Raw genomic sequence first — 115343 nt, 5'->3', positions numbered from 1 at the left:
CACCATGGGGCCGCTGCAACAGGCCCTGTTCGGCCAGGTGTGGATCGATCCGGAGATCATCCGTCAGCTGTTCTACGGGCTGGCGTTGATTCTGGTGATGCTGTATCGCCCGGCAGGCCTGTGGCCCGCACGTCATCCACAGGGGGCCACTTTATGACGCCGCTTCTCACGCTCAGTCACGTCAGTAAACGCTTTGGCGGATTAACCGCGGTGGACAATGTCAGTATCAGCATCCGTCAGGGAGAGATTTACGGCCTGATTGGCCCCAACGGTGCCGGCAAAACCACCTGCTTCAACCTGATCACCGGTCTGTACCGCGCCGACAGCGGCGAATTCCGCCTGCATGATCAACGCTACAAGCCGCAGGCTATCGATAAGGTGGCACAGGCCGGTATCGCCCGCACCTTCCAAAACCTGCGCCTGTTCAATGAGATGAGCGTGCTGGAAAACGTGATGGTCGGCTGCCACTTGCGCACCCGCAACGGCCTGTGGGCAGCGATTTCACGCCATCGGCGCGCCCGACAGGAAGAACAGGCCACGCGCGAAAAATCCCACGCGCTGCTCGACTACGTCGGCATCAGTCAGTTCGCGCATTATCGCGCTGGCGATCTTTCCTATGGCCACCAGCGCCGGCTGGAAATCGCCCGGGCATTGGCGACCGAGCCCAAATTGTTGGCGTTGGATGAACCCGCCGCCGGGATGAACGCGGCCGAAAAAGTGGCACTGCGCGATCTGCTGCTACGCATTCGAGACAGTGGCAAAACGCTGTTGCTGATCGAGCATGACGTCAAGCTGGTGATGGGGCTGTGCGACCGCATGACGGTGCTCGACTACGGCAAAGTCATCGCCGAAGGCGAACCGGTACAGGTAAGGCGTGAGCCTGCGGTGATCCGCGCTTATCTGGGAGGCTCTGCCCATGTCTGAGCCCTTACTCAGCGTTAAAAATTTAAAAGTGTCTTACGGCGGGATTCATGCGGTGAAAGGCATCGATTTTACGGTGAACAGCGGCGAACAGGTGACGTTAATCGGCGCCAACGGCGCGGGCAAGACCTCCAGCCTGCGCGCTCTGACCGGCCTGCAGCCGTTTGAAGGAGAAATCCTGTTCGACGGCCTTTCTATTCGCGGCGTACCCCCGCATCGCTTGCTGCAGCAGGGGCTGGTGATGGTGCCTGAAGGCCGCGGGATTTTCGCTCGCATGACGGTATTGGAGAATCTGCAGCTTGGCGCTTATTCACGCTCTGACAAACCGGCGGTTCGACAGGATTTGGAGCAGGTTTGCGCGCTTTTCCCTCGCTTGCGCGAACGGCTGCGTCAACAGGCCGGATTACTTTCCGGTGGTGAGCAGCAGATGGTGGCGATCGGTCGTGCGCTGCTGAGCCGCCCGCGCCTGCTCATACTGGATGAGCCTTCTATGGGCTTGGCGCCTATCGTGGTTGAGGCCATTTTTGAGGTTATCAAACGCCTGTCGAGTGACGGTGTCACGCTACTGTTGGTTGAACAAAACGCCAGGCTGGCGCTGGCGTCGACCGATCGCGCTTATGTGCTGGACAGCGGCAATCTGAACCATAGCGGCCGCTCTGCCGACCTGCTGGACGATGAAAAAATCAAACAAGCCTATTTGGGCGAATAACCGTTTTTACTTTTAACCACACCGGGAGTTTTACATGCACAACATAACTCGCTTCAAGCCGTTGGCGCTGGTCGCCGCGATTCTGGTCAGCCTGGGTGCCGCCTCGTCGGCGCTGGCCGATGAAACCATTCTGATCGGCCTGGCCGGTCCTTTAACCGGCCCTTCCGCCCGTATCGGCAAAGATTTGGAAAACGGCGCTCAGTTGGCGATCGCCGATGCCAACGCCCAGAAACCCACGCTGAACGGTAAAGCGGTCACCTTTAAATTGTTGTCCGAAGACGATCAATCCGATCCGCGCACCGCCGTCGCGGTGGCACAACGTCTGGTCGACGAAGGCGTGGTCGGTGTGGTCGGCCATTGGAACACCGGCACCAGCATTCCTGCGGCGCGTATTTACCACGACGCCGGTATTGCCCAGGTTGCGCCGGTCGCCACCGGCCATGGCTATACTCAACAAGGGTTTGATACCAGCTTCCGCGTCATGGGCCATGACGACGATGGTGGCAATTACGCCGGGATCTATGCCGTCACACAGCTAAAAGCCAAGCGCATTGCGGTGATTGACGACCGCACCGCGTTCGGGCAAGGACTGGCGGATGAATTCATCAAGTCGTTGGCGGCTCAGGGTATCCAGCCGGTGGCGCGTGAATATGTCGACGACAAGACCGTCGACTTCAGCGCGGTGCTGACCACCGTGCGCAGCAAGAACGCCGATTTGATCTTCTTCGGCGGCGTCGACTCACAGGCAGCGCCGCTGGCGCGCCGTATCAAACAGTTGGGCATGAACACCCCGCTGATGGGGGCCGGTGGCTTCGTTAGCCAGACCTTCCTGACGCTGGCACAGAAAGAAGGCGAAGGCGTTGTGGCCCTTGAGCCTGGCTTACCGCTGGAGCAAATGCCCGGCGGCAAAGCCTTTGAGCAGGCCTATCGCGACCGCTATAAAACCCATATCGAACTGCATGCGCCGTTCGCCTACGACGCCACCCGGGTACTGATTGCCGCCATCGAGCAGGCGGGATCCGCCGATCCGGCCGATTATCTGCCGAAGCTGCGAGCCATTCATTATCAAGGCGTCACCGGCACCATCGCATTCGATTCGCAGGGCAACCTGCAACAGCCGAGCTTCACCCTGTACCGGGTGGTTGACGGCAAATGGCAGCCGCAGACCGTATTGGGCGGCGCAAAAAAACAATAAAAATCCGCAAGCAATGAGGAGCAAGGCGATGAGCGATGCAAAAAACGAGTTGGGTATTCTGGCACGGCGCCGCATAGAAGCGGAAATCATCAAACCGATCTACCAGATCCTGGTGCGCGAAATCGGCAAAGAGCGCGCACAGGCGGTGATTGGCGAAGCCATCGAAAATGCCGCCATTGAAGCCGGCAAAAACTTCGCCGCGCAGGAGCCGAATGGCGCGGATTTGCAAAGTTTCGCCGCCTTGCAGTACCTGTGGGAAAAAGACGATGCGCTGCAGGTGAAGGTGATCTACCAGGACGAGCAGCATTTTGACTATGACGTCACCCGCTGTCGCTATGCCGAGATGTACCATCAGATGGGGCTGGGTGAGATCGGCCATCTGCTGTCCTGCGCACGCGACAGCCAGTTTATCGTCGGCTACGCGCCCGAGGTCGAACTGCAGCGCACCCAGACCATCATGTCCGGCGCGCCCTGCTGCGATTTTCGCTATGCCGCCAAAGCACAGGGAGAAAAAAAGTGACGCATCGAGTAAACGGAGAACGTCTGTGGCAAAGCCTGCTCGACATGGCGCAATTCGGGGCTATCCCGAAAGACGGCGTGACCCGGTTGGCCCTGAGCGAAGAAGACCGCATGGCGCGCAACCAGTTGCGCGAGTGGGCCCTGGAGGCCGGTTGCAGCGTACGCATCGACCGCATGGGCAATATGTTCCTGCGCCGTGAAGGCACTCGCCCGGATCTGGCCCCGGTGGTCACCGGTTCCCACGTTGATTCTCAGCCCAACGGCGGCCGTTTCGACGGCATTTACGGCGTGCTGGCCGGGCTGGAGGTGATCCGCACCCTGAACGATCGACAAATCGCAACCGAACGTGCGGTGGAAGTCATTAACTGGACGAATGAAGAAGGCGCACGCTTTGCGCCGGCAATGATCTCTTCTGGGGTATTTGCCGGCGTGTTCGAGCTGGAATACGGCCTGTCGCGCCAGGATGTACAGGGCACCAGCATCGGCGAAGCCTTGCAGCAAATCGGCTACGCCGGCGAGCATCCGGTGGGCAACACGCCGATTCACGCCGCCTTTGAGCTGCACATTGAGCAAGGGCCGATCCTCGAAGCGGAAAACATTGAGATTGGCGTGGTGACCGCCGCACAGGGGCAGCGCTGGTATGAACTGGAGATCACCGGGTTCAGCGCCCATGCGGGTACGACGCCGATGGATAGACGGCGCGACGCCCTGCTCGGCTTCGCCGCCATGGTCAAGGCGGTCAATGATATCGGTAACGACTTTATGCCGGATGCCCGTGCCACGGTAGGTATGGCGCAAATCACACCCAACTCCCGCAACGTAGTGCCGGGCAAGGTGTTTTTCAGCGTCGAGTTCCGCCACCCGCAAGAGGCCGTATTGGCGCAGATGGAACAACGTTTGCTGGCTGCGGTGGCCGAAGTGGGCGTCGATGGGCTAAATGCCCATGCCGAGCGTATATTCCAATATCAGCCGATACGTTTTGATCCAGCTTGTATCGACAGCGTGCGGCAGGCCGCCAAGACCCTGGGTTATTCGCACCGGGATATGGTTTCCGGTGCCGGTCATGACGCCTGTTACCTGAACCGGGTAGCCCCTACGGCGATGATATTTATCCCCTGCGTGGACGGCATCAGCCACAACGAACTGGAAAACATCTCCCCGGCGTGGTCGACCGCCGGTGCCAACGTGTTGCTCAATGCCATATTGGCGCAAACTCACGCCTGATCCCCTGGCTCCGGCCTGTTTGTCGGAGCCAGAAAAAATATTCAACAAACTGGTTGAATATTAGCCCGCCTGTTCTATATTCAACCATATGGTTAAATTATCTTCCTCACAGCTGGACGCCATTTTCCATGCGCTCTCCGATCCGACACGCCGCGCAATATTGCGGTCGTTGGCCGGTGGCGAGCACAGCATTGGCGAACTGGCCGCGCCGTTGCAGATGTCGTTTGCCGGCGCTTCCAAGCATATCAAAGCACTGGAGCTTGCTGGGCTGGTGCAGCGTACCGTGCAGGGAAGAAACCATATCTGCCGGCTTGAACCCGAGCCTATGGCGCAGGCCATGCAATGGCTGCAAACCTACGAGCATTTCTGGACTGAGCGGCTGGACGCGCTGGAAATAGCGCTGCTGCAACCGGAACCGAATCCTCCCAAGGAGTGAACCATGAACGACTACGGCATGATTATTGAAACCGGCACGCTGCGTATTCAGCGGCTGCTGCCCGGCCCTATCGAACGGGTCTGGGCCTATCTGACGGAATCCGACAAACGCGCCACCTGGCTGGCCGCCGGCGAAATGAAGCTGGAAAACGGCGCCCAGGTAGAGCTGGTGTTTCGCAATTCCGATCTGACCGGCGAACACGAGCAAACGCCGGCCAAATATAAGCACCTAAGCTGCAGCGTCAGCAACGTCGGCCATATCACCTGCCTTTTCCCACCGCGGCTGCTGAGTTTTACCTGGGCTGAACAGGGGCAAAGCCGCCCTTCCGAGGTGACCTTCGAACTGACCGAACAGGGCAAAGCCGTGCTGCTGACGGTCACCCACCGTCGCCTGGCCAACCGTGATGAAATGCTCAGCGTGGCCGGGGGCTGGCATACCCACCTGGATATCCTGGTCGATCGTCTGCACAATCGTCAGCCGCAGCCGTTCTGGAGCACTCACACTCGCCTGGAAGAAGAGTACCGGGCCAGACTGTGATCAGCCTTCATCCCGGCGTCTGAAAGCCAGATAGCCGGTAACCAGCGTAAAGCCGCCGACCAGCAACACCAGCAAAACAAAGCCGTGGTGGTTGCTGGCCAGCGGGATCCCCCCCACGTTCATGCCAAAGAAGCCGGCGACGATATTGATTGGCAGTGCCAACACGGTGATCACCGTCAGGGTGTAGAGCGTGCGGTTGTTCTGTTCCATCTGCTTGGCGCCTATCTCTTCCTGTAACAAGCGAATGCGTTCGGTCAAGCTGGCGAGATCGTTTAGCACCACCGTGAACTCTTCGGTAAATTGCCGCAGATCCTGTACCACGTCCCGGCTCAGCCAGGTCGGTGGCCGGTTCAGCAAACGAAACAGCGCCGCGGGCTCCGGCGCCAGCAGACGCTGAAAACGCAGCAGCATACGGCGCATTCTGCCCAGTTCGGTACGGTTGCGTTTCACATGGTTGCTCAGCAGGCGATCTTCAATGGTATCGACGTACTGGTTGGCCTGCCGCACCACCTGCTCCAGCACCTCTTCCTGCTCTTCCAGCAAATGCGCCAGCAATTCGGTAGAAGACGCCAACTGCAGCGGCCCTAGCCGGCCCAGCAGCCGCTCAATCAAACGCAGCGGTTTGTGCCGCACCGTGACCACCAGGCCGCTACGGCAATACAGCCATAGCGTCGCAATCTCCGGGTTGTTCTCTTTCGGGTGGAAGATTACGTCGTTGAGCACCGCGAACAGATCTTCTCCCTGACGCTCTATGCGCGTGGTATGAGAACCGTGGCGGATCTCGTCAAAGAAAAACTCAGAAATCTCGAAGTGGTTTTTTAGCCATTTTTCCGCCGCGGCATGATTCAGGTTGAGATGCAGCCAGATAAATCCCTCCCCCGGCGACAGCGTCTGATAGGCCTGGCAGGCCTGCTGCGAAGAGACCCGCTGCGGTGGCTCTGACGTACGAAAAACGTGGCCGTAAATCAGCCCGGTGACCTCATCGTCAAAATCAAGTTTGTGTAATTTTTCCGCAACCGTTTGAGCCATAAACCTTTGTCCCGAATAACCGCACGCATGAATTAATCAATCTCAGTCTTTATATCAACCTTTAAATGCCAACGTTAATTATTTTCACTGTTCCCGATGATTAATATTAGCGTCATAAAAAAGTCACATTATTTCCCAATACTTTGATGGCAACACCGTACAGCACCGTCAGTAATCTAATGAAGCCTATCGGGAAGGTCCTTTATGAGCGATAACAGCGCCGTTCAAGCGGGTGCGCCATCTGCGTCAAGCCTGCCAAAAATCTACCAAAAGAACAGTCGACTCACTGTTCTTTTTTTTATTTTATTATTAGTGCTGGGGATAGCTTTTGCTGGCGTAAATCTATTTAACGACGTCAGCGATGCCGGCGCGGTTTATACCAGTTACGTTCCGTTTCTTTTATTGGGAATGGCGTTATTGATCGCGCTCGGCTTTGAATTCGTTAATGGTTTCCACGATACCGCCAATGCGGTAGCCACCGTGATTTATACCCATTCCTTGTCGCCGATGGTGGCCGTGGTTTGGTCGGGGTTCTTTAATTTTCTCGGCGTTTTGCTCTCCAGCGGCGTGGTGGCCTTCGGCATCATTTCGCTGCTGCCGGTTGAACTGATCTTGCAGGCCGGTACCGGCAACGGGTTCGCCATGGTCTACGCCCTGCTGTTCTCGGCGATTATCTGGAACCTCGGCACCTGGTGGCTGGGGCTGCCTGCGTCATCATCGCATACCTTGATAGGCTCGATCATCGGCGTAGGGGTGGCTAACGCCCTGATCCACGGCCGCACCGGCACCAGCGGCGTCGACTGGGGGCAAGCCATTAAAGTGGGGTATGCCCTGCTGCTTTCACCGGTGATCGGCTTCGTATTTGCCGCCTTGCTGCTGCTGGCGCTGAAGGTCTTTGTTAAAAACCGTCAGTTGTATACCGCCCCCAAAAATGACTCGCCGCCGCCGTTGTGGATCCGCAGCCTGCTGATCCTCACCTGTACCGGCGTTTCCTTTGCTCACGGCTCCAATGACGGGCAAAAAGGCATGGGCCTGATCATGCTGATCCTGGTCGGTACCATGCCGATTGCCTATGCGCTGAACCGTTCGATGCCGCCGGAGCAAATCCCCCGCGTAGCGGCATTGGCGGAAGTGACAAAAAACCAACTGCTGCAACAGTTCCCAGCGGTCAGTCAGGTTCCTGCGCGTGAAGTCCTCACCGGCTATGTTCGCACCAGCGAGTTGACGCCGGAGGTGGTGCCTGCCCTGGCCCAACTGACCGGCGCCATCGGCGATCAAATTCGCCAGTACGGGTCGGTCGACAAAATCCCTGCGCAGGCGGTATCCAACACCCGAAATGATATGTACCTGACGTCGGAGGTCATTAAGCACCTGAAGACGGAAAAACAACTTCAGATCCCCGCTGACTCGCAACGCAATCTGGACGCGCTGAAAGGCGAACTGGACAGCGCCACCCGCTTTATTCCGTTCTGGGTCAAGGTGGTGGTAGCGATAGCGCTTGGGCTGGGCACCATGGTCGGCTGGCGGCGCATCGTGGTCACCGTGGGCGAGAAAATCGGGAAAAGCCACCTCACCTATGCGCAGGGCGCCAGCGCCGAGCTGGTGGCGATGACCACTATCGGGGCGGCGGACGCCTTCGGCCTGCCGGTTTCCACCACCCACGTTCTTTCATCCGGCATTGCCGGGACCATGGCGGCCAACCGCTCCGGCCTGCAAATGTCCACCCTGCGCAATCTGCTGATGGCCTGGGTGTTGACGTTGCCGGCCTCGGTGCTGCTTTCCGCCGGGCTCTACTGGATCTTCACCCATTTTTAAAACCGGGCTAACACGGAGAATCAACTATGGCTATGCATGAATTTAATCACGACGACACCTTCAACCAGCGCCTGCTGCAGGAATTCTACGACAGCTATGACGAAGAGCTGGAAATGGAACTGGACGACCTGCGCTTTGACGACACCGAGGTGGACAGCGACCAGAAAAAAGCCTGGCGCAAACAGTATTTTCGCGAATTGCTGCGACTGCAGGGTGAATTGGTCAAACTGCAGGACTGGGTGATGCGTACCGGTCACCGTCTGGTGATCATCTTTGAAGGCCGCGATGCCGCCGGCAAAGGCGGTGTGATCAAACGCATCACCCAACGTCTGAACCCGCGTACCTGCCGTGTGGCCGCGCTGCCCGCCCCCAACGATCGCGAACGTACCCAGTGGTACTTCCAGCGCTATATCGCCCACCTGCCGGCCGCCGGCGAAATGGTGTTGTTCGATCGCAGCTGGTACAACCGTGCCGGAGTGGAAAAAGTGATGGGCTTTTGCAACGACGAAGAATACGAAGAGTTTTTCCGCAGCGTGCCGGAGTTCGAAAAGATGCTGACGCGCAGCGGCATTCAAATCGTCAAGTATTGGTTCTCGATCACCGACGATGAGCAGGAGCTGCGTTTCCTCAGTCGCATTCACGATCCGCTCAAGCAGTGGAAGCTCAGCCCAATGGATTTGGAGAGCCGCCGCCGCTGGGAGGATTACACCGAGGCCAAAGAAGTCATGTTAGCGCGCACTAACATTCCTGAGGCGCCATGGTGGGTGGTTCAGGGTGTCGACAAGAAAAAGGCCCGGCTGAACTGTATCAGCCATCTGCTTAAGCAAGTGCCCTACGAAGAAGCCGAAGGCAACGTGATCACCTTGCCACCACGCAAACGCAGCCCGGACTACAGTCGCAGCCCGGTGCCGGATAATATGGTCGTGCCAGAAGTGTATTGATGCCCTGCCAGGGAGGCGCATGGCCGCCTCCCTGCCTTCTCCTCACGCCAGAACGCCACCGCCGGGTTTTCAGATCCGGAAGGGTCACCTTATTTTCTCCACATTTGCTGTGCAGACTCTTGCTGATATTTTTTCATCAGTCAGGAACGTAGTCACGGTTGCCATGCATTTATTGAATTCCCTTTTTCGCTTTTCCACCTCAGGCTTCGGCGTCATTTTGATTCTCACGCTGCTGTTGTTTCAGCCCTCTGCGCAGGCTGCTGCGCCGCTGGCGCTTCACTCTGCTTCGGTATTGGTGGTCAATCAGCGTACCGGCAAAACGCTGTATCAGAAACAAGCCAACCGCGTGTTGCCGATAGCTTCGCTGAGCAAATTGATGACCGCCATGGTGGTATTGGACAGCAAACGCCCGCTGGGCAACCCGATAAAAGTCACTCCTGCCGACCGCGATCTGCTCAAGAAGACCCATTCGCGCCTGACCCTGGGCTCCATTCTCAGCCGGCGCGATATGCTGCACATCGCCCTGATGTCATCGGAAAATCGTGCGGCGGCCGCGTTGAGCCGCGGCTATCCCGGGGGACGAAAAGCCTTTGTGGCGAAAATGAATCAGAAAGCACGCAGCCTCGGCATGAAACACGCCCGTTTTTACGATCCGACCGGCTTGACGCCGCGCAACGTTGCCAGCGCCAGGGATCTGCTGAAAATGGTGAATCACGCCTACCGTTATCAGACCATTCGCCGTTTCAGCACCGACAAGCAACAAATCGTCCGTCCTGGTCGGGGCCAGCTGGTTTATCGCAGTTCCAATGGGCTGATCAACAATCCGGCCTGGAAAATTCAGCTGCAAAAGACCGGTTTCACCAACGAAGCCGGCCACTGTCTGGTGATGCGAACCCTGATCAAGGGGCAGCCGGTGGTGATCATCCTCCTCGGCTCAAAGCAGCGCTACGGCCACTACAGCGACGCTATTCGCCTGAAGGCCTGGCTGGAGTCCTGATGTGAATCGGGCGCGTCAACCACGCGCCCCTTTACCACTCCGCGCATATCTAAATCCGTTTTTTATCAATGGAATATCCTATCTCCAATCAATATTACGCCGCTGGTGTTCTGCATGGTATTTGTCATCAATCATCGATGATAAAGGAACAGGAAAATGGCTTATGCCCTGAGCGTGTTGGAAAAAAGTCCGATTGCCGAAGGAGAAAGCGCCGCCGAGGCGCTCAAACGCACGCTGCATCTGGTACAGCAGGCGGAAGTTTGGGGATACCGCCGTTTTTGGCTGGCGGAGCATCACAATACCCCGCAGCTGGCTTGCCCTTCCCCTGAAGTGCTGATTGCTTACTTGCTCGGACAAACCTCACGGATCCGTATCGGCTCCGGCGGCGTCATGCTGCAGCATTACAGCGCTTATAAGGTGGCGGAAAACTTCAATCTGCTGGCCACGCTGGCACCGGGCCGGGTTGATTTGGGCGTGGGAAAAGCGCCTGGCGGGCTACCGCTCTCGACTCAGGCGCTGCAGGCCGCGCACGATCAGCAGAATAAGCCTGACTTCCCTAAACAGCTCGCGCAGCTAAATGCCTATCTGAACGATGATGCACAGCCCGGCCTGAGCGCAACGCCACAGCCGGTTCAGCCGGCGCAACGCTTTCTGCTGGGCGCCAGCAATGAAAGCGCCCAACTGGCCGCCGAACACGGCTGGGCCTTTGTGTTTGCCGCTCATCTCAATGGCAACCCGGAGGATATCCGGCGGGCGCTGGCTCATTACAGTGAGCAAAGCGGTGGCCGAAAAGCCCTGTTGGCGGTGGCAGCGATCGTCGCCGACAGCGAAAGCCAGGCCAAGGATCTGGCTGCCGGGATCCAGCAGTATCGTGTCCACGTGACCGGCGGGCAAAGCGTGACCGTCGGCAGTCTGGAGCAGGCGGAAAGCTTTGTGCAACAGGCTGGCGCTACCGATTACCGTATCGAACCGCGCGAAAGCCACATACTGCTGGGGACCGCCAGGCAGGTGCGTCAACAGCTGGATCAGTTACACCAACAGTACGGCGTAGAGGAGTTTGTGATTGATACCCCGATCAGCCAGCCTGCCGCCCGCCTCGTCTCTCTGCAATTGCTGGCGCTAGCGGGTGATGCTGTTTGATTCAGTTAACCACGGTGCCGGCACCGATGGCGACGGCCAGATCCTGAGCCAGCGTTTCCAGCTGCGCCGGCTCAAGGTTAGCCAGGCTGATGCGGATCGCCGGGCCGCTTTTCAGACGGAAGGGCTCGCCGCTCTGCACCAGCCAGCCACGCTGCGCCATCATTTGGCTGGCGGCGGCTTCTGAACGCACCGGTAACCAGATATGCACTCCCTCTCCCGGCGATACCGGCACGCCGGTCAATGCGCGCAGCCGCTCGGACAAATCGTCACGCCGCTGCTGATAAGTTTGCTGCGCCCGTGCAAACAGCCCCTCTTGCTGGGCCTGCGTCCACAGTTTAACGGCAATCTGCTGCAGGATATGGCTGACCCAGCGCTCGCGAATGTATTGATCCGCCCGCATGGTCTGCAGCAGCTGCGGCTTGCCGCAGGCCAGCGCAATACGCAGATCCGGGCTGAGAAACTTGCTCAGCGATAACACATACAGGCCATTGTCTGCGGTAAAGGGCAAATGCAGCGGCCGCTGCGACAGCGGTCCCCAGAAGTCATCGACGACCGCCAGACAGCCCGGGTTTTGCGACAGGAATTCCCGCCAACTCGCGGCCCGGCCCGCGCTTAATGACATGCCGGTCGGGTTCTGTGCCCGAGGCGTCAGGATCACCGCGGCTCCCAGAGGTGCGGCCTCTTTTTCCGGTAAGCGGCACCCTTGTTCATCAACCGGTAACGGCAAAGGCTTCAGCCGCAGATGCCGCAACAGCGTCAGTAGCGGTGGCCAGCAGGGATCTTCCACCCACACCGAGGCTCCCGGCGCCGCATGGATACGCAACGCCTTTTCGATAGCGTCCAGCGCGCCGGAAAACACCGCCGGTTCCCCCAACTCTGCGCCCTGCTGACTCAGCCAGTCGCCGGCAAGCCGACATAACGCCGGTAAATCCCCGCTGACGTCATAACCGGTCTGCTGCGGGAAAACGTCTTCGGCGCCCAGCGACAGGGCCGGCAGCAGCGTGGCATCCAGATTACCACTCGCCAAATCCCTCATCCCCTCAGGCACTTGCCGAACATTGCGCACCGTCATTAAAGGTTGCTCAAGTACCTGAGTACCGGCACGCCCGCGGGTAGCCACCAAACCGGCATCACGCAGTTTGGCATAGGCGCTGGCGACGGTATTGGGGTTGACCCCCAACTCGCCGGCCAATTGACGTACCGGCGGCAGCAGGTCACCCGGCTGCAGATCACCCTGCTTTATCTGCGTGCTGATCTGTTCAGCAATCTGGACAGCGCTGCCGCCTTTTGCATACAATGAGCTCATACATAAAACCTTTTTGTATTAGTTCAAAATAGATTACCTGTTTCGAACGGAAAAGTTAAGGGGTAAAGATGGAAAAACATTACGTACTGGATATTAAACAGGGCGGGAAAGCCTTCGGTCGCTTGCAGATGTTCACGCCATGGGCTGCCGATCAGCTTCAGCAGGCTCAGGCGCTGTTCCCTGCCGATCAGGGTTACCAGTTGAGTATCAGCCAGGTCAAAGAGCGTCGGATAATTTATCAAAGCGGCATTGGCGGCATCACCATCCTGGGCGATACGCTGGAGCTGGAACCTTACCCTCATAGCCAAGAGGTACCACAACAATGAAAAAAGTTGTCGCGATCCGACATGTGAATTTTGAAAACCTCGGCATTCTGGGCTCACTGCTGTCATTGCGTGGCTATCAGATTGATTATTTCGACGCGGGCCGTGACGACATCCGCACCATCGTTAACGAAGATACCGACCTGCTGGTGGTGCTGGGCGGGCCAATCAGCGCCGCTCAGCACTTTGCCGGTCAGCAACACTATGCGTTTCTCAACGATGAGTTAGCACTGGTTACCCAGCGTCTCCAGCAAAAACGGCCTACGATCGGTGTCTGTCTCGGCGCGCAGGTGATTGCCCAGGCGCTGGGCGCCGAGGTCGTTTCACTTGGCGTGAAAGAGATCGGTTACGCTCCCTTAACCTTGACGGATAACGAAGACTCGGTGCTGGCGCCACTGGCGTCGACGCCGGTGCTTCACTGGCACGGCGATATGTTTATGATCCCCGAAGGCGCGACCCGTCTGGCGGGTACCGATATCTGCCCTAATCAGGCATTTGAGTATCAGGATTTCGCCCTTGGGCTACAGTTCCATCTGGAAGCCGATCACCGCGATCTGGAACGGTGGCTGGTGGGACATGCCTGTGAACTGGAGTTGGCCGGCATCGTGCCGCAGCTTTTGCGCCAACAGGCCGCGCGTTACGGCACAGAATTGGAGCAACGCGCCCGCCAGGTATTTGCGCGCTGGTTGGATAAAATCGAACCAAGGAAGTGATAGATGCAACAAATTTCTCAATTACAGCCGCCGCAGATTGATGTCATCAGTATTCAATCTCAGGTGGTGTATGGCAGCGTCGGCAACGGTATTGCCTACCGCACGCTGTTGAAAAAAGGGCTGGAAGTGCTGCAGGTGCCCAGCGTGCTGTTCGGTTGCCCCCCTTATTACGGTGCGCCCAGCGGCGGCGTGATCTCCGCCGAGTGGTTCGGCGGTTTTCTGGCGGATTTGCTGGCCCGCGGCGTGATGAATCGCACCCGGGCGGTGATTGTCGGTTATCTGGGCAATGTCGACCAATGCCATATTCTGGATACCTGGTTACAGCGCGCGCGCGCGATCAATCCGCAGATAAAGATTTATATCGATCCGGTGATGGGCGATTACGGCGAAGGGGTGTATGTCGATAAGCGCATTGTCGATTGCTACCGCTCCCCCTTCCTGCAATTGGCCAATGGCCTGACCCCTAACGGCTTCGAACTGGAGCAGCTTTGCGGTCACCCTCTGACCACTCAGGAACAGACGCGGCAGGCTGCACAGGCGTTGCTCAATGACACCACCGAGTGGGTGTTGGTGACCAGCGCACCGGGCGTGGCGGAAAACGACGATCAACTGGGGTTACTGCTGGTCAAGCACGACGAAGTGCAAAGCTATACCCACCCCAGAATTCAATCAAAGGTCAAAGGCACCGGGGATATGTTTGCCGCGTTGCTGGTCAGCCATCTGCTGCACGGCAAAAGTCTCGATGAGGCGATCGTGACCGCCGGGGGGGAAGTTTGTGATGTTCTGGCGGAAGCGGAGCATTTCGGCCTGGAGGAAATTGGCAGTCTGCGCGCCTTGAAATAGGCCGGGAGTGACGGGGCAGCCAGCTGCCCCTCGCGTCTTGGTTAGCGTTTTTTCTTTTTGTTGAAGTCCAATTCAAACGCAAACACTGCACTCTGAATTTTTCTTTCCATGGCCAAACCCAGTTTCATAAAGCGGCACGACAGGCGTGAAAAATGCACCATGTTGTCGTCGTCATCCAGCTCATGATCGTCGTTGATCACCACCAGCTCCATATTGACCTTGAAACTGCCGTAGCTGCCAAGATCCAACAACGCTTTTTTGAACTGGAAGCCGGGCTGTAGGTTTGGCGGTAACGGACCGTCAACGCGCAGCCCTACACCACCGGCGGACAGATCGTGGATCCTCAGCTGATATTCACTGCCATCGGCGTATTCACCACTGCACAAAAACTGGCGCCAGTGAGGGGTAGTCACACGGAACTGACGGCGGCGCTGGATGTAAACCAGCTGCTTCGGCAATTGGGTTGAACAGACATTGACGCCCTGCTGCTCGATGAATTCGGCCCGACCTACGGAGAACTCGATCTTCGCATCATGGCTTTCAATCACGATGGTGTATTCGCCATCAACCGTCGCATCCACCTCATCGCCGCTAAACACGATGTTGTCCGGCCCGACGCTCAATAACAAACTCTGAAACTGCTGCTTCTCATTTACGACCCGTAGCGGCGTGCGTTGTTTACAAATCTCACGCAGAATCGCCAGTACTTCAAAGCGCTCCTGCTTGATAAACAATCCGTTATCATTCTGCTCCACTTGACGCTCCTGGCACTTCCCAATGACGTTGACACTTTCCTTACAGTTATCATCACTGGGAATATTCCTAAAGTCAAATTTGCCAGCGATGCCAGGCTTGCGGTAACAGTCTGGCGAAGCGTTCTGCCCAGGCCTGTTGACCTTGTTGATCGGCAAGCAGATCCTGGCGTATCTCGATACCGACATAGGGCAATTGCCGGCGCTCAGCATGCACCGGCAGGGTGTAGTCCGTCGCGTCGGTCATGGCATAGGGCTCGTTGATGCCCACCTGCAAATCCCCTTCTTCACGCAGCAGCTCAGCCAGCAACAACGCGAACTCCGGCTGACGGTTGAACAACAGTCCGACCTGCCACGGGCGCGCGTTGCCTTTAAACACCGGCGTAAAGCTGTGCATGGCAACGATGGCCGTCGGCAAGCCGCTACGCTGGCGCGCATCCAGGCTGTCGGTTATCGCCTGATGGTAAGGCAGAAAAATCTCATGCTCGCGCGCCAGCGCCTGTTCGGCCGCAATGCCCACGTTGCCGGGGATCGGCGTCAACTCGGACAGTTCTGGTATGGAACTGGGGATGCCGGGTGTCCGATTACAGTCAATAACCAAACGCGAATAGCGCTGATGAATCAGCGGCGCGTCCAGCTGGCGACTAAGGTGACGTGAAACGTTCAGTGCGCCGATGTCCCAGCCAATATGACGGTCTATTTCGCCGGGCGGCAGCCCAAGATCGCCCAATTGCTGCGGTATCGCCTGCCCGGCGTGATCGCATAGCAATAAGAAGGGCGCGAGGCCTTTTGGCGTTTCAATCGCGACGGCGGCGGGATCTTCGGCGGACAACAAAAACGGGGCGAACGGCTGTGGCATGAAAAACTCCGGCGGAGGAACAAAGCCTTATCTTAGGCTATTTTCCCCCGCCGGTGCCAAGCTTCGGATTAGATCAAAAACGCATGAGCGCCACGCCAATTACTCTATGCACGCCTCCTGCGGCTGATGCACTGCGATGTAACGTTGGAAACGCGCAGGTTTAAGCCGAGTGAGATCGACCAGCACCAGCCCATCAATGCAGTTATTGAAGGCCGGATCGGTGCCAAAATCGATGAACTGCACCCCGCCCGGTTCACACAGCTCGGTATATTGTTTATACAGCGTGGGGATCGAACAGCCGATATTGCTCAACAGGCTTTTCAGTCGCACCAGATCTTCCTGATAGTTATCGCCGGCAAACTGCGCCAGCACCTGAGGTAACGAGGCGGGATACGGCTGCCGCGACTGCGCCAGCGCGCTGTCCGGCGAGAAATACAGCCGGTAGAAGGCGATCAGCAGATCGCGCGCCGTTACCGGCATGCCTCCGGATATAGACACCGGGCCAAAAAGATAGCGGTACTGCGGGTACTTCGCCAGGTAGGCGCCAATGCCCAGCCACAGGTAGTCCAGCCCGCGTTTGCCCCAGTAGGCCGGCTGAATGAAACTGCGGCCCAGCTCAATCCCCTGCGCCAGAATAGGTGCCATATCGCGGTCATAATGGAACAGGCTGTTGCTGTAAATGCCTTCCAGGCCCTTGCGTTCCAACTGCTCGGCGGTTGGGATAAAGCGATAGGCACCGACTATCTCCAACTCGTCCGCGTCCCACAGCACCAGGTGGTAATAGTCGTCGTCGTAGCTGTCCAGATCGCGGCGGCGACCGGAGCCTTCCCCCACCGCACGGAAAGCGATTTCGCGCAGGCGTCCTAGCTCACGCAGGATAGGCGTACGCGCTTCATCCTGACGGCGATACAGGAAGATGATTTTTCCGTCCGGGGTAACCCCCAGCCGCTCACAGTTTGCCAGCGCTTTCTTCAGTTCCAGTCGGTCTTCCGGCAAGGCTATCGGAGATTCGCTGGCAAACAATCCTTCTTTACCCTGCCCCAGGCGATAAACGTGACGGCGGAAACGCTCCGCCAGATCTTTCGCGCTGGTATGGCCGTCGTGCCAATTGGCAAAGGGAATACGGCCACCCACGCGGATTTTAATGCGCCCGCCCTGCTGCTGGAACATTTCGCGCACCAGTAATAGCGTGGACAGAGGTCGATAAACCAGGGAGGTGAAGTAGAATAAATTGCTGTTACGGGCGCTGATGTGGATCGGCACAATCGGTGCGCGCGCCTTGGCCGCCAGACGCAAGAAACCAGTATGCCAATGCCCGTCGCGAATGCCTTTCGGGCTCATGCGCGACACTTCGCCAGCGGGGAACAGGATCAGCGCACCCTGCTTGTCCAATTGCGCCTGCATGCCTTCAATTTGCTTGCGGCTGGTCTTATAGGCGACGTTGTCCACCGGTACGAACAGGCTGCGCAGCGGTTCGATGTAGGTCAGCAGTTGGCTGGCCACCACTTTGACATCCGGCCGCACCGCCGCGACCGCACGCAGCAGCACCAGTCCGTCAAGTGACCCTATCGGGTGATTAGCCACCAGCACCACCGGTCCCTGGCTCGGGATATTTTCCAGATCGCCATCCACCAGTTCACAACTGAGGTTGAAGTAGTCCACCACCTGCTCGATCAGATCCAGACCTTTCAGATGGGGATAATCGGCGGCAAACTGTTTGAATTCTTTTTCGAAGAGTAAAGTTCTCAGCAGGCTACGCTGCCAGGCAGGGGTATTGCGGTGTGGAAATGCATCATGCAACAGAGAGTCCAAGCTAAACATCGCGTTATCTCCTGGCTTAGTCGCTGCAAAATTAAGCCAGCGCTATGACCCTAACATGTCAGTAACATGACAAAAAAATGAAATCCCTCGACCTATCAGGTATAGCAAATTATTGAAAACTTGGTGGCGACACTCTGCTTGTCGCCCCCTCGCCGCATTTTATGCCAATTAAATCAACGCTTCGATCCGCTGATTCACCGCTTCACGCAGCCACAGCAGCGGTGCTGCCTGATGCGGATAACGTTTAAAAGTGATACGCATCCCCAGTTCCTGTTCAATCAATGCCTCTACCGTGTTGCGATCCGTCAGGCTTTCCAACAGCTGCAGCGCACGCATGTCCTGCAAGCCCTGATGCAGCACCCGTAACCGCAGCGACTCCACCGGCGTCAGGTTTTCGCCGGGGTAAACCACAAAGGCGTCGCCGGAAGGAAACGCATTTCGGCAATCGGTCACCGCGTAGGGGTTAAGTTTTTCTCGCGAATGGCCGCTGTTATAGAAGTTGAACCCCCAGTGCAGAAAACCGCTGATGTTGTACAGGTAAAGCTGGATGCCCAGAATACGATTACGCGCCGAAGGTTGAGCAAAGAAACGGTTGGCCACCTCGGTCTTTTGCACGCAGCAGTAATAGGCCCACAGGCCCGGAACCTGATGCTCAAGGAAAGCGTCTATATGGTCGGTAGCGGCCACTGGCGTTTCCACCAGTCCTTGCCGGTAAAACGCGTAGTCTGACAGCGCGTCAAAAGTGCGGAACCCGGCCAGCAGCGGGCGCAAGGCTGCAACGGCACGCTGATAAACGGCGATGTTCTCCAGCGTTGGCTCATCCGAGATATGGAACCAGACCTGCTGTTGCAACTGGCGATCGCGGAACCATGCGGTCAACGCCGGCAACAGCGCCTGCAAAAACTGTTGATACTCCTGCGCGTGGGCGTCAGTGTGCCAACCGAACAGCGGGCAAAGTGCGCCGTCGATCTCCGCCAGAATTTTTGGCGCATGCGCCGCCCCCCACTGGGTGAACAACGGGGCAATCTCAAAATGTTCAATCCCCTCTTCCTGCGCCATATCCACCCACTGGGCCAGCCGCTGGAAATCAAACCGATAACCCTGCGCGGAACGCTGTACGCCAATCAACTGTACCGTGGTGCGCTCGCCGCCGACGGCGGTATCCAGCGGTGGCGTGAAGATCGGCGTCAGCAGCATGTTGACTCCACTGTTGACCGCACAGCGAACAAAGTTGCGTACCGCCAGCCAGTATTCGGGACTGAACACCGGCACGCGGTAATAATCCGCCAGACAATCGGTATGCACCCATTCGGTGTGCAACAGGGTTTGCGGCGGCAGTTCGACCGGGACAATATGCAGCGTCAGGGCGGCGCTGGCCAGGGCTTCGCCGCTGATAACATCAAACAAGGTCAGGTTCAGCGGGCAATCCCCGCCTGGCACAGGCGTCGACGGCGGTGTATAGGTCAGCCAAAGGCAGCCGTAATAATTGTTGGCGACAAAGAAACGCTGCTCGGTCAGCGGCATCAGCGGATCGGGAAATAACCCCGGCTCGGTACGCAGATAGTTCTCATCGGTCTGGGCATAACAGGGAAAGTGGCTGGGTACCGATTGCACCTGCCGCACGCTGATATACTCTGCCAATGATCCCTCAAGACGGTAGCTTAATTCACGCCGAGTTTCGTTATCGGCCCGGTGAAGGCAATAAACCCCCTGCCAGGAAATCATTTCATTGCTCAGGCCACTCAACTTATTTATTTGATCAATCTGTGGTGCATTATGGCTGTGAAATATCTTTTCCAGACTGTGAGTAAAAGTCAATGAAAGGCGCATAGCAATAATCTCGCTCTAATGGGGAAATACCGATGAGTGATTTTCAGGCTAAACCCTTTTATCGATTCAAACAATAGTGGTCATTCAAAAAACGGCGTTTACGTCGAGGCAAAGCCTGCCGATACAATTTTTTTGTTTATTTGCATCACAAAAATGAAAGATACCCAGACATGCACAATAAAAATGTTTTTAATCCCCATTATGGTGCAAGGGTTATCACTTATTCCTATGACCCCAGCAGCCAGTCATTGCCCAACGGCAGGGCCAAAACCGCCGCAAAAGGTTAACGAATTGTGAACAACTTACGCTTTCGGTTTACGCCCCAACCCTTTCGATCTTAACAACATCGAAACATTCGCGCCCCATTTTTGGGCAGATCGGGGTGTATTGACACATTGAAAGTTAAGGGATAGAAAGAATTCACGTTACGAAAATATTTATTCGTCGTCCACCGAGGGGAAAGCAATGTCACCGATAAAAAATACCGGCCGTCTTCTGGCGCATTCTGCCATTGCGACGGCATTATTATTGCCGACCATGTTATATGCCGCCGATCAAATAACTTTGCGTTATGCCGTATGGGACAGAAATCAATTACCGGCCGAGCAGGAAATCGCCAAACGCTTTGAAAAAGAAAACCCAAACATTAAAATAGCCATAGAATTAACGCCGTCGGCACAATACTTCGTTAAATTGGATTCCGCCGCAGCTGGCGGCGTAGCGCCAGATATATTCTGGATAAATATGCCTTATTTTGTTCAATATGCCAAAAACGGCATTATGCAACCTTTAACACCTTATATTAGCGGCAGCAGCGTCAAGCTAAATGACGTGGTCGCCAGTTCGGTAAAAGCCTATCAGTATGACGGCCAACAGATGGCCATCCCGCGCGACGTGGACTCTATTGCGGTGTGGTACAACAAAAAGCTGTTCGATCAGGCCGGTGTCAGCTACCCCACCAGCGATTGGAACTGGGATGACCTGAAAACCAAAGCCGCAGCCTTGAAAACCGGCTTGAAAGGCAGTGCCTTCCCGTTGGTGATGGACCTTAGCATCGACGGCCAGGACAGCTACATGAACCTGCTGTTCCAGAACGGCAACCACATCGTCCCGAAAGACGGCCAGCCGACCGACATCGCCAACGACAAGTCCATCTGGGTATATCAGCAGCTGCAGTCAATGATGAAAGACGGGCTGATGCCCAGCGCCCAGCAAATGAGCGAAGTCAAAACCGAGAACATCTTCCAGTCCAACCGCGCAGCCATGGTGTATGCCGGCTCGTGGTTAGCGGCCCCGTTCGCCAACAACCCGCTGATTAACGACCATATCGGCGTGGTAATGATGCCGAAAATCGAACGTCAATCCGGTGTGGCGCACAGCCTGGCGTTCGCCATGTCCGCCAACAGCACCCACAAACAAGAAGCCTGGAAATACATCGAGTTTATGAGCACCGAAGCTTCGCAAACCGAGTTGGCGAAAGTGGTGATCCCGGCCAATAAAGTGGCGGCGAAAGCCTGGGCGGCGGAAATCAAGAAGGTCGATGTTACGCCTTATATCGACACTCTCAACGTGACCGAGGCCTACCCGACCGCCGGGACCAACACGCCAAAATGGCAGAACATGTGGATAGCCAGTCTGAAGAAAATCTTTATGGGCGCGGATGCCAAACAGGAGATGGATAAGTCGGTCAAGAAGATCGAACGCATCATGGAGCAGTAATCGCCCCGTGCCGGCTGCGCCTGCCCGAAGGCGCGGCCGGCAACGGAACACCGCAAAGCCGTTACTGGTGAGGAATGGCAACATGTCGCTGGCAGATACCTACGGTGCCCTAAAACAACAAAAAAGCATCCCACGTCCTGCGCTCAGCCGCCTGGAGCGCGCCGAGCGTTTTTGGGGTTGGGTGATGATTTTACCGCTGTTGATTGGGTTGACGGTGTTTTACTTCATCCCTTTTTTGCAGAACATCTTTTACAGCTTTACCGACCTCAATCAGTTTATGCGCTGGAGCACCCTCAGCGTCGATAACTACGTCAATCTGTTTGAAGACGACGATTTCTACACCGCCGCCGGCAACACCCTGTTCTATGTGGTGGTGTGTGTACCGGTCAGCCTGAGTCTGTCGCTACTGCTGGCCATTGGCCTCAACCAAAATATCCGAGGCAAGGCGCTGTTGCGCACCCTGCTGTTCCTGCCGGCGGTCACCATGCCCGCCGCGGTGGCGATGGTGTGGCAATGGCTGTTCAACAAGGACTTCGGCCTGATTAACCAGGCGATTGGCCAACTGGGTATTTCACCGGTGGCCTGGCTATCCGATCCGGACGTGGTGCGCATCAGCGTTTCCATCATCATTATCTGGTCGTCGCTGGCGCTGAAAATCATCATTTTACTGGCCGGTTTGCAGAGCATTCCACGCCAGCTGTATGAGGCCGCCGACATCGATGGCATCAGCACCCTGCGTCGCTTCTTCTGTATTACCCTGCCGATGATGGTCCCGACGCTGTTCTTCGTTTCGGTAATGAGTTTTATCGAGATCCTGCAAATCTTTGACGTGGTGTTTTTGATGTTTGACCGCGCGCTGGTGGAAAGCGACGTGATGACCGTCACCAACCTGTTCTACAAATACGCCTTTTACCTGCAGGAGAAAGGTTACGCCTCCGCCATCACCGTGGTGCTGTTCGCCGTCACCCTGCTGATCACCCTGATTCAAATGATGATTGGCAAACGCCTGAAAGTGAGCTGAGGAGCCGCGACGATGAGCATAAGTAAAAGAACGCTGGTGTATCTGTTTATGGTGTTGGCGGCGTTGGCTTCGGTCGTGCCGTTTATCTGGATGCTGGTCACCTCGCTGAAAACTCAGGCCGAGAGTATCCAGATCCCGCTGACGCTGCTGCCGGCCCACCCCAGCCTGCAGGCCTACGGTAAGATCATGCGCGAAATCCCCTTCGCCGATTTTTACCTGAACTCGCTGTTGGCCACTTTTTTCACCGTCACCCTGCAAATGGTGATCGCCACCATGGCCGCCTACGGTTTCTCGCGCCTGCATTTTCGCGGCCGTGATGCGGTGTTTCTGGTGTGTATTTCCATCCTGATGGTGCCCGGGCAAGCCTTTTTGATCCCGCAATTTCTGGTGGTGCAAAAGTTGGGGCTGGTGAACAGCATCACCGGGCTGGTGTTGCCGGGCATCTTCAGTATTTATGCCACTTTCCTGCTGCGCCAGTTCTTCCTCGCGGTACCGAAGGAGATGGAGGAAGCCGCACTGATTGACGGTTACAGCTACTTCGCCATCTTCTGGCGCATCATGCTGCCGCTGATCCGGCCTGGCATTATCGCCTGCATCATCATCAACGGCCTGTGGAGCTGGAACAACCTGATGTGGCCGCTGATCGTCAACACCACCACCGAGAAGCTGACGCTGCCGGTCGGGCTGGCGTCGCTGTCGAGCCGCGCCGGGGTGGAGTATCCGCTACTGATGGCCGGGGCGCTGATGGCAGTGATCCCCATGCTGATGCTGTTCATTCTTTTCCAACGTTACTTCATCCAGGGCATCGCCAGCGCTGGGGTAAAAGGCTAACCGCGAACACAAGGTAAATAACATGGCCGGTATTCAGTTAAACAATGTGAAGAAGGTATACCCCAACGGTTTCAATGCGCTGCACGGGGTCGATCTGGACATTAAAGACGGCGAGTTTATGGTCTTCGTCGGGCCGTCCGGCTGCGCCAAATCTACCCTGCTGCGCATGATCGCCGGGCTGGAGAGCGTCAGCGATGGCCAGATCCTGATCCACGATCGCTGCGTCAACGACACCATGCCAAAAGATCGCGGTATCGCCATGGTGTTCCAGAACTATGCGCTTTACCCGCACATGACGGTCTACAAGAACATGGCGTTCGGCCTGATCGGCAAGGAAAGCAAAGCCGAAATTGACCGTCGGGTGCGTGATGCCGCCGAAAAACTGGAGATCACCAACCTGCTGCAGCGCAAACCAGGTCAGCTGTCCGGCGGACAGTGCCAGCGCGTGGCGGTCGGCCGCGCCATCGTGCGCAAACCCAAGGTGTTTCTGTTCGACGAGCCGCTTTCCAATCTGGACGCCAAGCTGCGCGTCTCAATGCGCGTCCAACTGATCGAACTGCATAACCAACTGAAACAGGAAGGCGCCGCCGCCACCATGGTGTACGTCACCCACGATCAGGTGGAGGCGATGACCATGGGCGACCGCATCTGCGTGATGAACCGTGGCGCCATTATGCAGGTGGATAAACCCATTAACCTGTACCACCAGCCCGCTAACCGCTTCGTCGCCGAGTTTATCGGCAGCCCGTCGATGAACCTGCACGACATGGCGGTGACTCGTAGCGCACAGGGTATTGGGCTGCGCATCGGCAATGAATATCCGCTCGAACTGCCGCCGGCGCTGCAACAACAGCTGGAAAGTTATCCGCACCCGCGTGTGTGTCTGGGCATCCGTCCGGAGTCTCTGCGGCTGTGTGCGCCCGGCAGCAGCAACTGCTTCCCGGCGAAGATTGTCACCATCGAACGCATGGGCAACGAAGAGTTGCTGCACTGTGAACTGGCTGAACTGCGCTTTGTGCTGCGTATGGCGTCGCAACAAGACTGGGAACCACGTCTGGGAGAACAGATCCATCTGGCTTTCGATCTGACCCGTGCGCACCTGTTTGATGAAATCAGCGGCCAAAACCTCAAATAACAAGATCGGAGAACGAGCAATGTCGTCAGCTAAACAAAATGGTTTTGCCGGTCGCCCGGTTCAGGTTCTGGTGATTGGCGCCGGGGCACGCGGTGAAATTTACTCGCGCTACGCGTTGGCGCATCCGGATTTAATGCAGGTAGTCGCGGTAGCCGAACCGCGTGATATTTATCGGCAGCAGTTCGTCGAACAGCACGGTATTTCGGCGGATAAGGTGTTCACCGACTGGCAACAGGCCGCCGACGCCGGAAAACTGGCCGATGCGGTGCTGATCTGCACCCAGGACACCCTGCACCTGGAACCGGCGCTGGCCTTTGCCAAGCAGGGTTATGCCATGCTGTTGGAAAAACCGCTTTCGCCGGTAGCCAGCGAGTGTCGCACCATCGTTGAAGAGGTGGTGCGTCAGAAGCTGATTTTCTCGGTCGGCCACGTACTGCGCTACACGCGCTACACCCAAAAACTCAAGCAACTGCTGCGCGATAACGTGATTGGCGACATCGTCAGCCTGCAGCATCTGGAACCGGTAGGCTACTGGCATCAGGCACACTCCTTTGTTCGCGGCAACTGGCGCAACGACAATGAAGCCGCCTTTATGCTGCTGCAGAAGTCCTGTCACGACATTGACTGGATCCGTTACATCATGGAACTGCCCTGCGAACAGATCAGTTCGTTCGGGGGTTTACGCCATTTTCGCCAGGAGAACCAGCCTGCCGGTGCGGCTGACAACTGCCTTGACTGCGCCGTGGAAGCCAGCTGTCCTTACTCCGCCAAGCGTATTTACCTTGGCGACGATCACAAGGCCACGCCGGGCTTCCTGCGCGTATTAACGCCCGAGGTCAGCCAATCACACCTGCAGGCGGCGCTGCGCGACGGTCAGTATGGCCGCTGCGTCTACCGCTGCGACAATAACGTGGTCGATCACCAGGTGGTCAATATGCAGTTTGCCGGTGGCCGCACCGCCTCCTTCACCATGACCGCCTTTACCCGACTGGAAGATCGCAAAACCCGTATTTTCGGCAGCCACGGTTGCCTTGAGGGCGACGGTCGCTATATCCGGATCACTTCATTCGTTGACGACAGCGAAAAAGTGTACGACGTCGAAGAAGCCGACGATCTGCATGCCATGTCCGGCCACGGCGGCGGCGACTACTACCTGATGCAGCATTTCATTGACGCGATCCGCACTAACGATCCGTCGCAGGTGCTGTCCGGACCGGCGGAAACGCTGGAAAGCCATCTGATGGTCTTCGCTGCGGAACGCGCACGCCGAGAATCTGCGGTAATTACCCTGAGTGGAGCCTGAAACGTGGAAATATCACAGATGCGTTACGGTTTCGACATCGGCGGCACCAAGATTGAAATGGCGGCCTACGATCGCCAATTGCGGCAGGTGCTGTGCCAACGGGTGAGCACGCCTACCGGCGATTACCGCGCATTTTTGTCCTGTATCCAGCAATTGGTCGATCATGCCGATCGCGAGCTGCACACCCAGGGCAGCATCGGCATCGGCTTGCCGGGCGTGACCGATCCCCGCAGCCGTAAGCAGTTGGCGGTTAACGTCCCCTGCCTCACCGGGCACTGCCTGGCGGACGATTTGGCCCATGAACTGGCGCGGCCGGTTGAAATTGAAAACGACTGTCGCTGCTTCGCCCTTTCCGAGGCCAGCACGCCGCAAACCGAGCATCTGGCGCTGGTCTTCGGCGCCATTATCGGCACCGGTGCCGGCGGCGGGCTGGTGATGAACAAGCAATTGCACAAGGGCCGTAACGGGCTGGCCGGTGAATGGGGCCATACGCCGATCTCTGCTCAGTTGGCGCAGCGTTACGATTTACCGTTGTTTACCTGCAATTGCGGCCTGACCGGTTGTTTTGAACGCTACGTTTCCGGCAGCGGGCTGCTGGCGCTAAGCCGTCATTTCGGCCACCGCGCCGACAGCGTACCGGCGCTGATCGCCCATTACCGGCACGGAGATCCGCTGGCACAGCGGCTGATAGCGATGTACGTCGATATTCTGGCCAGCGCCCTGGCAGGGCTGCAATTGCTGCTGGACGTTGACGCCTTCGTGCTCGGCGGCGGACTGTCGAACGTCGGGGAGCTGTACGCCCTGCTACCGCCGGCCATGAGCGCCTGGCTGTTGCCGGGTACCGAACCGGCGGCAGTCTATCCGCCAGTGCACGGTGACAGCAGCGGCGTACGAGGGGCCGCATTATTACGCCAAAGCTGGCAATAAAAAACAGTGAAACGCCAGACGGGAATAAATGAATGTCGTGGCTTTCATCCTGCTTTCGACAAATTACCTCAGGCGGTGAGTTGCCGCCTGATAAATAACGAATTACCGCTTTTCACTTTATTTTTCGGCCGCTTTCGGTTGATCACCAATCGAAAGCAAAAACAAATATAACCAGTTGATACATATAGATTTTTATAAATTTATCGGTTGCATTTCATTGTTTCGTTTGCTGTAATTTGCCACGAACAACTGAAAGCACTCCTGTCAGATTAGCTGCGACGCATTGCGCCGCGGCAGGGTATGACTACAGCTAAATCGGGAGTCACGCGTTAATGATAAATACCGTAAAACGACGGGAATTAATTATCGACCAGCTTTGTCGCGAAGGCTCGGTGCGCGTCGAGCAACTCAGCGCCCAGTTTTCTGTTTCCAGCGTCACCATCCGCAGCGATTTGCGCCAGCTGGAAAAAAGCGGCTGTGCGGTGCGCGCTTACGGCGGCGCAATGCTCAATAAACAGTTTGCCTTCGACCGCCCGCTGCAAGACAAGGGCCGTATCAATCGCGACGTGAAATACGCCATTGCCTGCGCCGCGGCGGAATTGGTCAACGACGGTGATGCCATCATTCTCGACTCCGGCTCCACCACCAGCCAGATGGCGCAGCAACTGGTCGGCAAGAAAGACCTGGTAGTGATGACCAATGCGCTGAACATCGCGTTCGAACTGGCCAACAACGAACAGGTTGATCTGATGGTGGTGGGCGGCAGCGTACGGCGCAAATCCTGGTCGCTGTATGGCCCGGCGGCGGAGCAGCATATGCGGCAATTTCGTTTCGACAAGCTGTTTCTCGGCGTCGACGGTTTTGACCTGCTCAGCGGCATCACCACGCCAGATCCTGGCGAAGCGCAGCTCAACCGCGCGATGTGCGATGTAGCGCGCGAAGTGATCGCCGTTGCAGACGCCAGCAAATTCGGTCGCACCAGCTTTTGCATGATCCGTGAAATTGGCCAAATCCAGCGTTTGGTCACCGACAGCCGCATCCCGGAAAACTACCTGCATGCGCTGAACCATTTAGGTGTCGACGTGATTATCGCCGACCGTTAACCGAGGCTTTCAAGGAGTTTTCAACATGAACGGTTATTTTGCTTACGATGCGGGCTGGCTGGAACAACGGCATGCGCTGCATACCGCACGTGAGATCTGGCAACAGCCTGATTTATGGGACGCCCTGCACCGACAGCTGCAGGAGCAACAAGCCTTGTGGCAACCTTTTCTGGCACCGCTGTTGGCCAATCCTCGCCTGCAGATTGTGCTGTGCGGTGCGGGCAGCTCGGCCTTCGCCGGCCGCGCGTTAGCCCCCTGGCTGCGTGAAAAAACCGGTCGTGACGTGGTGGCCTATGGCACCACCGATATCGTCGCCAACCCACACCAATATCTGGATCTGACGCGCCCAACGCTGCTGGTTTCTTTTGCCCGTTCCGGCAACAGCCCGGAAAGTGTCGCGACAGTCGAACTGGCCGACCAACTGCTGCCGGAAAGTTATCACCTTATGCTGGTTTGTAACCCGGACAGCCAATTGGCGCACTATGCCCATCAGCGCGAGAACGTCTGTTCGTTAGTGATGCCGCAAGGCTCCAACGATCAAAGCTTCGCCATGACTTCCAGTTTCAGCTGCATGATGCTGTCCGCCGCGCTGTTGCTCGGGCCGCACTCCCTTTCCGAGGCCCAACGCCCACTCGCGACCATGGTGGCGCGCTGCCGCGAACTGCGTGAAACGCTGCAACCACAGGTAAAAGCGTTCGCGGCCAGCGGTTTTCGACGCTACATCACGCTGGGCGGCAGTTGTTTCACCGGGCTGGCGGAAGAGGCTTCGTTGAAAATGCTGGAACTGACCGCCGGGCAGATTGTCACCCGCTACGACTCACCGCTTGGCCTGCGCCATGGGCCCAAATTTATGGTCGATGACCAAACGCTGGTGCTGCTGATGTTCTCCAGCGGTGACTATGCCCGCCAATACGATCGCGATTTGTGGAACGAACTGCATCGCGATGGTCTGGCGATGCAGATGGTCGGCTTGACCGGCAGTGCGCAGCCGGTATCGGACATGATGCTGAACCTGCACCACGCCGAAGACGACGTCTGGCTGCTGTTCCCTTACCTGTTATTCACCCAAATGCTGGCCTTTGAAAGCTCGCTGGCGCTTGGCATGACGCCGGACAACCCATGCCCGACCGGTGAAGTTAACCGGGTGGTTAAAGGCGTCACCATTTACCGTTATCCGTCTTCTGTGGCGTAAGGAATCTCTATGTACCTGATATCCAACCGGGAAATGCTGCAAAAAGCACAACGCCAGGGTTATGCCGTACCGGCGTTCAACGTCCATAATCTGGAAACCGTGCAGGTGGTGGCGGAGACCGCCGCCGAATTGCGCTCGCCGGTGATCATGGCCGGCACGCCTGGCACATTCAGCTATGCCGGCACCGACTATTTGATCGGTATCTGCCAGGCGGCCGCACGCCGTTACGATCTGCCGTTAGCGCTGCATCTGGACCATCACGAAGAGATGGACGATATCGAATACAAGGTCAAAAGCGGCATTCGTTCGGTGATGATCGACGGCTCACATCTGCCGTTCGAACAGAACATCGCCAAAGTGGCTGAGGCCGTCGCATTGTGCCATCGCTACGGCGCCAGCGTTGAGGCAGAATTGGGCCGCCTCGGGGGCCAGGAGGATGACCTGATTGTCGACTCCACCGACAGCTTCTTCACCGATCCGGCCGCCGCGCGCGAGTTTGTCACCGCTACCGGCATCGATTCGCTGGCGGTAGCCATCGGATCGGCTCACGGGCTGTACCACGGCGAACCCAAGCTGGACTTCGACCGCCTGGCGCTAATCCGTGAGCAGGTCGACATTCCACTGGTACTGCACGGCGCATCCGGTATTCCAGAAGCCATGGTGAAACGCGCCATTTCTCTAGGGGTGTGCAAGGTCAACGTCGCCACTGAGCTAAAAATCGCTTTTGCCGACGCGGTAAAAAGCTATTTTTCACAACATCCCGATGCCAACGATCCGCGTAAATACATCGTGCCCGGCAAGCTGGCGATGAAAGAAGTGGTGGCAGAGAAAATCCGTATCTGCGGCAGCAGCGGCATGCTGTAACTCAGCATAAATCACCACGCTTGGCCGTAGTTTCAGTTTCAACTGCGGCCACTCCGCATTTTTTAACGTGATGCGCTTCACAGTAAAACCGCCATACTCCCTCGTCATTCATTAAGCCGACTTCACTATGATCTAAATCATGGTTTTGCCAGCCCCCCCTCCCTATTATCAAATCCATCAAGACTAAATATTAAGAATAGTATATAAACCATTCTACAAGGAGGGCGCGACTAATTCGATTTTTGGCGATCATCAACTTGCCTGATTGATTTTTGTTTAATTGGACTGTTTTATTTTCCTGTTTCATTTTTAAAAAGGAATTAATAATGAACCATTCACTCATGGCATTGATGCTATTGGCCCTGCTACCCGCAACCCTGCAGGCTGCTCAACGAACCAGTCACCACGTGGCTTCCGGTACTATACGCTTTATCGGCGAGATCACCTCACCGGCCTGTACTATCCAACATAGAAATGAAGAAACCATTTCTCGCTGTTCAGGTTTGATATCGGCTCAGGGTCAACGCCCTATCACTAGCTCATTGAACAATATGCCACCAGAATTAGTTTCCAACGTGACCACCGAGATAATTAATAATAACGACCGGTTGAAGAACATCACCATCAGCTATAAGTAATGGGGGCATTTTATTGTTAACCCTGCTTGGTGTGATAAACATTATTGATATATTATAAATTTATTTTATAAATAAGCCCCTTTGTACCCCACTCATTTTTCAGTCGTCAGTATGGGCAACCTGAGGTTGCCCATCTTCATGTCCGGAATCCGCCATCGTCCCGCCTGGTTTCGTGCAATAATCTGCCCATCAAACGAGAGGAGTGATCAAAATGCAGACTTTTTTTATTGATCGTATGGCGACGCCGGTGGGTGAGCTGGTGTTGATTGCCGATGAGCAGGACCGCTTGCGCGCTATCGACTGGACGGAACACGAAACCCGCCTGATGAAGCTGCTGAATACCCATTACCGAGCCGATCGTTTTCAACTGGTGGACAAGGCTAACCCCGGTGGTCTTACCGATGCCATGCAGCGCTATTTTTCCGGTGAACTGGATGTGATCAACGATCTGCCGGTCATGACGGCCGGCACTGAGTTCCAGCGCAGTGTCTGGCAGCAACTGCGCCAGATCCCGTGCGGCGAGATCATCACCTACGGTGAACTGGCTAAGCGTATTGGGCGCCCAACGGCGTCCCGTGCGGTGGGGATGGCCAACGGCTCCAACCCCATCAGCATCGTAGTGCCCTGCCATCGGGTGATTGGCTCACAGGGCGCATTGACCGGCTATGCCGGTGGCGTTCAGCGTAAACAGTGGCTGTTGAAACACGAAGGCTACCTGCAAAACGATCTGCTTTAATTCAACCCACCGGAATAGCGCAGCTCACTATGGGCTAATCCGGTGGCTTATTAATGAGGAACGTAGTCCGGCGGGACCCCGCTATCCGGCGCCGAGGGAACGTAGTCCGGCGGTATAGTTGATGCAGGCTGTACATCCTCAGAGGTGTAACCGTAACCCACTGGTACCTTATTGCCTTTGGCATACATACACTGGCTGTAAACCCTGTCGTAGCGATCCTGCAAATCGGCGCTACTGCCCGAGGCCGAACTTCCGGCCATTGAACTGCCCACCAGCAATCCGCCGCCGGCACCAATAAGCGCACCAGGTCCAGCATCTCCGGATACCGCGCCGATCAACGCCCCTGCTGCCGCGCCAACCACCGTGCCGGCGGCGGCGGTGCCAGCCGCGCTGTCATTCGCCGTCTGAGCACCGTTTCCTACGCTGTTCTGTGCATAGCCGCGGCACAACGCCTCATCACGGTTGAATTGTTCATAGCTCTTGCCGGTACCCGGCAAGCTCATCACTTCCGGTCCAGCAGGCGGCGTCACGCAACCGCACAGCCCTGATACCAAAGCCAGTAAAGTAAAAACAGGGAGTAATTTCATCACCGATCCGCCTCAGATTTACCGGGACGCCGAGCTGTCTGGCACCACTTTCATCCAGCCGTCAGGACAACGCGCCACCTGCGGGTAGTAACCTGCCGGACGTCGGCAGTAATATGCGTAGGCTGGGGCCCTTTCTATGTAATTCTGTGGCGGTGACGGTGCCACGTAGACCACCGGTGGCGGAGCATAATAGACCGGCGGTGGCCCCCAGGGGATACCTATTACTACCCGCGGGCCATAATAACCGTGCCCATAATAGCCATGGCCGTAATAGCCATGGCCATAGTAGCCGTGTGCAAACGAGGCCGTGCTTGCCGCCATCAATGCCCCTGTTGCCAGCATTAACAACATGACCTTTTTCATCATTGACTCCTCAACCAATGGTCACCTCACCCAATAACAAGATAACGCTCGTCTGGGAGTTCTCTGCGGCAAAGATTGGGATGAATGCGATCGGTTTTCGCCAACAAATGTGTACAAATATTGGTCTGGATACGCAAAAAGGCGCTCAAAAGGCAGGGTTAAATGCTGCTTACTGAAAAATACGCTGCGCTACCCCGCATTTCTTGCGGATACGGAGAACCAAGCGCGTCGACCGTCCCTTGGCGTAACTAGCAAATAAATCGAAATATTTCAGCCAGCTACAGAACAATCGGCTGCAAGCCTGCTTAATATTCGCACAGAATGCCCCCGTTCTTATTAATGCTACCCTTATCACCTGCCGGAAAAGATGTTAAAATTGACGCATATCAATTATTGAATGAGCGTAATCTATGATCCCGGAAAAACGCGTGATTCGTCGTATCCAGTCTGGTGGTTGTGCGATCCATTGTCAGGATTGCAGTATCAGCCAGCTGTGTATTCCTTTTACTCTTAATGCGCACGAGTTGGACCAGCTCGACAACATTATCGAAAGGAAAAAGCCTATCCAGAAGGGCCAGACCCTGTTCAAGGCCGGCGATGAACTGAAATCGCTGTACGCTATCCGCTCCGGGACCATCAAGAGTTACACCATTACCGAACAGGGTGACGAGCAAATCACCGGCTTCCATCTGGCGGGCGATCTGGTCGGTTTTGATGCTATCGGCGGTCTGAAGCACCCAAGCTTTGCTCAGGCGTTGGAAACCTCGATGGTATGCGAGATCCCATTCGAAACGTTGGATGACCTTTCCGGTAAAATGCCTAATCTGCGCCAACAGATCATGCGTCTGATGAGCGGCGAGATTAAAGGTGACCAGGACATGATCCTGCTGTTGTCGAAAAAGAATGCCGAAGAGCGTCTGGCTGCATTCGTCTACAACCTGTCGCGCCGCTTTGCGGAGCGGGGTTTCTCACCGCGCGAGTTCCGCCTGACCATGACCCGCGGCGATATCGGCAACTACCTCGGTCTGACGGTTGAAACCATCAGTCGCCTGCTGGGCCGCTTCCAGAAAAGCGAAATTCTCAGCGTTAAAGGCAAATACATCACCATCGAAAACGTCGATGCCCTGTCTGTGCTGGCCGGCACGCCACGCATTAACGTCACCGTAAACGCCTGATCCCTATGCTGGGTTAATCATTCGACAGAATTATTGACCCAGCACACCTCTGCCGCTGTTCTGTTTTTCAATGTTGGGTTACTCTGTAAATTGACAGACTGTTGATTTTCAGCTGTAAGGAGGCCCTATGGCGAAGTATCAGAATCTTCTGGTGGCTATTGACCCCAATCAGGACGACCAGCCGGCGCTGCGCCGGGCGGTATACCTGATAAAACGCAATGGCGGGCGCATTAAGGCCTTCCTGCCTATTTATGACTTCTCTTACGAGATGACGACCCTGCTCTCGCCGGACGAAAGAACGGCAATGCGGCAAGGCGTTATCAGTCAACGCGCCGCTTGGATCACCGAGCAATGTCGTTTTTATCTCGACGAAGGCGTGCCCATTGAAATCAAAGTGGTCTGGCATAACCGCCCTTATGAGGCGATTATTCAGGAAGTGATCGCCGGTAAGCACGATCTGCTGCTGAAAATGGCGCACCAACACGACCGTCTTGAATCCGTCATTTTCACCCCAACCGATTGGCATCTGTTACGCAAATGCCCGTGCCCGGTGTGGATGGTCAAAGATCAGCCCTGGCCTGAAGGCAGTAAAGCGGTGGTTGCGGTTAACCTGGCCAGTGAAGAACCCTATCACGATCCCTTGAACATCAAACTGGTGCAGGAGACCGTTGAGTTGGCGCATAACGTCAACCAAACGGAAGTGCATCTGGTCGGCGCTTACCCCGTCACCCCCATCAATATCGCCATCGAGCTGCCTGATTTTGACCCCAGCGTATACAACGATGCCATCCGCGGACAGCATCTGATTGCCATGAAGGCGTTAAGACAGAAATTCGGCATTAACGAAGAGTTTACCCACGTCGAAAAAGGCCTGCCGGAAGAGGTAATCCCCGACCTGGCTGAGCACCTGCAGGCGGGCGTCGTGGTATTGGGTACCTTAGGCCGTACCGGCATCTCGGCGGCGTTTATCGGCAATACCGCCGAACATGTGATCGACCATCTGAAATGTGACCTGCTGGTGATCAAGCCAGAAAACTTCAACTGTCCGATCGAAGTTGACGAAGATGATGAGCACGACGACGAAGACTGATGTTTGACGCATAAAAAAACGGGCCCAAGGGCCCGTTTTTATTTGCCTGCGCGTTACGCCTGTAGCGCACGCAGAATCGCTTCCACACTCTCTTTGGCGTCACCAAACAGCATCTGGGTGTTCTCCTTGAAGAACAGCGGGTTCTGGACGCCGGCGTAACCGGTGTTCATCGAACGCTTGAAGGCAATCACATTCTGCGCCTTCCACACTTCCAGTACCGGCATGCCGGCGATCGGGCTACGCGGATCTTCCAGCGCGGCCGGGTTCACCGTATCGTTAGCGCCAATCACCAACACGGTGTCGGTATCAGGGAAATCTTCGTTGATTTCATCCATTTCCAACACCACGTCGTAAGGCACCTTGGCTTCAGCCAGCAGTACGTTCATGTGGCCAGGCAAACGCCCGGCAACCGGGTGAATACCGAAACGTACTTTGATGCCACGCGCGCGCAGTTTCTCGGTGATTTCCGCCACCGGATACTGCGCCTGAGCGACCGCCATGCCATAGCCTGGGGTGATGATCACCGAAGTGGAGTTCTTCAACTGCTCGGCAACTTCTTCCGCGGTCGTTTCGCGATACTCACCCATTTCTTCCGCATTACCGGTCGAAGAACCGTCGGTACCGAAGCCGCCGGCGATTACGCTGATAAACGAACGGTTCATCGCCTTACACATAATGTAAGACAGGATGGCACCCGAAGAGCCTACCAGTGCCCCGGTCACGATCAGCAGATCGTTGCTCAGCATGAAGCCCGCCGCTGCCGCTGCCCAGCCCGAATAGGAGTTGAGCATCGACACCACCACCGGCATATCTGCCCCGCCGATGGAAGCCACCAGATGCCAGCCAAACGCCAACGCGATAGCGGTCATCAGCACCAATGCCACTGCCTGCCAGCCCACGCTGTCGGCACGAACAAACACCACCAGCAGCAGGAAGGAGACGACCAGGGCCGCCAAATTCATTTTGTGGCGATTTGGTAGCGCCAAAGGTTTGGACGAGATGATACCGCGCAGTTTACCAAAGGCGACAATCGAACCTGTGAATGTCACCGCACCGATAAAGATACCGAGGAACACTTCGGTCAGATGGATGTTTTCCATCACCGGCTCCATCGGCGCACCGTGATCCAGATAGCTGTTTAAGCCCACCAGTACCGCCGCCAGGCCGACAAAGCTGTGCAGTACCGCCACCAGCTCTGGCATTTCGGTCATTTCGACCTTCTTCGCCAGATAGACCCCAATAGAACCGCCGATAATCATCGCGATGATGATCCAGCCCACGTTGCCGGAATCCGGCCCGAGAATGGTGGCGATCAGCGCAATCGCCATCCCTGCGATACCAAACAGATTGCCCCGCTTGGACGTTTCATGGCGCGATAAACCCGCCAGGCTGCAGATAAACAAAATAGCGGCAACAATGTATGCAGCTGTAACTAATCCTCCAGACATGTGCTACCCCTTAGTTCTTGCGGAACATCTTCAGCATGCGCTGAGTGACGGTGAATCCACCAAAAATGTTGATGCTGGCGATCAGCACGGCGATGAAGGAGAGGAAACTCACCCAACCGCCGTGGCCAATCTGCAATAACGCACCGACCACGATAATCCCTGAGATCGCATTGGTGACCGACATCAACGGGGTATGCAATGCATGGCTGACGTTCCACACCACGTAGTAACCCACCACGCAGGCCAGCGCAAACACGGTAAAGTGAGACAGGAACTCTTTCGGCGCGGCGTCGGCCAACCAGCCAAACAGAATAATCGCCAACGCCATCAGGCCATATTTCAGCCAAGGTGATACCGGTTTTGCCTCCGGCTTGGCGACCGGGGCCGCCGCCTGCGCCTGTTTCGGCTGGGCAGAAACCTGGATTGGCGGTGCCGGCCAGGTGACTTCGCCACTGCGCACCACGGTCACGCCGCGGATCACGGTGTCTTCGAAGTCGACGTCAATTTCGCCATTTTTCTCTTTCGACAGCAGCTTCAGCAGGTTAACCAGGTTGGTACCGTAAAGCTGCGAGGATTGGGTCGGCAAACGGCTTGGCAGATCGGTATAGCCAATGATTTTCACGCCGTTATCGGTAACGGTCACGCGGTCGGCCACGGTTAGCTCGCAGTTACCCCCGTTTTGTGCAGCCAGATCGACGATCACGCTGCCCGGTTTCATCGAAGCCACCATTTCTTTGGTAATCAGCTTCGGTGCCGGTTTGCCCGGGATCAGCGCCGTGGTGACGATAATGTCAACCTCCGCCGCCTGAGCAGCGAACAGCGCCATCTCTGCTTTGATAAAGGCTTCGGACATCACTTTGGCGTAGCCGTCGCCGCTGCCCGCTTCTTCCTCGAAATCCAACTCGAGGAATTCCGCGCCCATGCTCTGCACCTGCTCTTTGACTTCAGGGCGAGTGTCGAAGGCGCGAACAATGGCTCCCAGGCTGCCGGCAGCACCGATGGCCGCCAACCCGGCGACGCCGGCACCGATGATCATCACCTTGGCCGGTGGAACCTTGCCCGCAGCGGTGATCTGACCGGTAAAGAAACGGCCAAACTCATGCGCGGCTTCAACAATTGCCCGGTAGCCGGCGATATTCGCCATAGAACTCAGTGCGTCCATAGACTGTGCGCGTGAGATGCGCGGCACCGAGTCCATTGCCATCGCGGTGACGTTGCGTTCGGCCAGCTTCGCAATCAGTTCAGGGTTTTGCGCCGGCCAGATAAAGCTGACCAGGGTGCTGCCCTCACGCATTAACGCGATCTCGTCCTCAAGCGGCGCGTTAACTTTCAAAATCAGATCCGACTGCCAGACATCGGCAGTGTCGGCGATCTCAGCCCCAGCGGCTTGATACGCGCCATCGTCAAAACTTGCCAGTTTACCCGCCCCGCTTTCAATCGCGACGGTAAAGCCCAGCTTCAGCAGTTGTTCCACCGTTTTCGGCGTTGCTGCGACCCGGGCTTCATTGGCCAACCGTTCTCTTGGTACACCAATACGCATAATGTTCCCTTCTCACCTGTCTTTGATGATGTTTATTATCGTCCTGCCCATAGCGATGGCGCCGGCTGACAGGCCTTTGCTTACGCTTGTCGGCATCGAATTAAGGCACCATCTATAACCTACTGAAAATATGATCGATGATCCATAATTGCTTACGCATTCAGGTCTGTTTTTACATAAAAACCCAGCTAACGACATGACAAATCGCAATTTAAAGTTAAAAAGCCCGTTGGAATGGCGCTTTAGCGGCCAGATTGCGATAGCACCCGGTGCGCGGATATCTGGCGCGACGCGGCTGGTACGCATAAAAGTTATAAAATTGTGAATAATTAACACTTATGACATCAAAGGCTTTATTATTGAAACTTATGGTGATGCTGCGCAGAATGACGGACATCATTCTTCCGGGAATTTGTCTCATGAGATGACATAAAATGCTGAGACACTGCTCGAGATTACATGTAATAATCGGCGGCTGAATTACACCTAAACAGTTCAGCACGTTATAAACGTTAATGCGCTAGGCGAAAGGATTTTTTATGAAGCTGAAGAACACGATCATCGCGTCAGCCTTGTTATCACTCACTGCGCTGTCCGCTCATGCGGCGCAAGAGTTAACTCCTGAAAAAGCAGCGGCGCTGAAGCCGTTTGATCGCATCACGATTACCGGCCGCTTTAATGCCATCAATGAAGCTGCTGATGCCATTTCCCGCCGTGCAGACAAACTGGGTGCAGACGCCTTCTACATCCAGGACAGCAACAACAGCAACAATGGCGGCAACTGGCGCGTCACCGCCGATCTTTACCACAAAGATGCGCCGGAAGTGAGCAAAGAACCGAAATACCGCGTGATTAACGGCGTTACCGAGCTGCCGAAAGAACAAGCCTTCCTGCTGGAGCCTTACGATACCGTAAGCGTCAGCGGTTTCTACCGCAGCCAGCCGGACATCAACGATGCCATCACCAAAGAAGCGAAAAAGAAAGGCGCAGCCTCCTTCTTTATCGTACGTCAGGTTGATGCCAACCAGGGCGGCAACCAGTTCATTACCGCCTACATCTATAAAGCCGATGCACCTAAACGTACCGTTCAGAACCCGGATGCCATCCCGGCCGACTCTGAAGCAGGTAAGGCCGCTCTGGCTGCCGGTGGCGCTGCTGCTGCCAATGTGGAAATCCCTGGCGTAGCCTCTTCAGGCTCACCAAGCCGTGACGTAGGCCGTTTCTTCGAAACCCAGTCTTCAACCGGTAAGCGTTATACTGTCACGTTGCCTAACGGCACCAAGATTCAAGAAGTAAACAACGTGACCGCCGCGCAGATGGTGCCGTTTGACTCAGTGACCTTTACCGGCCACTTCAACAGCATGACCGACGTTTCTACCGAAGTGGCGAAACGCGCGGCTGAGAAAGGCGCCAAGTACTATCACGTAACCCGTCAGTGGCAGAACAAGAGCGGCGGCAACCTGACCGTCAGCGCTGATCTGTTCAAATAAGTTTCACTTTGCGGTTTACCATCGGGCAGCCATTGAGCTGCCCGTTTTTTTTGCCCCGCCTGTCGCCCGCCAGTTGAATAATTTTTTGCAAAAATCGCATATTCAATCATTGCATCCGCAGAGATCCATCCGTAGAATTTGCGCGAATTTTTAGGGCTATTGTCTATTTGTTCAGTAATTACCATTACGTTGTTACTGCCGAGCAGTTCCCTCCCAGTTGTTTATTCTGTGTTCAGGATCCGTCATTGGAAAAGAAACTAGGTCTTACCGCGTTAACCGCATTGGTGCTCAGCTCAATGCTGGGCGCTGGGGTTTTCAGCCTGCCGCAAAACATGGCGCAAGTCGCCAGTCCGGCCGCCCTGCTATTGGGTTGGGCGATTACCGGTGTCGGCATCCTGTTTCTGGCTTTTGCCATGCTGTTGCTCACCCGCCTGAGGCCCGATCTGGACGGCGGTATTTTCACCTATGCGAAAGAAGGCTTCGGCGAACTGGTGGGTTTCTGCTCCGCCTGGGGGTATTGGCTGTGCGCCGTTATCGCCAATGTTTCTTACCTGGTGATCGTGTTTGCCGCGCTAAGTTTGTTCACCGATCGCGGTGGCGAGGTCATTTTAGGTGACGGCAATACCTGGCAGGCGCTGCTGGCTGAGTCGCTGCTCCTGTGGATTGTGCATGCGCTGGTACTGCGCGGCGTGCAAACCGCGGCCAGCATTAATTTGGTCGCCACCCTGGCCAAACTGTTGCCGCTAGGGATGTTTGCCGTCTTGGCGGCGGTTGCCTTCAAAATGGACGTATTCACGCTGGATTTCCACGGCGTCGCGCTTGGCAAACCGGTGTGGGAACAGGTTAAAAATACCATGCTGATCACCCTGTGGGTGTTTATCGGCGTGGAAGGCGCAGTGGTGGTTTCGGCCCGTGCACGCCATAAAAAAGATGTGGGCCGCGCCACTATGCTGGCCGTGGTTTCCGCACTGGCGGTTTATCTACTGGTAACGCTGCTCTCATTGGGCGTGGTACCGCGCAGCGAATTGGCTGAGATGCGCAATCCGTCAATGGCAGTGTTGATGGTCGATCTTATTGGGCCATGGGGTGATGTGATTATCGCCGCCGGACTGATCGTCTCGGTCTGCGGCGCTTACCTGAGCTGGACGATTATGGCTGCCGAAGTGCCGCTGCTGGCGGCGCAACACGGCGCGTTTCCGAAAATATTCAGCAAGCAGAACAAGAACCACGCGCCTTCGGCTTCGCTGTGGCTGACCAACCTCGCGGTACAGTTCGCTCTGGTGCTGATCTGGCTGACCGGCAGCAACTACAACTCGCTGCTGACTATCGCTTCGGAAATGATCCTGGTGCCCTATTTCCTGGTCGGCGCCTTCCTGTTTAAGGTGGCGATCCGTCGTCAGGACAAGCGGCTGATGTTTGCCGCGACGGGCGCTTGCCTGTATGGCATTTGGCTGCTCTATGCGTCAGGCTTGATGCATCTGCTGATGTCGGTGCTGCTGTATGCGCCAGGGCTGTTGGTGTTTATCTATGCAAGGCGCGGACATGGTGATGTCAAATTGCTGAATCAGCTGGAGAAAGGCAGTATTTTTCTGTTGCTGGTGGCCACGGTACCGGCCGGCTGGTTTATGTTGCAGTAGTGAAAAACGGCCGGGTGGAAACACCCGGTCAGTTAGATTGGGACAGGCCCAGGCTGATGCTCATGCGTTCACCCACCTGAGAGATAATCACTCCCTCAACGCACTCTTGTTGGATGGCTGCCAACTGCTGCTTATCGAGCGCATACGGTAGTTTAATGTCGAACACTGCCAGCCCCTGCTGCTGCGCCAGATCGATCAGACGCACAATGTTAGTTTCGTCGCTGACCTGGGTGGAAACCACCTGCAGCGCCAACGCCTTCAACTGCTCTTTCCGCGTTTGTGATGCGGAAGCCTGCGATTTCAATACCATGCCAAAAAACGGCATCACACCATAGATTGCATCTACAAAGCGCCAGTGCTTCTTGCACGATGCGGACAGAAAATCCATGTAATCAAAACAGATTTTCTCACTGCGGGCGACGGGTGCAAGGTGACTACTGTTCATCCCTTCCTCTCATTGCCAGTGTATTACATCCTGAAATGGATAATCGATGCGAAGCTTTAACGAATTTCCGCCGTATAATGGCATAATTCCCCTATTGTTTGCCAGTCTGTCCAGGAGCTTTAATCAATGGAACTTCACAACTCTGCGCCGGTCCTGATCACCGGCGGCGCACGTCGGATTGGGCTGGCCCTGGCCAGGTCATTCTTACAGCGCGATATCCCGGTGATCATTGCCTATCGCAGCACTTATCCGGCGCTGAGCGAGCTGAAAAGACTGGGCGCTACCTGTATTCAAGGGGATTTTTCCACCCATGAGGGCATTTACAGTTTTGCCGAACAGGTGCGCCAAACAGCCCCAAAACTGCGCGCGGTGATCCACAACGCCAGCGCCTGGCAGGCCGAATCCCCAGAGGTGCCGCCGGAGCAGGTGATGGCGGCGATGCTGCAAATTCACGTTTATACCCCCTACCTGCTGAATCAGCTGCTGGAACCCTGCCTGCTGGGCCAGGGTCAAGCCGGGGCTGATATCATTCACCTGACAGATTATGTGGTGGAAAAAGGCAGCGACAAACACATTGCCTATGCCGCCAGTAAAGCCGCCCTGGACAATATGACCCGCTCGTTTGCCCGCAAGCTGGCACCGGAAGTCAAGGTCAACGCCATCGCGCCTGCGCTGATTATCTTTAACCCGGGCGACGACGAGCATTATCGTCAGCAGGCGTTGGCAAAATCGCTGATGAAAATCGCCCCCGGCGAAAGTGAAGTGGTCAACCTGGTGAACTACTTGCTGGACAGTCGTTACGTCACCGGCCGAACCCATGGCGTGGATGGCGGAAGACCCCTGCGCTAGCGCATGATCTGCATGGCTTATCGCGGTGCCCCGCGCTATGCTGAATTTCGTTATTCTGATAAAACCGCTGAATATGCATAAAATTGTTTTTGTTGAAGACGATCCGGAAGTCGGCAAACTGATTGCCGCCTATCTGGGCAAGCACGATATTGAGGTTCTGATCGAGCCGCGTGGTGACAGCGCACAGGCTCGCATCGAGCTGGAGCAACCGGATCTGGTGCTGCTGGACATTATGTTGCCCGGTAAGGACGGTATGACTTTATGCCGCGACCTGCGTCCGACCTTCGCAGGCCCGATCGTGCTGCTGACCTCGCTGGACAGCGACATGAACCATATCCTTTCGCTGGAAATGGGTGCCAACGATTACATCCTGAAAACCACGCCCCCGGCGGTGTTGTTGGCGCGCCTACGCCTGCATCTGCGTCAGCATGGCCATCAGCCAAAGGAAGAATCGACCCAGCCGATCACCCAGCACAACGCCTTGCACTTTGGCTTGTTATGCATCGACCCGGTCAACCGCCAGGTGACGCTGGGCGAAGAGATCATCACCCTTTCCACCTCGGATTTCGATCTGCTGTGGGAGCTGGCCACCCATGCCGGTCAAATCATGGATCGCGAAGCCCTGCTGCAAAACCTGCGCGGCGTGAGCTATGACGGCCTGGACCGCAGTATCGACGTCGCGATTTCCCGCCTGCGTCGCAAATTGTACGACAACGCACTGGAGCCTTTTCGCGTCAAAACCGTGCGCAATAAAGGTTACCTGTTCGCCCCGAACGCCTGGGAGTTCGTGCAGCAATGAGAAAGCTCTTTGTGCAGTTTTTCCTGCTGCTTTTCGTTTGCTTCCTGGTGATGGCGATGCTGGTTGGCCTGGTGTACAAAGTCACCGCTGAACGCGCCGGCCGCCAGTCGATGGACGACCTGATGAAAAGTTCGCTGTACCTGATGCGCAGCGAACTGCGGGAAATCCCGCTGAAAGACTGGAACAAGACCATCGCCACGCTGGATTTGAACCTGTCGTTTAAGCTGCACATTGAACCGCTGGGTAAACAGGATCTGAGTGAAGACCTGAAGAAACGCCTGCGCCTTGGCGAAATTATCGCGCTCGACGATCAATACACCTTTATGCAGCGCATTCCCCGTAGCCACTATGTGTTGGTGGTGGGTCCGATCCCTTATCTGTTCTATCTGCATCAAATGCGGCTGCTGGATTTGGCGCTGCTGGTGTTTATCGGCATGTCGCTGGCGCTGCCGGTGTTTCTGTGGATGCGCCCGCACTGGCAGGATTTGCTGAAGTTGGAAAATGCGGCACAGCGCCTGGGGGCCGGGCACCTGGATGAACGTACCCATTTCGATCCTACCTCCAGTCTGAACCGGCTTGGGGTGGCCTTTAACCAGATGGCGGATAACGTCAATACGCTGATCGCCAGCAAGAAGCAGCTCATCGACGGCATCGCCCACGAGCTGCGTACGCCACTGGTACGGCTGCGTTATCGGCTGGCGATGAGCGATAATCTGTCCGATAGCGAGCAACAGGCATTGAATCGCGATATCGGCCAGTTAGAGTCACTTATCGATGAACTGCTTACCTACGCGCGGTTGGATCGTCCCCAGGTGGCGCTCAATATAGAGCCGCTCGACTTGCCCAAATGGTTGGAAGACAAGGCGGATGACCTGCGGCTTATCCATCCGGAACGAGAAATTCAACTGGATATCCCCCACGTCGGCGATTTTGGCGGCGTTGATTTGCGTCTGATGGAGCGGGTGCTGGATAACCTGGTAAACAACGCATTGCGTTACTCCGAACAGCGCCTGCGTATCGGCCTGTGGTTTGACGGCGACAATGCCTGCTTACAGGTAGAAGACGATGGACCCGGCATTCCGCCGGAAGAGCGTGAACGGGTATTCGAACCCTTTGTCCGCCTCGATCCGAGCCGCGATCGTGCCACCGGCGGTTGCGGCCTTGGCCTGGCCATTGTGCATTCGATTGCCGTGGCCTATCAGGGCCAGGTTTATGTTGACGCCAGTTCGCTCGGCGGTGCCAGCTTCCGTTTCTGTTGGCCAATAAAGCCCACTTTCGATTTAAAAGCAGACCCGGTGTAACCCTGTTCACGCACAGCATGACTACGCGAAAGAGTGATCCGGATTAAAATAATATGGAGCTAAACGATGACATCTGCACATACCCCATCCTCATACGACGAGCTGCGCGCCCTGTTCACCCGCCTGTCGCGCTTCGGCCACCTTTCCGCTATTGCCGGTTGGGACATGCAAACCATGATGCCACCGGGCGGCAGCAAAGCACGTTCGGAAGCGCTGGCTGAACTGAGCGTACTGCAACACCAAATTTTGACCGCAGAAAAAACCGGCCGCCTGTTTGAACGTGCACAGCAGGAAACCCTGGATGACATTGATCGCGCCAACCTGCTGGAAATGCGTCGCCAATATGACAATGCGGTGCTGGTGCCGGAGTCGCTGGTCGAAGCCAAGTCGCTGGCCGGCGCGCGTTGTGAACATGCCTGGCGCGCTCAGCGTCCAGCCAACGACTGGGAAGGTTTCGCGGAGAACCTGCGTGAAGTAGTCAAGCTTAGCCGACAGGAAGCGCAGATCCGGGCCGAAGCAGCAGGCACCAGCCGCTACGATGCGCTGCTGAATCTGTATGAACCGGGCATGCGCAGCAGCGATATCGACCGCATTTTTGGCGATCTGAAAACCTGGTTGCCTGACCTGCTGCAGAAAGTGGTGACCAAACAGGCTCAGGAACCTTGCCTGATCCCACAAGGGCCGTTCAATGTGGAGACCCAGCGTCAACTGAGTTTGAGCGTAATGAAACTGCTCGGTTTTAACTTTGATGGCGGCCGCGTGGACGTCAGTGCACACCCATTCTGCGGTGGCGTACCTGAAGACGTGCGCATCACCACTCGCTATAACGATAAAGAATTCCTGACGGCACTGCTCGGTATCGTGCATGAAACCGGTCATGCCCGTTACGAGCAAAACCTGCCGCGTGACTGGCTGGGCCAACCTGTAGCTCAGGCGCGCTCAACGGCCATCCACGAATCGCAAAGCCTGCTGTTTGAAATGCAGTTGGCGCGCGGCAGCGACTTCCTGAAGATCCTGCGCCCGTTGGTGACCCAGCAATTTGGCGAGCAGCCGGCGCTGGAAGAAGCTAACTTTATCCGTCTGAATCAGCGTGTAAAACCCGGCCTGATCCGCGTAGATGCTGACGAAGTGAGCTACCCGGCGCACGTAATCTTGCGTTATGAGATCGAGAAAGCCCTGGTTGAAGGCGAGATCGAGGTGGAGGACATTCCGGCACTGTGGAATGAGAAAATGAAGGGTTACCTCGGCCTGGATACCGTCGGCAACTACCGTAATGGCTGCATGCAGGACATTCACTGGACTGACGGTGCCTTCGGTTACTTCCCGACTTACACTCTGGGCGCCATGTATGCCGCGCAACTGTTCCACAGCGCACGTGAAGCAATGCCATCGTTGAGCAGCGACATTGCCGAAGGCAACCTGACTCCGCTGTTCCACTGGCTGAAACAGAATATCTGGCGCCACGGCAGCCGCTTCCCTACCGATACGTTGATCGCTAACGCGACCGGCGAAGCGCTTAACCCGGCCTATTTCCGCAAGCATTTGGAAAACCGCTACCTGTAATCCTGTCCCCAGGCACAATGTCCCGTGCCTGGGCATTTTCCCCTGCTTTGCCAGCATGATTCCATAGTGCACTTCCCCCTCCTACGACACCTTGGCCGCAGAGAGTGGGTCGGTAACTCTCTATATGTATGTTGTAACTAAAATGGAAAAATTAAGTGCCTGTTGGGCATCCGCTCTAACTGCGATTATCGCTCGCCGGCGCTTTCATCTCCCTTTTCTGTGGGTTCGTACATTAGGTTACACGCCGAAACCAATCACTCACGGAAAGCATTCTGGCGTTTGCCTACTATCTTTACACCGGCCCCGCAGTGGGCTCGATACATGATGAGTCATTTGAGGAATCTACAATGAAAAAAGTATTAGCTCTGGTTGTTGCCGCTGCAATGGGTCTGTCTTCTGTTGCCTTCGCTGCTGACGCTGCCACCACCACGGCAACCCCTGCTGCGACAGCGACTACCACCACCGCAGCTCCGGCTAAAACCACTCACGTGAAGAAACATCACGCGAAGAAAGCGCCAGTACAAAAAGCGCAGGCGGCTAAAAAGCACCACAAAGCTACTGCCAAAAAAGCGCCGGCTCAGAAAGCCCAGGCCGCCAAGAAACACCACAAAAAAGCCAGCCACAAAAAAGCCACCAGCACGCCAGCGGCATAATCGCAATCTGAAGTGAGGCTCCCCTCACCAGTCCAGGCTTGAGTTGTCCAACACCCGGTTCGCCGGGTGTTTTTTCATCGGGGGTTCTCATCATGCTGCGTCGCTACCTATTTGAAATCATTTTGGCCAGCCTGATCCTTTGCGGGCTCATTGCCGCCTTTTTTTATCTGTAGCCGCTCAGCCCCTCGGGATAAGAAATTATTGAAAAATCAATCACTGCCCATCCACACTGCGACTAAATCAGTCTATAGTTACCATTCAGTGTGTTTATGGATGACCCGTCATTTCCAGGCAAGAAACCTATGCGCATAACCGTTTTGCTGTTGCTGTGCTCATTCCCGCTCGCACTTTCCCTCTCAGCAAGGGCCGACAGCCCTTCCGATGCATCGATCGCTGAGCAAACACGCCTGTTTTTTGGCAAAGATGAACGCATCAAGGTCACCGAAACCGACGGCTGGCCGTGGCAGGCGATTGGCCAGGTAGAAACCGCCAGCGGTAATTTGTGCACCGCCACGCTGATCTCTCCTCATCTGGCACTCACCGCCGGGCACTGCGTGCTGGCACCGCCGGGCCAATTGGACAAGGCGATCGCACTGCGCTTTGTGGCCGGCAACAAGAGTTGGCAATACCAGACCGACAATATCGAGACGCTGGTTGACCGCAAGCTGGGCAAAAAGCTCAAGGCCGACGGCGACGGCTGGATCGTACCGCCAGCAGCCGCGGCGTATGACTTTGCCCTGATCCGCCTAAAGGATAAAAAGCCGCTGCCGATTAAGCCGTTGCCGCTGTGGCAAGGCGACAGCAAGGCTCTGACTCAGGCGCTGAAACAGGCCAAACGGCTGATTACCCAGGCCGGGTATCCGGGAGATCACCTCGACGATCTCTACAGTCACCAAAACTGTAAAGTGACGGGTTGGGCGCAACAAGGCGTACTGTCGCATCAATGCGATACCCTGCCCGGCGACAGCGGCTCGCCGTTATTGCTGAAAACCGCCGCTGGCTGGAAGCTCATCGCCATTCAAAGCTCCGCACCGGCAGCCAAAGATCGTTACCGTGCCGATAACCGCGCACTGGCGGTGACCGGTATCCGCGATGCGCTGGACGCACTGGCCGCGGGGAAATAAGCGTTATAAGCCGGCGTGGGCTTCTGCGCCGGTTTCCCTTGAGACGTTTCCCGCCATAAAGCCCTTGGGCGTGGTGCCGGTGAACTGCCGGAAGAACGCGATAAAAGCGCTGTCGCTGGAAAAGCCCAAATGCTGTGCCACGGTGCTGACCCTGGGCAAAACCTGCCCGCAACGCTGCTGGTGTGCAGCCTGTGCCTGGTCTGCACAGGCTGCCTGTTCGCGTTGCTCAGCCCGAAAGCTGTTCGATAGTCTGCAAGATACGCTTGTCAGAGATCGGGTAAGGCGTGCCGAGTTGCTGAGCGAACAGACTGACGCGCAGTTCTTCGATCATCCAACGCACCTCTTTCACCTCTTCATCCTGCTGTCGCTTCGGCGGCAGTTTGTTCAGCCACTGTTGCCAGACCTGTTGCACCTGTTCCACCCGCAGCATCTGCGCTCGATCGCGATGCGGATCGGTCGCCAGCTTCTCCAGACGGCGCTCAATTGCCTGCAGATAGCGCAACGTATCCGACAGGCGCTTCCAGCCGTTGTTGGTCACAAAACCGCGATAAACCAGGCCGCCGAGCTGGTTTTTGATATCCGACAGCGCCAGCGCCAGGGAGATGTCCACCCGGCCTTTCAGCCGTTTATTGATGTTGAATACCGCCGTCAGGATCTGCTCGACCTGTTTGGCTACACCTACCACCGTTTCATTCAGCTCGGCGCGCACTTTTTCCTGCAGGCGGGCAAAATCCTCTTCCTGCCAAACCGGCCCGCCGTGCTCGGCAATCAGCTTATCGATGCCGCACGAGATGCAGTCGTCAATCAAATCCAGCACCCTGCCATAAGGGTTAAAGTACAGCCCCAGCTTGGCTTTGTTAGGCAGTTTTTCATGCAGATACTTGATGGGCGATGGAATGTTCAGCAACAGCAGGCGGCGCGTTCCCTGCCACATCGCCTGTTGCTGTTCCTGCTCGCTGTCGAACAAACGGATCGCCACGCTGTCTTTTTCATCCACCAGCGCCGGATACGCCTTCATCGAATAGCCACCGCGTTTCTGCTCATAAAACTCCGGCAGTTTGCCGAAGCTCCAGATATGCAGATTGCTTTGCTCCAGCCCATCGTCTGCCACCGCAGACAGGGTTTCCTGCACCTTGTCTTTCAGTTGCAGCTTCAGCTCGGTCAGGTTTTTGCCTTCCAGCAGGGTTTTGTGTTTTTCCCCCACCACCCGGAAAGTCATTTTAAGGTGATCGGGCACCTGTTCCCACTGCCAGTCATCTCGTGACACCGTCACACCAGTCATACGACGCAGCTCGCGCTCCAGCGCATCCAACAGCGGCAATTCCAGCGCGGTGACCCGTCCCAGAAAAGCCTCGGCATAGTTCGGTGCCGGTACAAAGTTGCGACGAACCGGTTTGGGCAGCGACTTGATCAGAGCAATCACCAATTCACGGCGAATGCCTGGAATTTGCCACTCAAAACCCTGATCCTCAACCTGATTAAGGATCGGCAGAGGAATATGCACCGTCACGCCGTCGGCGTCGGTACCTGGCTCAAACTGATAGGTCAGGCGCAGCTTAAGGTTGCCCTGATGCCAGGTATTCGGATAGTCCAGCGCACTGACCTTATTGGCACCGTCCTTGATCAGCATCTCTTTTTCAAAGCTGAGCAGATCCGCGTTCTGTTTTGCGGCGTTTTTCCACCAGTTGTCAAAATGACGCCCGGAGATCACCTCGCCAGGGATGCGCTGATCGTAGAAACTGAACAGGGTTTCATCATCAACCAAAATGTCACGACGGCGCGACTTATGCTCCAGCTCCTCCACTTCCGCACGCAGCTTCAGGTTGGCACTGAAGAATGCATGGCGCGTCTGCCAGTCGCCTTCCACCAGCGCATGGCGGATAAACAGTTCCCGGCACAGCAGCGGATCTATGGTGCTGTAATTAACCTGTCGCGCAGCGACGATGGGCAACCCGAACAGCGTCACTTTTTCGGTGGCCATCACCGCACCCTGGGATTTCGACCAATGGGGTTCGCTGTAGCTGTGCTTCACCAGGTGCTGGGCTAACGGCTCAATCCACTCCGGTTCGATACGTGCGGCGATACGCCCCCACAGGCGGCTGGTCTCAACCAGTTCGGCCACCATGGTCCATTTCGGCGGCTTCTTGAACAGACCTGAACCTGGGAAGATAGAAAATCTTGCGTTGCGAGCGCCCGTGTACTCTTGCTTATCAGCATCTTTCTGGCCGATATGCGATAGCAAACCGGTCAATAACGCGGTGTGTACGCTGCGGTAATCGGAAGGTTCGCTGTTGACCGGCAGCCCCAGCTCTTTCACCACCTGTCGCAGTTGGGTATAAATATCCTGCCATTCACGCACCCGCAAATAGTTAAGGAAATCATTGCGGCACAGCCGACGGAACTGACTGGATGAGTGCTCTTTCTGCTGCTCTTTCAGCCAGTCCCACAGGTTGACGTAAGCCAGGAAATCCGAATCTTTGTCGGCAAAGCGTCGGTGTTTCTCGTCCGAGGCCTGCTGTTTGTCCATTGGCCGTTCGCGCGGATCCTGTATCGACAGCGCAGCGGTGATGATCATCACTTCACGCACGCTGCCGCTTTTCTGCGCCTCCAGCACCATGCGCGCTAAGCGCGGGTCGATCGGCAATTGCGCCAATTGACGCCCCTGAGGCGTGAGCTGGTAGTGGCCATTGTCCGCCGTTTTAATCGCGCCCAGCTCTTCGAGCAGGCGCACGCCATCGAGAATATTGCGCTTGTCCGGCGCCTCAACGAACGGGAAAGCGGCGATATCCCCTAACCCAAGCGACGTCATCTGCAAGATAACCGACGCCAGGTTGGTGCGCAGGATCTCCGGATCGGTAAACTCCGGACGCGACAGGAAGTCCTGTTCCGAGTACAGACGAATGCAAATACCGTCGGAGACGCGCCCGCAGCGGCCCTTGCGCTGATTGGCGGAAGCCTGCGAAACCGGCTCGATCGGCAGGCGCTGCACCTTGGTGCGGAAACTGTAACGACTGATACGCGCGGTACCGGGATCAATCACGTACTTGATGCCGGGCACGGTCAGTGAGGTTTCCGCCACGTTGGTCGCCAGCACGATGCGCCGCCCGTGATGCGACTGGAATACCCGGTTCTGTTCGCTGTTCGACAAACGGGCATACAGCGGCAGGACCTCGGTATGCGGCAAATTAAGACGGTTCAGGGCGTCGGCGGTGTCGCGAATTTCGCGCTCGCCGCTCATGAAGATCAGGATATCCCCCGGCCCTTCGCGGCCCAGCTCATCTACCGCATCGAAAATCGCCTGCAGTTGATCGCGGTCGGTATCGTCGGCATCGTCCACTACCGGACGATAACGCACCTCGACCGGATAAGTACGACCAGAGACTTCGATAATCGGCGCGTTATTGAAATGGCGCGAAAAACGCTGCGGATCGATAGTCGCCGAAGTGATGATGACTTTGAGATCCGGGCGCTTTGGCAGCAGTTCACGCAGGTAACCCAGGATGAAATCAATGTTCAGGCTGCGTTCGTGCGCTTCATCGATAATCAACGTGTCGTACTGCATCAGCAGCCGGTCCTGCTGGATTTCCGCCAACAGGATCCCGTCGGTCATCAGCTTGACCAGGGTGTTTTCGCCGACCTGATCGTTAAAGCGCACCTTATAACCGACGCTGCCGCCCAACGGCGTTTCCAGCTCGTCGGCAATGCGGTTGGCTACGGTACGCGCCGCCAGGCGTCGAGGTTGGGTATGGCCGATCAGCCCTTTTACCCCGCGCCCCAGCTCCAGACAGATCTTCGGCAACTGGGTGGTTTTCCCCGAACCGGTTTCACCGGCAACAATCACCACCTGATGGTCGCGGATGGCCTGCAGAATATCCTGTTTTTTCTGACTGACCGGCAGGTTTTCCGGGTAGGTGACTTTCGGACAGGATGCGGCGCGCGACTGCACTTTTTGCAACGCTGCCGTTATGTCACTTTCCAGCTCGGCGGCGACGGCCGACTGAGCATCGGGATTTTTGATTTTTCGTGCGCCCTGCAGCCGACGTTGCAGACGTTGTTGGTCACGGAGCATCAGCTCGCCCAGTTGGGCAGACAGTGCCGCGAGCGGAGATTTCACGTTCGGTATTCCTTGTTTCATCGCTGCTATATCAAGCTTTAGCAGCGGTTTGGTAATGGGTTAGCGAGTTTTCAGCTTTAAGTGCGCAGAATAACATAAGCCCCTTTTTCCCCATAATCCCGCCGCTTATGTCCCGGCAGCTTATTCAATAAAATCGAACAAAGGTCTCGAAATATTGCGCTATCACTGCTGAAAAAATGTGAATAGAGTGTACTGCATGCAAAGGACGCGTTGTCCTGATGTCACTGTCATAACGTAAGGAATTACCGATGAGCAAAGTATTGGTTCTTAAATCAAGCATCCTGGCGGGCTACTCGCAGTCTAACCAACTGGCAGATTTCTTCGTTGAGCAGTGGGCAAAGGCTCATGGCAACGACACCATCACCGTGCGTGACCTGGCTGCACAGCCAATCCCGGTACTGGACGGTGAACTGGTTGGCGCCCTGCGTCCTTCCGACACGCCGCTGACCCCGCGTCAAACCGAAGCCCTGGCGTTGTCCGACGAGCTGATCGCCGAACTGCAAGCCAATGACACCATCGTTATGGCGGCCCCGATGTATAACTTCAACATTCCGACCCAGTTGAAGAACTATTTCGACCTGATTGCTCGTGCCGGCGTCACCTTCCGCTACACCGAAAACGGTCCGGAAGGCCTGGTGAAAGGTAAGCGTGCCATCATTCTGACCAGCCGCGGTGGCATTCACAAAGGCACCCCGACTGACCTGGTCGAACCTTACCTGCGTCTGTTCCTGGGCTTTATCGGTATCACCGACGTCGAGTTTGTGTTCGCTGAAGGTATCGCCTACGGGCCGGATGTTGCCACCAAAGCACAGGCCGATGCCAAAGCCACGCTGGCACAGGTTGTTGCCGCCTGATGCCCGTTGCAGGGGTGTGATGCCCCTGCAAAGCTTCAACAGAACAAGCCAAATCCTGTCAAACCCGCTCTACCCTCATAAAAATCCAATGTTATATCGCTATTGCGCGCCTCAGGGCGCGCTTTTTTTTATTTCTTCAACCATTGGCCGTTTATGCCGCGTACGTATTCCCCCACGGGGGCACGTGCGACCAGTTTTTGCCCGGCCATGCGCGCCACATCGTCGATGGCGATATGATTGCTGTCCGCCACCTGTTGGTATTTCTCGGTGCGACCGGCATTGATATTTTTCACCAGCGACAGCGTTTCCGCGTCCTGCTTCACCGGCGCAATATAGCCGTTGAGCGTTTCACCGACGCGCCCCTGTTGCTTGGCCTCATCCAGCGTCAATGCCATTGCCATGCTGCTGAACAGCCAGGCGGCGCCAATCAAGCCTAAATAACGTTTTTTCATGTTGGCTCCTAGAACAGACCGCTTTTGTCTTTCAGCAGATTCTCGACGTCTTTATCCACTTTGATGTGAATTTCATGTTCAATCTTGACGTTCATATTGATGGTGATCGGATCTTTAGGCGTGGCGACCTCGATGCGTGGCACGCAGCCGCTCAGCATTGAGGTGCCGAGCACGGCGGCCAGTAATGGCCCGCTGATGATTTTCATGGTTGTTCCCCAGGTTTGGTGAGGGCCTGTTCCAGCCACTCCTGTAAATTGTCGCCAAAGCGCAGGCTGCGCCAAAGCTGAAACACGTTTTCCTGATGGCTATAGTTCAGGATAACCTCTCTTTTAGCGCTTTTTTGCGGGTTAACCCCGTCAATGCGCGCCTTCAGCGTCAGTTCACCGAGGTTGTCGAGATCGACTCTGGCCTTGGAGCGGTTAATCTCCATATAGCGCAGCCAATCTATCGCGGCGCCGGTCGCCATATTATTACTGCCGATGGCATCGGCCATGTCCTTGTCCAGGCGCAGCGTCAACATGCCAGCGTTGGCAATCCAACCGTTGCGCACCAGCCATTTAGGATGATTCAGGAACAGCGGCAATTCACCGTCTACCCGTCCTGACATGGCAAACTGTTTTGGCTTCAACGCGGTAAACAAGGCACTGAGATCCACCTTATCCAGCTTCAATACGGCGGCGTCATGCTGCGGCATGCGCAGCGCAGACAGGCTGATGTGGCCGTTCAACGCGTCCATACCGACGTTGCTCAGCGTCAGCGGTGCCTGCTCGCTGTAAGGATAAGCGCCCTGAAGATCGGCGGTAATATTCTGCATTTCGAACAGGTTGCGGAAAGACTTGATGCGCAGCATCATCGGTTGCTTGGCGCCGAGTTGCCAAATGTGATTTTTCAGGCGGTAGGACATGACGAAATCCAGCCCGCTCATCTCGCCGTCTTTCAGCCACATGCCGCCCTGCTTCACCACCCAATGGCCACCGGCCTCAAAACCCTGCACCCGTGCGGCAGAGAAGGCCGATTGCGCATAGAATTCACCGTCGCGCAGTTTGATATTGAGATCCGGCGAGATGAGCGGTTGGAACACCTTCAGCGACTGCTTCGGCCACCAGCCCTCTCCGCGTAAACGCTCACCGTCCCAGCGGCCACGTAGCGATATAGGGCCAATCTGTTCCGCCTGCAGTTTGCCCTGCAGCTGGAAATTATCCGGCGTTGTGCCCTTCATCTGAAGCGCCAACACCGGTGCCGGCAGGTAACCACCGTTAGTAAAGCTGACCTTGCCTGAAACCAGTTGCAGTTCGCCATTGAACGCCGGGTTTTTCTCGTCCCGCTGCCAACGCAGCGGCTGGCTGAGGCTAAGGCGTGGCGCATCCACCGTTACCATGCTGTACTTCAAACGATCAAAACCAGTGGAAAGCCGATCGAGGATCAGCGTGCTGTCCTGCCAACTGCCGCTGCCGGCAACGTCCCAGGCAGCCTGCAACGGCGGTAATTGTCCGTTGCCCCAGTAGCGCCATTGCCAGTTGCCATGGTCCGGCCAAAAATCTTGCGCCTTGCCGTCCAGATGCAGTTTAAAACGCCCCCAGTAGCTGTCGCTGGCATTAATAATGGCCTGCAACCGACCGGTGATGCCGGCTGCAGTCACTTTCACCCCGGCCAACGGCAAACGCGCCTCTTCCAATTTCATTTCCGGCGTGGCGTTGCCCCACAGTCGCAGCAGTGAACCGGACTGCAAGACCAGCGTCGGGTTGAGGATGGTGCCGCTGACAATACCGGGGATCGAGGCAGTCATTGAAAAGTCGGACAGATTCGCCTGGCCGGTCAGTTGGAAACGTAGATCGCTGTCGGTCAGGCCGACTTTACCCGGCCCCAGCGTTAATACCGCGTTGCCTTTGCCGTTATGGCCGTCGGTGATGACATTCAAACGGGCGCTGATCTGCGTCTCATCAAAACCTTTACTCCAGTCGTGCAGCGCAATGTTCACCCCGCCGTTTAGCGGTTGCTGGCTGTATGGCCAGCGCCATTCGCCCTGTTTAATGCTGACCTGTTGGGCGTTGATCTCCCAGGGTAGCGTCGCCAGGGGTTTGTTTTCACCCTTTTCCGTCAGCGTCAGCACGCCCTGCTGCTGTTGCCAGCGCATGTCCAACAGTAAGGGTTTGTCCAGATAGCCGGTCTGCATTTCGCCCTGCAGCGCCCCTTGTGCCGGAATACTGTCCAAATCGAGCGGAATGGCTATTTTGCCGGTCAGGTGCAGCGGTTGTGGGCTGTCTGGCGCAGTGATCGTCAGGCCGTTGAGCGTCAATTGCTGCTGCGGATCCAACAGCGCATCGAGCTGAATATTCGGCCCCTGATATTGCAGGCGCTGGCCCTCTGCAGAGGAATGTATCTGTAATTTACCGGCGTAGTACTGCCACGGCACCACCGCGAAATCCTTGATGGTAACGTCCAGCAGCGGCAGTTGTTTTTGCAATTGGTCCAGCGCCAGTGGTGCACTGCTGGCGTCAGCGGCGGGTAATTTTGATAAGCAGGCAGTATCGACATTCAGCTTATCGCTGATGAGCTCCCACCGCCCCTGCTGATAGGTCAATCGGGTCGGTCCGACGGCGGCAAGCAAACATTCTTGTGCCAGAAAACGCGCGCCATCCAGCTGCAATGCCCCCTGACGCCAATGCGGTTTGCCTTGCAAAACCAACTGGCTGCCCTGTGGCAGCCAGTGAGAGATCACACGCGGCAACCAGCGCGGCAGAGTTTGCCACAGCACCAGCAGCAAGATCGCCGTACTGACCACAATCCCTATGAATACTTTCAATCGCTTAGTCATTAAATGATTGCTTCATTCCTGAGTTAGGCCGCTTACCCTGGCCAGAGGGCGTTTTAAGTAAGTCTATGCCTGAATTGGCAATAATGATGGCATGAATTTGACATAGGGTGAAGCCAACGCCGACGAAGATGCCCCGTTTCGGCGCTTTTGCAGCCGTTGATAGGGATACTGTAAATTTTAGTTACATATTCATCACATGAATGCGAACTGTTTCGGACTTTTGTTATTGTCGTTACCTTTGATAATTAATAGTCTTGCAAGCATTCTAACAAAAGTCAGCTGCTAGCTAACTATACTAGAGAAGCCATTCCCCACACCCCCGTGGGGATTTTTTTGCCTGGAACCAACCTCTCTCTCATCTCTCGCGCTTCGCTTTTCAGCCACTCCGTGCCGAATATTCACCCTGTTGTGACGTTGCCAGCTACCCTTAATCAATACCCTTTGCGGCAACGATAACTGCTGCCATTCAACGCGCATCAAACAGGCTAACCAATTGTAGAATTTACTAAAATCTGTTAAATTGATCACAAAATCACGCGGGAGAAACCACGATGAAATTGGCGATATACAGCACCAAACAGTATGACCGTAAATATCTCGAACTGGTGAATCAGCAGTTTGGTTACGAGCTGGAGTTCTTCGACTTCCTGCTCAGTAAAAAAACCGCCAAAAACGCCGCCGGCTGCAAAGCCATCTGCATCTTCGTCAACGACGACGGCAGCCGTGAAGTGCTTGAAGAACTGGCGGCGTTGGGGGTCGAAATTTTGGCTCTGCGCTGCGCCGGCTTTAATAATGTCGATTTGGACGCCGCCAAAGAACTGGGTATCAAGGTGGTGCGCGTACCGGCCTACTCGCCGGAAGCGGTCGCTGAACATGCCGTGGGCATGATGATGTGCCTGAATCGTCGTATTCACCGTGCCTATCAACGCACCCGCGATGCCAATTTCTCGCTTGAAGGTTTGATCGGCTTCAATATGCATAACCGGACTGCCGGGGTGATTGGCACCGGTAAGATCGGCGTCGCCACCATGCGCATCCTGAAAGGCTTCGGCATGAAGCTTCTGGCCTATGACCCGTACCCAAGCGAACAGGCATTGGAGCTGGGCGCGGAATATGTCGATCTGCAAACGCTGTACGCGCAATCTGACGTCATTACCCTGCACTGCCCGCTGACGCCGGAAAACCACCACCTGTTGAATACCGACGCTTTTGCGGCGATGAAAGACGGCGTAATGATCATCAACACCAGCCGCGGCGGTTTGATTGACTCATCAGCCGCGATTGATGCCCTGAAACAACAGAAAATCGGCGCCCTGGGGATGGACGTGTATGAGAATGAACGCGACCTGTTCTTCGAAGATAAATCCAATGACGTGATCCAGGACGATATTTTCCGTCGTCTGTCTGCTTGCCACAACGTGTTGTTCACCGGTCATCAGGCTTTCCTGACCGAAGAGGCGCTGACCAGCATCTCGGAAACCACGTTGCAGAACGTGAGCCAATTGGATCGTGGTGAGCCTTGCCCTAACCAGCTCAATGCCTGATTTGTCCTAAGGAGAGCCGATGAAAAAGTCTATGTTGGTGGCGTTAATGCCGCTGCTGTTAGCCGGGTGTGGAATGAGTCAAAACGGAAAGACGGTAAAGGAAAGCGACCTGTTGCATCATAACTTTATTTTGCAAAGCGTCGACGGCGTAGCGGTGAAAGCGGGCCAGGGCAAGCAGCCCAACATCGAGTTCGGTGAAACCCTGCACGTTTCCGGTGCCATGTGTAACCGTTTCTTTGGCAATGGCCAATTGCAAAATGGCGTGCTGACGGTAAAAGGTCTGGCTTCAACACGCATGCTGTGCGCAGACCCGCAACTCAATCAGTGGGATCGGGTGATCGGCGACGTGCTGGGCAAAGGAGCAAAAGTCACCCTCAGCGCTCAGCAATTAACGCTGAGCGGCGGCGACCATACCCTGGTTTATACACTGCGCGATTGGGTGCAGTGATCCCTGTGCACCAGGCTGCTCTGCGGCCTGGTGTTATTAACCGTTAGCCGGCGCTCGCGCAGGCACCCCGCCCCAGCGTCGATTCTTCGCACTGTTTACCATTCGGCATCTGGCACATTCTGATCGCTTCGCCGTTTAAATTGTGGGTCACCGTAGTAACGCCGCCAACGATGGCACAGTTAGCACTGGTCTGTAAGTTATTGATTCTTGCACTGTTAGCCTGCTGGACTGGTTCTTCGTTGTTGCTGCTGCAGGCGGCCAAAAGCAGTACGGTGCCGGCCAGCAACCCTTTTAATATTGTCATTAATCCACTCCTGAACCCGAAACTGCGCTGTGTAAAATCGCCATTGCCGATAACTCGCATCACTTTATTGCGGACACGTTAGGTTATCTTTGATGCAAACCTGTTTAATCTAGCCTGATATATAAATAATGAAAATATATTCCTGCAATTATTTGCCGTTTATTTGAACAGCGACGAAATTATTATGGTTACTGGATTTTTCCGCTCTGTCCGCGGAGCAAACGTCGAACATCCCTGCCCGACCTGAACAAGGGTCAGTCACAGCAGGGTTAAACAGGCATTTTAGGAGAGGTTAACGCTTTGAGGCGTGGCGAACAGCACTAAAATGCGGTGTCAAAATGGCGCATTTTTTGCCGGTAAAGGGAAGATCCAAGTTTGGGGGTAATCTATTATTTTCCGTTATTTATTAATAAGGTTTTCTGCCAGCGCCACTGAATGTCGCGCTGGCGATTGTTTCGGTTTAAATAAGGATCAGTGCGCTGCGGTTTTCGACAGTAAATTAATCACCAACACGCCGGCAATAATTAATCCCATCCCCAGCACGGCTGGCCAATCCAGCTTTTGTTGATAAACAAATACCGCGGCAATTGACACCAGAACAATGCCCATGCCCGACCAGATGGCGTAAACAATGCCCAGCGGCATGGTTTTCACCACCATCGACAGCCCCCAGAAAGCTACACCATAGCCGACCACAACCACCAGCGACGGCCACAAGCGAGTGAATCCCTCAGAGGCTTTCAGCATGGTGGTGGCGATCACTTCTGCGACTATCGCCATGGTCAAATACATAAATCCGCTCATCGTTTTTTCTTCTGTAAGTTTACCTATTCACCAGTATGACGCGCCGGAAATAAATTGTCGTTAAACAACGATGACAATTTTTCTTCAGGGCCATTTAAAGTCGTGAAATATCTCCTTGTCGCATTTTTTGTCGATTTATCATCCGCCACACAAACGCGATAAAGGGCCAATATATCCCTCTGCTAGACTTTGTTAATTACTGCGAGAGGTGACTTTCGCAGCTTTTTGAGCAATGAAAGGTAAAGTTGATGATTACTACAGATGGTAATAATGCAGTCGCTTCCGTCGCCTACCGCGCCAGCGAAGTGATTGCCATCTACCCAATCACCCCCAGTTCGACCATGGCGGAACAGGCGGATGCCTGGTCCGGCGACGGCCGTCAAAATATCTGGGGCGACGTGCCACGAGTGGTGGAAATGCAGTCGGAAGGCGGTGCGATCGCCACGGTACATGGCGCATTGCAAACCGGCGCGCTGTCGACCTCGTTTACCTCATCGCAGGGCCTGCTGCTGATGATCCCGACGTTGTACAAACTGGCCGGTGAACTGACGCCGTTTGTGCTGCATGTTGCTGCGCGCACCATCGCCACCCATGCGCTGTCGATTTTTGGCGACCATTCCGACGTGATGGCGGTACGCCAAACCGGCTGCGCCATGCTGTGCGCCAGCAACGTCCAGGAAGCACAGGATTTTGCGCTGATTTCCCAAACGGCCAGTCTCAACAGCCGCCTGCCGTTTATTCACTTTTTTGATGGTTTCCGCACCTCGCATGAAATCAACAAAATCGTGCCGCTGAGCGACGATACCCTGCGCCAGATGCTGCCTCAGGACGCGATTGACGCGCACCGCAGCCGCGCACTGTCGCCTGATCATCCCGTGGTACGGGGCACCTCCGCCAACCCGGACACCTATTTCCAATCGCGCGAAGCCACCAACCCCTGGTATAACGCGACCTGCCAGCATGTGATTGACGCGATGGACAAATTCGCCGAGATCACTGGCCGGGCGTATCAGCCCTTCGAATATTACGGCCATCCGCAGGCCGAGCGCGTGGTGATCCTGATGGGATCCGCCATCGGCACCTGCGAAGAAGCGATCGACGCCCTGTTGACCCGTGGTGAAAAAGTCGGCGTGCTGAAAGTGCGGCTGTTTCGGCCGTTTTCCGCGCAGCACCTGCTCAGCGTGTTGCCGGAAAGCGCGAAGAAAATCGCCGTACTGGACCGTACCAAGGAGCCCGGCGCGCTGGCGGAGCCCCTGTATCTGGACGTGATGACCGCACTGGCTGAAGCGTTCAGCCGGGGTGAACGCGCCCATATGCCGATGGTGATCGGCGGCCGTTATGGGCTCTCCTCGAAAGAGTTTGGCCCTGACTGCGCGTTAGCCGTGTTTAACGAGCTGGCCCTGGAGCGCCCGCGTCCACGCTTTACCGTCGGTATTTTCGACGATGTGACCGGTCTTTCCCTGCCACTCAGTGAAGAAACCCTGCCGCAGCGCGCGTCGCTGGAGGCACTGTTCTACGGTCTTGGCAGTGACGGCTCCGTTTCCGCTACCAAGAACAACATCAAAATCATCGGCAACAGTACGTCCATGTATGCCCAGGGCTATTTCGTTTATGACTCGAAAAAGGCCGGAGGCCTGACGGTATCCCACCTGCGCGTCAGCGAACAGCCCATCAATTCGGCCTATCTGGTCAGTCGCGCCGACTTTGTCGGCTGCCACCAGCTGCAGTTTATCGATACTTACCAGATGGCGGAGCGCCTGAAACCCGGCGGCATTTTCCTGCTCAATACTCCCTATGGTGCCGAAGAGGCCTGGTCGCGGCTGCCGCAGGAAGTGCAAGCCGTCTTGCAGCAACGTCAGGCACGCTTCTATATCATCAACGCGGCGAAACTGGCACGTGAATGCCGGCTCGGTGCACGTATCAACACCGTAATGCAGATGGCGTTTTTCCATCTGACCCAAATTCTGCCGGGCGACGTGGCACTCCAGCAATTGCGGGATGCTATCGAACGCAGCTACAGCAACAAAGGCCAGGATATTGTTGAGCGCAACTGGCAGGCTCTGGCCGCCACGCTTGACGCGCTGATTGAAATCCCCCTGCAGCCGGTTAACGAAAACAGCCCAATGCGACCGCCGATTGTCTCGGATGCGGCGCCTGACTTTGTCAAAACCGTGACCGCCGCGATGCTGGCCGGACTGGGGGATGCGTTGCCGGTGTCAGCCTTCCCGCCGGACGGTACCTGGCCGGTGGGAACCACCCAGTGGGAAAAGCGCAATATCGCCGAGGATATCCCCATTTGGCAGCCGGATCTGTGCACCCAGTGCAACCACTGCGTTGCCGCCTGCCCGCACTCCGCCATCCGCGCCAAAGTGGTTCAGCCGGAGGCCATGGAACATGCCCCTGCCTCGCTGCAATCGCTGGATGTGAAAGCGCGCGACATGCGCGGCCAGAAATACGTACTGCAGGTCGCGCCGGAAGACTGTACCGGCTGCAATCTGTGCGTTGAAGTCTGCCCGGCAAAAGATCGCCAGAACCCGGACATCAAGGCCATCAACATGGCATCGCGCCTTGAGCACCTGACTGAAGAAAAAGCGCATTACGACTTCTTCCTGCAGTTGCCGGAAATTGATCCCTCGCAGATCGAGCGGATCGACATCCGTACCTCGCAGTTGATTTCGCCGCTGTTCGAATACTCCGGTGCCTGTTCCGGCTGTGGGGAAACACCGTACATCAAGCTGCTGACCCAGCTTTATGGCGACCGGTTGCTGATTGCCAACGCCACCGGCTGTTCGTCCATTTACGGCGGCAACCTGCCGACTACACCTTATACCACCAATGCCGAAGGCCGCGGTCCAGCCTGGGCCAACTCGTTGTTCGAGGATAATGCGGAGTTCGGTCTGGGCTTCCGCTTAACGGTCGATCAGCACCGCAGCCGCGTACTGCGTTTGCTGAACACCCTGGCGCCGCAGCTGCCGGCACAGTTGGTCAACGCTCTGCAGATGACGGATATCGCACCAGAACCGCGTCGCCAACAGATTAAGGAACTGCGCGGCTTGCTGGCGCAGATTGAGGGTCACGACGCGCGCCAACTGGCGACTGACGCCGATTATCTGGTGGATAAATCCATCTGGCTGATTGGTGGCGACGGCTGGGCTTACGATATCGGGTTCGGCGGGTTGGATCACGTCCTCAGCCTGACCGAAAACGTCAACGTGCTGGTGTTGGACACTCAGTGTTACTCCAACACTGGCGGCCAGCAATCGAAGGCCACCCCGCTCGGGGCGGTGACCAAATTCGGCGAACACGGCAAGCGCAAGGCACGTAAGGATCTGGGCGTCAGCATGATGATGTACGGCCATGTTTACGTGGCGCAAATCTCGCTGGGTGCGCAGCTTAATCAGACGGTGAAAGCCATTCAGGAAGCCGAAGCTTATCCGGGGCCATCCCTGATCATTGCCTACAGCCCCTGTGAAGAACACGGTTACGATCTGGCACTCAGTCACGACCAGATGAAACAGCTGACCGCGACCGGATTCTGGCCGCTGTATCGCTTCGATCCACGTCGCGCCGATGAGGGCAAACCGGCGCTGGCGCTGGATTCCCGGCCGCCAAACAGCAATTTGACCGATACGTTGCTGAAAGAACAGCGCTTCCGCCGCCTGAACTCACAGCAGCCGGAAGTCGCCAGCGCGCTGTATCAGGCCGCAGAAAAAGAGCTGAAGGAGAAGTACGACTTCCTCAGCCTGCTGGCTGGCAAGGGGGAAACCTCCTCCGCCGAGTAAACCCACGGGGCGCGACCGGTTCGCGCCCCGCTTTTGTTTTTTGCCACTGCGTAACTTTCTCCACGCCAGACGCCCTCGCGCAACACAGTATCGAATAACCTGAATCAGCCCTCAAAAACAGCTTGACCTTCCAAACGTGGTAAGTCCGATAAGTGCAATCAGAGCCGCTTCGGCTCAATAAATTCCACTGTCGACTTCAGTCGCGAAAGGTCAAATGATGAAAGCCAAACGTGTCACTCTAATCACTGCGGCGATAAGCGTCGCATTCGCTGTCGCCGGTTGCAAAGAGACGGTGTCCGCAGCTGCCCCCGCCAAGCCTCCGAGCGTACCAGTAGCCGAAGTGGTCGTTCGCCCGGTCACGCCTTTTGTCGAGTTCACCGGTTCGCTAACCGCTGTCAAACAGGTTGAACTGCGCCCAAGAGTCGCCGGATATCTGCAAGATGTCAGCGTGCCGGAAGGTCGCTGGGTTGAGAAAGGCCAACGGCTGTTTCTCATTGACTCTCGGGTGTACGAAGCCGCGCTGAGTGCCGCCAAAGCTCGCTTGCGCGAGGCTGAAGCAGCAGCGCGGCTCGCTCAAACGGAATATGCCCGTGCCACACAGCTGTTTGCTCAAAAGGTTTTTGCGCGTGCTCAGCTCGATACGGCAACCGCTTCGTTGAATGCAGGCAAAGCGCAGGTCGATGCCGCGAAAGCCGCCCTGGCTGCGGCAGAGTTGGATATGGCGTTCACGCGCGTCACGGCGCCCATCAGCGGGCGCGTCGGCCAGGTGCTGGTCACCGAGGGCAACTACGTTACCAATGGCGTAACGCCGCTCACGACGATTGTCTCGACCAACCCGCTGCAGGTTTATTTCGACGTCGACGAGCGCACCTATTTGCGTTCGCTCGCCACAGACCGCACTCGTGCCACCCCGCCGGCAACCAAGGTGATGGTCGCGCTGATCACCGACAAAACCTATACCCGAACTGGCCGTGTCGATTTTCTTGCCAACTCCGCCGACCGTGGGACGGGCACCGTGCGTATTCGCGCCGTTGTCGATAATGCCGATGGACAATTGACCCCTGGCCTGTTTGCCAAGGTCAAACTGGAAACCGGTGCACCGCGCGCCCGCGTACTGGTGTCCGATCAATCAATTGGCACCGATCAGGGCCGCCGCTATGTGTTGGTCGTCGGCAAAGGTGACAAAACCGAATATCGGCCAGTCGAGCTGGGCCCGATGGTCGAAGGCATGCGGGTGATCGAACAGGGTCTGCAGCCGGGTGAGCGTATCGTGGTCAAGGGCCTGGTACGCCCCGGTATGCAGATCACGCCGCAAACAACCGCCATTGATGGTGCCCCCATGACGGCGCCGACAACCACGGGGGCCGCGTAATGACTTTCCCTCGTTTCTTCATCGCACGCCCGATATTTGCCATCGTCCTGTCAATTTTGATGGTGCTCGCCGGCGGCGTGGCCTTCTTCCAACTGCCGCTTAGCGAGTATCCGGCAGTCACTCCGCCAACGGTGCAAGTGACCGCGTCTTACCCCGGAGCCAACCCCAAAGTGATCGCTGAAACGGTAGCGGCTCCGCTCGAACAGGCAATCACCGGGGTTGAGGGCATGTTGTACATGTCGTCGCAGTCGGCAACCGATGGCCGAATGATCCTGACCGTCACTTTCGCCCAGGGCACCAATGCCGATATGGCGCAGGTTCAGGTGCAGAACCGGGTTTCGCGCGCGCTGCCGCGGTTACCTGAAGAGGTTCAACGCCAGGGCGTCGTCACGCAGAAAACCTCGCCGGATATCCTGATGGTAGTTCACCTGCTGTCGCCCGATCAGCGTTACGATCCTCTCTACATTTCAAACTACGCTTACCTCCAGGTACGCGATGAGCTGTCCCGCATCCCCGGAGTCAGTGACGTTTTGGTATGGGGTGCCGGCGAGTACAGCATGCGGCTTTGGCTCGATCCTGATTTGATCGCTGCGCGAGGGTTGACGGCCGGTGACGTTATCGCCGCCGTACGCGAACAGAACGTTCAGGTAGCGGCCGGCTCGGTTGGCCAGACACCGAATTCCAACGCCGCATTCCAGGTGACGGTCAATACCCTCGGCCGCCTGACCGACGAGGAACAGTTTGGCGATATCATTATTCGCACCGGTAGCGACGGCCAAATCACTCGCCTGCGAGATGTCGCCCGTATCGAAATGGGAGCTGATGCCTACGCGTTGCGCAGCCTGCTCGACGGTGAGCCGGCCGTCGCGCTGCAAATTATTCAAAGCCCGGGAGCTAACGCGCTAGACGTTTCTAAGGCCGTGAGGGCCACCATGCAACGGCTCGAAACTCACTTTCCGGCAGGACTCACTTCGCGCATAGCTTATGACCCAACGGTCTTCGTCAGTGCTTCGCTGGAGTCGGTAGCCACCACCCTGCTGGAGGCGATCCTGTTGGTGGTGATCGTGGTAGTACTGTTCCTGCACAACTGGCGCGCGTCGTTGATCCCATTGATGGCGGTGCCGGTATCGCTGATCGGGACCTTTGCCGTCATGCATCTGATGGGCTTTTCGCTCAATACCTTGTCACTGTTTGGCCTGGTGTTGTCGATCGGGATAGTGGTCGACGACGCGATCGTCGTGGTCGAAAATGTCGAACGTCATATCGAAAATGGCGAGGAGCCTCCCCAGGCCGCAAGGCGCGCCATGGACGAAGTGACCGGCCCCATCATCGCCATTACCTCGGTGCTTGCCGCCGTATTCATCCCCACCGCCTTCCTGAGCGGCCTGCAGGGGGAGTTTTATCAACAATTTGCGCTCACCATCGCCATTTCAACCATTCTGTCGGCCATCAACTCCCTGACACTCAGCCCGGCGCTGGCTGGCCTTTTGTTGCGTCCGCGCAAGGCTGCGATCGCCCGAGATCCGCGCACCCTGCGCGGTCGAGCCGATCGGTTGTTCCGTGCGTTTGGCCGGCCTTTCCGACACGCGCCTAACGCTTATGGCAATACGGTCCGCAAAGTGGTCCGGGTTAGCGGTCTGGCGCTTTTGGTCTACGGTGGCTTACTGGCACTGACCTTCTTCGGCTTTAAGGCGGTTCCGCCCGGCTTCGTACCGATGCAGGACAAATACTACCTGGTTGGTATTGCCCAACTGCCCAATTCAGCCTCGCTGGAACGCACCGATGCGGTCGTCAAACAGATGTCAAAAATCGCGCTGGCGGAAGCCGGTGTCGAGAGCGTCGTAGCCTTCCCAGGGCTGTCGATCAACGGCTTCGTCAACGTACCGAATGCCGCCGTCATGTTCGTTATGCTTGACCCGTTTGAAGCTCGTACAACAGACGATCTCAGCGCGACCGCGATTGCCGGCCGCCTGCAAGCAAAATTCGCCGGCATTCCCGACGGCTTCCTCGGCGTATTCCCACCGCCACCGGTACCGGGACTGGGCGCCACCGGCGGTTTTAAAATGCAAATTGAGGATCGCAGCGGCGCCGGATTGGATGCTCTGGTTCAGCAAACCCAGATCCTGATGACCAAAGCCACCGAGTCGGGACAGGTGGCCGGACTGATGACCAGCTTTGACGTCAATGCCCCACAACTCGACGTTGCCATCGATCGTACCAAAGCCATGAGTCAGGGCGTCCGTCTGGCGGATATCTTCGAATCGCTGCAGGTCTATCTCGGTTCTCTCTATGTCAACGATTTCAACCGCTTTGGCCGCACCTACAAAGTAACCGCCCAGGCCGATGCAGACCATCGCATGCAGGCAGAAGCCATCGGTCGCCTGCAAGTACGCAATGCTGCCGGGAAAATGCTGCCTTTATCTTCATTTGTTACCGTCACACCGAGCTCAGGCCCAGACCGAGTGATCCACTACAACGGCTATCCTTCCGCCGACATCTCCGGCGGCGCGATGGCCGGCATCAGTTCGGGTCAGGCGGTAGCCGTGATGGAGCGTCTGGCGAAAGAAGTGCTGCCGGACGGCATGACTTTTGAATGGACCGACCTTACCTACCAGCAAAAGCTGGCCGGGGATTCGGCGTTGTTCATCTTCCCGCTGTGTGTGCTTCTGGCCTATCTCATCCTTGCCGCTCAGTACAACAGCTGGTTGTTGCCGCTGGCCGTCCTGTTGATTGTGCCGATGTGTCTGCTGAGCGCCATTATTGGCGTCTGGATGACCGGCGGTGACAACAACGTCTTTGTGCAAATCGGGCTGATCGTACTGGTCGGTTTGGCCGCCAAAAATGCCATTCTTATCGTCGAGTTCGCCCGCACTCTCGAGGCCGAGGGCGCAAGCGCGCTGGATGCGGTTATTGAGGCTTGTCGGCTGCGACTGCGGCCAATCCTGATGACCTCCCTGGCCTTTATCGCCGGTGTGGTTCCTCTGGTCTTTGCCGGCGGTGCCGGGGCGGAGATGCGCCATGCAATGGGTATCGCCGTCTTCGCCGGCATGCTAGGCGTGACGCTGTTCGGTCTGTTCCTGACGCCGGTGTTTTATGTGGTGATGCGTAACCTGTCCGTTCGTATCGAACGCCGCCGGGCAGAATCGAAGCTGCGCAAACAGCGCATTAAGGAGAGCACCTCATGAAAAGCCTCTATCAATCGCTGTGGTTCCCCCTGAGTGCGCTTACCCTGTTAACCGGGTGTTCATCTGTAGGGCCAGACTATTCGCCGCCTTCGCTGTCTTCGGCACGGCTTCCCGCCAGCTTTGGTGAAGCTTCGCCAGGCCTTAATTCCGGTACAGTGGAGGTTGAATGGTGGCGTGCCTTCGACGATCCGATATTGAGCGGACTGATCCGGCAGGCGCTTTCGGTTAATCATGATATCGGCATTGCCGCCATGCGGCTCGAAGAAGCAAAAGCCCTGCTGCGCGAGGATCGTCAGAGCTTTCTGCCAAGCGGCGGCCCTGCTTTCAGCTATGAAAACCGTCGCAAGAGCGAGATAGAGACATCGCCTGACCAGGCTCGTCAGCAGGAAACCTATCGCGGTGCCGTAGACAGCGCCTGGGAAATCGATCTGTTCGGTCGCGTGCGCCGTTCGGTTGAGGAAGCCCAGGCGCAGGCAGGCTCGCGTGAAGCCTTGTTGCGCGATGTGCAAGCCGGCGTTGCAGCAGCGGTGGCCGCCACCTGGTTTGAACTGCGCGGTATCGAGGCCGAGCTTGCTGTCGTTGAAGATATCACCCGAAGCCAGCGCGAGAGCCTGGCTCAGGTTGAACGTCTGGCGAATGCCGGTTCAGCCAGTGAGTTCGACCGACTGCGCGCCGAGGCGTTATTACGCAATGTTGAGGTTGTCGCCCCCGAGCTCGAGCGCCGTCGCGCGGTTTCCGTCAATGCGCTGGCGGTATTGCTTGGCGAAACGCCGCAAAGGTTTAGCCCTCCAGTCGCCATACCTGGGCGTGATGAACTGAAGGTTACCGCCATCGCCGTCGGCAACCCCGAGGCGCTCCTGGCACGACGTGCCGATATTGCGGCGGCCGAACGCACTCTGGCGGCAGCAACCGCGCGGATTGGGGTAGAAACGGCAGGTCTCTACCCCGAGATCCAGATACAAGGCTCGATCGGATTCGTTGCCGGAAACCTCGATGCAGTGAACGGTGCCGGAGCTTTGTCCGGTTTTATCCTTCCGGTCATTCGCTGGTCTCTGCTCGATAACGGTCGCGTCCGAGCGCGGATTGCCGCCAGTGAAGCTCGCGCCCAAGAAGCCCTGCTCCTCTACGATCAAACACTATTGCGCGCGCTGCAAGAAACCGATGACGCCTTCAAAACCTATAAAGCAACAGGCAGCACGCTCGAACTGCGCCTGCTTGAATCAGCAGCCAATCGTGAGGCCGCTCGTCTCGCCCGGTTGCAGTTTTCCCAGGGGCAAGGCCTCTATCTGGAAGTCCTTGACGCAGAGCGTTCCGACTTTAACAGCCGGCGAGCGCTGGCGGTCGCACGCACCGAACAACAACTCGCCGTGGTCAGCATCTATAAGGCATTGGGAGGTGGTTGGCAGGTGTGTACTGTGGAGACGACGCTCTGCGGCGGTGCCAAAACGAGGCCGAATCTGCCCCTGGCAAAACAAATCCCTGACAGGTCTTGACCTTCCCACAGTGGGAAGCTTTAAGCTTTTCGATATCCGAATCAGTAAAGGGGTAGTTCAATGACTTCCGTCTCTGTGCAACAAGGTTCTAATTCAGCCCTGCGCACCACTCGTCTGAGTCTGCCGGTCGAAGGTATGACCTGTGCTTCCTGCGTTGGCCGCGTCGAACGTGCGCTAAAAGCCGTTCCCGGCGTGCAAACGGCAACGGTCAACCTGGCCACCGAGCGCGCCGATATCACTTTCGGCGATCGCGCCGATCCGCAGGCAGCCGTTGGTGCCATCGAGAGCGCCGGTTACGCCGTTCGTGAAGAAACCACTGAACTCGGCATCGAAGATATGACCTGCGCGTCCTGTGTCGGTCGGGTTGAGAAAGCGCTCAGGCAAATTCCGGGCGTGATCGAAGCGAATGTCAACCTGGCGACCGAGCGTGCCCGGGTGCGCCATAGTGCCGGGATCGTCACCACGGCCATGCTTGAAGCCGCGGTCGAACAGGCCGGTTATAAGGCCCGCCGCTTGTCTGCCGCCACGGCAAGTTCGGACGATCAAGACAGTGAAAGGCGCGAGAACGAAGCACGTGGACTACGCCGATCTTTACTGATTGCCGCTCTCCTGACCTTGCCAGTATTCGTCCTCGAAATGGGCTCGCACCTGATTCCCGCGATGCATCATTGGGTGTTAGGGGTTCTGGGTGAACAGCGCAATGCGTATCTGCAGTTCGTGCTTACCACGCTGGTGCTGTTTGGGCCCGGCCTGCGCTTCTTCCGCAAGGGCGTGCCTGCATTGCTGCGCGGTGCCCCTGACATGAACTCGCTGGTGTCGGTGGGTACCGCGGCGGCTTATGGCTATTCGGTGGTGGCCACTTTCATTCCGCAAGTGCTGCCGCAAGGTACCGCCAACATCTATTTCGAAGCCGCCGCGGTGATCGTTACGCTGATTTTGCTTGGGCGCACGCTGGAGGCTCGCGCCAAGGGGCGAACCTCTCAGGCGATAAAACGGTTGGTTGGGCTGCAGGCCAAAACGGCGCGCGTCGAGCGTAACGGTGCAACCCTGGAAATCCCGCTCGACCAGGTGACCACCGGTGATGTCGTGTTCGTTCGCCCGGGGGAGAAGATCCCGGTCGACGGTCAGGTCGTCGAAGGTGCCTCTTATGTGGATGAAAGCATGATCACCGGCGAACCGGTGCCGGTGTCCAAGGGTGTCGGTGCCGAAGTGGTCGGCGGCACCATCAACAAAACCGGGGCATTCAGCTTCCGCGTCACCAAAGTCGGTGCCAATACGGTACTCGCGCAAATTATCCGCTTGGTTGAGGAAGCCCAGGGTTCCAAGCTGCCGATCCAGGCGTTGGTCGACAAGGTGACCCTGTGGTTCGTCCCGGCGGTGATGGCGGCGGCAGCGCTGACGTTCCTGATCTGGTTGATCTTCGGACCGACGCCGGCACTGACCTTCGCGCTGGTGAATGCGGTGGCCGTGCTGATTATCGCCTGCCCTTGCGCCATGGGGCTGGCCACCCCCACCTCGATAATGGTCGGCACTGGCCGCGCCGCCGAGCTCGGCGTGCTGTTCCGTAAAGGCGAAGCCTTGCAGGCACTACGAGATGTCAGCGTTATCGCGCTGGACAAAACTGGCACCCTGACCAAAGGTCGCCCTGAGTTGACCGACCTGGTACCGGCCGAGGGCTTCGATTACGACGAGGTTCTGGCGCTGGTTGCCGCCGTGGAGACGCGTTCGGAGCACCCTATCGCCGAAGCCATCGTCGCCGCCGCAAAACAGCGCGACATCAAGATCGCCGCTATTGAAGCCTTCGATGCCACACCGGGCTTCGGTGTATCAGCCAAGGTCAGCGGCCGAACCGTCTCCGTTGGAGCCGACCGCTTCATGACGCAGCTCGGCCTGGACGTGGCCAGTTTCCTGCCGGCTGCCCAGCGTCTCGGAGAGCAAGGCAAGAGCCCGCTTTATGCTGCGATAGACGGTCGTTTGGCGGCGGTGATCGCCGTTGCCGACCCGATTAAAGAGACCACGCCAGAGGCAATCAAGGCGCTGCACGCATTGGGGCTCAAGGTCGCGATGATCACCGGTGATAATGCAGCAACCGCCTCGGCAATCGCCCGACAGCTCGGTATCGATGAGGTCGCGGCTGAGGTTTTACCCGACGGTAAGGTCGCGGCGCTGAAGCAGTTCCGCAGCCATGGTGCACGCGTCGCTTTCGTGGGGGACGGCATCAACGACGCCCCGGCGCTGGCCGAAGCCGATGTTGGATTGGCCATCGGTACGGGAACCGATGTAGCTATCGAAGCGGCAGACGTGGTGTTGATGTCCGGTGACCTGCGTGGTGTGGCAAATGCCATTGCGCTCAGCCAGGCGACGATCCGCAACATCAAGCAGAACCTGTTCTGGGCCTTTGCCTACAACGCAGTGCTGATCCCGGTTGCGGCAGGCATGCTTTACCCGATAAACGGCACCTTGCTTTCGCCGATCTTCGCCGCTGCAGCGATGGCGCTCTCCAGCGTCTTCGTACTCGGCAACGCGCTCCGTCTAAAGCGTTTCCAGGCACCGATGGGTATCGAATCCCGCCCTGTCGGGCCGGAAAACGTAAAGGTTTAGGCGGCAACACTACAACACGTTTGAGGAGGCCAGCATGGCCGGTGAATTTCATCCTCAGGTCGTCATCTACACCATGCCGACGAGCTCAGACTGCCAAACGTTGAAATCCTGGCTCGAAAATGAAGGGATCGCTTTCGAAGAACGCGATCTCTCCAACCCCGAGATCAGCGAGGAGGCCAAGGCGCGTGGCGGTGTATGTATCGCGCCAACCACTCAGGTGAACGCGAAAGTGTTCTATCGCACCTATCACCTGGATTGGTTGTGGTACTCGATCTGTCCAATCGCGCCAGCGAGTGCCAGCGATAACGCTACCTGTCGACCCATAGCCGATCCCCCGCTTTAAGGGGATTTAATGAATCCCCCAGAAGGAGTGAATAATGAACATCGGTCAAGCAGCCAAGTCCTCTGGCGTTTCGGCAAAGATGATCCGCTATTACGAACAAATTGGCCTGATCCCGAAAGCCCTTCGTTCTGATGCCGGTTACCGGCATTACAGCCCACAGGACGTACACAGCCTGCGATTTATTCGTCGTGCACGCGATCTGGGGTTTTCTGTCGAGCAGATCTCAGCCCTGCTGGTCTTGTGGAACGACCGCGATCGTGCCAGCGCCGACGTTAAAGAGATGGCGCTTTCCCATGTTGCCAGGTTGAAAGCCAAGATCGCCGAACTGCAAGAGATGGCGCAAACGCTCGAATACCTTGCCGATCACTGCCATGGCAACGATCGCCCGGACTGCCCGATCCTGGCGGATTTGGCTGAGCCTGCTACAACCACGGAGCCCAGCCTGCAACCCCCTCGTGAGGCGCCACGCTTTGGCGCTTATACACCGGTATCGTCATTGAATTCAAAGCAAAAATTTTCACTGAAAAGCGTTTGACCTTGCCACGCTGTCAACCCGCATAGTGACCGGACACCCTAAAGAACCAGGAGATTGATATGCACAGTTTCTACATTCCCAATATGACCTGCGGCGGTTGCGCGAAATCCGTAACCAAGGCACTACACAGAGTCGATCCGCAGGCCCAGATTGAAACCGACCCGGCCGCTCGTCAGGTTCAGGTCGATAGTACTCAGGACGAAAGTGATTTTCTCGCGGTGCTGCGTGAAGCAGGCTATCCGGCGCGAGAAGACCAATAGCCAACCCACATTGGTCTGAAAAGCTCACACTGAGCGAATCAACGTCGTCGCCAGTCTTAATCGATACAGGCCACAGAAAAGGAAATCACAGCATGAAAAACGTCAATCTGGCCCTCACTGCCCTCGCGCTGGCCACCCTGTCGTTCACGACCGTCGCCGCTACCCTGGTTGACTCAGCACCCACCGATCGGCAAAAAGCCGGGATCATTAGCGCCTGCGCAGCAAGCAATAATCTTTCTAGCCTACAGCGGGAACTGGAAGCCAAGGCGGTCGAAGCCGGCGCCGAGGTTTATCGCATCATCGGCGCCTCCGGCAATAACCGTCTGTGTGGCACAGCCGAAATTTATAAGTAAGATTGAGTCGGTAAGACATGAGGCCCACATGCGGCCTCATGTGGGTTTGGCACCCATTATTTTCCGTTTTCCATCCCCACCACGTAAAACACGCTGGTATTCGTTCTCACAATCCGTACCATACACGCCACATTGATGCATGTTGGGTGCGTTTATCCCCAGACAACCAGGCATGACAGCACGCCAAGGTTCTTCACGGCCCCGAGAGCGAAATGAATAATGACCCAATCAGCCTGTTGAATGCTAAACTTGCTGCCTAAAACGTCATGCCCATAGTGCCCCCAATTGAGAACGAGCACGATTTAAATGTCAGAAAAACAAACCGTTAGTCAAAAAGAGCAATACAACCTCAACAAATTGCACAAGCGTCTGCGCCGCAACGTGGGCGAAGCGATTGCCGACTTCAACATGATTGAAGAAGGCGACCGCATCATGGTCTGCCTGTCCGGCGGTAAAGACAGCTACACCATGCTGGAAATTCTGCGCAACCTGCAGCAGAGTGCACCGGTCAATTTCTCACTGATTGCCGTTAACCTCGATCAGAAACAGCCTGGCTTCCCTGAGCATATCCTGCCAGCCTATCTGGAAAGTTTAGGGGTGGAATACAAGATCGTTGAGGAGAACACCTACAGCATCGTCAAGGACAAGATCCCCGAGGGCAAAACCACCTGCTCCCTGTGTTCGCGTCTGCGCCGCGGTATCCTTTACCGCACCGCCACCGAGCTGGGTGCCACCAAGATTGCCCTAGGCCACCACCGTGACGACATTCTGCAGACCCTGTTCCTCAATATGTTCTACGGCGGCAAACTGAAAGGCATGCCACCTAAACTGATGAGCGACGACGGTAAGCACGTGGTGATCCGTCCGCTGGCTTACTGCCGTGAAAAAGATATTGAGCGTTTCTCGGTGGCGAAAGCATTCCCGATTATTCCGTGCAACCTGTGCGGTTCGCAGCCTAACCTGCAGCGTCAGGTAATTGGCGACATGCTGCGCGACTGGGATAAACGCTATCCAGGCCGCCTGGAAACCATGTTCAGCGCAATGCAAAACGTGGTGCCTTCGCACCTGAGCGACTTTAACCTGTTTGATTTCAAAGGCATTCACCACGGCAGTGAAGTCGTTGACGGTGGCGATTTGGCCTTCGATCGCGAAGACATTCCGATGCAGCCGGTGGGTTGGCAGCCGGAAGAGACGGATGAACCTGCCCCGGCACGTTTAGACGTGCTCGAAATCAAGTAAGCCGTTGTTCCGCCCGCACACTGCGGGCGGCTCTTTACCCCCCTTCAGTTGGCGATCCCGCTCGCATTTTCAGCAGAATTCACCAGACAGTGCGGTTTTTATCCTATACTGTGTTTTTATACAGTCACCAGGAGATTACCGATGAACATCACGCCCTGCTTGTCTCACGTTTCTCTCGGCAGCAATAATTTTGACGCCGCAGCTGATTTTTACGATCGCACCCTCGCCGCCTTAGGTTGCCGCCGGGTTTTGGAACACCCAGGGGCCATAGGCTACGGTCGCGATTATCCGGAGTTTTGGTTGCAGCTGCCGATCGACGGCAAACCGGCCACCACCGGCAACGGCATTCATGTGGGTTTTTTCGCCACCAGCAAGCAGCAGGTTGATGATTTTTACCAGCAGGCGCTGCTGGCCGGGGCGAAGGATGAAGGTGCCCCCGGTTCACGGCCGCACTATGGTGAAGCCTATTACGGCTGTTTTGTGCGTGATCTGGACGGGCACAAGATTGAAGCCAGTTTCTGGGATGAGAGTGCGGCCTGAGGGCAAATTGCGGACAAAAAAATGCCGGTGATTAAACCGGCATCGTATGAATCAATGTGCTATGCAGTAATTCTAAATATAAGAAAGTAAGACAATTATGGAGCGCAACGCCCATCGCTTGACGTTGCATTCACCTGCGAGATAGATCATGCCTCATTTCCCCCCGACAAAAGTTGATATCGCTCAATGTTAACCGGGGTTTTACCTCTTTTTGGCTACAACCAACGCCGTCGCTTCAGCCACCAGCCCACGCCGAACACCAATCCGGCCAGCATCAGGCAAAATGCCGCAAAGCCGAATGGATTACCGCCCCCAGGGATCCCGCCCAGGTTGACGCCGAACAGCCCGGTCAAAAAGGTCGTAGGCAAAAACACCATCGCCAGGAGCGACATGGTGTAGGTGCGGCGGTTCATGGCATCGGCCATTACCGTGGTGATTTCGTCAGAAAGGATCGCGGTACGTGCAATGCTACCGTCCAGGTCATCCAGCCCGCGCCCCAGCCGATCGGCAATATCCTGCATGCGGCGACGATCGTCGTCATTCATCCAGGGCAAACGATCGCTGGCTAAACGCGAGAACACGTCGCGTTGCGGTGCCATATAACGACGCAGCACAATCAACTGTTTGCGGATCAGCGCCAATTGCCCCCGTTCGGGGACCTGCTGCTCCAGTAACGAATCTTCCAAATCGATGATTTTATCGTGCAGATCTTCGATAAACTCGCTGGCGTGGTCGGTCAATGCGTCCGATATCTCCACCAGCCAGTTACCGCTGTTGGTTGGCCCACTGCCGCTTTGCAGATCGTTCACCACCTGGTCAATGGAATAGACCTTGCGATGGCGGGTAGAAACGATGAGTTTATCGGTCATGTAAACGCGGATAGTGACCAGCTGATCCGGCCGCGAGTTGGCGTTAAAGTTGATGCTGCGCAGCGTGATCATGGTGCCTTCGCCCACCTTGCTGACGCGCGGCCGGGAACTTTCGCCGGATAAAGCCTCTCTTACCGCATCCGGCAAAAGCGGTGTGGTAGCCAGCCACTCGGCGCTGGCTGGGTGCGCATAATCGAGATGCAGCCAGCATGGCTCATCGCAGGTGACTTTATCATCGTAATCAATCGATGTTACACCGCCCTTACCATCGAGTTGGTAGGCATAGACTGCGTCAGGAACCTGTAACTCGCGCCCCTCAATGACTTCCATTCCTCATCCTCTTTGCTTTTCAGTTACCTCAGAGTCTAGCGTTAATGCCAGGCGGATCAAAGATGAAGCCGTGCGAATGCTACGCTCGAAATGGCCTTATAGGCTAACATGGAGGAATAATGCGCAAACCCTAAAGCTGGTGCTTAGTGACCCCCACTCGAACATTGGTATTGGCCTCAGTAGCGGCGGTTATCGCAACCCCGTTTCATCCACTGTTTGCCGCAGATAGCACACTCGACACCCTTGCCGATGCATACCGGGTGAAACTGGGACCAACAGCAGGAAATTTGCCCTACTTTGTCGCGCAACCCCAGGTAATCAAACCAGATAGCGTGTTAATCGTGCTGCACGGACATCCCAGAGATGCGGGGAAAACCCTGGCCGCCGCGATAAAAGCGGCTCAACTTGCAGGCAAAACCGGCCAGGCGCTGTTGGTCGCCCCGCTGTTCCCGGTCAGTAATGCTCAGTCCGCACGCTGCCATTCTCCCGGCGTTCCGCAAGCGCAGGCCGGGGACGCGCTGTGGAGTTGCAGTTCCTGGATCGAAGGCGGTTTGGACAACCAGGGAAGAACCAGCTCGTTTGCCGCGCTTGATCGCCTGGTTGCCGAATTGAAAGTAAAATGGCCGCAGATACGCTGGGTCACCGTTACAGGGTTTTCCGCCGGCGCACAGTTTGTACAGCACTATGTCGGTTTCGCCAATCCGCCGCCCGGCGTAAAACTGCGCTTTGTGATATCCGACCCCGGCAGTTGGCTCTATTTTGACAGTCACCGACCGCTGCCGGTAAACAACGAGCGCCCTGTCGATTGGCGCGATTGTGATTCAACAGGGGGCTGCACCTTCGATTGGGTTGAGGTTAACAGTGACGCCTGCCCGAGCGTCAATCGTTGGAAATACGGCATTGAGGCTATTCCGAGCTACCTCGACCAACAGACTGAATCAATACGCCAACGCTATGCCACGGCGAATATCACCTACATGGTTGGCGCAAAGGACAGCGGCGACGCGCCAGGCAGCTTCTACAAAATACTCGACAAATCTTGTGCGGCACAGGCGCAAGGCCCCGATCGTCTACAACGCGGCATCGCCTATGCGGCTTACGATCGACGTTTTATTGCCCCGCGCGCCAAACGTGATTTAGCGATCGTTCCCGACTGTGCACATGACGTGTCCTGCGTATTTCCCTCACCCATTGGGCGTCAGGTATTATTTAACAAAAATGCAGACTAATAATAACGGAGATGAAATAAAACCCGGCCGATAAATGCGGATATCGTGGAATAAAGCGCTGGCTATCGCGCCATTATTATGACTTAACATATTCACAGCAATCTTAATTCATAATGACAATAAAAAATTAACAAAAAGCTGTTCCAGCTCAAATTTGAGAGGCATATACTTCCCTCACTACGAGGAGGTAGTTATGTTACGCGACCATTTAAAATTAAACGACAGCGATACGCTGGAGAAAATCCGCAGCGTTAATTTTCAAAACCAGGGCCAGGAAGAGATCAGCGAGTTTATCGTTAAGAATGCCAGCGGTGCGCAGGTTGGCAAGGTGTCGGTACACGATCACCTCAGCACCCGACGCTCATACCCAACCAGCTATCGCATTACCCAAACGGACATGAGCGGACGCATCCTGGTTGATGCCATGCGGGACAGCTTATAAAGCATAAATAACGACCTGTTTTACCCACTATTCATTGCCGAATATAAAGGGCTCTCCGGTTATTTCAACGGACAGCATCGCCCTGGCTGAAATAAGCTATTGGGGTTTGTTTTATTATTCGACAAATATTGATAACCAGGCCCCGAATTAACGGAGCCTGGTTAAATGCAGTTATTAATGCTTGATAATATACATCGTCTGGCTGTAGGCCACGTCTTCCGGATTGGTGATCGGGTAACCTTTTACCCAAGGCTTGATCAGACGGCCATTGGTGTATTGGTAAATCGGCGCGATCGGCGCCTGTTCCGCGATGATCTGCTCCAGTTTGTTGTAATCCGCCGTCAGGGCCGTGGCGCTGGTTTCACGGCTGGCCTGCGCCAACAGCTTGTCGTAATCCGCACTCTTGAATTTGGCGATATTGCCGCTGTGGGTGGAGCTCAACAACGACAGGAAGGTCGAGGCTTCATTGTAATCGCCCACCCAGGAAGCGCGCACCACGTCGAAATTGCCGGTGTTGCGGCTGTCGATATAAGTTTTCCATTCCTGATTCTGCAACTTAACATCGATCCCAAGGGTTTTCTTCCACATTGAGGCCACGGCGATGGCTATTTTCTGATGGCTTTCTGAAGTGTTATACAACAGCGTCAGCTTCAAAGGGTTATTAGGGCCATAGCCGGCCGCCTGCATCAGCGCCTTGGCCTGGGCATCCAGTTCGGCCTGCGGCTGCTGTTGCAACAGACTCACTTCCGGTTTAAACCCTGCGGTCACATCCGGCGTAAAGTGATAAGCCGGTTTCTCACCGGTGCCTAACACTTTTTCGGCGATAATTTTGCGATCGATCGCGTAAGACAGCGCCTTGCGCACCCGCACATCGTTGGTCGGCGCCCGTTGGGTGTTGAAAGCATAATAATAGGTGCCGAGTTGGTCCGGGGTATACACCTGATCCGGAATGTCTTTCAGCAGTTTTTGGTACATGTTTTTAGGGAAGGATTCGGTGATATCGATATCGCCGGCCAGGTAGCGTTTAGTGGCGTTAGATTCCTGGTTGATTGGTACAAAGGTCACCTTGGTCAAAACGGTATGCGCATGATCCCAATAGTGTTCGTTGGGCGCCAGCACCAGTTTCTCGTTGACCACACGCTCCTGTAGCTTATACGCACCGTTGCCCACCAGATTGCCGACTTTGGTCCAGTCATTGCCAAATTTCTCCACCACCGCTTTATTCGCCGGGAACAGGCTGAAGTTGGCCGTCAGGCTGACAAAATAGGGTACCGGCTTATTCAACTGTACTTTTAAGGTGTAATCATCCAGCGCCGTTACGCCCAGCTTGTCCGCTGGCAATTTACCGGTAATGATCTCATCGGCATTCTGGATACCTGCCAGCTGGGCAAACCAGGCAAAGGGAGACAGACTTTTTGGTTCGACCAGGCGTTGCCAGCTATAGACAAAGTCTTTTGCCGTGACAGGGTCACCGTTAGACCAGCGTGCGTCCTTACGCAGTGTGAAAATATAGGTTTGGTTATCCGTGGTTTGCCAACGGGTGGCAACGCCAGGGATCACTTTGCCGTTGGCATCCTGATTCACCAAACCTTCAAACAGATCACGCGCCAATTGTGCTTCCGGCAGCCCGACCGCCTTGATGGGATCGAGCGAAGCAGGCTCATCTTTGATATGGCGAACAATTTCCTGCTTTTCCGCCAGAGTGGTACCCGGGGGAACCTGCGCCGCCATTGCGCTGCTCAATCCTGCGCCGATCGCTACCGCACACAGCGCCAAACGAAAACCCTGTTGAATTATTTTTCTCGTCATTCTGATTCATCCCCGTTAACCATCTGAATTTTTTATCTTATAGCACAAGATTAGTCTCACCTAGAGTTCCAGGCGGACAAGATGTAAAAACTGGGGGCCAGGCAATAAAAAATGCCCGTACGACGAAGTCGACACGGGCATTTTGATCTCGACGAGGATTATTCGTAAAGATGGATGCTGTTGATACGGTAGCTGAATTCTTCGCCCTCTTCTTCATCGAAGATAGTGAAGAAGCCTTTCTCCACCAGCGGCTTGGCATGGATATCGGTCTTTTGCATCTGACGTGACTCGGCATCGTCATAGCCATAGTCCAGATAGAAGCTGTTTTTTTGATAGTCGACGTGCAGGGTAAACGGATAGTTTGACTCATCGCCGCGCCCGTCGTCGTTTTTCACCACGCCGAACCATTCACCCTGGCGGATTTGGTTTTCCTCGTCCACGCCGCACAGCAGCGTGATGGTATCTTTTTCATTTTCGCTATAGCTGGCAATAATTCTGGCTACTGGCATGTTAAATCCCCTGTTTGGTTATTGGGTTAGCTTTGCCGATAGTATAACAACAGCGAATTGACCGGCGGGGTTTTATTGTTACCTGCGCTAACGCACAGTTCACATAACGCGCGATAGCTGAACAATAGCTCTGGGAAAGTGCAGCTAAAGCGTAATACACTGAATAAAATGATAATCACTCTCGACCTTTAAATCAGGGAACGCATCATGATCCAGCATCGACCGCGCAGTGAACGTGGCCAATTGGCCGTTGCAGGAGAGAATTACGGCAGTTCGCTGCTGGGCGCACCGCTGCTCTATTTCCCGGCGGCCATCAGTAGCCCGGATACCGGGCTGATCATCGCCGGTACGCACGGTGACGAAGGTGCCGCTATTGTCACGCTGTCCTGTGCGCTGCGCAGCATCGCCCCCAATCAGTTGCGTCACCATGTGGTGCTGGCCGTCAACCCGGACGGCTGCCAACTGGGGCTGCGCGCCAATGCCAACGGGGTCGACCTGAATCGCAATTTCCCGGCGGCCAACTGGCGCTCTGGCGACACGGTTTATCGCTGGAACAGCGCAGCGGAGGCTCGGGACGTTAAGCTTTCGACCGGTGGTCGTCCGGGTTCCGAGCCGGAGACCCAGGCGCTGTGCCACCTGATCCATCGGCTGAAACCTCGCTGGGTAGTCTCCTTCCATGAACCCTTGGCCTGTATTGAAGACCCTGCCAGCTCCCGGCTTGGCGTCTGGCTTTCGCACAAGTTTGCCCTGCCGCTGGTCACCAGCGTCGGTTACGAGACGCCGGGATCGTTCGGCAGTTGGTGCGCCGATCTGTCGCTGCCCTGCATCACCGCAGAGTTCCCACCAATCTCTGCCGATGCCGCCAGCGAAAGCTACCTCGACGCCATGGTGGAATTACTGACCTACCCGGACTGAGTCGGTTACGGGGCGAGGTTGATCGCCCCACATTCGAAATCCAGACCCGGTTCAACGTCCTTCGCCAGCCAGGTTGGCCCGTCCAAATCGACGAATCGCGCCCCCGGAGCCAAGGGTAACGCCGCGCCGATCGCTCGAGAAGTGCAGAGCATGCAACCCAGCATGATGGCGAACCCTTGCTCCCGCGCCAATGCCGCCAACGCCAACCCTTCCGTCAGACCGCCGGTCTTGTCCAGCTTGATATTGACCATCTGATAGCGACCGGCCAACCGCGGTAGATCGCTACGCGTGTGGCAGCTCTCATCGGCGCAAATCGGTAACGGGTGGATAAAGTTTTCCAGCGCGCTGTCGTCCTTCGCCGGCAGCGGTTGCTCCAGCATCGCCACGTCCAGATCCGCCAACAGCTGACAACGTGCCGCCAACCCCTCCGCCTGCCAGGACTCATTGGCGTCGACGATCAAGGTGGCCGTCGGCACTGCCGCACGGATCGCCACCAGTCGTTCACTGATCAGGTGGTTATCCAGCTTGATTTTCAACAGCCGGGCCCCTTGTTGCTCAAGCTCACGCGCGGCGAACGCCATCGCCTCCGGCGAGCCGATGCTGACGGTTTGCGCCATCACAATGCGTTCCGGCTCTACGACTGCGCTGCGTTGCCACAGGCTCTGGCCGTTCAGGCGACATTCCAGATCCCACAGTGCAGAATCCACCGCATTACGCGCTGCACCTGCCGGCATTAGCCGCTGCAGTTGCTCCCGCGTCGCGCCCTGTTCCACAGCCGTTGCCACTTCAGCCAGCTGCGCCATCACCGAGGCTTCACTTTCGCCGTAACGCGCATATGGCGTACATTCGCCGCTGGCACGCACGCCCTGCTGTTCAATTTCGACCACCACGACTTTGGCTTCGGTACGGCTACCGCGAGCTATCACAAAGGCAGTATGCAGCGGCCAGGCTTCTGGGTAAAAACGCATGCTTCTCATAACGGCTCCTGAGGCGAAAATTGCGCATAAACAAGGGCGACCAGAAGGATAAATTCTGGACACAACCTAATATATACAACTATTTAGCAAACTTTATATATCCAACCCGCAATTGTTGACATAAACTGATGCCAGGGTGTGAACCTAATGTTAAGCGCGGCGTAAAGTCCCTTTTCATTAGGCTCATGCCCTTTGTATAAACACCTGTAAAAGGAATCAAGCTAATGACTCAGACAGTACATTTTCAAGGCAACCCGGTTAGCGTTGCAGGCCATCTGCCACAGTCCGGCGAACAAGCCAAAGCCTTCTCTCTGGTTGCCAAAGACCTGTCAGATGTGGCGCTGAGCAGCTTCGCGGGTCAACGCAAAGTTCTGAACATTTTCCCAAGCATCGATACCGGCGTTTGTGCGACTTCGGTGCGTAAATTCAACCAGTTGGCCAGCGGCCTGGATAACACCGTCGTGCTGTGCATTTCATCCGACCTGCCGTTCGCACAGTCACGTTTCTGTGGCGCGGAAGGCCTGAGCAACGTGGTGACCCTGTCCACTCTGCGCGGTGCAGAATTCAAACAAGCCTACGGCGTTGAAATCGCCGAGGGCCCACTGGCCGGTCTGACTGCACGTGCGGTCGTGGTGCTGGATGGCCAGGATAACGTGTTGTACAGCGAGCTGGTGAATGAAATCACCAACGAACCAGACTATGACGCGGCGCTGGCTGCATTGAAGTAATGTCATAAGGCCCGCGAATGCCGGGCTCTGATAGCCAAGTATTAAAATGGGCGCCTTAGGCGCCCATTCTTTTTACTCTTCGCTTTCCCCAGCCGGCTTGCGGCTGCTAAGACCATACTCGCGCAGCTTGTTGGCGATCGCGGTATGTGAAACCCCCAGGCGTTTCGCCAGCTTTCGCGTGCTTGGATAAGTGCGGTACAACCGCGTCAACACCGAGCGTTCAAAACGCTTGCTGATGTCGTCAAGCGAGCCGTCCAACACTTCATCCCCCAATGACATTTCAACTTCAAATTCCGGTAGAACGATATCTTGTGGACGAAGTTCGAAACCTTCCGTTTGCGTCAGCGCGCGATAGATGGCGTTCTTCAACTGCCGCACGTTGCCCGGCCAGCCGTATTTGCTGAGGAAGCTGCCCAGATCGTTGGACAATTTCGGCCGCGCAACGCCCTGCTCATCGGCAAAGCGCGCCACGAACAGTTCGGTCAGCGGCATGATGTCCTGCGGACGCTCACGCAGCGGCGGAAGGGTAATGGTCAGTACGTTAAGGCGATAATACAAGTCCTCACGGAACTCACCGCGTTGCACCAGTTCGGTCAGGTTTTTCTGCGTCGCGCAGATCACACGTACATCGACATGCACTTCGTGTTCTTCGCCAACCCGGCGGAAAGTGCCGTCGTTAATAAAGCGCAGCAGTTTGGTCTGCATGCGCGGCGACATTTCACCGATTTCATCGAGCAATACCGAACCGCCGTGTGCCTGCTCGAAGAAGCCCTTCTTGCCTTCCAGCGCATTGGGGTAAGCGCCCGGCGCATGGCCGAACAGCTCGCTTTCCGCTACGTCGTCCGGCAAAGCGGCACAGTTTAGCGCCAGGAACGGCTGCTTGCCGCGCGGACTGCGCAGGTGACAGGCCCGGGCCAGGATATCTTTACCGGTACCGGTATCCCCGACAATCAACAGCGGCGCATCCAACATCGCCAGCTTGCGCGCCTGATCCAGCACCTGGCGCATTTTCGGGCTGGCGGCGACGATGTGATCAAATTCGGTATCGTCGTTCACCGACAAGTTCTGTAGCTGACGGCCCATGCGCGCCGTGGACTTCAGCATCACAACCGCGCCGACGGTGTCTTTCTGCTGATTTTCGTCTTCCAGATAGATGGGGGTGATATCCATCAGGAAATCCTGACTGCGGATCACCACCCGCTCAGATTGCGGAGTCGCCTGTTCGCTCTCCAGCCAGCGGCTGAAGTTATAACCGCCAATCAACGCAGTGGCGGTCTGGTTGCGGATTTTGTCTTCGCTGAAACCGAACAGCGCCTGAGCCGCCGGGTTAGCCAGCTCGACCTTGCCTCTCATATCTATCGAGAAGACCGGTTCCGGCATCGACTCCAGCAACGCCCGCAGGGCGCGGTGCTCACGCTCGGACGGCATGAAATTCACGGTGCGTACGTCGGTCACGCCGGCGATGCGGCGGATCTCTGCCATCAAGGCACGGAAGGTGTCAAAATCCAGCTGGGAAAAATTGAGGTAAATGCGGCCGATGGGATCGATTTCGATGCCACGTAAATCTATGCTGCGCAATACCAAAAGATCGAGTAACTCTCGAGTCAGACCGATTCGGTCTTCGCAAAAAACTTCCAAACGCATCAGTATTGGCCTTATCTCTGCAGGTGCGGGGATGACTGGCAATGATGATACTCTCTCACCCCGAACGGTAGAAGCAATCTGTCAGCAAAAGTTGACAGAACTCTGATTTATCGCTGTTGTTGATGTTTTTAAACGCAAGTGAATAACACCATCGGCGTCATTTTAGCTGATCGGCAGAGAGTTATCACAACCGCCAATAAATTTGCAGATAAATATAATGTATTTGCAGGGGGATCGTCTTTCGTCAAGTGAAGGTTACGTATTGGCTTTGCACGGCGTGACAGAGGCAGAAAGGAAGCACGGCGCCCAAATGGACGCCGTGAGGAGATTATTTGGCTTTGCTGTCGCCTTTCTTCATGGTTTCTTTCAGTTGGCCGACCAATTGGCTGCGGAAATCACCCAGTTTGGGTTTCTCACCTTCCAGCCAAGGCAGTGGACGGCACAGCTCCATCGCCTTGATGCCTAGCCGCGCGGTCAGCAAACCGGCACCGATCCCCTGTGCTGCACGGGCAGACAAACGAGCCGCCAGATCTTGCGACATCCAGTCCATCCCCACTTCGCGCACCAGTTCGGACGCACCGGCAAAGGCAATGTTCAACAGCACCAGGCGGAATAGCCGCAGACGACTAAAGTAGCCCAGTTCGATGCCATACAGCGCCGCGATGCGGTTGATAAGGCGAATATTGCGCCAGGCGATAAACGCCATATCCACCAGCGCCAGCGGACTGACGGCAATCATTAACGTGGATTCCGCGGCCGAACGGCTGATTTCACGCCGAGCCTGGTTGTCCAGCACCGGCTGCACCAGTTTGGCGTACAGCGCCACCACTTCACGGTCGTTTTGGGTTTCATGCAGCGAGGCCTGCCAGCGCTGCAACGCCGGATGCCCTTGATCCAGACCGGCCTGGCGCGCCAATTTCTCGCAGAACTCCCGCCCTTTGCCCAAACCGTGGCTGTGCAGTAGTTCTCGAGCCACATCTCGCTCTTCGGCACGCTGGCGCAGACGGTATAACCGGCGCCATTCGGTCACCACCGAACCCACCCCGGCAAAAACGATCAAGCCACCCGCTACGCCACCGCCCATGGCAATCCAATCCTGCTGCACCCAGGCGGTATGTACCCACTGTACGCCCTGCGCCACTACGCTGACGCCAAACAGCGCCAGCCCGGCAGTGACCATTTTGCGCCACAGGCTGCGTTTGGGTTTCAGGGCCGCATTGATGATGCCTTCGGCGCGCCCCTCTTCGTCTTCCTGCTGCAGCTCCGGCGCCGCCGGGAAAAAGCTTTCCGCCTGCTGTTCGTCGAAAGCGACGTTAGCACGCAGCACGGGCTCCTGCGGGGGTTGCAGCGGTTGTTCAAAATCGATACGCGGTTTTATCGGCTCGCTCATCGCAATTTATCTCCCAGTAGAAACTCCATCACCGCATCCAGGCGAATATGTGGCAACGGGCTGTCCACGCTCATGGCGCGTGGGCGAAACTCATCGAAATGGAAGCCCTGGTTTTGCCAAAAAGCCGGCCCAGGCAAGCGCGCCGGCACTTCGCCGGGGAAAACCGTCAGCGGCGCTCCGTCGTTCAGACGATTGCCTTTTAACGCCGGGATGCGCTGCCCCTGATGATCAACGATACCGCTCTCGGTAGCCTGTACCGAGGCCAGCCCAACACAGTCCATGCTGATGCCTTCAAACGCGGCGTTCTGCCACGCTTCCTGCACCAACTGCTGCAGCAGCGACACCAGATTGGCGTGCTGGTCGGCGGTAATATGGTCGGCTTTGGTGGCGGCGAACATCAGCTTGTCGATGGTCGGTGAAAACAACCGGCGAAACAGCGTGCGCTTGCCATAGTGGAAACTCTGCATCAACTGGGTCAGCGCCAGGCGCATGTCGTTAAACGCCTGCGGGCCACTGTTGAGCGGCTGCAAGCAGTCCACCAACACGATTTGGCGGTCGAAACGGACAAAATGCTCTTTATAAAAGTTTTTGACGATCGACTGGCAGTAATAATTGAAACGCGCACGCAGCATGCCGATGTTGCTGTGTTTATCCGCCTGCGCCAGCTTCGATTCCCCCTGAGCGTCCACATTCGGCCACGGGAAAAACTGCAACGCCGGCGCACCGGCCAGATCCCCCGGCAGGACAAAGCGCCCCGGCTGAATAAAGTGCAGCCCTTCACTTTTGCAACGCAGGAGATAGTCGGTGTAGGCCTGGGCGATAGCCGCCAGTTTGTTTTCATCCGCCGGAGCCAGCGGATCGCAGCTTTTACACAGCGCCAGCCAAGGCTTGGCCCACTCGGCACGATCGCCCTGTAGCAGGCCGGCCATTTGCCGCGACCAGGCCAGATAGTCCTGTTCCAGCATCGGCAGGTCCAGCAACCACTCGCCGGGATAATCGACGATTTCCAGGTACAGGGTCGACGTGTCTTTGAAATGACGCAGCAGTGAATCATTGGAGCGGTAACGCAGCGCCAGGCGAATTTCGCTGACGCCACGCGTCGGGGTCGGCCAGCTCGGCGGTGTGCCATACAGCTGCGCCAACCCTTCATCATAGGTAAAACGTTGAATGCCGAGATCGCGCTGCGGAATGCGCTTCACGCCCAGCAGGCGCTCTTCACGCACCGGCGAGAACAGCGGCATGCGCGCACCGCTGTGAACGTGCAGCAATTGGTTGACGAAAGCGGTGATAAAGGCGGTTTTGCCGCTACGGCTCAGACCGGTCACCGCCAGGCGCAGATGGCGATCCATTCCGCGGTTGACCAGCGACGTTAACTCATTTTGCAGTCGTTTCATTGTTCTCCTTGGCATAGGCCCTAAATAATTGGAGTTGCATCGCGGCGGCCAGTTTGTAAGTCCTGGAAGCATAGCGCACTATGTGACCAGGGCGGGCAAGCGCAGCCAACAAAGAGGCAGCTTCAAGTATGACGGGTATAACGCCCAAACACCTTGTTCAGGCCTTTGCGGAACAGAGGTTCCAGCACCAGCGCCAATACAAAGCGAATCGGTTTGCGACCCACAGTCCGCAGCAGCCAGCCGGCCGCCCCTGCCGGGCCGTAATTCAGTAACGCTATGATGATGACTTTAGACACTGTCTTCAACATTGCACCTGCTCCTCGTTTAAATCCACCGGTTTTAGCGGCGCTTGCGGCATAGGTTTTGTTCATTATCAATGCCCTCCGGCACAGTTCGGGTCAATAAAGGATGATGACGGGTGCAATGCCTGACCTGCGCACGGCGCAGGCCATAGCATGCGGGGCGGGTTAAAGCTTGCGGAAACGGCTCTGTACGCCGAAAGTGTCCGACGTGACGTAACGCTCAACCTGTCGCAGCTGTTGTTCGCCGCTGCCCAGTTGATATTCAAGTTGGTCGAGCAACTGACGCGGCGTTTTTTGCTGTTCGCCGTCAAAACGGCTGGCCGGCGCTTCATCCAACACGAACACCAGCGCGAAATAAGCAATCAGGGTGAAGAAAAACAGCCCGAAGAACATCGATAACACCACGATCACCCGGATCAGGCGTACCGGCACGTCGAAATAATGGGCCAGACCGGCGCAGACGCCCTTCACCATCCCTTCTTCAGGTACGCGATAAAGCTTTTTACTGCCCAGAGTGTTGTTCATCAAGACTGTCTCCAGTTCGGGTGTTCTGCATCGAGGATCTCTTCCAGCGCCTGAATGCGTTCACGCATACGCTTGGCATCTTCTGCCAGCTGTGCCAGACGCTGCATTTCCTGATGGCTCAGTTGAATGCCGTTTTGTTGCCGATTGCTGTAATGCAGCCAAAGCCAAATCGGTGCGACAAACAACACAAAGATTGTCAACGGAATGGCAAGTAATAGAGCACTCATTTCTTTTCCTTCTTAATGCGTCTTTGGTGGGCGGCCACCCTACCGTGGCCGCCCAGGTTATTGACAAAGGGGGATAAAAGCGTGGTTTTTCCCCCCTTTGTGTTATCAGCCGAAAATCAATAAATTGATTTTCCTGATTTATTTTCAAAACCTTTATTGCCTTACTCGGAACGATTCATTTTTGCTTTCAGCGCCGCCAACTGCTCGCTGATGGCGTCGTCGGCTTTCAGCTCGGCAAACTCTTGATCCAGAGACTTCTTTTTACCGATGCTGACGCTTTCCGCTTCGGCTTCCATATGGTCAATGCGACGTTCGAACTGCTCGAAACGCGCCATTGCCTCATCCAGTTTGCCGCTGTCGAGCTGACGACGCACTTCGCGGGAAGACGACGCCGCCTGATGACGCAATGTCAGTGCTTGTTGGCGTGCGCGTGTTTCGGTCAGCTTGTTTTCCAGCTCGCCGATTTCGCTTTTCATGCGGGCCAGGGTTTCTTCTACGGTCGAGACTTCATGAGTCAGCGTAGAGATCAGGTCGGCCACTTTTTGTTTTTCGATCAGCGCCGCACGGGCCAGATCTTCTTTATCTTTACGCAGCGCCAGTTCGGCTTTGTCCTGCCAGTCGCTCAGTTGGTTTTCACCCTGCTCGATACGGCGTAACAGCTGCTTTTTCTCCGCCAGCGCACGCGCTGAGGTAGAACGGACTTCGACCAGCGTGTCTTCCATCTCTTGGATCATCAACCGCACCAGTTTTTGCGGATCTTCTGCCTTATCCAGCAGCGTATTGATGTTGGCGTTCACGATGTCGGCAAAACGAGAAAAAATACCCATAATTCACTTCCTCTTGGTTCTGATGGCGTCTGAAGCGCCGCGTTAAATCATGCAGAATGCCCAAAGACTTAATCAAAACCCGTGCCAACTTTTATTTCGTTGAATAATAAAGACTATTTATTTTTGACTCTCTGAACGCATCCTGTAGAGTGATTATTTTCACCAAACATTGGCGAATTTCATCATGAGCGAACAGTTAGAAAACCTGCTGGGCGAAGCAAACGCCTTTGTCGAAGTATTAGAGCAAGTCTCGCAACTGGCAAAGTTGAACAAGCCGGTGTTGGTTATTGGTGAGCGCGGAACCGGTAAGGAGTTGATTGCCCACCGTTTACATTACCTCTCCAACCGTTGGCAAGGGCCATTTATCTCGCTTAACTGCGCGGCGCTGAATGAGAACCTGCTGGATTCGGAACTGTTCGGCCACGAGGCCGGAGCTTTTACCGGTGCGCAGAAGCGCCACCTGGGTCGCTTTGAACGCGCCGACGGCGGCACTTTGTTTCTCGATGAACTGGCGACCGCGCCGATGCTGGTACAGGAAAAATTGCTGCGGGTGATTGAATACGGCCATCTGGAACGCGTCGGCGGTAGCCAACCGCTGCAGGTCGATGTCCGGCTGGTGTGTGCCACCAACGACGACTTGCCCGCGCTGGCGGCGGCAGGAAAATTCCGCGCCGACCTGCTGGACCGCCTGGCGTTCGACGTGGTGCAGTTGCCGCCGCTGCGCCGGCGCCAGCAAGACATCATGTTGCTGGCCGAACACTTTGCGATCCAGATGTGTCGTGAGCTGTCGTTGCCGCTGTTTCCTGGCTTTACCGAGCGCGCCAGAGATGCCCTGCTCGGCTATCACTGGCCAGGTAACGTACGCGAATTGAAAAACGTGGTGGAGCGTTCGGTCTACCGCCACGGCACCAGCTCGGAAGCGCTGGATAACATCGTCATCAACCCGTTCGCCCAGCGGGAAAGTGTGCCATTGCCTGTAGAGGCCGAAGCGCATGATGGCCTGCCGGTACTGCCGCTGGATTTAAAAGCCTGGCAATTGGCGCAGGAGAAGTCTCTGATCGAAGCGGCACTGCAACAGGGAAGGTTTAACCAACGTAAAGCGGCGGAGTTGCTGGGGCTGACCTATCACCAGCTACGCGGCATGCTGAAAAAACATGCGTTACTGCAAAATGGCGAGGCGGACGACGAATAGCGGGCAAAAAAAAAGCCAGCACCCGAGCTGGCTTAAAAAACACTGGAAGCAATGTGAGCAATGTCGTGCCTTCCACAGCAGAACCACAGGGAGTGGCCTTCCGTGAACTGCCAAGCGATGATAATAGTTATCAGTATCATCTGTAAAGCACTTTGTTGAGAATTTTTCTCATTACCACACTGTCATTGTGCAATTACCACTCAGGGAAGGGGTCGGCCATCTCGTGCCAGTAATCCACCCCGGCGGCCATTTCCTCATCGTTTAGCAGGCAAGCGTCCAGCAAACGCGTTATTTTGGCCTGCTGCAGATGCTGGCCGATGAACACCAACTCCTGGCGCATGTCACCGAAAGGCTCCACCCATTTCTCCATAATCTGCGCCCTCGTCTCTTCATCTTCCGGCCATCTATCTTGCGCTATGGCGCGCCAGAAGGTGCCTGCCAACCCATAATGAGCAATCCCTCCCGCCTGGCTCCACTGCCCGGCCTGACGCGGGCGCGTCGCCAGCCAAAAGAACCCTTTGGAACGCAGTAGCTTGCCACCGCCCCAGTCACCGTTGATCACCCGGTAGAATTTGTCCGGCGCAAAGGGACGGCGCGCCTGATAAACAAAGCTGCTGATCCCGTAGTTTTCGGTTTCGGGCAGGTGCTCGCCGCGTAGCTCCTTCAACCAGCCCGGCGCCTGCTGCGCTTTGTCGAAGCTGAAACTGTTGGTGTTCAATACCGCCTCCAGCGGCAATTTGCCTGGCGATATGGGCAGAATACGGGCATCCGGATTCAAACTGGTCAGCAGCGCCATCACTTCTCCCTGCTGTTCTGGCGTCAGCAGGTCGGTTTTGCTTACCAGCATCACGTCACAGAACTCGATTTGTTCGATCAACAGATCCGCAACGCTGCGCAGATCGTCTTCGCCCAAGCTTTGACCGGCCTCCTGCAGCGTCTGCGCCTGCTGGTACTGCTGGATAAAATTAACCCCGTCCACCACGGTGACCAAGGTATCCAGCCTTGCAAATTGCGACAGGCTTTCCCCCTGTTCATCCTCAAAGGTAAAGGTTTCCGCCACCGGCAAAGGTTCGGAAATGCCACTGGATTCGATCAGCAGGTAATCGAAGCGCCCGGCCTGCGCCAGTTCGCGTACCGAAATCAGCAGGTCTTCGCGCAGCGTGCAGCAGATGCAGCCATTGCTCATCTCCACCAATTTTTCCTGCTGGCGATCGAGCTGGACTTCGTTCTCGACCAGCGCAGCGTCAATGTTGACTTCGCTCATGTCGTTGACGATAACCGCCACGCGCATGCCCTGGCGATTGTTCAAAATATGGTTCAATACCGTCGTTTTACCGGCGCCGAGAAAGCCGGAAAGCACGGTTACGGGTAATGGATTCATGGGGTTCCTCACTCAAAACTCATTGCGTAATGCCTGGTAACCGCGCACCAGTTCAACGTTGGTGGCGGCGACTTCTTCAGAAAATTGCAGTGCGCCGCGATCGACCTGCCGGTAAAGCGACAGATCGCTGTCGGCGCCGACGCGCTCGGTTGACGGGATATACAGGTTCTGCGGCAACGTCACGCCATCCACCACCGCGTTGTAGCGCACCACGCAGCCGGAACCGATGTGACAGTTGAACAACACGCTGTTGAAACCGATAAACACCCGGTCTTCGATGCAGCACGGCCCATGGACTATGGCGCGATGGGCGATGGAGCTGAAGCGGCCGATGGTAACCGCCGCGCCGCTTTTCGAGTGGATCACCACGCCATCCTGAATATTGGAATGAGAGCCGATCACGATCGGTTCCATACCTCCGGCCGCATTGAGTTCGTCGGCACGGATCACCGCGTACGGCCCAACGTAGACAAACTCCTCGATAATCACCCGGCCGCAGATTATCGCGGTAGGATCGATATAGGCCTGCGGTGAGACCTGCGGCAGGTGTCCACTGGGGTTTTTACGCAGCATCCTGCTCCTCCCGCCAGCTCAACTCCGCCACGGCATTGTGGGCATGCAGGCTTTCCTGATGTTCGACCCGCAGTGAAAAGGCGCGGTGGCTGCACTGGCTGCGCAGCATTCGGTATAGGCGGCGAGCGGCATCTTCGCAGAACATCAGGTTCTGGCCGTTAGCCAGGGCAAACGCCTGCTCGTCACTGCGTTTCACCAGCGTCTGCAACGGCGTGCCGAGCGCGTGCTCGATACGATCTATCAGGTTGACCACCGGCAATGCCGTTTCGCGCTCATTGAGCGTCACCGTCACCCAGGCCCAGCTACGCTGACTGTGAGGCGTCCCCGGCATACCGTGATCGCCCAGCCAGTCGATGACCTGCTGCTGGTCGACCTTTTGCGCCGAATGTTCGAAATCAAACTGAAACTGCTGCTGCGCCAATTGACGACTGAGCGCCGCCGAACTCGGACAAGTGGACGAATAGGGCACGCCCACCGTCAGCGTCAGGGTGAGTGTGCTTGCCAGCGAGGCACTAATTTCCAGCGGATAGGCTTTCCAGCCCCGGTGTGGCGAAAGCAGCGCCGGACGCGACAACAGCAGCTCACCGCTGATGTGCAGGCTGGCGCGGTCGCTGTTTTCCGGCTGCGATGCCAAAAAAGCGTGCAGTTGGTCGGCAATGCGTTGCGGCGTCAGTTCGCCCTGGGTTAACTCATCCAGCGCCAGATACAGCCGCGACATGTGTATACCCCGCGCACCTTGGCTGCCGGCGCGCAAATTGATCCCGGCGTTGACCCTTGCCATCAACGGCTTTCCAGCCAACTCCAGCGGCAACGCTATCCCTTGCATCCCGACCCAATCGAGCCCGACATCACTCATTGCGCCCTGCCAGGCCTGCGCGTCCGGCAGCGGCTGGCGTGGTGGAAGTGCAACCTTGTTCATACATCCCCTTGCTGTTATCAGTACATTGCCAGGGAACGGTAACATGATTTTGTTATGTTATAACATATCAATTGTAACTTTTTTGTCTGAAGTGCCGAATTGTTCAATCAAGTAGCAGAAAACTCAGCCATTTTGCTCAATGGATTGGGCTGTTCGCCAGAGTACGATACACTAATGCTATTGCTTATTAACCCATGAAGCCTCTATGCGTGGTTTACCCCTTTGGATATTGTCACTGAGCTGTCTTGCCGGCAGCGCTCTGGCCTCCACACCCCCTGCGCCCACCGCGGCATCGCCATTGCCGGACATCCGCCAAAGCGGCTTTGTCTATTGCGTCAGCGGCATACTGAACACCTTCAACCCGCAGATGGCCAGCAGCGGCCTGACGGTCGATACCCTGGCCGCACAGCTTTATGATCGCTTGCTGGACGTCGATCCGTACACCTACCGGCTGATCCCCGAATTGGCGCAAAGCTGGGAAGTGCTGGATAACGGGGCCACTTACCGGTTTCACCTGCGCAAAGACGTGCCGTTCCAGACCACCGACTGGTTCAAACCGACCCGCAAGCTGAATGCCGACGACGTGGTCTTCAGCTTCGAGCGCGTGTTTAACCAAAAGCACCCCTACCATGACGTCAACGGCGGCGAGTACCCGTATTTCGACAGTTTGCAATTTGGCGACTCGGTGCAAAGCGTGAAGAAGCTGGACGAGTACACGGTGGAAATCCGCCTGCAGGCGCCGGACGCCTCATTCTTGTGGCACATCGCCACCCACTATGCGCCGGTGTTGTCGGCAGAATACGCAGACGATCTGACGCGAGAAGGCCGTCAGGAGATGATTGACCGCGAACCGGTCGGTACCGGGCCGTTCATGCTCAATGAATATCGCTCAGGGCAATATATCCGCCTGGCGCGCAACGATGTTTACTGGAAAGGTAAACCGCGTATGCCGCAGGTGGTGATCGATCTGGGTGCCGGCGGTACCGGACGGCTATCGAAATTGCTGACCGGTGAGTGCGACGTGCTGGCCTATCCCGCCGCCAGCCAGCTTTCAATTCTGCGCGATGACCCGCGCCTGCGGCTGACGCTGCGCCCAGGCATGAACATCGCCTATCTGGCGTTTAACACCCGCAAACCGCCGCTGAACGATTTGAACGTCCGTCAGGCGATTTCGCTGGCGATCAACAACCAGCGTCTGATGCAGTCGATTTACTATGGCACCGCGGAAACCGCCGCCTCCATCTTGCCGCGCGCCTCCTGGGCCTACGACAATGAAGCGCACGTTACCGAATTCAATCCGGCCAAATCGCGCGAAATGCTCAAGCAAGCGGGTATTGAGTCGCTGAACCTGCGCCTGTGGGTACCGACCGCTTCGCAATCCTACAACCCCAGTCCGTTAAAAACCGCCGAGCTGATCCAGGCCGATTTGGCTCAGGTCGGCATTAACGTGACCATAGTGCCGGTCGAAGGCCGTTTCCAGGAGGCGCGGCTGATGGAGATGAATCACGATCTGACCCTCACCGGCTGGGCCACCGACAGTAACGACCCGGACAGCTTCTTCCGGCCGCTGCTGAGCTGCGCGGCAATCCGCTCGCAAACCAACTATGCTCACTGGTGTGACCCGGCGTTTGACGAAGTGCTGCAAAATGCCCTGCTGTCACAACAGCTGGCGCAGCGCATCGAAAACTATCAGAAGGCGCAGAAAATTCTTGAGCAGCAGTTGCCGGTGTTGCCGCTGGCGTCGTCATTGCGCCTGCAGGCCTATCGTTACGACATCAAAGGACTGGTACTGAGCCCGTTCGGCAATGCGTCCTTTGCCGGGGTGTACCGTGAGTCTGCGGAGGGGCCGAAAAAGTGATTATCTTTACCTTACGCCGTTTCTTGCTGCTGCTGATCACCTTGTTCTTCCTGACATTGGTCAGCTTTAGCCTCAGCTATTTCACACCGCGGGCGCCGCTGAACGGCGCTGCCCTGCTGGATGCCTACCAGTTTTACTTTGTCAGCCTGCTGCACTGGGATTTTGGCGTCTCCAGCATTAATGGCCAGGCAATCAGCGAACAGCTGCGCGAAGTGTTTCCTGCCACTATGGAGCTGTGCCTGCTGGCCTTCACTTTGGCGCTGTTTATCGGCATTCCTCTGGGCATTATTGCCGGCGTGATGCGTGGCAAATGGCAGGACACCGCCATCAGCACCTTTGCGCTGTTGGGCTTTTCGATGCCGGTTTTCTGGCTGGCATTGCTGCTGATGCTGTTTTTCTCGCTGCACCTTGGCTGGCTGCCGGTCTCCGGACGTTTCGATCTGCTGTATCAGGTCAAGCCCATCACCGGCTTTGCCCTGATTGACGCCTGGCTGTCCGATTCACCCTACCGCACGGAAATGATCGGCAGCGCACTGCGCCATATGATTTTGCCGATTACCGCACTGGCGGTAGCGCCCACCACCGAGGTGGTGCGTTTGATGCGTATCAGCACCGACGACGTGCTCAATCAGAACTACATCAAAGCCGCCGCAACCCGCGGCTTATCCCGTTTCACCATTATCCGCCGCCACGTGCTGCACAATGCGTTGCCGCCTATTGTGCCCAAGCTGGGGTTGCAGTTTTCCACCATGCTGACGCTGGCGATGATCACCGAAGTGGTGTTCAGTTGGCCGGGCCTCGGGCGTTGGATGATCAATGCCATTCGCCAGCAGGATTATGCGGCGATCTCCGCCGGCGTTATGGTGGTCGGCACGCTGGTGATCACCATTAACGTCCTGGCCGATATTTTAGGCGCTGCCACCAACCCACTGAAACATAAGGAATGGTATGCCCTTAGATAACGTATACCGCGAAAAGAAAATGCCGAGCCCGCTGCTGTATACCTGGCGGATTTTTTACGGCGATGCGCTGGCGATGATCGGCTTCTACGGCGTGATAGCGCTGCTGCTGCTTTCCGTGTTCGGCAGCCTGCTGGCCCCTTATGCGCTCGATCAACAGTTCCTGGGTTATCAACTGTTGCCGCCTTCCTGGTCACGTTACGGCAACGTTTCCTTCTTCCTGGGCACCGACGATCTTGGCCGCGACATTCTCAGCCGCCTGCTGACCGGCACCGCCGCCACCTTCGGTTCCGCATTGCTGGTTACCGTTGCCGCCGCCTTTGTCGGGGTGATCCTCGGGGTGTTTGCCGGGGTAACCCGCGGCCTGCGCTCGGCGGTGCTCAATCATATTCTCGACACCCTGCTCTCCATCCCTTCGCTGCTGCTGGCGATCGTGGTGGTGGCGTTCCTTGGGCCAAAACTCGAGCACGCCATGCTGGCCGTCTGGCTGGCGCTGTTGCCTCGCATGGTGCGCACTATCTACAGCGCAGTGCATGACGAGTTGGAAAAAGAATATGTGGTGGCGGTGCGTCTCGATGGCGCGTCAACCTTGCAAATACTGTGGTACGCCGTGATGCCCAACATTGTGGCGGTGCTGGTGACGGAGTTCACCCGAGCGCTGTCGATGGCGATCCTGGACATTGCCGCCCTCGGCTTCCTCGATCTTGGCGCACAGCTGCCGTCCCCTGAATGGGGCGCCATGCTCGGCGATTCGCTGGAGCTGGTGTACGTCGCCCCCTGGACGGTGATGCTGCCCGGCGCGGCAATCCTGGTCAGCGTGTTGCTGGTTAACCTGTTGGGCGACGGTATGCGCCGCGCAATCAATACGGGGGTGGAATAATGCCATTACTTGATATCCGCAACCTGACGATTGAGTTTATGACCGCCGAAGGCCCGGTAAAGGCAGTCGATCGCGTAAGCATGACCCTGAGTGAGGGGGAAGTCCGCGGCCTGGTGGGCGAGTCCGGTTCCGGTAAAAGCCTGATCGCCAAAGCGATCTGCGGCGTCACCAAAGACAACTGGCGCGTCACCGCCGACCGTTTCCGTTTCGATGATATCGACCTGTTGCAGCTAACACCGCGTGAACGACGCAAGCTGGTCGGGCATAACGTGTCGATGATTTTCCAGGAGCCGCAATCCTGTCTGGATCCTTCCGAAAGCATCGGCCGTCAGTTGGTGCAGGCCATTCCGGGTTGGACCTACAAAGGCCGCTGGTGGCAGCGCTTTAACTGGCGCAAACGCCGCGCCATAGAGCTGCTGCACCGGGTGGGCATCAAGGATCACAAAGACATCATGGGCAGCTTTCCTTATGAGCTGACCGACGGTGAGTGCCAGAAAGTGATGATCGCCATCGCCCTGGCCAATCAGCCGCGCCTGCTGATCGCCGATGAACCGACCAACGCCATGGAACCGACCACTCAGGCGCAGATTTTCCGTCTGCTGGCGCGTTTGAACCAAAACAACAACACCACCATTTTGCTGATCAGCCACGATCTGCAAATGATGAGCAAATGGGCCGATCGGGTCAACGTGTTGTACTGCGGGCAGACGGTAGAAAGCGCCCAATGCGAAGACCTGCTGGCCGCACCGCACCACCCTTACACTCAGGCGCTGATCCGCGCAATGCCGGACTTTGGCCGCGCATTACCGCATAAAAGCCGCCTCAATACCCTGCCGGGAGCCATTCCGTCGCTGGAGCATTTGCCGATAGGTTGTCGGCTGGGGCCGCGCTGCCCCTATGCGCAGAAGAAATGCATTGAGACACCTCGCCTGCGTCCGGTGAAAAACCACCTGTTCGCCTGTCACTTCCCGCTGAACATGGAGGAGCAATAACATGGAAACGCTGTTGGAAGTGCGCAATCTGAGCAAAACCTACCGTTACCGTACCGGGCTGTTTCGCCGCCAGCATGTGGAAGCGGTCAAATCGGTCAGCTTTACCCTGCGTGAACGGCAAACGCTGGCGATCATCGGTGAAAACGGCTCTGGCAAGTCCACCCTGGCCAAGATGCTGTCCGGCATGGTCGAGCCCTCAGCCGGAGAACTGCTGATTGACGACCATCGGCTTAACTATGGCGATTATCGTTACCGCAGCCAGCGTATCCGCATGATATTTCAGGATCCGAGCACCTCGCTCAATCCTCGTCAGCGTATCGGCCAGCTGTTGGACGCCCCGCTGCGGCTCAATACCGAAATGGCCGCCCCTGAACGTGAGCAACAAATCAACCGAACCCTGCGTCAGGTGGGGATGCTGCCGGATCACGCCAATTATTACCCGCATATGCTGGCGTCCGGCCAGAAACAGCGGGTGGCTTTGGCCCGCGCCTTGATCCTGCAACCGAAGGTGATCGTAGCCGATGAGGCGCTGGCCTCGCTGGATATGTCGATGCGTTCGCAAATCATCAACCTGATGCTGGAACTGCAGGAAAAATACGGCATTTCCTACATTTATGTGACTCAACACCTGGGCATGATGAAACACATCAGCGATCAGGTGATGGTGATGCATGAAGGGGAAATCGTCGAACGCGGCAGTACGGCCGAGGTATTGGCTTCACCGCTGCATGAGCTGACCAAACGCCTGATTGCCAGCCACTTTGGCGAGGCGCTTACCGCAGACGCCTGGCGACGTGACGGCGGCAGATTCTGATCGTCAAATCATAAAGAGAACCCGCCTTAAAGCGGGTTCAGACTGCAGATATCCGTGAAAGGCTAAACCGGTAGGGGTCGAACATGTTCGACCCGATTTAACTCATTGATTATGCCATTGGGCGCAGCTTGCAGCGCCCCTACAGAAAAACAACAGAGCACTTCGTCAACGGTCTCAACCCGCTTTAAAGCGGGTTTTTTATCGCCCCGATTCAGTGAGCGCTTAGCCAAAAACCGCAAATACAAATTACAATCTTGCTATATATCATTATATTTTATTCCATTCAGTTATTGATTAGTCCTTAACATTATTTTATCTCGCCAATCGAATCGGTGAGGATATCCCCTACGTTGAGCTTATTAAACGACAGGATATCGCACTGATGAACAGCCATCGCAATCGCCGACTCTCGCAGTTTCTACTCGCTTTAGCCGCAGGTTTCTCTGTTTATGGTCACGCGCTGTGTTGTGATGACCAAGGCTGATCCTGTCATTCCGTGTCCCTCTGCGGGCATGTTGCCATTTTGTCTTGCCGCCGTTGCCTGCTGCACCGGTGGCTGTTGCTCATGATTAAGGATCATCCCCTATGGAACTACTACGTCGACAACATAATGCCCAGTGGTATCACGAAACCCAAAGCAGCGTGCGCGGTGAGCAGCCGTTGGAGCCGCAGGCGGCCGGCATCCGCGATCGATTTTTGCTGGGGCTGGGCGCTTTTGCCGACGAAGCGCTGAACACCGCGCTGACCGCACGCGCCGGGGTATTTAACGCCTCCCTGGCCGGATATCACGTGCTGTTTCCCGATCGGGTCGAATTGTCACGAAAAGTGACATTGTCACCTTATGATCGCCTCAGCACCGCATTAACCGTGGCACAGGTGACCGGCGTTCAGTCTCTTTGTAGCCACTACGCCGCCCGCCTCGCCCCCCTGTACAGCCCCGACGCCTCACGTGAAAGTAATATCCGCCTGGCCCAAATCACTCAGTATGCCCGCCAGCTCGCCAGTCAACCGACGTTGATTTGCAGCAAGGCGTTGCAGCAGCTGAGCGACGTCGGGTTAAGCCCGGCGGATATCGTGACCTTTTCGCAGATTATCGGTTTTGTTAGCTACCAGGCACGCGTGGTCGCCGGCGTGGCTGCCTTGGCCGGGCGGCCAACGGGAGTGGTGCCCGGTTTCCCGAACATCGCTGACGCCGAAGGCATTGTGTTCACCGAGGAAGAACTGGCATGGCAAGCGCGTCTTCCCGTGGTGGTGCCGGAAGAGGCCCGTGCCGAACAGCTCGACGTGCTTGATCAAAGCCATCCCGACGCTCGCAGCGAATCCTATTATCTGTTGCTGGCCCACGATGCGCCCGCGCTGCGTGAACGCAATGGCGTGTTCAACAGTATCAATGCCGACGGTTATGGCCTGTCGGCGCGGCTGAAAGCGCTGGCGACGCTGGCAGTTTCCCGTATTAACGGCAGCCGCTACTGCGCAGCGACCGTCGCACAGGATATTCAACAGGAAGAACTGGTCGGCGCCCTGTTCAATAGCATTGAACAGGGGCTGGAGAGTACCAATGACCCGGTTAACCAGGCTGTGATCCGCGTAGCAACCGACCTGACCCGCACGCCTGAAAAGTTCACGCCGCGCAGCGTGCAGCCGCTGTTTAACAGTGGGTTGAATCAGGCGCAGGCGCTGGACGTGATCCTCACCGGCGCGCTGTATGCCTGGGAGAACCGCCTGCGTCAAACGCTCGGCGACACCCAACATCTCAGTGAAAACCTGGCGTAATCGCTAGCGCAGCAACCAACCTCGTGCGGCATCAAAGAAATGCTGCGCCAACGGCGATGCGCGTCCCGGCTCGGCGACCACGACCGCAGCATGACGTGACATCGCCGCAATCGCTATCGGTCGGTGTTGCAACTCCGGCATCATTGCCGGTAACAGGTTGCCATGCGGGAAAAGCCCACAGCCCAGACCGACGAAAATGCCCTGCAACAGTTGGAATATTGAGGTGGTTTCCATTCGAACGTGCAGCGTCAGTCCAGCTTCACGGAAGTTTTGATCAAGATAACGCCGGAAGTAACGCGTAGGCTCAGCCAGGCACAGCGGCAGCGTGGCTACATCCTCCAGCGTCAGGGGGGTATCTCCTACCAACTCAGGAAAATGCTGCGGGTGGAAAACCAGCTCGACCCCGGCGTCCGCCAATGGCTGGGACTGAAAGTGCAGCTCTTGCAGCGTGGAAAGCTCGAAGAAACCGATGCCGACATCTACGGTATGTGCCGTCAACGCCTCCAGCAACTGATCGGCACTCAGCACCGCTACCCGATAATCCAGCTGAGGGTAACGCTCACTGACGTCCTTTAACATTTGCGCCAGCGAGATGCTGCATTGCGGTACCACACCGATGCGCAACGTGCCGTTAAGCCCGTGTTTAAGCGACTCGACCTCCAGCTTCAGCCCCTGATAAACCGACACGATCTCGCGCGCCCACGACAGCACCCGCTCGCCTTCGGCAGTAAAACCTTCAAAGTTGTTACCGCGGTTGATTAAGGATACGCCCAGCTCTTTTTCCAAATTTTTAAGCCGCATAGACAATGTCGGCTGACTGACAAAGCTGGCCTCTGCCGCACGGCCGAAGTGGCGCTCGCGTTCGAGATTACACAGGTAGATCAATTGCTTTATGTCTATTTTCTTTTATTCCATGAAGTTAGGATAAGAAAATCAAGTGCGAACGGAAAATATGTACTAACAGGTGTACTAAGATAAATTCTGGTCAAAATACAACCTACACACGCAGTGATTTTTAAACAGACTAACATATGTCAGATATACTGAAAAATCGCATGAGGCCCACCACCGACAAAAAAACTGGGAGCCTTACCAGAAATCCCTACCCAGCGGCCATTACTCCATGACCATCCCCGGAGTGACACAATGGGCAGCATCAAAATCCCAAAGTTAAATAGCCGGGGTCCATCCCGGCACAGTCTTCAGCGCGGCACAGCTTTCACATCAAGATAGTGATAACCCCACTCGGTGAGCGTAGTTTCTTCCGCTGCCGAAATTTTCCTTGTGAGCAGCGCTGCTGCAAACACTTCAATATCACGCGTGCCAGGTGTGCCAGTGTTTTGCCCAATTGATCCTACTCGCGGTGGCGCCCCGCGCTGTATTGATGTTGCTGAGTTGACAGGTAGCGTCGCCTGGGTTGCCTGGCCGTTTACGACAATGCGAATGACATTCTCAGCAGCCGAATAACTGCCGATGATAACGATCGGCTTGTCAGTAATCGGGATGCTGATTGATAACTGCGTGGTCCGGCCCGTTGCTGGCGTACCCGGTGGCGATTCTGTTTGCGTCACCGCAAATGTAACGTTCATTTTACCTTCGTCGCCATGGTCTGCAAAATACAGCGAAGTGCCGTTAGTGCCGCCGTCAGGGCCATTGCTCAGGTTATTGGAGATGATGAATTCATTCCCGATCTTCTGGTTTGCAAGAGTCCGCGACGTTTTAGCAATAGCGAAAAACGTCATTGCATACACCTGCGCCACCTGAGTATCAATGAAGTTTTGCTTAAAGCGGAAAAGCGCGCTGTTGGCATTGCGGACTGGAGCGCCAGTAACGATGCCGCTAGGCATGTTTCGCGATAGGTTCTGCTCAAGCTTTTCCGTATTACCGAAAAGATTGATATAGCCCCACCCCCCCAGAGTCTCATCAAGTGGCGGCTTGAACCATGCGCGAGTTGATCCCCAGTCTGCCTCTGGTACGCGAACTGAAATTCCTGTGGTCATGAAATAATCTCCGGGTAAATGATTTGCGCTAAAGCAAAGTTATTCTGTGGGTATGGCTTATCTACCAAGGCTGGAATGTTTGCTTCTGGGTATTTTGTCTCAGTATATTTGTATGAATACAGGGATTCATAATCATCAGAATCGCAGACATTACCTTGGCCATCGTAAGTGGCCTTTGGAGCATAGGTTATTTTCAGTTGCCCTACAGGCACGCGATTAAGTTCGGCGCTAACGATCGTATCAGCAGCGATCTTTACATTGTAAATAGTCAAATCCCCAGCATCGTCTTTTGCTAAGAAACCTTTGTTGGTAAAAATAACACCACCAGCAGCCTCATTAGTTAAGTAATACGTTGGCTTAAACTGTAATGGTGGCTCCCAAACACGGTAGCCAAACAGGCAAGTAGTACCATAACATTTAGCCCAAATAATTTTATTTGAAAAGAATGCTTGGCGACGATCTAGTACCATGTGCATAGCTTTTCCGAAAAACATAGACGCCCAGCGTATGCCATTATTGTCACGGTGTGATGCTTTATCAGTCTCAAAATACGAAGGCTTGCACAAAGTGATATTTTCGTGTTCTTCGTCAAGTTCGATGTGGGCCTGACCTATGGATTGATTGGTGATATCGAAAGTCCACCAGCCTCCAGTTTGCTCAGTGAACACCGCTAGTTTATCACCACGACCAAATATCGTCTTACCGGTATCCTCAATATCCTGGAATAGTTGTAGTGCTAGCGCTTTCCATGCATTTTTGTCCGGCGTAGATTCTGTCTTATTGGCATCATAATCGTACTCATTGCCGCTATACATTAGCGCAACAAGTGCTGCGGACTCGCCAGCAGGCAGGTTATCCTTGATAAGCTGCAAAGCACGAACTACGCGGTTTGCAAAGTGACCGCTGGCATTGCCTTTAGATAATTGCTTTATAGTTCGGCCTGGCACGGCGGCGTTGATAACAATAATTTTTCGCTCAGGATCGACCAAAAATCCACGATACTTACGTTGCAGAACTCGCTGGAAGTTTACAGCGGCAACCGTGATTTCCTCCCCTGGATTGTCTGAAGGCCTAGGCAACGCATCAATATCAGTGTCGTTCATCGCTATAGACGGGCTTCCCGTCGTTTGAGTTACTGAAACCAAGTCTTTTAGCACCGCCGAGCCAAGGGGATTGTACGTGCCCTCTATTGAGTTTCCGCGTACAGAATCACCAAGCATTAAAACATTACCTGGCTCAATTGCCTCCCTGGTCAGATCCCGCCATGCCTGCCACCCACTCATGAAGCTTTGACCATACCCCAGATAAATATTCCATTGATAAACAGGTGCGGCGATAGAGCTGCTGATTGGCTTCTTAAGCGACTGCGCATACAGCTTATTCTGCATATCCATCACATCAAGAGAGTAGTCAGGCTTGCTGTTATTAATGGATGTGTCGATCAGCACGTTACCTATGCCGTCATAAACAATAATGTTACCGCTGGTGTTAGTCATGACAGAATACCCGCCACAAGAGAAGCCTTCTTTTGAGATATTAAATGCACTCGAACCCATGCCACCATTCAGCAAGAACTCAAACAATACGTTGCCGATACCGTCTTGCAGCAATGCACCATATTCATTTGTTTGAAATGTCTGAAGCATACTTGAAATTCTTTCAATTACGCTTGCATCAACGATTGAGCGACCTGTAGGTGTGAGAGTTCCATTATTGTTTTTATATAAAACCACCGCTTTACTTCCGTCTGCGGTAATAGCGGAAACTATTGCGTTATTAGGAATGGTGCCATTATCAACATCTGCCTGAGCTAGTTCCAGCGTTGCATATGGTTTACCTAAAAGAGATGCTGAATTTGATATTCCTTTAGAGGTGTAACGCTCAACCCCAAGCCTATCAACATATTTGTCATTATCAGAGCTTACAAATTCATCAACTTTACCGGCATTGAACTTTAGATCTCTAATATCTTCGCTTGGAATTGGTTTTTGCGTTGGTGTGGTAGCCATTTATTCAGTTACCTCGTAATTGTACATTTCGTCGTTGTATTCAGACATGGTTAACGAGGTTGTCCCGTCGCCATTGGGTTTCTTTTCTGTGATCGTCCACTTGGTCGCATCCATCTCCAATTGCGTAGCAATGACGTAACGAGATGGGGACTGGACGTTGTAGCCGTCAAAGATGTTGAGGGTTATTGCTGGTACTGCTGCGGAAAATCCAAATATCGTATCGTTACGAGGAAATGCCTGAATTCTCGCGGTAGGGGTTCCATTTACATCAGTGACGATGACAAACATGTCTCCCTGCCATTCAATGCGTTCGCTTGTGTCAAAATCGTTACCATTCCTAGCAACGATATACCCATCCTGCTGATTGGCATCGTAGATGTCAGGTACCTGGACCATCTGCCCTACGTTTACCCATTGCCCATCAGACAAGGCCCTTATCGACATCGTTTGTCGGGAGTAAAGCAACCGCCTAAGCTCTTTCAGCGCCCTATCACGCGCCTGATAAGCGTTCCTGACATACAGCATGTCGAGTTTCTTCGCCTTGACTGGCTCTCCCTCTTCAATGGTTGAGCCGGTGATCCGATAGCGAATGAATGCCTGTTTGTTTGTTGTTGGGTTCTTGTAAGTGACCTGCACACCGTCAAATCCACCAGGGAGTGTCATGTCGTATGAGAGGCTGTAATCCTCCGTCTTGGTGTTAGCACGGTTGAACACCGTCACCGCGTTAGGTTTGCGCTCGTCACGCGTAAACGACAACACCCCGTCATCCCAGAACGCAGTGACCGTGGCAGCGTCACAAATGGTCTGCACCCTTGCCCCAAGAGATATATCTTCATCGTCAAACGTGTAATCGAAGTAGCCTAACCGCGGATCAGGTAGGGATGCGGCTATCGAATACAACTCGTAAATGTCGATGCTGGATTCAGCCTGCCCACCCATTTTTAACCAAGTGTGCAACACTGCATCTGCAAACGAGCGTGACGGCTTTTCGGTGTAATCGACAGTCTGGGTTGCAAGGTCATAACTGATAACGTGACGGGTGATGAGCGCGTTGTATTTCCGGTCGCGTGAACTTGTTGCTCTTTCCGTCGCTGTTACAGTGACCGTAACCAGCGTGTCATTTTGGTAAGTGACGTTGTTTCGCGTTCTGACAATATGAACAGCTTCAACTTTAAGGACGGAGTGATCATTGCTGTTATTCGTTCTGACAAATTGCAATGCATAACGCCCATATCCAGCGGCCGGAGTTATCTTGAATGTTCCGTATTTGGTGTCTGAATTCTCATCATCGTTGTTCAGACCAATGTTGAGTAGTTCAGATGTGCCGGGTATTTGGTTATTGTCATCATCAACTTTCCACCACGTCACTGTTGTCCTGGCATAATCACCATGTCCCAACTGAGCCTGAAGGTGTATCCAGAGCTGCTCCCCGGCCACTGGAGAGAAAGACGGGCCGATCACCAGAGGCTCGTTATCATTCAGCGTGAATATCGTCGTGTTGATAACCGCATCACCTGGTATCTGCCCAATGTCATTGCCGCCCAGGTTTGAAAAAGTAAACTCATAAAAATGTTGTGGATCTACCGGAGCACCATCATCAGTAGTCGTAGCATTGGTTAGGTCAGCAAACACGGTGATATCCCGCGTTACTGGGCCAGATACCGTGTTGTAGGTGACGTTAACCACGAATGACACTGAGTGCGGTTTCGGCAGATCATAGAAGTAGTCGAAGTCACTATTTTGCTTAATCTTCACCTGAGCCTGACCGGCAACGAATTCACCTGAAACCATATCTGTGGTTGTCGTAGCTGTTTCAGCGGGAAAGTCTTCGCTCTCGTTTGGCCCTGGCAATTCCTGACCGTCGATATCATCGAACGCAAAACCTTCATTGATGACCGGTATGTTTTGGCCTGGCTGGAAGATCTGGTATGAGGCACCCGCTAGAGCACCAAGATTCGACTCTGAGTAGCGGACAGAGGTCACGTCATACTTGCCCAGACCAAAGTTCATCCACTCTGTCACCTTTTTGATGTTATTGGTGTACTCGAATAGAGACTCCTGAATCAGGTCTGGAAACGCCCTCACCTGACCGTAGTTATCAGGTTTTGCCTCACCGTTACGGGCGATATTCGTTTGCCCTTTCAGGCTGTTATTCGGAGAAGTCTTGGAGTTGTTTGTGGCCGCGTTAGCGCTGGGTTGCTTGATGAGTGACGAAAGGATTTTCTGGGTAAACTTTATCGGGTTGAAGTGTTCAAGCGGGTTCAAGATTGTGCCGAGTGCGCCACTCTTTGGCTGGTCAAGCACGCTGATGATATCGCCCTGGTTCAGCGGAAAGTTAAGTTCATCATCAGGTTTAAGCTTTACTCCGTTCCTCAGTATCTCAACATCACAATGCAGGTTGGCCGTTTTCAGCCAGGGGTAAAACATGCTGCCTGCAGCGAGGTTATATCGCTCTTTCGGTATCCCCGGCACGCGCTGAACTTCGATCAACGGCATAGTCGTAAAACTCCACTTTGGTGAACACTTTTTCTAACGTCCGAAGCTTGTCGAAACGCACCTGCCCAGACTCGCCACGGCTATGGAATGCTTGGCCATTCACCACCAAACCAACATGCTTTGGCTCATCGCCGTAATACGCGATAAATATGCGACCATCGGCGGACTTTTCGGCCTGTTGCCAGAACACAACATCACCCTCAAAACACGTCAGGAAGTCGCTACCGGCTTCGTAGTCCGGTGTTTGGTGAATCTCAATACCGAGCACATGCCGGTAATACAAAACGACGAGTCCCCAACAATCAGCCGCCTCAAATGAACACGCCCGATCGCGCCACGGCTTACCTTCCATTGCGGCCACAAAGGCAGATTTATGCATTGGCTAGTCCTGGGAAGTCGGTTGTGTTGTAGAGGAAGGCGATGTTGTTGTTCAGCGGGTTCTGAAGAGTCAGCGAGCATGTAACGTCGCTCTCGTCCATCGACACGTCTTTAACATAGAGCGTCCATGGTTTAAGCGGCGTGTTCATGTCAGCGGCATCAAATCGCTGATAGGTAGCCGATATCGGCGTTATCCGCGAAAAGGTGCGCCACAGTTTCAACTGCTGCTTAAAGTCCTGCGCCAGGCGGCCAAACTTCACTGTGGCGTTGATTACCGGCGTGTTGCTCTGCTGGCTCTCTGATACCTCCATTCGGCATGGGGTGTAAACCTGCCCCGCAAACGTCTTTGGGTATATCTGGCGATTCACCAGGCGGATATAGCCGAAGGTCGAGTGATAAAACGTCATGGTGTCGTAGAGAATGCGGTTGGGCCGCTGAGACTGAAATTCGCGTAACGTTGGCATTTAAAACTCCGGTAAATCTCGGTTAACCACCTCATCAATGATCCCCCACTGGTTCGGCGGCAGCTCAACAATGACGTCTGAGAATTCATCATCCGGGTTGTAAACCTTCCGCGTGATAACGCTCCCTGTCCAGGTCGTCGTATTGCCGTTGATGCTTGTCTGTACCGGCGGGGCCACAAAATGCAGCTCCTGAATCTGCAGACCTGATCCCCCCAGATTGCACAGCATGGTGAACCACTGATTTCCGTTATCAAGATAGCGCGGGCTGCGATACCACTGCTCAAATGCTCGGTCTTCCTGCAGCGTGAAAATCCAGTTCAGTGACCATGTGGTTTTAAGGTCATCGGTGAGCCGCTGGAAGATGGGAGCGCCTACTGCAGGTTGATCGGTGCGAAACCCTGTATCAATCGTGCGGCTCTTGTTGGTCTTCTGAGGAAGTGATAGCCAGTCGGGATAAGGTATTGCCACGGTTTTCTCCCGGTAATAAAAAACCCGCCGTAGCGGGTTATGTAAATAGGTTGATATATAAATCAGCTTTGAGACCAGGAGCCTAAGCTAAATCCGTCTATTTCATCTATTTTGAATCGCCACAGAGAAGATAAAGTGCCGATATTGTTACCAGAGACAATCCTCACATTATCCATGTGAATAAAGTTAATGTTTAAGTTTGCTTTTTCTACATCAGAAAAAAAATCTTCCTTCATACTATTGTAATAAGATGTCATTGCTTCTTTTGCTTCATCAGTATTGCCTGACGAAGAAATTGCGCTGATCATCTTGTCACACCAAGCAGAGCTTCCAATAATCGTTCCCGTGTAAATTACACCATTAACTGATATTGTTATTCCTTGGGTTATTCCTTTGTTCGCCCAAGCTGCATAATCATCAAGAAAAGCGTCTTTAAGCTTCCTTGAGATGACTTCTTGTGGTTGTTCATTTTTGTCAGTGAGTTCCATGAAAATTCCTTTCAGGTTGTAGGGGCTTAAATGCTATCAGTTATAATGCTATGAGTCATATAGACTTCTAATTATTCAGTAGCACGACGAGGTGCCTGATGGTATTTGGAAATAGCACCGCTCAATGGCCCCCCTGCCTGTATATCTGCTATAGCAAGCTGTATGACACTGCCACCGTCAAATCCCTGGCTTACCTGGTAATCTTGCACGCCAGCACCAGAAGACATGTTCTGCACAATGAGAGTTATATTTGGCGAGCCACCCTGCATGTCCTTGTTGCTGATCACCTTCCCGTTATCGCCGGGGATCATGTACTGGCTGCCGTTCGATGCCTGGTAGATTTCAGGCATGCCACCTTCACCTACCTGATACATGCTGCCAGCAGACACTGGCCCGCCATTCTTGCGCTTACCAGATAACGTCTTGGACAGAGCAAAGGCCCCCACCAAAGCAGCACCACCGATGATTGCCGCCGCACCAAATGAGCCAACCGAAGCCACCAGCGCAGCCGGTAACCATGCTGCCATTGTAGTGCCAGCTGATGTGACACTTGCTGCCGTAGTGGTTCCTAAGGCTCCTACTTGAGTTGCTGTTGTTGCGGCTATAGCAGATTGCTGAACAGATGCGCCCATAATTGCTGATTTAGCCTGCTGCAAACCCATTTCTACGAATGTCTGAATGACACTACTCAGAACGGTATCAGCAAGCCCCCTCATGGCATCAGAGGCTGATTGCGTCCCCGTGATGATGCCGGATAGCGCCGAACTAGCACCTTGTCCAAACGAGTCAACAGCAGCTCCGAGAGCCTCATAGCCAATACTCTGCTGAGTGAACAGCGCCCATTGAGCATTAACACGGTCAGTCTCATACTGCCGATCAGCTGCCGCACGCAAAGCTATAGCCTGATCATGCGACAACGTTCCGGCAGTCTCAAACTGCTGGATAAGTGCTAATTTCTTGGCATTCTCATTTGCCAGCGCCTGTACTGGGTCAACTGAACCTGCTGCCTCCTGCTGTGGTGTCACAGCTTGTCCGGCACGGATTTGAGCCAAGGCAACCTGATGCTGCTGCTCAAGTTGCTCAGACGTGGCATTGTACTGTTCCTGGCTGATTTTCTTCGCGGCAAGAGCGGTATTTAAATCCTTCACATCCTGCGTATAGCTGGCGTTTTCTCGCGACTCCGGCAGTAGTTTCTCGGCGGCGGCCTGCGCCTTGATAGCATTGGCAGCGTCCCACTTCTTAGCTGCGTAAGCACCAGCCTCGGCAATCTGTGACTGTGTCGCCCCCTCACCAAGAGACAGTTGAGCATTGAGAATCGCTTGTGCGCGGCTCCACTCACTTGTTGAATCTGCCGCAAGTTCTGATTGTTGCCTCAGATTTTCTACCTTTTGAGCAGCGCTTTCCGCTTGGCTGGCAGATTTCTTACCTTCAGCATTGTTTTCTTTCTGAGCTTTAGTGTTCCGCTCTATTTCTGCATACTGATCTTGGAGAGTCTTAATCCGTGGATCGTTCTTAGATATGCCAGCATCTTCAGCGTCATATACTGCCTGTAGTCTGGCCCTTGCTTCCCCTTCAAGTTTCGATAGCTCTATGCGCCGCTGAGAACGTTTCACCAATGCATCTTGCTTAGGGTTTGCAGTGGCAGAATTATTGAAATTAATCGTACCATTGGCTGCGTTTTCTGAAGCGTTTGCCACCGAATTCATGTCGCCGATTAGCGTGGCTGCTTTGTTGCTGAGAGCTGCTAAAGCCTGATTTTGTTCTGACCAGCCATCAAGGCCAAGCCATGACCACGTTCTTGCTCTTCGTGCATACATTTCGCCAGTTGACGTGAGATCTGCAATCTTCTGTGATGCCGTCTCTGTTTTGCCACTTAACCTATCTATTGCTGCGCTGATGGAGTCAATAACCTTCACCATGGTTGCGCTAGCGCCCATAGCTTCGTTCATTTTCCCAATTAGGTTTTGAAGGGAAATCGTAAGGGAGTTGCTCGCCTGATCCATCGTCCTTGGGAGCTTCGAGAATTCATCGTTAACAGCCGATGACTGCTTCATTATTGCATTGAGTGCATCCTGAGCGCTCAACTTACCCTCGAGCATTGCTTGCCGCAACTGCCCCATTGATAACCCCATACCTGCGCCAATCTGCCTAGCAAGTTCAGGCATTTGTTCAAGGATTGAGTTAAATTCTTCGGCTCTTACAGTGCCAGAAGAAATTGACTGGCCGAATTGTCTTAATGCATTTGCCATCTCTTCTGTCGAAGAGCCGCCAACTCGCCCTATTTTTTGAAGCGTATCGGTTAATGCAAGTATTTGGGTGTTGGTTGCTCCAGTCCCTTTTAGCGCGGAGGTCATCGCCTCCCACAGCTTGGCCGTATCCCTCAGGCTAGCGCCAGTAGTCGATGCTATGGCCGTCAACGTTTCAAACGTAGACATTGCTGTTGCGGCATCAGTTGATAGCCTGAGGATCCGTGACTGAAGTTGCGTAATATTATCGGCGACTGTCAAAAAAGCCTTGCCGTAATCGATAATCAAAGCAACTGATATTGCGCTTGCAACACCGCTCAACACTGATTTAAACCCAGACATAGACCTACCAGCACTATCGGCAGAGGATGTCAGTCCATCAACAGCTTTAGATGAACGATTGGTTTGTTTTTCCATCTCCCCTAACACGACAGCTGCTTGACGGCTACCTGTGACCATCTTTGCAGTTTCAATATCAACTTGGTAAACCAAGCTCCCACCGTCCTGCTCCGCCATTTACTGATCTCCGGGCATAAAAAAACCCCGGTTGAACGGGGTTTATTTTCTAATGGTTAATATTTTACTTGCAGGCTTCATTACCTACATAATCAGCGATTGATTGGGGAACTATATCGCTCATATTCGGGTCAGCGCGGGATAACTTCATTTGCTCTAGGGTCTCGCCATCACCCAGGTACTTTACTGTGCGATTAACGCAATCGTAAGCACGCTCAGAGTATGACACCCCGGAACTACCCTCTCGCTTAGTAATAATGGTTTTCAGACCATCACGTTCCCCTTTACCTAACACTGTATAAACAGCCTTGGAATCGGTAGGTATTGAAATTCTATACTCTGCCGACATGGCCAATGGAGAAACAAACAATGCAAGTAAAAATAAAGTCTTTTTCATAGATACCCCATATCAACCAGCCCAACCTTCCAACTTTCTCTTCGCTTCTATCTTCGCAAGCTTATCAAAGTCTTTTTGGCGGCGCAGTATAACTGCGTACTGGCGATAGCCATGATGGGCCGGATAATAGAATTCGCGGTCAACGTCTCCCAGAACTGATCGGTACTCTTCCAAATTTTCCTCATGCTTAGCCTTTAGCGCTTTCATCGCCAGCGGAGCAAGGGCGATCTGTTGCTCACACAGCGCTATAGCTTTCTTTAGATGTTTGTTTTCAGCACGAAGCTTATAGTGAGCCTTGATCTGTTCCTGCAACCCGAAGTGAACCTGAATTATCTGGTCATTCGAAAGATGTCTTAGGCCATCTAGCCACTCTTCCTCAGTCATGTCGCTATCTCCATCCGTGTAAAATCGACTAGATGCTAATCCTTGCACTCACGTCGAGACCCTGGCAACCTTGTATCAGCCGTTCTCATTTTCTTTGTATACCCTCGATTCCCCCGAATAATGGGAACACCTTGGTTATCGAGAGTAGTTATCGACTCTCTAACTATGTTGTTAAAACCATTTTCAATTTTATATTCAAATGAAACGGTATCAGACTTGAATATCCACTGCCTAGAATCATTTGCCAAGAAACTATATTTTACGCCATCAATAATCACTACGTGGCTATGAAGCGCTTTACTGTTCCCACCTCTACTTGGTGGACGAGATTTTTCGATTAAATATTTTTGATATTCGCTAATTTTCTTGCCACTGACTTTATAAATCATCATGCCCTCGCCTATTTCAATTAGTAACAAGTCGTTACATAGTAGCAGAGGGCGAGGCGGTGGCAACGAAAAAACCCGCAGCTAAGCGGGTTGGGTTACTACGAAAGTTTCGTAGTTAGTTAGAACAGCTTACGGAGATCTACACCGTATACCGCCATCCAGGCATCACGCGGCCATGACTTCACCGAGCCAAAACGTGGATCTTCCACATCGTGCGGTAGTGCGCCATTCTCGCGGCACCACTTACGCAGCGGCTGCCATTTGAATTTCTCGCCGGTCTTTTTCTCTACCGGGATTATGGCAGCGTAATTTTTCCCTTCCCCGAGCCGCTCAGCAAGCTTGTTCTTCTCACGCACGGCCACTGAAGCGGTAGCCATCGCAGTGGCTTCACGTTTTTCACCAATCCAACGACGCTCCTTGATGGCCCGATCACGCTGCTCAGTAACGAGGCGCGTTTCCTTGACCTTTATAAGCAAATCTTCAAGAGCCTCTTCATAAGTCAATGGCAAACCAACAGACTCACGAGTGCGGAAGTATGAATCTTCCAGTTTTTCGAAGAAAGACCATGCCTCGTCCGTATCGATAATTTTGGACATTCGAGCCGCACCCTTCTCAGTCCAGAGAACGGCGGATTTTGCTTGCTTACCAACAGAGTAACTCTCAGTTACTCTGTTCTTAAATTCCTTTAATTCTGAACCAGTTATCAGAAAGTAATGTTTTCCATCCTCAAATCGCTCAAGGTTTCTGGAGAGATTATTCCTGATATTCACTTCGTCTGTCCCATACCCTTTGGCCATTAGGGCCGTGGTAACTACACGTAACCCTTTCCACTCCATTACTGGCAGAATATCAGGATCGACAACATGCATAGTCTTTGCTACATTTACAGCAGTTGATTGTTGCATTCAAATCTCCAATCAGTAGTGACATAAGCCGCCAGCTCCACACTGGCGGTTTTTATTTGCCCAATGTCCGGGGCAAAATTCAGTGAATCATGATTGATGGAAGTACCCTTAGCCAGTTTGGATGTGTCAATTCCACTCCCTGAATCAGTGAAATCTCTCTAGCTAGAACCCTCCTTACATCTTCAATCACATTCTTATATTCAACTTGCATAATTCCCATCGAAGTACCGAATGGTGAACCAATCATTCTCAGGCCTTCGCATGAACGCTCCATTTCTTCACGCATATGCAGAGCCGCCTTAAAAAGCCACGCAACATTACAAAGCTCACGGCTTGTGAACCGCATGCTATAAATCTTATCCAAATCATTACTGACGCCACTACATGCTGTTTCATGATCCAGAATATCCAGCACCCAGCGTCGAAATTCTTTCGCAACCTGTGTGCGTGCAAACATTGCGAGAAGGTGCGCCCCACGCAGTGAGAAAACGCGGGTTGCTTGCGTTCCACTAGGGGTGGTCAGATTGACCACCCTTGTCATTTTGTCGGTAAACTCATCAGAATGACGTGAGTAAATGCGTTGCACAGCTTTGTCGTCGGCATACTGAAGCGCATAACCGATCTGTGAAGCCGTTAGCCATGTGCCAGGGACATCACTTACCGGGGTCAGAATCACGCCATGGAAATTAAGTTCGGTATTCGCTACAATGTTCATGTTAATTCTTCCTCAAGTTGGGTTAACAATTGACGTCCCGGCTATCGCAAGTAGCTGGGACGTTCTCATTTTTGGCACTCGCTCGCTTTTTTGCCCTTCACTCTATTCATCCTCTCAGTCAACAAGCGTACCAACTCTCCATTGAGAGATCTGGCATTCACCGCCGCTTGGGACTCGTAAAACTCTCTAACCTCTCTTGGCATACGTAGCGGGTAAGGGGTTGTTCTTTGTGTGACGTGACTCATTTGGACTCCTTTTGCTAGGCTGGTTGGTGCAGACTTCTCACAAAGAATGGATCATATGGACTCCCTTGTCAATCTGCCACTATAGAAATAAACTGCTTAGTGTGAGTCTTAAGGAGTCCATATGTCACGCGTAACGCCATACCCATTGCGCTTGAGCGCAGAGTTAAGAGAGCGGCTTGAAAGAGAAGCTAAAGAGCAAAATAGAAGCTTTAATGCGGAACTTGCTATGCGGCTAGAATTGACGGTTGCCCTTGAGGATTCGACTGGTCATAACCTTGAGTATCTACCTACATTTATTAGCGATTTAGATCGCGCAGCTGCTGCTATCGACTCGCTTAAAGAAAAAAATAAGTACCTGACAGAGCAACTTGATTCACTTAGGTCAGAATTCACATCATCCTTTGCGATATCTGGCGCGGACAAAGCAAGCCTGGCGTTGATGAAGTTAAAAAAAGCTCAATCGCACATTGCATCTGGTTTAGCTGAGTTAAAGGCACTAATCCCAGAAGAAAAGAGGTAGTCCACACGAGTGGTTCATTAGAGGCAGAGCAAGTGGAAAAATTCGGCCGCAATAGGCAGTACAAGATCTTAGAAACATTGTTAAATAGCTATCCAAGAGTTTTGCCAGCAGAAGACTGGAGTGAAATTTACCAGATGTTTTCTGAGCTTGATGAATACTATGCCAATTTGTTGTATCTCGAAGCTCACGGATTAATTTTGAGTGGCCTCACAAAGAAATCAATGAAAATTTTTCATGATCAGAAAGGCATCTTTATTACAGCAAAAGGGATTGATTTCATTCAACATGATGGTGGTTTATCAGCCATCTTAAATGTTCAAACCATAAAATTTCATCGTGAAGCCGCAGTTGTCCTTGAGGATCTAATTGCGATGTCTAACTTGAGCGACGAACAGAAGGATAAAGCTAAATCCACCCTTGGTGAGATGTCGTCGGAAACACTAAAGACGGTTGTTCAAACAATCACGACTGCGGGTCTTTCTGCTTTACTTTGAAAGTTGGAAATAGACAAACAAAAACCCACCTCTTGGGTGGGTTAGTAATCACACATACATTTTGTTAGCTAGCGAATAAATAGTGTGCAGCAACCTTATATGCTGCCGTGCCAATGGCAATAATGGCCGGAACCCCCAAAAGAATGGATAGTTTTGCATCTGTAATCTTCTTATTGAATAGACCCTAGTTTCCTAGACTGTTCCGTGCCTCATGAACCAGGCACTTTCATAAACTGCAGGGGGTTGATCCTCACAGGCACTGTGGCGGC

110 protein-coding genes (1 of these 110 running past the window's edge) are annotated in these 115343 nt (G+C 55.2%); 63 read left to right on the top strand and 47 right to left on the bottom strand.

The features are described from left to right. The 8 genes from M2407_RS16790 to M2407_RS16755 form a co-directional block, all read left to right on the top strand. Positions 1 to 157 carry the 3' portion of an ABC transporter permease subunit gene (locus tag M2407_RS16790; RefSeq protein WP_259218659.1) on the top strand. The gene continues 956 nt to the left of window position 1, outside the view, so only the last 157 of its 1113 coding nucleotides appear in the window; its start codon lies off the left edge, out of view; its stop codon occupies positions 155 to 157. Further along, on the top strand, positions 154 to 924 hold the full coding sequence (locus tag M2407_RS16785; RefSeq protein WP_259218658.1) for an ABC transporter ATP-binding protein: 771 nt from the start codon (positions 154 to 156) through the stop codon (positions 922 to 924). The genes M2407_RS16790 and M2407_RS16785 overlap by 4 nt, the downstream gene beginning before the upstream one ends. Then, positions 917 to 1630, top strand: coding sequence for an ABC transporter ATP-binding protein (locus M2407_RS16780; RefSeq protein ID WP_129940651.1), 714 nt, complete (start codon positions 917 to 919; stop codon positions 1628 to 1630). The genes M2407_RS16785 and M2407_RS16780 overlap by 8 nt, the downstream gene beginning before the upstream one ends. Before the next feature lie 34 nt (positions 1631 to 1664). Continuing rightward, a complete protein-coding gene (locus M2407_RS16775; RefSeq protein ID WP_201896351.1) occupies positions 1665 to 2825 on the top strand; it encodes a branched-chain amino acid ABC transporter substrate-binding protein in 1161 nt (386 codons plus the stop codon). A 28-nt stretch (positions 2826 to 2853) separates the two neighbouring features. Beyond that, positions 2854 to 3345: an L-2-amino-thiazoline-4-carboxylic acid hydrolase gene (locus M2407_RS16770; protein WP_020827023.1), complete on the top strand. Its 492-nt coding sequence runs from the start codon at positions 2854 to 2856 to the stop codon at positions 3343 to 3345. Next, positions 3342 to 4568: a Zn-dependent hydrolase gene (locus M2407_RS16765; protein WP_259218657.1), complete on the top strand. Its 1227-nt coding sequence runs from the start codon at positions 3342 to 3344 to the stop codon at positions 4566 to 4568. Before M2407_RS16770 ends, M2407_RS16765 begins: the two co-directional genes overlap by 4 nt. Positions 4569 to 4656: 88 nt before the next feature. Next, on the top strand, positions 4657 to 5004 hold the full coding sequence (locus M2407_RS16760) for a helix-turn-helix transcriptional regulator (RefSeq protein ID WP_020827025.1): 348 nt from the start codon (positions 4657 to 4659) through the stop codon (positions 5002 to 5004). A gap of 3 nt (positions 5005 to 5007) precedes the next feature. Beyond that, a complete protein-coding gene (locus tag M2407_RS16755) occupies positions 5008 to 5541 on the top strand; it encodes an SRPBCC family protein (protein WP_046373455.1) in 534 nt (177 codons plus the stop codon). On the opposite strand, the gene M2407_RS16750 is transcribed toward M2407_RS16755, so the two are convergent. Then, a complete protein-coding gene (locus tag M2407_RS16750) occupies positions 5542 to 6570 on the bottom strand; it encodes a transporter (RefSeq protein ID WP_020827027.1) in 1029 nt (342 codons plus the stop codon). A gap of 204 nt (positions 6571 to 6774) precedes the next feature. On the opposite strand from M2407_RS16750, the gene M2407_RS16745 reads away from it, so the two are divergent. The 4 genes from M2407_RS16745 to M2407_RS16730 all read left to right on the top strand — a co-directional run bounded on the left by M2407_RS16745 (position 6775) and on the right by M2407_RS16730 (position 11463). Beyond that, on the top strand, positions 6775 to 8385 hold the full coding sequence (locus tag M2407_RS16745; RefSeq protein ID WP_020827028.1) for an inorganic phosphate transporter: 1611 nt from the start codon (positions 6775 to 6777) through the stop codon (positions 8383 to 8385). Positions 8386 to 8411: 26 nt separating this feature from the next. After that, entirely contained in the window at positions 8412 to 9326 is a 915-nt protein-coding gene (gene ppk2, locus M2407_RS16740; RefSeq protein ID WP_020827029.1) for a polyphosphate kinase 2, read from the top strand. A gap of 163 nt (positions 9327 to 9489) precedes the next feature. Next, positions 9490 to 10323, top strand: a complete 834-nt coding sequence (pbpG, locus tag M2407_RS16735) for a D-alanyl-D-alanine endopeptidase (protein ID WP_122079452.1) — start codon at positions 9490 to 9492, stop codon at positions 10321 to 10323. Between the two features lie 156 nt (positions 10324 to 10479). Next, positions 10480 to 11463: an LLM class flavin-dependent oxidoreductase gene (locus tag M2407_RS16730; RefSeq protein WP_128865212.1), complete on the top strand. Its 984-nt coding sequence runs from the start codon at positions 10480 to 10482 to the stop codon at positions 11461 to 11463. A gap of 1 nt (position 11464) precedes the next feature. Here the strand turns inward: M2407_RS16730 and M2407_RS16725 are convergent, their stop codons facing one another. After that, positions 11465 to 12769 carry an aminotransferase class I/II-fold pyridoxal phosphate-dependent enzyme gene (locus M2407_RS16725; RefSeq protein ID WP_259218653.1) on the bottom strand — a complete coding sequence of 435 codons (1305 nt, stop codon included), beginning with the start codon at positions 12767 to 12769 and terminating at the stop codon, positions 11465 to 11467. A gap of 68 nt (positions 12770 to 12837) precedes the next feature. On the opposite strand from M2407_RS16725, the gene M2407_RS16720 reads away from it, so the two are divergent. The 3 genes from M2407_RS16720 to pdxY are packed head-to-tail and all read left to right on the top strand — an operon-like array spanning position 12838 to position 14648. Then, entirely contained in the window at positions 12838 to 13095 is a 258-nt protein-coding gene (locus M2407_RS16720) for a hypothetical protein (RefSeq protein ID WP_048758766.1), read from the top strand. Continuing rightward, complete coding sequence (locus tag M2407_RS16715; RefSeq protein WP_197820980.1) at positions 13092 to 13805, top strand: glutamine amidotransferase; 714 nt, start codon at positions 13092 to 13094, stop codon at positions 13803 to 13805. The genes M2407_RS16720 and M2407_RS16715 overlap by 4 nt, the downstream gene beginning before the upstream one ends. A gap of 3 nt (positions 13806 to 13808) precedes the next feature. Further along, entirely contained in the window at positions 13809 to 14648 is an 840-nt protein-coding gene (gene pdxY, locus M2407_RS16710; protein ID WP_259218652.1) for a pyridoxal kinase, read from the top strand. A 41-nt stretch (positions 14649 to 14689) separates the two neighbouring features. Here pdxY and M2407_RS16705 read toward each other — a convergent pair whose 3' ends face one another. The 4 genes from M2407_RS16705 to M2407_RS16690 form a co-directional block, all read right to left on the bottom strand. After that, complete coding sequence (locus M2407_RS16705) at positions 14690 to 15403, bottom strand: flagellar brake protein (RefSeq protein ID WP_020827036.1); 714 nt, start codon at positions 15401 to 15403, stop codon at positions 14690 to 14692. Positions 15404 to 15476: 73 nt separating this feature from the next. Then, positions 15477 to 16259 (bottom strand): N-formylglutamate amidohydrolase, encoded by a 783-nt coding sequence (locus tag M2407_RS16700; protein ID WP_020827037.1) that lies wholly within the window; start codon positions 16257 to 16259, stop codon positions 15477 to 15479. Positions 16260 to 16358: 99 nt separating this feature from the next. Further along, positions 16359 to 18080, bottom strand: a complete 1722-nt coding sequence (olsF, locus tag M2407_RS16695) for an ornithine lipid synthase OlsF (protein ID WP_020827038.1) — start codon at positions 18078 to 18080, stop codon at positions 16359 to 16361. A gap of 168 nt (positions 18081 to 18248) precedes the next feature. Then, positions 18249 to 19910 carry a DUF4091 domain-containing protein gene (locus M2407_RS16690; protein ID WP_310445709.1) on the bottom strand — a complete coding sequence of 554 codons (1662 nt, stop codon included), beginning with the start codon at positions 19908 to 19910 and terminating at the stop codon, positions 18249 to 18251. Positions 19911 to 20375: 465 nt separating this feature from the next. On the opposite strand from M2407_RS16690, the gene M2407_RS16685 reads away from it, so the two are divergent. From M2407_RS16685 to ogt, 11 genes are all read left to right on the top strand, one after another. After that, entirely contained in the window at positions 20376 to 21629 is a 1254-nt protein-coding gene (locus M2407_RS16685) for a sugar ABC transporter substrate-binding protein (RefSeq protein WP_176983520.1), read from the top strand. A gap of 82 nt (positions 21630 to 21711) precedes the next feature. Continuing rightward, complete coding sequence (locus M2407_RS16680) at positions 21712 to 22650, top strand: carbohydrate ABC transporter permease (RefSeq protein ID WP_020827041.1); 939 nt, start codon at positions 21712 to 21714, stop codon at positions 22648 to 22650. A 12-nt stretch (positions 22651 to 22662) separates the two neighbouring features. Beyond that, a complete protein-coding gene (locus tag M2407_RS16675) occupies positions 22663 to 23481 on the top strand; it encodes a carbohydrate ABC transporter permease (protein ID WP_044551448.1) in 819 nt (272 codons plus the stop codon). A 22-nt stretch (positions 23482 to 23503) separates the two neighbouring features. Beyond that, entirely contained in the window at positions 23504 to 24616 is a 1113-nt protein-coding gene (locus tag M2407_RS16670) for an ABC transporter ATP-binding protein (RefSeq protein WP_128865208.1), read from the top strand. Positions 24617 to 24635: 19 nt separating this feature from the next. Beyond that, positions 24636 to 25919 (top strand): Gfo/Idh/MocA family protein, encoded by a 1284-nt coding sequence (locus M2407_RS16665; protein ID WP_259218649.1) that lies wholly within the window; start codon positions 24636 to 24638, stop codon positions 25917 to 25919. Positions 25920 to 25937: 18 nt separating this feature from the next. Next, a complete protein-coding gene (locus M2407_RS16660) occupies positions 25938 to 26846 on the top strand; it encodes an ROK family protein (RefSeq protein WP_044551454.1) in 909 nt (302 codons plus the stop codon). Between the two features lie 332 nt (positions 26847 to 27178). Beyond that, positions 27179 to 27949, top strand: coding sequence for a transcriptional repressor AgaR (agaR, locus tag M2407_RS16655; RefSeq protein WP_046373443.1), 771 nt, complete (start codon positions 27179 to 27181; stop codon positions 27947 to 27949). 25 nt (positions 27950 to 27974) lie between these two features. Then, positions 27975 to 29141 carry an SIS domain-containing protein gene (locus M2407_RS16650; protein ID WP_020827047.1) on the top strand — a complete coding sequence of 389 codons (1167 nt, stop codon included), beginning with the start codon at positions 27975 to 27977 and terminating at the stop codon, positions 29139 to 29141. 9 nt (positions 29142 to 29150) lie between these two features. Continuing rightward, the gene (locus tag M2407_RS16645; RefSeq protein WP_020827048.1) at positions 29151 to 30005 is read left to right on the top strand and encodes a tagatose bisphosphate family class II aldolase; all 855 of its coding nucleotides are present in this window, start codon (positions 29151 to 29153) and stop codon (positions 30003 to 30005) included. Between the two features lie 326 nt (positions 30006 to 30331). Further along, positions 30332 to 30643 (top strand): hypothetical protein, encoded by a 312-nt coding sequence (locus M2407_RS16640; RefSeq protein WP_122079457.1) that lies wholly within the window; start codon positions 30332 to 30334, stop codon positions 30641 to 30643. 211 nt (positions 30644 to 30854) lie between these two features. Beyond that, positions 30855 to 31379 carry a methylated-DNA--[protein]-cysteine S-methyltransferase gene (gene ogt / locus M2407_RS16635; RefSeq protein ID WP_046373441.1) on the top strand — a complete coding sequence of 175 codons (525 nt, stop codon included), beginning with the start codon at positions 30855 to 30857 and terminating at the stop codon, positions 31377 to 31379. Positions 31380 to 31429: 50 nt separating this feature from the next. Here the strand turns inward: ogt and M2407_RS16630 are convergent, their stop codons facing one another. Continuing rightward, positions 31430 to 31966 (bottom strand): glycine zipper family protein, encoded by a 537-nt coding sequence (locus tag M2407_RS16630; RefSeq protein WP_142815141.1) that lies wholly within the window; start codon positions 31964 to 31966, stop codon positions 31430 to 31432. 18 nt (positions 31967 to 31984) lie between these two features. Next, entirely contained in the window at positions 31985 to 32329 is a 345-nt protein-coding gene (locus M2407_RS16625; RefSeq protein WP_128865259.1) for a hypothetical protein, read from the bottom strand. 410 nt (positions 32330 to 32739) lie between these two features. Between M2407_RS16625 and M2407_RS16620 the strand changes: the two genes are divergently transcribed. Together M2407_RS16620 and uspE are read left to right on the top strand one after the other, a co-directional pair. After that, entirely contained in the window at positions 32740 to 33504 is a 765-nt protein-coding gene (locus M2407_RS16620; RefSeq protein ID WP_012145310.1) for an FNR family transcription factor, read from the top strand. Positions 33505 to 33631: 127 nt separating this feature from the next. Then, positions 33632 to 34594 (top strand): universal stress protein UspE, encoded by a 963-nt coding sequence (gene uspE, locus M2407_RS16615; protein ID WP_020827051.1) that lies wholly within the window; start codon positions 33632 to 33634, stop codon positions 34592 to 34594. 53 nt (positions 34595 to 34647) lie between these two features. On the opposite strand, the gene pntB is transcribed toward uspE, so the two are convergent. Then, complete coding sequence (gene pntB / locus M2407_RS16610; RefSeq protein ID WP_041414583.1) at positions 34648 to 36042, bottom strand: Re/Si-specific NAD(P)(+) transhydrogenase subunit beta; 1395 nt, start codon at positions 36040 to 36042, stop codon at positions 34648 to 34650. Between the two features lie 10 nt (positions 36043 to 36052). After that, entirely contained in the window at positions 36053 to 37582 is a 1530-nt protein-coding gene (pntA, locus tag M2407_RS16605) for a Re/Si-specific NAD(P)(+) transhydrogenase subunit alpha (protein ID WP_044551475.1), read from the bottom strand. Positions 37583 to 38121: 539 nt separating this feature from the next. Between pntA and ydgH the strand changes: the two genes are divergently transcribed. Together ydgH and M2407_RS16595 are read left to right on the top strand one after the other, a co-directional pair. Next, positions 38122 to 39072 carry a DUF1471 family protein YdgH gene (ydgH, locus tag M2407_RS16600; protein WP_048758739.1) on the top strand — a complete coding sequence of 317 codons (951 nt, stop codon included), beginning with the start codon at positions 38122 to 38124 and terminating at the stop codon, positions 39070 to 39072. Positions 39073 to 39317: 245 nt separating this feature from the next. Beyond that, positions 39318 to 40709, top strand: coding sequence for an amino acid permease (locus M2407_RS16595; protein ID WP_128865203.1), 1392 nt, complete (start codon positions 39318 to 39320; stop codon positions 40707 to 40709). Between the two features lie 28 nt (positions 40710 to 40737). Here M2407_RS16595 and M2407_RS16590 read toward each other — a convergent pair whose 3' ends face one another. Next, on the bottom strand, positions 40738 to 41154 hold the full coding sequence (locus tag M2407_RS16590) for a hypothetical protein (RefSeq protein WP_020827058.1): 417 nt from the start codon (positions 41152 to 41154) through the stop codon (positions 40738 to 40740). A 126-nt stretch (positions 41155 to 41280) separates the two neighbouring features. Here M2407_RS16590 and folM point away from each other — a divergent pair, with 126 nt between their 5' ends. From folM to M2407_RS16560, 6 genes are all read left to right on the top strand, one after another. After that, positions 41281 to 42003, top strand: coding sequence for a dihydromonapterin reductase (folM, locus tag M2407_RS16585; RefSeq protein ID WP_046373437.1), 723 nt, complete (start codon positions 41281 to 41283; stop codon positions 42001 to 42003). A gap of 73 nt (positions 42004 to 42076) precedes the next feature. Further along, complete coding sequence (gene rstA, locus M2407_RS16580; RefSeq protein WP_041415408.1) at positions 42077 to 42802, top strand: two-component system response regulator RstA; 726 nt, start codon at positions 42077 to 42079, stop codon at positions 42800 to 42802. Next, positions 42799 to 44103 (top strand): two-component system sensor histidine kinase RstB, encoded by a 1305-nt coding sequence (rstB, locus tag M2407_RS16575; protein WP_020827061.1) that lies wholly within the window; start codon positions 42799 to 42801, stop codon positions 44101 to 44103. The genes rstA and rstB overlap by 4 nt, the downstream gene beginning before the upstream one ends. Before the next feature lie 66 nt (positions 44104 to 44169). Next, positions 44170 to 45666 (top strand): carboxypeptidase M32, encoded by a 1497-nt coding sequence (locus M2407_RS16570; protein WP_259218647.1) that lies wholly within the window; start codon positions 44170 to 44172, stop codon positions 45664 to 45666. 347 nt (positions 45667 to 46013) lie between these two features. Beyond that, complete coding sequence (gene asr, locus M2407_RS16565; RefSeq protein ID WP_020827063.1) at positions 46014 to 46319, top strand: acid resistance repetitive basic protein Asr; 306 nt, start codon at positions 46014 to 46016, stop codon at positions 46317 to 46319. A gap of 302 nt (positions 46320 to 46621) precedes the next feature. Beyond that, positions 46622 to 47443: a serine protease gene (locus M2407_RS16560; protein WP_046373433.1), complete on the top strand. Its 822-nt coding sequence runs from the start codon at positions 46622 to 46624 to the stop codon at positions 47441 to 47443. A gap of 3 nt (positions 47444 to 47446) precedes the next feature. Here the strand turns inward: M2407_RS16560 and M2407_RS16555 are convergent, their stop codons facing one another. Both M2407_RS16555 and hrpA read right to left on the bottom strand, forming a co-directional pair. Continuing rightward, positions 47447 to 47584, bottom strand: a complete 138-nt coding sequence (locus M2407_RS16555) for a hypothetical protein (protein ID WP_221932189.1) — start codon at positions 47582 to 47584, stop codon at positions 47447 to 47449. An 85-nt stretch (positions 47585 to 47669) separates the two neighbouring features. Further along, complete coding sequence (gene hrpA / locus M2407_RS16550) at positions 47670 to 51557, bottom strand: ATP-dependent RNA helicase HrpA (protein WP_259218646.1); 3888 nt, start codon at positions 51555 to 51557, stop codon at positions 47670 to 47672. Positions 51558 to 51826: 269 nt separating this feature from the next. Between hrpA and azoR the strand changes: the two genes are divergently transcribed. Next, positions 51827 to 52432, top strand: coding sequence for an FMN-dependent NADH-azoreductase (azoR, locus tag M2407_RS16545; RefSeq protein WP_020827068.1), 606 nt, complete (start codon positions 51827 to 51829; stop codon positions 52430 to 52432). 128 nt (positions 52433 to 52560) lie between these two features. On the opposite strand, the gene M2407_RS16540 is transcribed toward azoR, so the two are convergent. From M2407_RS16540 to M2407_RS16530, 3 genes are read right to left on the bottom strand one after another with little or no spacing between them, the layout of a single operon-like run. Continuing rightward, the gene (locus tag M2407_RS16540) at positions 52561 to 52884 is read right to left on the bottom strand and encodes a YdbL family protein (protein ID WP_259218645.1); all 324 of its coding nucleotides are present in this window, start codon (positions 52882 to 52884) and stop codon (positions 52561 to 52563) included. Positions 52885 to 52892: 8 nt separating this feature from the next. Continuing rightward, positions 52893 to 53090 (bottom strand): YnbE family lipoprotein, encoded by a 198-nt coding sequence (locus tag M2407_RS16535; RefSeq protein ID WP_020827070.1) that lies wholly within the window; start codon positions 53088 to 53090, stop codon positions 52893 to 52895. Further along, a complete protein-coding gene (locus M2407_RS16530) occupies positions 53087 to 55699 on the bottom strand; it encodes a YdbH family protein (protein ID WP_259218644.1) in 2613 nt (870 codons plus the stop codon). The genes M2407_RS16535 and M2407_RS16530 overlap by 4 nt, the downstream gene beginning before the upstream one ends. Before the next feature lie 551 nt (positions 55700 to 56250). Between M2407_RS16530 and M2407_RS16525 the strand changes: the two genes are divergently transcribed. Further along, the gene (locus tag M2407_RS16525) at positions 56251 to 57243 is read left to right on the top strand and encodes a 2-hydroxyacid dehydrogenase (protein ID WP_115058732.1); all 993 of its coding nucleotides are present in this window, start codon (positions 56251 to 56253) and stop codon (positions 57241 to 57243) included. 19 nt (positions 57244 to 57262) lie between these two features. After that, positions 57263 to 57691, top strand: a complete 429-nt coding sequence (gene hslJ, locus M2407_RS16520; protein ID WP_122079466.1) for a heat shock protein HslJ — start codon at positions 57263 to 57265, stop codon at positions 57689 to 57691. A gap of 43 nt (positions 57692 to 57734) precedes the next feature. On the opposite strand, the gene M2407_RS16515 is transcribed toward hslJ, so the two are convergent. Further along, positions 57735 to 57995: a DUF333 domain-containing protein gene (locus tag M2407_RS16515; protein ID WP_046373425.1), complete on the bottom strand. Its 261-nt coding sequence runs from the start codon at positions 57993 to 57995 to the stop codon at positions 57735 to 57737. Between the two features lie 471 nt (positions 57996 to 58466). Further along, positions 58467 to 58799, bottom strand: a complete 333-nt coding sequence (locus M2407_RS16510; RefSeq protein WP_044551516.1) for an SMR family transporter — start codon at positions 58797 to 58799, stop codon at positions 58467 to 58469. Positions 58800 to 59047: 248 nt separating this feature from the next. Between M2407_RS16510 and nifJ the strand changes: the two genes are divergently transcribed. From nifJ to M2407_RS16455, 11 genes are all read left to right on the top strand, one after another. Beyond that, positions 59048 to 62581: a pyruvate:ferredoxin (flavodoxin) oxidoreductase gene (nifJ, locus tag M2407_RS16505; protein WP_259218643.1), complete on the top strand. Its 3534-nt coding sequence runs from the start codon at positions 59048 to 59050 to the stop codon at positions 62579 to 62581. A gap of 217 nt (positions 62582 to 62798) precedes the next feature. Then, positions 62799 to 63953 (top strand): efflux RND transporter periplasmic adaptor subunit, encoded by a 1155-nt coding sequence (locus M2407_RS16500; protein ID WP_259218642.1) that lies wholly within the window; start codon positions 62799 to 62801, stop codon positions 63951 to 63953. Continuing rightward, positions 63953 to 67138: an efflux RND transporter permease subunit gene (locus tag M2407_RS16495; RefSeq protein WP_259218641.1), complete on the top strand. Its 3186-nt coding sequence runs from the start codon at positions 63953 to 63955 to the stop codon at positions 67136 to 67138. Before M2407_RS16500 ends, M2407_RS16495 begins: the two co-directional genes overlap by 1 nt. Continuing rightward, positions 67135 to 68631, top strand: a complete 1497-nt coding sequence (locus M2407_RS16490; protein WP_201896342.1) for an efflux transporter outer membrane subunit — start codon at positions 67135 to 67137, stop codon at positions 68629 to 68631. The genes M2407_RS16495 and M2407_RS16490 overlap by 4 nt, the downstream gene beginning before the upstream one ends. Positions 68632 to 68691: 60 nt before the next feature. Further along, entirely contained in the window at positions 68692 to 71232 is a 2541-nt protein-coding gene (locus M2407_RS16485; protein WP_259218640.1) for a heavy metal translocating P-type ATPase, read from the top strand. 34 nt (positions 71233 to 71266) lie between these two features. Continuing rightward, the gene (locus tag M2407_RS16480) at positions 71267 to 71575 is read left to right on the top strand and encodes a glutaredoxin domain-containing protein (RefSeq protein WP_259218639.1); all 309 of its coding nucleotides are present in this window, start codon (positions 71267 to 71269) and stop codon (positions 71573 to 71575) included. Positions 71576 to 71609: 34 nt separating this feature from the next. Then, complete coding sequence (cueR, locus tag M2407_RS16475) at positions 71610 to 72110, top strand: Cu(I)-responsive transcriptional regulator (RefSeq protein ID WP_130015820.1); 501 nt, start codon at positions 71610 to 71612, stop codon at positions 72108 to 72110. 59 nt (positions 72111 to 72169) lie between these two features. Then, entirely contained in the window at positions 72170 to 72370 is a 201-nt protein-coding gene (locus M2407_RS16470; RefSeq protein ID WP_259218638.1) for a heavy-metal-associated domain-containing protein, read from the top strand. A gap of 92 nt (positions 72371 to 72462) precedes the next feature. Further along, complete coding sequence (bhsA, locus tag M2407_RS16465; RefSeq protein WP_046373417.1) at positions 72463 to 72723, top strand: multiple stress resistance protein BhsA; 261 nt, start codon at positions 72463 to 72465, stop codon at positions 72721 to 72723. Between the two features lie 306 nt (positions 72724 to 73029). Next, entirely contained in the window at positions 73030 to 73962 is a 933-nt protein-coding gene (gene ttcA, locus M2407_RS16460; protein WP_020827084.1) for a tRNA 2-thiocytidine(32) synthetase TtcA, read from the top strand. Positions 73963 to 74103: 141 nt separating this feature from the next. Then, positions 74104 to 74502: a VOC family protein gene (locus M2407_RS16455; RefSeq protein ID WP_128865193.1), complete on the top strand. Its 399-nt coding sequence runs from the start codon at positions 74104 to 74106 to the stop codon at positions 74500 to 74502. A 215-nt stretch (positions 74503 to 74717) separates the two neighbouring features. On the opposite strand, the gene zntB is transcribed toward M2407_RS16455, so the two are convergent. After that, on the bottom strand, positions 74718 to 75701 hold the full coding sequence (gene zntB / locus M2407_RS16450) for a zinc transporter ZntB (protein ID WP_020827086.1): 984 nt from the start codon (positions 75699 to 75701) through the stop codon (positions 74718 to 74720). A 146-nt stretch (positions 75702 to 75847) separates the two neighbouring features. Between zntB and M2407_RS16445 the strand changes: the two genes are divergently transcribed. Next, the gene (locus M2407_RS16445) at positions 75848 to 76930 is read left to right on the top strand and encodes a hypothetical protein (RefSeq protein ID WP_259218635.1); all 1083 of its coding nucleotides are present in this window, start codon (positions 75848 to 75850) and stop codon (positions 76928 to 76930) included. Positions 76931 to 77123: 193 nt separating this feature from the next. Then, entirely contained in the window at positions 77124 to 77372 is a 249-nt protein-coding gene (locus M2407_RS16440) for a hypothetical protein (protein ID WP_020827088.1), read from the top strand. 174 nt (positions 77373 to 77546) lie between these two features. Here the strand turns inward: M2407_RS16440 and M2407_RS16435 are convergent, their stop codons facing one another. After that, positions 77547 to 79181 carry an ABC transporter substrate-binding protein gene (locus tag M2407_RS16435; protein ID WP_130016718.1) on the bottom strand — a complete coding sequence of 545 codons (1635 nt, stop codon included), beginning with the start codon at positions 79179 to 79181 and terminating at the stop codon, positions 77547 to 77549. Between the two features lie 158 nt (positions 79182 to 79339). Next, positions 79340 to 79690, bottom strand: coding sequence for a hypothetical protein (locus tag M2407_RS16430; protein WP_020827090.1), 351 nt, complete (start codon positions 79688 to 79690; stop codon positions 79340 to 79342). Between the two features lie 207 nt (positions 79691 to 79897). Here M2407_RS16430 and mpaA point away from each other — a divergent pair, with 207 nt between their 5' ends. Next, on the top strand, positions 79898 to 80605 hold the full coding sequence (gene mpaA / locus M2407_RS16425) for a murein tripeptide amidase MpaA (RefSeq protein WP_259218634.1): 708 nt from the start codon (positions 79898 to 79900) through the stop codon (positions 80603 to 80605). 5 nt (positions 80606 to 80610) lie between these two features. On the opposite strand, the gene ycjG is transcribed toward mpaA, so the two are convergent. Further along, on the bottom strand, positions 80611 to 81582 hold the full coding sequence (gene ycjG / locus M2407_RS16420; protein WP_259218633.1) for an L-Ala-D/L-Glu epimerase: 972 nt from the start codon (positions 81580 to 81582) through the stop codon (positions 80611 to 80613). 224 nt (positions 81583 to 81806) lie between these two features. On the opposite strand from ycjG, the gene tpx reads away from it, so the two are divergent. Beyond that, the gene (tpx, locus tag M2407_RS16415) at positions 81807 to 82310 is read left to right on the top strand and encodes a thiol peroxidase (RefSeq protein WP_020827093.1); all 504 of its coding nucleotides are present in this window, start codon (positions 81807 to 81809) and stop codon (positions 82308 to 82310) included. 72 nt (positions 82311 to 82382) lie between these two features. Here tpx and tyrR read toward each other — a convergent pair whose 3' ends face one another. From tyrR to pspA, 7 genes are all read right to left on the bottom strand, one after another. Beyond that, positions 82383 to 83954, bottom strand: a complete 1572-nt coding sequence (tyrR, locus tag M2407_RS16410) for a transcriptional regulator TyrR (RefSeq protein WP_129982774.1) — start codon at positions 83952 to 83954, stop codon at positions 82383 to 82385. Between the two features lie 328 nt (positions 83955 to 84282). Next, positions 84283 to 85344: a YcjF family protein gene (locus M2407_RS16405; RefSeq protein ID WP_020827095.1), complete on the bottom strand. Its 1062-nt coding sequence runs from the start codon at positions 85342 to 85344 to the stop codon at positions 84283 to 84285. Further along, entirely contained in the window at positions 85341 to 86738 is a 1398-nt protein-coding gene (locus tag M2407_RS16400) for a YcjX family protein (RefSeq protein WP_020827096.1), read from the bottom strand. The genes M2407_RS16405 and M2407_RS16400 overlap by 4 nt, the downstream gene beginning before the upstream one ends. Positions 86739 to 86860: 122 nt before the next feature. Further along, complete coding sequence (gene pspD, locus M2407_RS16395; RefSeq protein ID WP_048758703.1) at positions 86861 to 87109, bottom strand: phage shock protein PspD; 249 nt, start codon at positions 87107 to 87109, stop codon at positions 86861 to 86863. Between the two features lie 96 nt (positions 87110 to 87205). Next, positions 87206 to 87565 (bottom strand): envelope stress response membrane protein PspC, encoded by a 360-nt coding sequence (pspC, locus tag M2407_RS16390; protein WP_020827098.1) that lies wholly within the window; start codon positions 87563 to 87565, stop codon positions 87206 to 87208. Beyond that, a complete protein-coding gene (pspB, locus tag M2407_RS16385) occupies positions 87565 to 87792 on the bottom strand; it encodes an envelope stress response membrane protein PspB (RefSeq protein WP_012145351.1) in 228 nt (75 codons plus the stop codon). Before pspB ends, pspC begins: the two co-directional genes overlap by 1 nt. A gap of 161 nt (positions 87793 to 87953) precedes the next feature. Further along, positions 87954 to 88619: a phage shock protein PspA gene (gene pspA, locus M2407_RS16380; RefSeq protein ID WP_020827099.1), complete on the bottom strand. Its 666-nt coding sequence runs from the start codon at positions 88617 to 88619 to the stop codon at positions 87954 to 87956. Between the two features lie 184 nt (positions 88620 to 88803). Here pspA and pspF point away from each other — a divergent pair, with 184 nt between their 5' ends. After that, positions 88804 to 89811, top strand: coding sequence for a phage shock protein operon transcriptional activator (gene pspF, locus M2407_RS16375; RefSeq protein ID WP_128865188.1), 1008 nt, complete (start codon positions 88804 to 88806; stop codon positions 89809 to 89811). Between the two features lie 193 nt (positions 89812 to 90004). On the opposite strand, the gene zigA is transcribed toward pspF, so the two are convergent. The 3 genes from zigA to folE2 are packed head-to-tail and all read right to left on the bottom strand — an operon-like array spanning position 90005 to position 92684. Beyond that, the gene (zigA, locus tag M2407_RS16370; RefSeq protein WP_115058715.1) at positions 90005 to 91192 is read right to left on the bottom strand and encodes a zinc metallochaperone GTPase ZigA; all 1188 of its coding nucleotides are present in this window, start codon (positions 91190 to 91192) and stop codon (positions 90005 to 90007) included. Between the two features lie 12 nt (positions 91193 to 91204). Next, positions 91205 to 91765 (bottom strand): carbonate dehydratase, encoded by a 561-nt coding sequence (locus M2407_RS16365; protein ID WP_259218631.1) that lies wholly within the window; start codon positions 91763 to 91765, stop codon positions 91205 to 91207. Then, complete coding sequence (gene folE2 / locus M2407_RS16360) at positions 91755 to 92684, bottom strand: GTP cyclohydrolase FolE2 (protein ID WP_256813660.1); 930 nt, start codon at positions 92682 to 92684, stop codon at positions 91755 to 91757. The genes M2407_RS16365 and folE2 overlap by 11 nt, the downstream gene beginning before the upstream one ends. A gap of 205 nt (positions 92685 to 92889) precedes the next feature. Here folE2 and sapA point away from each other — a divergent pair, with 205 nt between their 5' ends. The 6 genes from sapA (at position 92890) to M2407_RS16330 (ending at position 99960) form a co-directional block, all read left to right on the top strand. After that, on the top strand, positions 92890 to 94542 hold the full coding sequence (gene sapA / locus M2407_RS16355) for an ABC transporter substrate-binding protein SapA (protein WP_020827104.1): 1653 nt from the start codon (positions 92890 to 92892) through the stop codon (positions 94540 to 94542). Further along, positions 94539 to 95504, top strand: coding sequence for a putrescine export ABC transporter permease SapB (gene sapB, locus M2407_RS16350; protein ID WP_046373407.1), 966 nt, complete (start codon positions 94539 to 94541; stop codon positions 95502 to 95504). Before sapA ends, sapB begins: the two co-directional genes overlap by 4 nt. Then, positions 95491 to 96381, top strand: coding sequence for a putrescine export ABC transporter permease SapC (gene sapC / locus M2407_RS16345; RefSeq protein ID WP_020827106.1), 891 nt, complete (start codon positions 95491 to 95493; stop codon positions 96379 to 96381). The genes sapB and sapC overlap by 14 nt, the downstream gene beginning before the upstream one ends. Next, positions 96381 to 97373, top strand: a complete 993-nt coding sequence (gene sapD / locus M2407_RS16340) for a putrescine export ABC transporter ATP-binding protein SapD (protein WP_020827107.1) — start codon at positions 96381 to 96383, stop codon at positions 97371 to 97373. The genes sapC and sapD overlap by 1 nt, the downstream gene beginning before the upstream one ends. A 1-nt stretch (position 97374) precedes the next feature. Continuing rightward, on the top strand, positions 97375 to 98187 hold the full coding sequence (gene sapF, locus M2407_RS16335; protein WP_259218630.1) for a putrescine export ABC transporter ATP-binding protein SapF: 813 nt from the start codon (positions 97375 to 97377) through the stop codon (positions 98185 to 98187). A gap of 585 nt (positions 98188 to 98772) precedes the next feature. Continuing rightward, positions 98773 to 99960: a peroxidase-related enzyme gene (locus tag M2407_RS16330; protein ID WP_198639882.1), complete on the top strand. Its 1188-nt coding sequence runs from the start codon at positions 98773 to 98775 to the stop codon at positions 99958 to 99960. A gap of 3 nt (positions 99961 to 99963) precedes the next feature. Here the strand turns inward: M2407_RS16330 and M2407_RS16325 are convergent, their stop codons facing one another. The 15 genes from M2407_RS16325 to M2407_RS16255 all read right to left on the bottom strand — a co-directional run bounded on the left by M2407_RS16325 (position 99964) and on the right by M2407_RS16255 (position 114018). Further along, positions 99964 to 100860, bottom strand: a complete 897-nt coding sequence (locus M2407_RS16325; RefSeq protein ID WP_020827110.1) for a LysR family transcriptional regulator — start codon at positions 100858 to 100860, stop codon at positions 99964 to 99966. 302 nt (positions 100861 to 101162) lie between these two features. Further along, a complete protein-coding gene (locus M2407_RS16320; RefSeq protein WP_259218628.1) occupies positions 101163 to 101960 on the bottom strand; it encodes a hypothetical protein in 798 nt (265 codons plus the stop codon). Beyond that, a complete protein-coding gene (locus M2407_RS16315; RefSeq protein ID WP_259218627.1) occupies positions 101957 to 103969 on the bottom strand; it encodes a hypothetical protein in 2013 nt (670 codons plus the stop codon). The genes M2407_RS16320 and M2407_RS16315 overlap by 4 nt, the downstream gene beginning before the upstream one ends. Then, positions 103970 to 106465, bottom strand: a complete 2496-nt coding sequence (locus tag M2407_RS16310) for a host specificity factor TipJ family phage tail protein (protein ID WP_259218626.1) — start codon at positions 106463 to 106465, stop codon at positions 103970 to 103972. Continuing rightward, positions 106413 to 106844, bottom strand: coding sequence for an NlpC/P60 family protein (locus tag M2407_RS16305; protein ID WP_259218625.1), 432 nt, complete (start codon positions 106842 to 106844; stop codon positions 106413 to 106415). Before M2407_RS16305 ends, M2407_RS16310 begins: the two co-directional genes overlap by 53 nt. Beyond that, a complete protein-coding gene (locus M2407_RS16300) occupies positions 106837 to 107307 on the bottom strand; it encodes a DUF1833 domain-containing protein (protein WP_259218624.1) in 471 nt (156 codons plus the stop codon). The genes M2407_RS16305 and M2407_RS16300 overlap by 8 nt, the downstream gene beginning before the upstream one ends. Continuing rightward, positions 107308 to 107775, bottom strand: coding sequence for a hypothetical protein (locus M2407_RS16295; protein WP_259218623.1), 468 nt, complete (start codon positions 107773 to 107775; stop codon positions 107308 to 107310). It lies immediately after the preceding gene. 62 nt (positions 107776 to 107837) lie between these two features. Further along, positions 107838 to 108263 carry a hypothetical protein gene (locus tag M2407_RS16290; RefSeq protein ID WP_259218622.1) on the bottom strand — a complete coding sequence of 142 codons (426 nt, stop codon included), beginning with the start codon at positions 108261 to 108263 and terminating at the stop codon, positions 107838 to 107840. 71 nt (positions 108264 to 108334) lie between these two features. Then, a complete protein-coding gene (locus tag M2407_RS16285) occupies positions 108335 to 111001 on the bottom strand; it encodes a tape measure protein (RefSeq protein ID WP_259218620.1) in 2667 nt (888 codons plus the stop codon). An 88-nt stretch (positions 111002 to 111089) separates the two neighbouring features. Continuing rightward, positions 111090 to 111422, bottom strand: coding sequence for a hypothetical protein (locus M2407_RS16280; protein WP_116690602.1), 333 nt, complete (start codon positions 111420 to 111422; stop codon positions 111090 to 111092). A gap of 12 nt (positions 111423 to 111434) precedes the next feature. Further along, on the bottom strand, positions 111435 to 111806 hold the full coding sequence (locus M2407_RS16275) for a hypothetical protein (protein ID WP_259218618.1): 372 nt from the start codon (positions 111804 to 111806) through the stop codon (positions 111435 to 111437). A gap of 35 nt (positions 111807 to 111841) precedes the next feature. Then, entirely contained in the window at positions 111842 to 112198 is a 357-nt protein-coding gene (locus M2407_RS16270; protein WP_259218616.1) for a hypothetical protein, read from the bottom strand. Positions 112199 to 112314: 116 nt separating this feature from the next. After that, a complete protein-coding gene (locus tag M2407_RS16265) occupies positions 112315 to 113100 on the bottom strand; it encodes an ORF6N domain-containing protein (RefSeq protein ID WP_259218614.1) in 786 nt (261 codons plus the stop codon). A gap of 79 nt (positions 113101 to 113179) precedes the next feature. Next, positions 113180 to 113815, bottom strand: a complete 636-nt coding sequence (locus tag M2407_RS16260) for a P22AR C-terminal domain-containing protein (protein ID WP_259218613.1) — start codon at positions 113813 to 113815, stop codon at positions 113180 to 113182. A 65-nt stretch (positions 113816 to 113880) separates the two neighbouring features. Next, entirely contained in the window at positions 113881 to 114018 is a 138-nt protein-coding gene (locus tag M2407_RS16255; protein WP_259218813.1) for an Arc family DNA-binding protein, read from the bottom strand. Positions 114019 to 114181: 163 nt separating this feature from the next. Between M2407_RS16255 and M2407_RS16250 the strand changes: the two genes are divergently transcribed. Next, entirely contained in the window at positions 114182 to 114580 is a 399-nt protein-coding gene (locus tag M2407_RS16250; protein ID WP_259218612.1) for an Arc family DNA-binding protein, read from the top strand. Positions 114581 to 114612: 32 nt separating this feature from the next. After that, positions 114613 to 115074: a hypothetical protein gene (locus M2407_RS16245; protein WP_259218611.1), complete on the top strand. Its 462-nt coding sequence runs from the start codon at positions 114613 to 114615 to the stop codon at positions 115072 to 115074. Positions 115075 to 115343: the final 269 nt, after the last annotated feature.

The organism is Serratia sp. BIGb0234 (genome assembly GCF_024809915.1).
In the GTDB taxonomy this organism is placed as follows: domain Bacteria; phylum Pseudomonadota; class Gammaproteobacteria; order Enterobacterales; family Enterobacteriaceae; genus Serratia; species Serratia liquefaciens.
The sequence above is the reverse complement of the archived record's forward strand: the minus strand, read 5'-3'. Positions and strand labels throughout refer to the sequence as shown.

Coding starts and splice junctions, on each gene's coding strand:
- M2407_RS16785 (WP_259218658.1), top strand. CDS start 154: ATGACGCCGCTTCTCACGCTCAGTCACGTCAGTAAACGCTTTGGCGGA.
- M2407_RS16780 (WP_129940651.1), top strand. CDS start 917: ATGTCTGAGCCCTTACTCAGCGTTAAAAATTTAAAAGTGTCTTACGGC.
- M2407_RS16775 (WP_201896351.1), top strand. CDS start 1,665: ATGCACAACATAACTCGCTTCAAGCCGTTGGCGCTGGTCGCCGCGATT.
- M2407_RS16770 (WP_020827023.1), top strand. CDS start 2,854: ATGAGCGATGCAAAAAACGAGTTGGGTATTCTGGCACGGCGCCGCATA.
- M2407_RS16760 (WP_020827025.1), top strand. CDS start 4,657: ATGGTTAAATTATCTTCCTCACAGCTGGACGCCATTTTCCATGCGCTC.
- M2407_RS16755 (WP_046373455.1), top strand. CDS start 5,008: ATGAACGACTACGGCATGATTATTGAAACCGGCACGCTGCGTATTCAG.
- M2407_RS16750 (WP_020827027.1), bottom strand. CDS start 6,570: ATGGCTCAAACGGTTGCGGAAAAATTACACAAACTTGATTTTGACGAT.
- M2407_RS16745 (WP_020827028.1), top strand. CDS start 6,775: ATGAGCGATAACAGCGCCGTTCAAGCGGGTGCGCCATCTGCGTCAAGC.
- ppk2 (WP_020827029.1), top strand. CDS start 8,412: ATGGCTATGCATGAATTTAATCACGACGACACCTTCAACCAGCGCCTG.
- pbpG (WP_122079452.1), top strand. CDS start 9,490: ATGCATTTATTGAATTCCCTTTTTCGCTTTTCCACCTCAGGCTTCGGC.
- M2407_RS16730 (WP_128865212.1), top strand. CDS start 10,480: ATGGCTTATGCCCTGAGCGTGTTGGAAAAAAGTCCGATTGCCGAAGGA.
- M2407_RS16725 (WP_259218653.1), bottom strand. CDS start 12,769: ATGAGCTCATTGTATGCAAAAGGCGGCAGCGCTGTCCAGATTGCTGAA.
- M2407_RS16720 (WP_048758766.1), top strand. CDS start 12,838: ATGGAAAAACATTACGTACTGGATATTAAACAGGGCGGGAAAGCCTTC.
- M2407_RS16715 (WP_197820980.1), top strand. CDS start 13,092: ATGAAAAAAGTTGTCGCGATCCGACATGTGAATTTTGAAAACCTCGGC.
- pdxY (WP_259218652.1), top strand. CDS start 13,809: ATGCAACAAATTTCTCAATTACAGCCGCCGCAGATTGATGTCATCAGT.
- M2407_RS16700 (WP_020827037.1), bottom strand. CDS start 16,259: ATGCCACAGCCGTTCGCCCCGTTTTTGTTGTCCGCCGAAGATCCCGCC.
- olsF (WP_020827038.1), bottom strand. CDS start 18,080: ATGTTTAGCTTGGACTCTCTGTTGCATGATGCATTTCCACACCGCAAT.
- M2407_RS16690 (WP_310445709.1), bottom strand. CDS start 19,910: ATGCGCCTTTCATTGACTTTTACTCACAGTCTGGAAAAGATATTTCAC.
- M2407_RS16685 (WP_176983520.1), top strand. CDS start 20,376: ATGTCACCGATAAAAAATACCGGCCGTCTTCTGGCGCATTCTGCCATT.
- M2407_RS16680 (WP_020827041.1), top strand. CDS start 21,712: ATGTCGCTGGCAGATACCTACGGTGCCCTAAAACAACAAAAAAGCATC.
- M2407_RS16675 (WP_044551448.1), top strand. CDS start 22,663: ATGAGCATAAGTAAAAGAACGCTGGTGTATCTGTTTATGGTGTTGGCG.
- M2407_RS16670 (WP_128865208.1), top strand. CDS start 23,504: ATGGCCGGTATTCAGTTAAACAATGTGAAGAAGGTATACCCCAACGGT.
- M2407_RS16665 (WP_259218649.1), top strand. CDS start 24,636: ATGTCGTCAGCTAAACAAAATGGTTTTGCCGGTCGCCCGGTTCAGGTT.
- M2407_RS16660 (WP_044551454.1), top strand. CDS start 25,938: ATGCGTTACGGTTTCGACATCGGCGGCACCAAGATTGAAATGGCGGCC.
- agaR (WP_046373443.1), top strand. CDS start 27,179: ATGATAAATACCGTAAAACGACGGGAATTAATTATCGACCAGCTTTGT.
- M2407_RS16650 (WP_020827047.1), top strand. CDS start 27,975: ATGAACGGTTATTTTGCTTACGATGCGGGCTGGCTGGAACAACGGCAT.
- M2407_RS16645 (WP_020827048.1), top strand. CDS start 29,151: ATGTACCTGATATCCAACCGGGAAATGCTGCAAAAAGCACAACGCCAG.
- M2407_RS16640 (WP_122079457.1), top strand. CDS start 30,332: ATGAACCATTCACTCATGGCATTGATGCTATTGGCCCTGCTACCCGCA.
- ogt (WP_046373441.1), top strand. CDS start 30,855: ATGCAGACTTTTTTTATTGATCGTATGGCGACGCCGGTGGGTGAGCTG.
- M2407_RS16630 (WP_142815141.1), bottom strand. CDS start 31,966: ATGAAATTACTCCCTGTTTTTACTTTACTGGCTTTGGTATCAGGGCTG.
- M2407_RS16625 (WP_128865259.1), bottom strand. CDS start 32,329: ATGAAAAAGGTCATGTTGTTAATGCTGGCAACAGGGGCATTGATGGCG.
- M2407_RS16620 (WP_012145310.1), top strand. CDS start 32,740: ATGATCCCGGAAAAACGCGTGATTCGTCGTATCCAGTCTGGTGGTTGT.
- uspE (WP_020827051.1), top strand. CDS start 33,632: ATGGCGAAGTATCAGAATCTTCTGGTGGCTATTGACCCCAATCAGGAC.
- pntB (WP_041414583.1), bottom strand. CDS start 36,042: ATGTCTGGAGGATTAGTTACAGCTGCATACATTGTTGCCGCTATTTTG.
- pntA (WP_044551475.1), bottom strand. CDS start 37,582: ATGCGTATTGGTGTACCAAGAGAACGGTTGGCCAATGAAGCCCGGGTC.
- ydgH (WP_048758739.1), top strand. CDS start 38,122: ATGAAGCTGAAGAACACGATCATCGCGTCAGCCTTGTTATCACTCACT.
- M2407_RS16590 (WP_020827058.1), bottom strand. CDS start 41,154: ATGAACAGTAGTCACCTTGCACCCGTCGCCCGCAGTGAGAAAATCTGT.
- folM (WP_046373437.1), top strand. CDS start 41,281: ATGGAACTTCACAACTCTGCGCCGGTCCTGATCACCGGCGGCGCACGT.
- rstA (WP_041415408.1), top strand. CDS start 42,077: ATGCATAAAATTGTTTTTGTTGAAGACGATCCGGAAGTCGGCAAACTG.
- rstB (WP_020827061.1), top strand. CDS start 42,799: ATGAGAAAGCTCTTTGTGCAGTTTTTCCTGCTGCTTTTCGTTTGCTTC.
- M2407_RS16570 (WP_259218647.1), top strand. CDS start 44,170: ATGACATCTGCACATACCCCATCCTCATACGACGAGCTGCGCGCCCTG.
- asr (WP_020827063.1), top strand. CDS start 46,014: ATGAAAAAAGTATTAGCTCTGGTTGTTGCCGCTGCAATGGGTCTGTCT.
- M2407_RS16560 (WP_046373433.1), top strand. CDS start 46,622: ATGCGCATAACCGTTTTGCTGTTGCTGTGCTCATTCCCGCTCGCACTT.
- azoR (WP_020827068.1), top strand. CDS start 51,827: ATGAGCAAAGTATTGGTTCTTAAATCAAGCATCCTGGCGGGCTACTCG.
- M2407_RS16540 (WP_259218645.1), bottom strand. CDS start 52,884: ATGAAAAAACGTTATTTAGGCTTGATTGGCGCCGCCTGGCTGTTCAGC.
- M2407_RS16535 (WP_020827070.1), bottom strand. CDS start 53,090: ATGAAAATCATCAGCGGGCCATTACTGGCCGCCGTGCTCGGCACCTCA.
- M2407_RS16530 (WP_259218644.1), bottom strand. CDS start 55,699: ATGACTAAGCGATTGAAAGTATTCATAGGGATTGTGGTCAGTACGGCG.
- M2407_RS16525 (WP_115058732.1), top strand. CDS start 56,251: ATGAAATTGGCGATATACAGCACCAAACAGTATGACCGTAAATATCTC.
- hslJ (WP_122079466.1), top strand. CDS start 57,263: ATGAAAAAGTCTATGTTGGTGGCGTTAATGCCGCTGCTGTTAGCCGGG.
- M2407_RS16515 (WP_046373425.1), bottom strand. CDS start 57,995: ATGACAATATTAAAAGGGTTGCTGGCCGGCACCGTACTGCTTTTGGCC.
- M2407_RS16510 (WP_044551516.1), bottom strand. CDS start 58,799: ATGAGCGGATTTATGTATTTGACCATGGCGATAGTCGCAGAAGTGATC.
- nifJ (WP_259218643.1), top strand. CDS start 59,048: ATGATTACTACAGATGGTAATAATGCAGTCGCTTCCGTCGCCTACCGC.
- M2407_RS16500 (WP_259218642.1), top strand. CDS start 62,799: ATGAAAGCCAAACGTGTCACTCTAATCACTGCGGCGATAAGCGTCGCA.
- M2407_RS16495 (WP_259218641.1), top strand. CDS start 63,953: ATGACTTTCCCTCGTTTCTTCATCGCACGCCCGATATTTGCCATCGTC.
- M2407_RS16490 (WP_201896342.1), top strand. CDS start 67,135: ATGAAAAGCCTCTATCAATCGCTGTGGTTCCCCCTGAGTGCGCTTACC.
- M2407_RS16485 (WP_259218640.1), top strand. CDS start 68,692: ATGACTTCCGTCTCTGTGCAACAAGGTTCTAATTCAGCCCTGCGCACC.
- M2407_RS16480 (WP_259218639.1), top strand. CDS start 71,267: ATGGCCGGTGAATTTCATCCTCAGGTCGTCATCTACACCATGCCGACG.
- cueR (WP_130015820.1), top strand. CDS start 71,610: ATGAACATCGGTCAAGCAGCCAAGTCCTCTGGCGTTTCGGCAAAGATG.
- M2407_RS16470 (WP_259218638.1), top strand. CDS start 72,170: ATGCACAGTTTCTACATTCCCAATATGACCTGCGGCGGTTGCGCGAAA.
- bhsA (WP_046373417.1), top strand. CDS start 72,463: ATGAAAAACGTCAATCTGGCCCTCACTGCCCTCGCGCTGGCCACCCTG.
- ttcA (WP_020827084.1), top strand. CDS start 73,030: ATGTCAGAAAAACAAACCGTTAGTCAAAAAGAGCAATACAACCTCAAC.
- M2407_RS16455 (WP_128865193.1), top strand. CDS start 74,104: ATGAACATCACGCCCTGCTTGTCTCACGTTTCTCTCGGCAGCAATAAT.
- zntB (WP_020827086.1), bottom strand. CDS start 75,701: ATGGAAGTCATTGAGGGGCGCGAGTTACAGGTTCCTGACGCAGTCTAT.
- M2407_RS16440 (WP_020827088.1), top strand. CDS start 77,124: ATGTTACGCGACCATTTAAAATTAAACGACAGCGATACGCTGGAGAAA.
- M2407_RS16435 (WP_130016718.1), bottom strand. CDS start 79,181: ATGACGAGAAAAATAATTCAACAGGGTTTTCGTTTGGCGCTGTGTGCG.
- M2407_RS16430 (WP_020827090.1), bottom strand. CDS start 79,690: ATGCCAGTAGCCAGAATTATTGCCAGCTATAGCGAAAATGAAAAAGAT.
- mpaA (WP_259218634.1), top strand. CDS start 79,898: ATGATCCAGCATCGACCGCGCAGTGAACGTGGCCAATTGGCCGTTGCA.
- ycjG (WP_259218633.1), bottom strand. CDS start 81,582: ATGAGAAGCATGCGTTTTTACCCAGAAGCCTGGCCGCTGCATACTGCC.
- tpx (WP_020827093.1), top strand. CDS start 81,807: ATGACTCAGACAGTACATTTTCAAGGCAACCCGGTTAGCGTTGCAGGC.
- tyrR (WP_129982774.1), bottom strand. CDS start 83,954: ATGCGTTTGGAAGTTTTTTGCGAAGACCGAATCGGTCTGACTCGAGAG.
- M2407_RS16405 (WP_020827095.1), bottom strand. CDS start 85,344: ATGAGCGAGCCGATAAAACCGCGTATCGATTTTGAACAACCGCTGCAA.
- M2407_RS16400 (WP_020827096.1), bottom strand. CDS start 86,738: ATGAAACGACTGCAAAATGAGTTAACGTCGCTGGTCAACCGCGGAATG.
- pspD (WP_048758703.1), bottom strand. CDS start 87,109: ATGAACAAAACCTATGCCGCAAGCGCCGCTAAAACCGGTGGATTTAAA.
- pspC (WP_020827098.1), bottom strand. CDS start 87,565: ATGAACAACACTCTGGGCAGTAAAAAGCTTTATCGCGTACCTGAAGAA.
- pspB (WP_012145351.1), bottom strand. CDS start 87,792: ATGAGTGCTCTATTACTTGCCATTCCGTTGACAATCTTTGTGTTGTTT.
- pspA (WP_020827099.1), bottom strand. CDS start 88,619: ATGGGTATTTTTTCTCGTTTTGCCGACATCGTGAACGCCAACATCAAT.
- pspF (WP_128865188.1), top strand. CDS start 88,804: ATGAGCGAACAGTTAGAAAACCTGCTGGGCGAAGCAAACGCCTTTGTC.
- zigA (WP_115058715.1), bottom strand. CDS start 91,192: ATGAATCCATTACCCGTAACCGTGCTTTCCGGCTTTCTCGGCGCCGGT.
- M2407_RS16365 (WP_259218631.1), bottom strand. CDS start 91,765: ATGCTGCGTAAAAACCCCAGTGGACACCTGCCGCAGGTCTCACCGCAG.
- folE2 (WP_256813660.1), bottom strand. CDS start 92,684: ATGAACAAGGTTGCACTTCCACCACGCCAGCCGCTGCCGGACGCGCAG.
- sapA (WP_020827104.1), top strand. CDS start 92,890: ATGCGTGGTTTACCCCTTTGGATATTGTCACTGAGCTGTCTTGCCGGC.
- sapC (WP_020827106.1), top strand. CDS start 95,491: ATGCCCTTAGATAACGTATACCGCGAAAAGAAAATGCCGAGCCCGCTG.
- sapD (WP_020827107.1), top strand. CDS start 96,381: ATGCCATTACTTGATATCCGCAACCTGACGATTGAGTTTATGACCGCC.
- sapF (WP_259218630.1), top strand. CDS start 97,375: ATGGAAACGCTGTTGGAAGTGCGCAATCTGAGCAAAACCTACCGTTAC.
- M2407_RS16330 (WP_198639882.1), top strand. CDS start 98,773: ATGGAACTACTACGTCGACAACATAATGCCCAGTGGTATCACGAAACC.
- M2407_RS16320 (WP_259218628.1), bottom strand. CDS start 101,960: ATGACCACAGGAATTTCAGTTCGCGTACCAGAGGCAGACTGGGGATCA.
- M2407_RS16315 (WP_259218627.1), bottom strand. CDS start 103,969: ATGGCTACCACACCAACGCAAAAACCAATTCCAAGCGAAGATATTAGA.
- M2407_RS16310 (WP_259218626.1), bottom strand. CDS start 106,465: ATGCCGTTGATCGAAGTTCAGCGCGTGCCGGGGATACCGAAAGAGCGA.
- M2407_RS16305 (WP_259218625.1), bottom strand. CDS start 106,844: ATGCATAAATCTGCCTTTGTGGCCGCAATGGAAGGTAAGCCGTGGCGC.
- M2407_RS16300 (WP_259218624.1), bottom strand. CDS start 107,307: ATGCCAACGTTACGCGAATTTCAGTCTCAGCGGCCCAACCGCATTCTC.
- M2407_RS16290 (WP_259218622.1), bottom strand. CDS start 108,263: ATGGAACTCACTGACAAAAATGAACAACCACAAGAAGTCATCTCAAGG.
- M2407_RS16280 (WP_116690602.1), bottom strand. CDS start 111,422: ATGAAAAAGACTTTATTTTTACTTGCATTGTTTGTTTCTCCATTGGCC.
- M2407_RS16275 (WP_259218618.1), bottom strand. CDS start 111,806: ATGACTGAGGAAGAGTGGCTAGATGGCCTAAGACATCTTTCGAATGAC.
- M2407_RS16270 (WP_259218616.1), bottom strand. CDS start 112,198: ATGATGATTTATAAAGTCAGTGGCAAGAAAATTAGCGAATATCAAAAA.
- M2407_RS16265 (WP_259218614.1), bottom strand. CDS start 113,100: ATGCAACAATCAACTGCTGTAAATGTAGCAAAGACTATGCATGTTGTC.
- M2407_RS16260 (WP_259218613.1), bottom strand. CDS start 113,815: ATGAACATTGTAGCGAATACCGAACTTAATTTCCATGGCGTGATTCTG.
- M2407_RS16255 (WP_259218813.1), bottom strand. CDS start 114,018: ATGCCAAGAGAGGTTAGAGAGTTTTACGAGTCCCAAGCGGCGGTGAAT.
- M2407_RS16250 (WP_259218612.1), top strand. CDS start 114,182: ATGTCACGCGTAACGCCATACCCATTGCGCTTGAGCGCAGAGTTAAGA.